The 112806-nt window shown below is 64.0% G+C and carries 113 protein-coding genes and 3 tRNA genes (1 of these 116 cut by a window edge); 53 read left to right on the top strand and 63 right to left on the bottom strand.

Features of this window, described 5'->3' with window-relative positions; genetic code table 11:
• Window positions 1-322: 322 nt before the first annotated feature.
• The 26 genes from secY to MUN73_RS16840 all read right to left on the bottom strand — a co-directional run bounded on the left by secY (window position 323) and on the right by MUN73_RS16840 (window position 16149).
• The gene (secY, locus tag MUN73_RS16965) at window positions 323-1780 is read right to left on the bottom strand and encodes a preprotein translocase subunit SecY (protein WP_250141697.1); all 1458 of its coding nucleotides are present in this window, start codon (window positions 1778-1780) and stop codon (window positions 323-325) included.
• Between the two features lie 3 nt (window positions 1781-1783).
• Window positions 1784-2281, bottom strand: coding sequence for an uL15m family ribosomal protein (locus MUN73_RS16960; RefSeq protein ID WP_250141696.1), 498 nt, complete (start codon window positions 2279-2281; stop codon window positions 1784-1786).
• Between the two features lie 2 nt (window positions 2282-2283).
• On the bottom strand, window positions 2284-2751 hold the full coding sequence (gene rpmD / locus MUN73_RS16955) for a 50S ribosomal protein L30 (protein ID WP_250141695.1): 468 nt from the start codon (window positions 2749-2751) through the stop codon (window positions 2284-2286).
• Window positions 2751-3407, bottom strand: a complete 657-nt coding sequence (locus tag MUN73_RS16950; RefSeq protein WP_250141694.1) for a 30S ribosomal protein S5 — start codon at window positions 3405-3407, stop codon at window positions 2751-2753. Before MUN73_RS16950 ends, rpmD begins: the two co-directional genes overlap by 1 nt.
• Complete coding sequence (locus tag MUN73_RS16945; RefSeq protein WP_250141693.1) at window positions 3404-3952, bottom strand: 50S ribosomal protein L18; 549 nt, start codon at window positions 3950-3952, stop codon at window positions 3404-3406. The genes MUN73_RS16950 and MUN73_RS16945 overlap by 4 nt, the downstream gene beginning before the upstream one ends.
• Window positions 3952-4401 carry a 50S ribosomal protein L19e gene (locus MUN73_RS16940; protein WP_250141692.1) on the bottom strand — a complete coding sequence of 150 codons (450 nt, stop codon included), beginning with the start codon at window positions 4399-4401 and terminating at the stop codon, window positions 3952-3954. Before MUN73_RS16940 ends, MUN73_RS16945 begins: the two co-directional genes overlap by 1 nt.
• Complete coding sequence (locus MUN73_RS16935; RefSeq protein ID WP_250141691.1) at window positions 4394-5125, bottom strand: 50S ribosomal protein L32e; 732 nt, start codon at window positions 5123-5125, stop codon at window positions 4394-4396. Before MUN73_RS16935 ends, MUN73_RS16940 begins: the two co-directional genes overlap by 8 nt.
• A gap of 3 nt (window positions 5126-5128) precedes the next feature.
• Window positions 5129-5662, bottom strand: a complete 534-nt coding sequence (locus MUN73_RS16930) for a 50S ribosomal protein L6 (protein ID WP_250141690.1) — start codon at window positions 5660-5662, stop codon at window positions 5129-5131.
• Window positions 5663-5664: 2 nt separating this feature from the next.
• Entirely contained in the window at window positions 5665-6057 is a 393-nt protein-coding gene (locus MUN73_RS16925) for a 30S ribosomal protein S8 (RefSeq protein ID WP_250141689.1), read from the bottom strand.
• A 1-nt stretch (window position 6058) separates the two neighbouring features.
• On the bottom strand, window positions 6059-6241 hold the full coding sequence (locus MUN73_RS16920) for a 30S ribosomal protein S14 (RefSeq protein ID WP_250141688.1): 183 nt from the start codon (window positions 6239-6241) through the stop codon (window positions 6059-6061).
• A complete protein-coding gene (locus MUN73_RS16915) occupies window positions 6234-6770 on the bottom strand; it encodes a 50S ribosomal protein L5 (RefSeq protein ID WP_250141687.1) in 537 nt (178 codons plus the stop codon). Before MUN73_RS16915 ends, MUN73_RS16920 begins: the two co-directional genes overlap by 8 nt.
• Window positions 6770-7468: a 30S ribosomal protein S4e gene (locus MUN73_RS16910; RefSeq protein ID WP_250141686.1), complete on the bottom strand. Its 699-nt coding sequence runs from the start codon at window positions 7466-7468 to the stop codon at window positions 6770-6772. The genes MUN73_RS16915 and MUN73_RS16910 overlap by 1 nt, the downstream gene beginning before the upstream one ends.
• Window positions 7465-7821 carry a 50S ribosomal protein L24 gene (gene rplX, locus MUN73_RS16905; RefSeq protein ID WP_250141685.1) on the bottom strand — a complete coding sequence of 119 codons (357 nt, stop codon included), beginning with the start codon at window positions 7819-7821 and terminating at the stop codon, window positions 7465-7467. The genes MUN73_RS16910 and rplX overlap by 4 nt, the downstream gene beginning before the upstream one ends.
• 2 nt (window positions 7822-7823) lie before the next feature.
• A complete protein-coding gene (locus MUN73_RS16900; protein WP_004213668.1) occupies window positions 7824-8222 on the bottom strand; it encodes a 50S ribosomal protein L14 in 399 nt (132 codons plus the stop codon).
• Complete coding sequence (locus tag MUN73_RS16895; RefSeq protein WP_250141684.1) at window positions 8222-8659, bottom strand: 30S ribosomal protein S17; 438 nt, start codon at window positions 8657-8659, stop codon at window positions 8222-8224. The genes MUN73_RS16900 and MUN73_RS16895 overlap by 1 nt, the downstream gene beginning before the upstream one ends.
• Complete coding sequence (locus MUN73_RS16890) at window positions 8650-9114, bottom strand: ribonuclease P protein component 1 (protein WP_250141683.1); 465 nt, start codon at window positions 9112-9114, stop codon at window positions 8650-8652. Before MUN73_RS16890 ends, MUN73_RS16895 begins: the two co-directional genes overlap by 10 nt.
• 4 nt (window positions 9115-9118) lie before the next feature.
• A complete protein-coding gene (rpmC, locus tag MUN73_RS16885; protein WP_250141682.1) occupies window positions 9119-9331 on the bottom strand; it encodes a 50S ribosomal protein L29 in 213 nt (70 codons plus the stop codon).
• Window positions 9331-10263 carry a 30S ribosomal protein S3 gene (locus MUN73_RS16880; RefSeq protein ID WP_250141681.1) on the bottom strand — a complete coding sequence of 311 codons (933 nt, stop codon included), beginning with the start codon at window positions 10261-10263 and terminating at the stop codon, window positions 9331-9333. The genes rpmC and MUN73_RS16880 overlap by 1 nt, the downstream gene beginning before the upstream one ends.
• Window positions 10263-10745: a 50S ribosomal protein L22 gene (locus MUN73_RS16875; protein ID WP_250141680.1), complete on the bottom strand. Its 483-nt coding sequence runs from the start codon at window positions 10743-10745 to the stop codon at window positions 10263-10265. The genes MUN73_RS16880 and MUN73_RS16875 overlap by 1 nt, the downstream gene beginning before the upstream one ends.
• Before the next feature lie 7 nt (window positions 10746-10752).
• On the bottom strand, window positions 10753-11175 hold the full coding sequence (locus MUN73_RS16870; RefSeq protein ID WP_250141679.1) for a 30S ribosomal protein S19: 423 nt from the start codon (window positions 11173-11175) through the stop codon (window positions 10753-10755).
• Window positions 11172-11894, bottom strand: a complete 723-nt coding sequence (locus MUN73_RS16865) for a 50S ribosomal protein L2 (RefSeq protein ID WP_250141678.1) — start codon at window positions 11892-11894, stop codon at window positions 11172-11174. The genes MUN73_RS16870 and MUN73_RS16865 overlap by 4 nt, the downstream gene beginning before the upstream one ends.
• Before the next feature lie 2 nt (window positions 11895-11896).
• A complete protein-coding gene (locus MUN73_RS16860) occupies window positions 11897-12151 on the bottom strand; it encodes a 50S ribosomal protein L23 (protein WP_250141677.1) in 255 nt (84 codons plus the stop codon).
• Window positions 12148-12900: a 50S ribosomal protein L4 gene (rpl4p, locus tag MUN73_RS16855; protein WP_250141676.1), complete on the bottom strand. Its 753-nt coding sequence runs from the start codon at window positions 12898-12900 to the stop codon at window positions 12148-12150. The genes MUN73_RS16860 and rpl4p overlap by 4 nt, the downstream gene beginning before the upstream one ends.
• Before the next feature lie 7 nt (window positions 12901-12907).
• Window positions 12908-13930 carry a 50S ribosomal protein L3 gene (locus MUN73_RS16850; RefSeq protein ID WP_250141675.1) on the bottom strand — a complete coding sequence of 341 codons (1023 nt, stop codon included), beginning with the start codon at window positions 13928-13930 and terminating at the stop codon, window positions 12908-12910.
• A gap of 4 nt (window positions 13931-13934) precedes the next feature.
• Entirely contained in the window at window positions 13935-14807 is an 873-nt protein-coding gene (locus MUN73_RS16845) for an RNA methyltransferase (protein ID WP_250141674.1), read from the bottom strand.
• Window positions 14808-15174: 367 nt separating this feature from the next.
• Window positions 15175-16149: a lysyl oxidase family protein gene (locus MUN73_RS16840; RefSeq protein WP_250141673.1), complete on the bottom strand. Its 975-nt coding sequence runs from the start codon at window positions 16147-16149 to the stop codon at window positions 15175-15177.
• A gap of 614 nt (window positions 16150-16763) precedes the next feature.
• Between MUN73_RS16840 and MUN73_RS16835 the strand changes: the two genes are divergently transcribed.
• Window positions 16764-16834: transfer RNA gene (locus MUN73_RS16835), tRNA-Gly, on the top strand.
• 301 nt (window positions 16835-17135) lie between these two features.
• Here MUN73_RS16835 and MUN73_RS16830 read toward each other — a convergent pair.
• Window positions 17136-18512, bottom strand: a complete 1377-nt coding sequence (locus MUN73_RS16830; RefSeq protein WP_250141672.1) for an outer membrane protein assembly factor BamB family protein — start codon at window positions 18510-18512, stop codon at window positions 17136-17138.
• 637 nt (window positions 18513-19149) lie between these two features.
• Here MUN73_RS16830 and MUN73_RS16825 point away from each other — a divergent pair.
• The 6 genes from MUN73_RS16825 to MUN73_RS16800 all read left to right on the top strand — a co-directional run bounded on the left by MUN73_RS16825 (window position 19150) and on the right by MUN73_RS16800 (window position 22490).
• Window positions 19150-19485 (top strand): HalOD1 output domain-containing protein, encoded by a 336-nt coding sequence (locus MUN73_RS16825; RefSeq protein ID WP_250141671.1) that lies wholly within the window; start codon window positions 19150-19152, stop codon window positions 19483-19485.
• A 103-nt stretch (window positions 19486-19588) separates the two neighbouring features.
• Window positions 19589-19900, top strand: coding sequence for an MTH1187 family thiamine-binding protein (locus MUN73_RS16820; RefSeq protein ID WP_250141670.1), 312 nt, complete (start codon window positions 19589-19591; stop codon window positions 19898-19900).
• A gap of 102 nt (window positions 19901-20002) precedes the next feature.
• Window positions 20003-20212 (top strand): heavy-metal-associated domain-containing protein, encoded by a 210-nt coding sequence (locus MUN73_RS16815; RefSeq protein WP_250141669.1) that lies wholly within the window; start codon window positions 20003-20005, stop codon window positions 20210-20212.
• A gap of 132 nt (window positions 20213-20344) precedes the next feature.
• Complete coding sequence (gene mch, locus MUN73_RS16810; protein WP_250141668.1) at window positions 20345-21277, top strand: methenyltetrahydromethanopterin cyclohydrolase; 933 nt, start codon at window positions 20345-20347, stop codon at window positions 21275-21277.
• A 90-nt stretch (window positions 21278-21367) separates the two neighbouring features.
• Window positions 21368-22048 (top strand): HAD family hydrolase, encoded by a 681-nt coding sequence (locus tag MUN73_RS16805; RefSeq protein WP_250141667.1) that lies wholly within the window; start codon window positions 21368-21370, stop codon window positions 22046-22048.
• Between the two features lie 46 nt (window positions 22049-22094).
• Window positions 22095-22490: a hypothetical protein gene (locus MUN73_RS16800; protein ID WP_250141666.1), complete on the top strand. Its 396-nt coding sequence runs from the start codon at window positions 22095-22097 to the stop codon at window positions 22488-22490.
• A gap of 45 nt (window positions 22491-22535) precedes the next feature.
• On the opposite strand, the gene MUN73_RS16795 is transcribed toward MUN73_RS16800, so the two are convergent.
• Entirely contained in the window at window positions 22536-24137 is a 1602-nt protein-coding gene (locus MUN73_RS16795; RefSeq protein WP_250141665.1) for a GTPBP1 family GTP-binding protein, read from the bottom strand.
• Between the two features lie 190 nt (window positions 24138-24327).
• Here MUN73_RS16795 and MUN73_RS16790 point away from each other — a divergent pair, with 190 nt between their 5' ends.
• Window positions 24328-24504, top strand: coding sequence for a hypothetical protein (locus MUN73_RS16790; RefSeq protein ID WP_250141664.1), 177 nt, complete (start codon window positions 24328-24330; stop codon window positions 24502-24504).
• A gap of 38 nt (window positions 24505-24542) precedes the next feature.
• Window positions 24543-24812, top strand: coding sequence for a hypothetical protein (locus tag MUN73_RS16785; protein ID WP_250141663.1), 270 nt, complete (start codon window positions 24543-24545; stop codon window positions 24810-24812).
• Between the two features lie 27 nt (window positions 24813-24839).
• Here MUN73_RS16785 and pyrF read toward each other — a convergent pair whose 3' ends face one another.
• Window positions 24840-25640, bottom strand: a complete 801-nt coding sequence (gene pyrF / locus MUN73_RS16780) for an orotidine-5'-phosphate decarboxylase (protein WP_250141662.1) — start codon at window positions 25638-25640, stop codon at window positions 24840-24842.
• Between the two features lie 182 nt (window positions 25641-25822).
• Here pyrF and MUN73_RS16775 point away from each other — a divergent pair, with 182 nt between their 5' ends.
• Window positions 25823-26101 carry a hypothetical protein gene (locus tag MUN73_RS16775; RefSeq protein ID WP_250141661.1) on the top strand — a complete coding sequence of 93 codons (279 nt, stop codon included), beginning with the start codon at window positions 25823-25825 and terminating at the stop codon, window positions 26099-26101.
• A gap of 119 nt (window positions 26102-26220) precedes the next feature.
• On the opposite strand, the gene MUN73_RS16770 is transcribed toward MUN73_RS16775, so the two are convergent.
• Entirely contained in the window at window positions 26221-26640 is a 420-nt protein-coding gene (locus tag MUN73_RS16770; RefSeq protein ID WP_250141660.1) for a VOC family protein, read from the bottom strand.
• A 97-nt stretch (window positions 26641-26737) separates the two neighbouring features.
• Here MUN73_RS16770 and MUN73_RS16765 point away from each other — a divergent pair, with 97 nt between their 5' ends.
• The 4 genes from MUN73_RS16765 to MUN73_RS16750 all read left to right on the top strand — a co-directional run bounded on the left by MUN73_RS16765 (window position 26738) and on the right by MUN73_RS16750 (window position 29890).
• The gene (locus MUN73_RS16765) at window positions 26738-27106 is read left to right on the top strand and encodes a methylglyoxal synthase (protein ID WP_250141659.1); all 369 of its coding nucleotides are present in this window, start codon (window positions 26738-26740) and stop codon (window positions 27104-27106) included.
• A 180-nt stretch (window positions 27107-27286) separates the two neighbouring features.
• Window positions 27287-27781: a cation:proton antiporter regulatory subunit gene (locus tag MUN73_RS16760; protein ID WP_250141658.1), complete on the top strand. Its 495-nt coding sequence runs from the start codon at window positions 27287-27289 to the stop codon at window positions 27779-27781.
• 34 nt (window positions 27782-27815) lie between these two features.
• Window positions 27816-29147 (top strand): cation:proton antiporter, encoded by a 1332-nt coding sequence (locus MUN73_RS16755; RefSeq protein WP_250141657.1) that lies wholly within the window; start codon window positions 27816-27818, stop codon window positions 29145-29147.
• A 74-nt stretch (window positions 29148-29221) separates the two neighbouring features.
• Entirely contained in the window at window positions 29222-29890 is a 669-nt protein-coding gene (locus MUN73_RS16750) for an HAD family hydrolase (RefSeq protein WP_250141656.1), read from the top strand.
• Window positions 29891-30150: 260 nt separating this feature from the next.
• Here the strand turns inward: MUN73_RS16750 and MUN73_RS16745 are convergent, their stop codons facing one another.
• From MUN73_RS16745 to MUN73_RS16735, 3 genes are all read right to left on the bottom strand, one after another.
• Window positions 30151-30570: a DUF7993 family protein gene (locus MUN73_RS16745; RefSeq protein ID WP_250141655.1), complete on the bottom strand. Its 420-nt coding sequence runs from the start codon at window positions 30568-30570 to the stop codon at window positions 30151-30153.
• A gap of 23 nt (window positions 30571-30593) precedes the next feature.
• The gene (locus MUN73_RS16740) at window positions 30594-31046 is read right to left on the bottom strand and encodes a DUF2240 family protein (protein ID WP_250141654.1); all 453 of its coding nucleotides are present in this window, start codon (window positions 31044-31046) and stop codon (window positions 30594-30596) included.
• Between the two features lie 80 nt (window positions 31047-31126).
• The gene (locus tag MUN73_RS16735) at window positions 31127-31768 is read right to left on the bottom strand and encodes a ribonuclease H family protein (RefSeq protein ID WP_250141653.1); all 642 of its coding nucleotides are present in this window, start codon (window positions 31766-31768) and stop codon (window positions 31127-31129) included.
• A gap of 378 nt (window positions 31769-32146) precedes the next feature.
• Between MUN73_RS16735 and MUN73_RS16730 the strand changes: the two genes are divergently transcribed.
• From MUN73_RS16730 to MUN73_RS16700, 7 genes are all read left to right on the top strand, one after another.
• Window positions 32147-33733 carry an ABC transporter substrate-binding protein gene (locus tag MUN73_RS16730; protein ID WP_250141652.1) on the top strand — a complete coding sequence of 529 codons (1587 nt, stop codon included), beginning with the start codon at window positions 32147-32149 and terminating at the stop codon, window positions 33731-33733.
• A gap of 141 nt (window positions 33734-33874) precedes the next feature.
• The gene (locus MUN73_RS16725) at window positions 33875-34864 is read left to right on the top strand and encodes an ABC transporter permease (RefSeq protein ID WP_250141651.1); all 990 of its coding nucleotides are present in this window, start codon (window positions 33875-33877) and stop codon (window positions 34862-34864) included.
• The gene (locus tag MUN73_RS16720; protein ID WP_250141650.1) at window positions 34861-35862 is read left to right on the top strand and encodes an ABC transporter permease; all 1002 of its coding nucleotides are present in this window, start codon (window positions 34861-34863) and stop codon (window positions 35860-35862) included. Before MUN73_RS16725 ends, MUN73_RS16720 begins: the two co-directional genes overlap by 4 nt.
• Before the next feature lies 1 nt (window position 35863).
• Window positions 35864-37144 carry an ABC transporter ATP-binding protein gene (locus MUN73_RS16715; protein WP_250141649.1) on the top strand — a complete coding sequence of 427 codons (1281 nt, stop codon included), beginning with the start codon at window positions 35864-35866 and terminating at the stop codon, window positions 37142-37144.
• Entirely contained in the window at window positions 37141-38466 is a 1326-nt protein-coding gene (locus tag MUN73_RS16710) for an ABC transporter ATP-binding protein (protein WP_250141648.1), read from the top strand. The genes MUN73_RS16715 and MUN73_RS16710 overlap by 4 nt, the downstream gene beginning before the upstream one ends.
• Before the next feature lie 209 nt (window positions 38467-38675).
• Complete coding sequence (locus tag MUN73_RS16705; protein ID WP_250141647.1) at window positions 38676-39041, top strand: DUF7344 domain-containing protein; 366 nt, start codon at window positions 38676-38678, stop codon at window positions 39039-39041.
• Window positions 39042-39179: 138 nt separating this feature from the next.
• Window positions 39180-40106 (top strand): DMT family transporter, encoded by a 927-nt coding sequence (locus tag MUN73_RS16700; RefSeq protein WP_250141646.1) that lies wholly within the window; start codon window positions 39180-39182, stop codon window positions 40104-40106.
• A gap of 64 nt (window positions 40107-40170) precedes the next feature.
• Here MUN73_RS16700 and MUN73_RS16695 read toward each other — a convergent pair whose 3' ends face one another.
• Both MUN73_RS16695 and MUN73_RS16690 read right to left on the bottom strand, forming a co-directional pair.
• On the bottom strand, window positions 40171-40443 hold the full coding sequence (locus MUN73_RS16695; protein WP_250141645.1) for a DUF8028 family protein: 273 nt from the start codon (window positions 40441-40443) through the stop codon (window positions 40171-40173).
• 392 nt (window positions 40444-40835) lie between these two features.
• A complete protein-coding gene (locus MUN73_RS16690) occupies window positions 40836-43064 on the bottom strand; it encodes a CDC48 family AAA ATPase (protein WP_250141644.1) in 2229 nt (742 codons plus the stop codon).
• Window positions 43065-43265: 201 nt separating this feature from the next.
• Here MUN73_RS16690 and larC point away from each other — a divergent pair, with 201 nt between their 5' ends.
• The 5 genes from larC (at window position 43266) to MUN73_RS16665 (ending at window position 48142) form a co-directional block, all read left to right on the top strand.
• Window positions 43266-44669 carry a nickel pincer cofactor biosynthesis protein LarC gene (gene larC, locus MUN73_RS16685; protein ID WP_250141643.1) on the top strand — a complete coding sequence of 468 codons (1404 nt, stop codon included), beginning with the start codon at window positions 43266-43268 and terminating at the stop codon, window positions 44667-44669.
• 178 nt (window positions 44670-44847) lie between these two features.
• The gene (locus MUN73_RS16680; RefSeq protein ID WP_250141642.1) at window positions 44848-45375 is read left to right on the top strand and encodes a metal-dependent hydrolase; all 528 of its coding nucleotides are present in this window, start codon (window positions 44848-44850) and stop codon (window positions 45373-45375) included.
• Between the two features lie 289 nt (window positions 45376-45664).
• Window positions 45665-45835, top strand: coding sequence for a hypothetical protein (locus tag MUN73_RS16675; RefSeq protein WP_250141641.1), 171 nt, complete (start codon window positions 45665-45667; stop codon window positions 45833-45835).
• Entirely contained in the window at window positions 45828-46859 is a 1032-nt protein-coding gene (locus tag MUN73_RS16670) for a polysaccharide lyase (RefSeq protein WP_250141640.1), read from the top strand. The genes MUN73_RS16675 and MUN73_RS16670 overlap by 8 nt, the downstream gene beginning before the upstream one ends.
• Window positions 46860-47224: 365 nt before the next feature.
• Window positions 47225-48142 (top strand): glycosyltransferase family 2 protein, encoded by a 918-nt coding sequence (locus MUN73_RS16665; RefSeq protein WP_250141639.1) that lies wholly within the window; start codon window positions 47225-47227, stop codon window positions 48140-48142.
• Between the two features lie 29 nt (window positions 48143-48171).
• Here MUN73_RS16665 and MUN73_RS16660 read toward each other — a convergent pair whose 3' ends face one another.
• Window positions 48172-49851, bottom strand: coding sequence for a hypothetical protein (locus MUN73_RS16660; RefSeq protein ID WP_250141638.1), 1680 nt, complete (start codon window positions 49849-49851; stop codon window positions 48172-48174).
• A gap of 327 nt (window positions 49852-50178) precedes the next feature.
• Between MUN73_RS16660 and MUN73_RS22705 the strand changes: the two genes are divergently transcribed.
• Window positions 50179-51801, top strand: coding sequence for a capsular polysaccharide export protein, LipB/KpsS family (locus MUN73_RS22705; RefSeq protein WP_250141637.1), 1623 nt, complete (start codon window positions 50179-50181; stop codon window positions 51799-51801).
• Entirely contained in the window at window positions 51798-52922 is a 1125-nt protein-coding gene (locus MUN73_RS16650) for a glycosyltransferase family 4 protein (protein WP_250141636.1), read from the top strand. The genes MUN73_RS22705 and MUN73_RS16650 overlap by 4 nt, the downstream gene beginning before the upstream one ends.
• 107 nt (window positions 52923-53029) lie before the next feature.
• Here MUN73_RS16650 and MUN73_RS16645 read toward each other — a convergent pair whose 3' ends face one another.
• The 8 genes from MUN73_RS16645 to MUN73_RS16610 form a co-directional block, all read right to left on the bottom strand.
• A complete protein-coding gene (locus tag MUN73_RS16645) occupies window positions 53030-54280 on the bottom strand; it encodes a glycosyltransferase family 4 protein (RefSeq protein ID WP_250141635.1) in 1251 nt (416 codons plus the stop codon).
• Between the two features lie 3 nt (window positions 54281-54283).
• A complete protein-coding gene (locus MUN73_RS16640) occupies window positions 54284-55567 on the bottom strand; it encodes a nucleotide sugar dehydrogenase (protein ID WP_250141634.1) in 1284 nt (427 codons plus the stop codon).
• Window positions 55564-56676, bottom strand: coding sequence for a non-hydrolyzing UDP-N-acetylglucosamine 2-epimerase (gene wecB, locus MUN73_RS16635; protein ID WP_250141633.1), 1113 nt, complete (start codon window positions 56674-56676; stop codon window positions 55564-55566). The genes MUN73_RS16640 and wecB overlap by 4 nt, the downstream gene beginning before the upstream one ends.
• Before the next feature lie 407 nt (window positions 56677-57083).
• Window positions 57084-57749, bottom strand: coding sequence for a ParB N-terminal domain-containing protein (locus tag MUN73_RS16630; RefSeq protein WP_250141632.1), 666 nt, complete (start codon window positions 57747-57749; stop codon window positions 57084-57086).
• A 338-nt stretch (window positions 57750-58087) separates the two neighbouring features.
• Window positions 58088-59872, bottom strand: coding sequence for an ABC transporter ATP-binding protein (locus MUN73_RS16625; protein WP_250141631.1), 1785 nt, complete (start codon window positions 59870-59872; stop codon window positions 58088-58090).
• Window positions 59873-60122: 250 nt separating this feature from the next.
• Window positions 60123-60848: an acylneuraminate cytidylyltransferase family protein gene (locus MUN73_RS16620; protein WP_250141630.1), complete on the bottom strand. Its 726-nt coding sequence runs from the start codon at window positions 60846-60848 to the stop codon at window positions 60123-60125.
• Window positions 60841-61479 (bottom strand): acetyltransferase, encoded by a 639-nt coding sequence (locus tag MUN73_RS16615; RefSeq protein WP_250141629.1) that lies wholly within the window; start codon window positions 61477-61479, stop codon window positions 60841-60843. The genes MUN73_RS16620 and MUN73_RS16615 overlap by 8 nt, the downstream gene beginning before the upstream one ends.
• Before the next feature lie 272 nt (window positions 61480-61751).
• Entirely contained in the window at window positions 61752-62453 is a 702-nt protein-coding gene (locus MUN73_RS16610; protein WP_250141628.1) for a pseudaminic acid biosynthesis-associated methylase, read from the bottom strand.
• Window positions 62454-63518: 1065 nt separating this feature from the next.
• On the opposite strand from MUN73_RS16610, the gene MUN73_RS16605 reads away from it, so the two are divergent.
• Window positions 63519-64562, top strand: coding sequence for an N-acetylneuraminate synthase family protein (locus tag MUN73_RS16605; protein ID WP_250141627.1), 1044 nt, complete (start codon window positions 63519-63521; stop codon window positions 64560-64562).
• Window positions 64563-64617: 55 nt separating this feature from the next.
• Here the strand turns inward: MUN73_RS16605 and MUN73_RS16600 are convergent, their stop codons facing one another.
• From MUN73_RS16600 to MUN73_RS16590, 3 genes are all read right to left on the bottom strand, one after another.
• Window positions 64618-65511, bottom strand: coding sequence for a polysaccharide lyase (locus MUN73_RS16600; protein ID WP_250141626.1), 894 nt, complete (start codon window positions 65509-65511; stop codon window positions 64618-64620).
• 469 nt (window positions 65512-65980) lie between these two features.
• Window positions 65981-66709, bottom strand: coding sequence for a polysaccharide lyase (locus MUN73_RS16595; protein WP_250141625.1), 729 nt, complete (start codon window positions 66707-66709; stop codon window positions 65981-65983).
• Window positions 66710-66843: 134 nt separating this feature from the next.
• The gene (locus MUN73_RS16590) at window positions 66844-67836 is read right to left on the bottom strand and encodes a PseG/SpsG family protein (protein ID WP_250141624.1); all 993 of its coding nucleotides are present in this window, start codon (window positions 67834-67836) and stop codon (window positions 66844-66846) included.
• A gap of 186 nt (window positions 67837-68022) precedes the next feature.
• Between MUN73_RS16590 and MUN73_RS16585 the strand changes: the two genes are divergently transcribed.
• Both MUN73_RS16585 and MUN73_RS16580 read left to right on the top strand, forming a co-directional pair.
• Window positions 68023-69165: a DegT/DnrJ/EryC1/StrS family aminotransferase gene (locus tag MUN73_RS16585; protein WP_250141623.1), complete on the top strand. Its 1143-nt coding sequence runs from the start codon at window positions 68023-68025 to the stop codon at window positions 69163-69165.
• 187 nt (window positions 69166-69352) lie between these two features.
• Window positions 69353-70774 carry an NAD-dependent epimerase/dehydratase family protein gene (locus MUN73_RS16580; RefSeq protein ID WP_250141622.1) on the top strand — a complete coding sequence of 474 codons (1422 nt, stop codon included), beginning with the start codon at window positions 69353-69355 and terminating at the stop codon, window positions 70772-70774.
• Window positions 70775-70838: 64 nt separating this feature from the next.
• Here the strand turns inward: MUN73_RS16580 and MUN73_RS16575 are convergent, their stop codons facing one another.
• Window positions 70839-71492: a pseudaminic acid biosynthesis-associated methylase gene (locus MUN73_RS16575; protein WP_250141621.1), complete on the bottom strand. Its 654-nt coding sequence runs from the start codon at window positions 71490-71492 to the stop codon at window positions 70839-70841.
• 111 nt (window positions 71493-71603) lie between these two features.
• Between MUN73_RS16575 and MUN73_RS16570 the strand changes: the two genes are divergently transcribed.
• From MUN73_RS16570 to MUN73_RS16560, 3 genes are all read left to right on the top strand, one after another.
• On the top strand, window positions 71604-72992 hold the full coding sequence (locus MUN73_RS16570; protein ID WP_250141620.1) for a DUF4910 domain-containing protein: 1389 nt from the start codon (window positions 71604-71606) through the stop codon (window positions 72990-72992).
• A gap of 522 nt (window positions 72993-73514) precedes the next feature.
• Window positions 73515-74531, top strand: coding sequence for a glycosyltransferase family 2 protein (locus MUN73_RS16565; protein ID WP_250141619.1), 1017 nt, complete (start codon window positions 73515-73517; stop codon window positions 74529-74531).
• 52 nt (window positions 74532-74583) lie between these two features.
• A complete protein-coding gene (locus tag MUN73_RS16560) occupies window positions 74584-74862 on the top strand; it encodes a DUF8044 family membrane protein (protein ID WP_250141618.1) in 279 nt (92 codons plus the stop codon).
• 198 nt (window positions 74863-75060) lie between these two features.
• Here the strand turns inward: MUN73_RS16560 and MUN73_RS16555 are convergent, their stop codons facing one another.
• The gene (locus MUN73_RS16555) at window positions 75061-75975 is read right to left on the bottom strand and encodes a DUF7982 domain-containing protein (RefSeq protein WP_465261001.1); all 915 of its coding nucleotides are present in this window, start codon (window positions 75973-75975) and stop codon (window positions 75061-75063) included.
• Window positions 75976-76452: 477 nt separating this feature from the next.
• On the opposite strand from MUN73_RS16555, the gene MUN73_RS16550 reads away from it, so the two are divergent.
• The 4 genes from MUN73_RS16550 (at window position 76453) to MUN73_RS16535 (ending at window position 82737) form a co-directional block, all read left to right on the top strand.
• On the top strand, window positions 76453-77451 hold the full coding sequence (locus MUN73_RS16550) for a DUF1616 domain-containing protein (RefSeq protein WP_321575769.1): 999 nt from the start codon (window positions 76453-76455) through the stop codon (window positions 77449-77451).
• A gap of 862 nt (window positions 77452-78313) precedes the next feature.
• Window positions 78314-79498, top strand: coding sequence for a sugar phosphate nucleotidyltransferase (locus tag MUN73_RS16545; RefSeq protein WP_250141615.1), 1185 nt, complete (start codon window positions 78314-78316; stop codon window positions 79496-79498).
• Entirely contained in the window at window positions 79498-81294 is a 1797-nt protein-coding gene (glmS, locus tag MUN73_RS16540) for a glutamine--fructose-6-phosphate transaminase (isomerizing) (protein WP_250141614.1), read from the top strand. Before MUN73_RS16545 ends, glmS begins: the two co-directional genes overlap by 1 nt.
• 507 nt (window positions 81295-81801) lie before the next feature.
• Window positions 81802-82737, top strand: coding sequence for a hypothetical protein (locus MUN73_RS16535; RefSeq protein WP_250141613.1), 936 nt, complete (start codon window positions 81802-81804; stop codon window positions 82735-82737).
• Between the two features lie 395 nt (window positions 82738-83132).
• Here the strand turns inward: MUN73_RS16535 and MUN73_RS16530 are convergent, their stop codons facing one another.
• A complete protein-coding gene (locus MUN73_RS16530) occupies window positions 83133-83897 on the bottom strand; it encodes a hypothetical protein (protein ID WP_250141612.1) in 765 nt (254 codons plus the stop codon).
• Window positions 83898-84057: 160 nt separating this feature from the next.
• On the opposite strand from MUN73_RS16530, the gene MUN73_RS16525 reads away from it, so the two are divergent.
• The gene (locus tag MUN73_RS16525) at window positions 84058-84822 is read left to right on the top strand and encodes an AAA family ATPase (protein ID WP_250141611.1); all 765 of its coding nucleotides are present in this window, start codon (window positions 84058-84060) and stop codon (window positions 84820-84822) included.
• Between the two features lie 47 nt (window positions 84823-84869).
• Here the strand turns inward: MUN73_RS16525 and MUN73_RS16520 are convergent, their stop codons facing one another.
• The gene (locus tag MUN73_RS16520) at window positions 84870-86027 is read right to left on the bottom strand and encodes a CBS domain-containing protein (protein WP_250141610.1); all 1158 of its coding nucleotides are present in this window, start codon (window positions 86025-86027) and stop codon (window positions 84870-84872) included.
• Window positions 86028-86288: 261 nt separating this feature from the next.
• Here MUN73_RS16520 and MUN73_RS16515 point away from each other — a divergent pair, with 261 nt between their 5' ends.
• The 4 genes from MUN73_RS16515 (at window position 86289) to MUN73_RS16500 (ending at window position 89276) form a co-directional block, all read left to right on the top strand.
• On the top strand, window positions 86289-86600 hold the full coding sequence (locus tag MUN73_RS16515) for a lycopene cyclase domain-containing protein (RefSeq protein WP_250141609.1): 312 nt from the start codon (window positions 86289-86291) through the stop codon (window positions 86598-86600).
• A 108-nt stretch (window positions 86601-86708) separates the two neighbouring features.
• Window positions 86709-87464, top strand: a complete 756-nt coding sequence (locus tag MUN73_RS16510; protein ID WP_250141608.1) for a CAP domain-containing protein — start codon at window positions 86709-86711, stop codon at window positions 87462-87464.
• 99 nt (window positions 87465-87563) lie between these two features.
• Window positions 87564-88376, top strand: coding sequence for a YihY/virulence factor BrkB family protein (locus tag MUN73_RS16505; protein ID WP_250141607.1), 813 nt, complete (start codon window positions 87564-87566; stop codon window positions 88374-88376).
• A 174-nt stretch (window positions 88377-88550) separates the two neighbouring features.
• A complete protein-coding gene (locus MUN73_RS16500; RefSeq protein ID WP_250141606.1) occupies window positions 88551-89276 on the top strand; it encodes a hypothetical protein in 726 nt (241 codons plus the stop codon).
• Window positions 89277-89315: 39 nt separating this feature from the next.
• On the opposite strand, the gene MUN73_RS16495 is transcribed toward MUN73_RS16500, so the two are convergent.
• Window positions 89316-91502 carry an ATP-binding protein gene (locus MUN73_RS16495; protein WP_382181978.1) on the bottom strand — a complete coding sequence of 729 codons (2187 nt, stop codon included), beginning with the start codon at window positions 91500-91502 and terminating at the stop codon, window positions 89316-89318.
• Window positions 91503-91779: 277 nt separating this feature from the next.
• Window positions 91780-91854: transfer RNA gene (locus MUN73_RS16490), tRNA-Val, on the bottom strand.
• A 181-nt stretch (window positions 91855-92035) separates the two neighbouring features.
• Between MUN73_RS16490 and trpD the strand changes: the two genes are divergently transcribed.
• Genes trpD through trpG form a run of 4 tightly spaced genes read left to right on the top strand, consistent with a single transcriptional unit; the run spans window position 92036 to window position 96064 of the window.
• Complete coding sequence (gene trpD, locus MUN73_RS16485; RefSeq protein WP_250141605.1) at window positions 92036-93064, top strand: anthranilate phosphoribosyltransferase; 1029 nt, start codon at window positions 92036-92038, stop codon at window positions 93062-93064.
• Window positions 93061-93720 (top strand): phosphoribosylanthranilate isomerase, encoded by a 660-nt coding sequence (locus MUN73_RS16480; RefSeq protein ID WP_250141604.1) that lies wholly within the window; start codon window positions 93061-93063, stop codon window positions 93718-93720. The genes trpD and MUN73_RS16480 overlap by 4 nt, the downstream gene beginning before the upstream one ends.
• Window positions 93717-95432 (top strand): anthranilate synthase component I, encoded by a 1716-nt coding sequence (trpE, locus tag MUN73_RS16475; protein ID WP_250141603.1) that lies wholly within the window; start codon window positions 93717-93719, stop codon window positions 95430-95432. The genes MUN73_RS16480 and trpE overlap by 4 nt, the downstream gene beginning before the upstream one ends.
• Window positions 95429-96064: an anthranilate synthase component II gene (trpG, locus tag MUN73_RS16470; protein ID WP_250141602.1), complete on the top strand. Its 636-nt coding sequence runs from the start codon at window positions 95429-95431 to the stop codon at window positions 96062-96064. Before trpE ends, trpG begins: the two co-directional genes overlap by 4 nt.
• A gap of 156 nt (window positions 96065-96220) precedes the next feature.
• Here the strand turns inward: trpG and MUN73_RS16465 are convergent, their stop codons facing one another.
• Window positions 96221-96406 carry a DUF8029 family protein gene (locus MUN73_RS16465; RefSeq protein WP_250141601.1) on the bottom strand — a complete coding sequence of 62 codons (186 nt, stop codon included), beginning with the start codon at window positions 96404-96406 and terminating at the stop codon, window positions 96221-96223.
• Window positions 96407-96889: 483 nt separating this feature from the next.
• On the opposite strand from MUN73_RS16465, the gene MUN73_RS16460 reads away from it, so the two are divergent.
• From MUN73_RS16460 to MUN73_RS16450, 3 genes are all read left to right on the top strand, one after another.
• Window positions 96890-100003, top strand: a complete 3114-nt coding sequence (locus MUN73_RS16460; RefSeq protein WP_250141600.1) for an adenosylcobalamin-dependent ribonucleoside-diphosphate reductase — start codon at window positions 96890-96892, stop codon at window positions 100001-100003.
• A gap of 140 nt (window positions 100004-100143) precedes the next feature.
• Window positions 100144-100284, top strand: a complete 141-nt coding sequence (locus tag MUN73_RS16455) for an HVO_2523 family zinc finger protein (RefSeq protein ID WP_250141599.1) — start codon at window positions 100144-100146, stop codon at window positions 100282-100284.
• 83 nt (window positions 100285-100367) lie between these two features.
• Complete coding sequence (locus MUN73_RS16450; protein WP_250141598.1) at window positions 100368-100892, top strand: response regulator; 525 nt, start codon at window positions 100368-100370, stop codon at window positions 100890-100892.
• A 78-nt stretch (window positions 100893-100970) separates the two neighbouring features.
• Here MUN73_RS16450 and MUN73_RS16445 read toward each other — a convergent pair whose 3' ends face one another.
• A complete protein-coding gene (locus MUN73_RS16445; protein WP_250141597.1) occupies window positions 100971-101750 on the bottom strand; it encodes a VTT domain-containing protein in 780 nt (259 codons plus the stop codon).
• Window positions 101751-101845: 95 nt separating this feature from the next.
• Here MUN73_RS16445 and MUN73_RS16440 point away from each other — a divergent pair, with 95 nt between their 5' ends.
• Window positions 101846-102268: a DUF5830 family protein gene (locus MUN73_RS16440; protein WP_250141596.1), complete on the top strand. Its 423-nt coding sequence runs from the start codon at window positions 101846-101848 to the stop codon at window positions 102266-102268.
• 21 nt (window positions 102269-102289) lie between these two features.
• Here the strand turns inward: MUN73_RS16440 and MUN73_RS16435 are convergent, their stop codons facing one another.
• Window positions 102290-103426 carry a DUF7115 domain-containing protein gene (locus tag MUN73_RS16435; RefSeq protein ID WP_250141595.1) on the bottom strand — a complete coding sequence of 379 codons (1137 nt, stop codon included), beginning with the start codon at window positions 103424-103426 and terminating at the stop codon, window positions 102290-102292.
• A gap of 112 nt (window positions 103427-103538) precedes the next feature.
• On the opposite strand from MUN73_RS16435, the gene MUN73_RS16430 reads away from it, so the two are divergent.
• A tRNA-Met gene (locus tag MUN73_RS16430) sits at window positions 103539-103689 on the top strand.
• A gap of 283 nt (window positions 103690-103972) precedes the next feature.
• Here MUN73_RS16430 and MUN73_RS16425 read toward each other — a convergent pair.
• A complete protein-coding gene (locus MUN73_RS16425) occupies window positions 103973-104308 on the bottom strand; it encodes a hypothetical protein (RefSeq protein WP_250141594.1) in 336 nt (111 codons plus the stop codon).
• Window positions 104305-104625, bottom strand: a complete 321-nt coding sequence (locus MUN73_RS16420) for a MarR family transcriptional regulator (protein WP_250141593.1) — start codon at window positions 104623-104625, stop codon at window positions 104305-104307. The genes MUN73_RS16425 and MUN73_RS16420 overlap by 4 nt, the downstream gene beginning before the upstream one ends.
• 496 nt (window positions 104626-105121) lie before the next feature.
• Here MUN73_RS16420 and MUN73_RS16415 point away from each other — a divergent pair, with 496 nt between their 5' ends.
• Window positions 105122-106273, top strand: a complete 1152-nt coding sequence (locus tag MUN73_RS16415; protein WP_250141592.1) for an outer membrane lipoprotein-sorting protein — start codon at window positions 105122-105124, stop codon at window positions 106271-106273.
• A 15-nt stretch (window positions 106274-106288) separates the two neighbouring features.
• Here the strand turns inward: MUN73_RS16415 and MUN73_RS22885 are convergent, their stop codons facing one another.
• The 5 genes from MUN73_RS22885 to MUN73_RS16395 form a co-directional block, all read right to left on the bottom strand.
• Entirely contained in the window at window positions 106289-106396 is a 108-nt protein-coding gene (locus MUN73_RS22885; RefSeq protein ID WP_465261000.1) for a DUF7989 family protein, read from the bottom strand.
• 125 nt (window positions 106397-106521) lie between these two features.
• Entirely contained in the window at window positions 106522-106821 is a 300-nt protein-coding gene (gene ddfA / locus MUN73_RS16410; RefSeq protein WP_250141591.1) for a DdfA family disk-determining factor, read from the bottom strand.
• 107 nt (window positions 106822-106928) lie between these two features.
• Complete coding sequence (locus MUN73_RS16405; RefSeq protein ID WP_250141590.1) at window positions 106929-110066, bottom strand: PAS domain S-box protein; 3138 nt, start codon at window positions 110064-110066, stop codon at window positions 106929-106931.
• 72 nt (window positions 110067-110138) lie between these two features.
• Window positions 110139-111806: a gamma-glutamyltransferase family protein gene (locus MUN73_RS16400; protein ID WP_250141589.1), complete on the bottom strand. Its 1668-nt coding sequence runs from the start codon at window positions 111804-111806 to the stop codon at window positions 110139-110141.
• A gap of 70 nt (window positions 111807-111876) precedes the next feature.
• A protein-coding gene (locus tag MUN73_RS16395) for a DNA-methyltransferase (RefSeq protein ID WP_250141588.1) crosses the window boundary here: on the bottom strand, window positions 111877-112806 show its 3' portion. It continues 129 nt past the right edge of the window; only the last 930 of its 1059 coding nucleotides appear in the window; its start codon lies off the right edge, out of view — the gene reads right to left on this strand; its stop codon occupies window positions 111877-111879.

Here is a 112806-nt window from a genome sequence, read left to right as displayed (position 1 = left end):
GGTGTTGTTACTTACATCCGACTCGGCGATCGGGTAGCTATAGTAGCCACTGAAACGATTTACACACTGATCGCAAAGCTGTCCTGCGATCAGGTGTGCATTGACTTTCAGTGGCTACTATATCATCGCTGGCGACGATTCGGACGGCACTGACCGAACGACGAACGCTCCGTATCAGAAGTCACGCCCGTCACTACGAGGTGCGCGTTCGCGTCCAGCGCCTTTCTCGCAGTGAGCCAGCTGCGGCCTCGATCGGCTGGTCTCTACGCAATGGGCTACCGACGCGATCGGCAACGAATCGACGACAGAAAAGCGGGAGTCGCTACTCCTTGCCGAACATCTGGCGCATCATCGGATGCATCTCCATGAGCTGTTCCTCTGCGATCTCCTCGTACAGCTTGTACGTGATGGAGACGGCGAGGAGCAGCCCGGTCCCGGAGACGGCACCGATCGTGCCGAGCATGTTCGCCCAGACGGCGAGCAGGCCGACGAGCGCGCCGCCGATGACGGTCACCTGCGGGATGTACCGCTCCATGACCTTCTCGATGACGCCGACGTTCTGTCGGAAGCCGGGGATCTGCATCCCGGAGTTCTGGATCTGCTTGGCCGTCGCCTCCGGACCCATGTCCGTGGTTTCGACCCAGAAGATGGCGAAGATCGCGCCGCCGATGACCATGAACGTCATGTCGATGCCGACGCGGATCATGACCTGCCACGCTTCCTGACTGAGTTCTCCGGTAAACCACATCCAGTCGCTCGGCGAGTAGATGGGTGCGAGGTAGTAGAAGAACCCGTCGACAGGTTGGCCCTGGTTGTTGTACGTCCCCAGCCACGCGGGCATGCCCCACTGGCTGTTGATGATCTGGCCCATGAACTGGATGTTGGCCTGGAGCGCCCGGACGAGGATCATCGGCAGGACGCTCGCGTAGATGAGCTTCACGGGGAAGCGTCCGCGAGCACCCTTGACGCGGGCGTGACTGAGCGGGATCTCGACACGGACGGACTCCGCGTAGACGACGATCCCGAAGATCAGCAGCGTCGTCAGTAACGCGATGATGTGGCCGTCCTGGAGCAGGATCGTGTACAGTCCGTCACCGGCCACGATCGATCCGACCTCGACCTGGCCGGTCAGGATCCGGTACCAGTCGTAGAAGAACCCGCCTTCTGCCGGCTGGATCAACCCGGTGACGAGTCGCTGGCTGACGCCGGCGATGATGAACAGGCCGATCCCGCTGCCGACGCCCCACTTGCTGACGACCTCGTCCATGTAGAGGATGAGGATCCCGCCCACGAAGATCTGGGCGAACATCAGGATCTGGACCTGCGTCTGGTCGAAGGTGAACCCGCCGAGGGACAGTGACGTCTGGGCAGGCAGGAAGCCGCCGGCGAACACCATCGGGAGCGCGGTCAGCGCGGTCATGATGATGACGAGCAACTTCTGGAGGCCCTGATAGAGGACCTGATCGCGCGGATCGTCCGTGTCGAGTCCGAGCAGGTTCGCCCCACCCAGCAGCTGCAAGACGATGCTGGCGGTGACGATCGGTCCGATGCCGACCTGCAGTATCGACCCGAACTCGCCGGCGAGAATCGCACGGAATTCGCCGAAGAGGTCAGTCCCCTGGCCGGAGAGCCCGAGCAGGGAGATGTTGGTCAGGAAAAAGTACAACATCAGGATGCCGGCCGTCCACGCCAGCTTTCGCTTGAAGGGGACGTGCCCCTCCGGACGGCGGACTGCGGGCATCCGTGTCAGGACCGGTTCAGCGGCTTCCTTCCATCCCATATGTTAGTCCTCGTCCTGTTCGGGTTCGGCGTCGTCGTCCTCGGCGTCCTCGTCTTCCTGGGCTCGCTCCGAGACGACTGCCTCACCGCCGGCGTCCTCGAGTTTCTCGCGAGCCGCGTCGGAGAACGCATCCGCCGTTACCTCGAGGCTGTTGCGGACCTGACCGGAGCCGAGCACCTTGACGACGTCGGCCTCGTGGCCGTCCTCGACGATGTCGCGAGCGTCGAGGCTGTAGCCGTCGTCGGTCTCCTCGGCGAGGTCGTCGGCGACGTAGAGGATCGCGTCCTCGTCTAGCTTCTGGACGTCGATCTCTTTGACCTCGTCCCGGATGTCGTGTGGTCGCTTGAACCCGTGCTTGCCTTTCGGTTCGTAGTTGTGGAACTCGTGTTTGCTCCGCCCGGCGCGACCGCGGCCACCGCGGTGACCTGCACCACGTCGATTCTTGTGGGAGCCACCGCTGTGCGTGCGCGATCCACGCTGGCGTCGTTTTTTGCTCGTCATGGTTATCGCATCGATTCTAGCAGGTCGTTAATCTGCTCCGTTGTATGTTTTCCGAGTTGGCCGCCCTCGACGGTCGGCTTCTTGATGCCGTCGTGGCCGCCACGCGGCGGGTGGAGACGCAGCGTCGGGGACAGTCCCTCGTCGCGAAGCGTGGTCTCCTCGTCGAGCAGTGCTCCGGCGAGCGCGCCGAAGTCGTCGTACTCGGTGTGTTCGGCGAGCCACTCCTCGTCGACGTCGGACTGGTCGCCCTCGAGGGGTTCGGCGCGCTTTTCGAGCACCGTCTCGAGGACGTCCGCGTCGGGTTCGCCGACGGCGACGTAGTCGTTGACCTTCGCGATCATCCCCTCGTAGGCGTCCGTCTCGGGGACCAGCGCGCAGTGGTTCACGCTGTGGATGTTGAGCATCTCGAGCGTGTCCTGGACGTCCTGCTGGCGGTTCACTTCGCCGCGAACCTGCACGATCGCCTTCATCACTCAGCCACCTCCGGTTCTTCCCGGTTCGGTCGCCGCTGCGGGTGGCGCGACTGCGAGGCGTTCTCGAGCGCGTTGAACGTCGCCTTCGCGAGGTTGACCGTCGTTCGGGTGTTGCCGTGGCTCTTGGTCCAGGCGTTCTCGATGCCCGCGAGTTCGATGACCGCGCGAACGGTGTCGCTCGCGGCCAGTCCCAGCCCTTCGGGGGCGGGGATGAGTTCGACCTCGACGGAGCCGGCTTTGCCCGTCGTGCGTCGGGTCAGCGAGTGGGGCCGATCCGATCGGTCCTCCCACGAGCCCGAGCCGCGCGGGACCTGGATGATGTTCAGTTTCGCGATGCCGATCGCCTTCTGGATGGCGGAGCCGACCTGGTCGTCCCGGCCTTCCGCGTAGCCGACGAAGCCGTCGCGGTTGCCGACGGCGACGACGCAGCGGAACTTCACGCGGCGTCCGGAGTCGGTCATTCGCTGGACCATGTTGATGTCCAGCACTTCGTCGTCCAGTCCGGGGAGGAGCTGATCGACGATCTCGGGTTCCTTCAGCGGGAGTCCCGAGTTGAGAGCGGCCTCCATCGTGTCGATGTCACCCTCCTGGACCTTCCGCCCGAGGCGGGTGACGGGCTCCCATCCGTCGTCGTTGTAGTTGTTTCCACTCATTCGAGAATCGCCTCTCGTACGTCGTCGAAGTGTTCTGGGAGTTCGGTCGCGTCGAACTCACCGCTGTACAGCGGTTCGTCGAGCTGCTCGGCGTACTCGGCGACGTGTTCGCCGCGGGTACGCGACCAGTCCGCGAGTACGCTGTCGTTGTGCGGGATCTCGAGTCCGGCGTCGATCGCCCCTTCCTGGACGGCGAACACCTTGTTGCCGGGCGTCGCCGTGTTGAGGCCGATGTCGAGGACCGCTTCCTCGAGGCCGGCGTCGACGGCTCGTTTGCCGGCCAGCAGGCCGGTCAGGTAGGCCGCCGAGATGTTACTCGTCGGGGCCTCCCAGCCGTACTCTTCGAGATCGCCGGAGTGTGCGCTTGCAAGTGTCTCGTCTCCCTGAGGTCCGGGAGTGATCAGCTGCGCCGTAGTGTGCTTGTTGCTCTTGCGAGCCACGAGGCGTGGTTTGCCCGATTTCAGCAGGCGCAACCTCTGGTGGTAGTCCGTCCGGACCTCACGGCGACGTCGCATCGGAACGTTGTATCGTGGTCCTGTCGCCATTACTGGTCACCGTAGTTGTCGTCGATGTAGTTCAACAGGTATCGGACGCTCCGGAACTCGCCACCGCCGGCCTTCTTGTAGAGCTGGCGGTACTGCGTGGGCGTGATCTCGCCCTTGTCGCGGAGTTCGCGGAGTTTCCGTCGCTGTGCACGAATCTTGTCCTGCCACTCCTCTTTCTCGTTCTGGCGTGCACCCTTCTTGCCGCGGCGCTTGCCCGGCCCCTTCTGGTGGCCGTAGGCGCGTTTCGCGTTGCGCTCGCGGGCACGACCGCGGGAGTTGCCGCCGGCCGCTTCGGCCTGGATGCGGCCCTCGTCGACGAGTTCGCGGATCTCGTCGCGAGTGATCGCCTCGGCGATGTCCGCCTGGGCGTCGGGATCGAGCCAGACCCGATTCTCGCCGACGTCGAGGACGTCGGCCGCCAGTCGTTTCTGTGCGGAGAGATCAGTCATTGGATTCCACCTCGACTTCTTCGTAGGTCGGGTTCAGGACGCGGACGCCCTGGGCCTCGGCCTCCTCTTCGATCCGTTCGCGCTTGCGCGCACCGACGGCGGAGGCGATTCGCACCGCCTCGCGATCGCCGTCGACGCCCTCGAGGTCGTCCGTGTTCTCGACGTAGACCTCCTCGAAGCCGCTGGGGTGTTTCCCCCGGACAGCCTCGGGCGTGCGGTATCCGGCCTGGACCTTCTGGCCCTTGCCCTTGACGCCCTTGCGCTGCTTCGAGAGCTGTCCGCGCGGCCGACGCCAGGATTCCGGCGTCCGCTTTTTCTTGTGGTAGTCCTGTCGATTGAACTGCGGCTTGCTCACGTTGCGACGGCGATCGAGCAGACGCTGTTCGTCCTCGGAGAGGTCGGGCGTCTTCTCGGTCAGGCCGCGCGGCTGCAGTTCGGTCTCGACGTCTTCCTCGGGTTCCTCCTCTTCGGCGGCCTCGTCCTCGATCTCGGCTTCGGTCTCCTCCGAGACCTCGAGGTCGCCCACGTCGGCCTTGATACGGGCCGCGAGTGCGTTGCCGACGCCGTCGGCCTCCGCCAGGTCGTCCTGGTCGGCTTCCTTGACGTCCTCGATGGACTCGAAGCCGGCGTCGCGAAGCGCGTCCGCTTTGCTCGCGCCGACGCCGCTGATGTCTTCGAGTTCCTGCGGTTCGTCTGCAGCCGATTCCTGTTCGTCGTCAGCCATCTATCAGGCACCTCCTTTGGCGGGTTTCTCGGTGATGTAGACCCCGTCCTGGAAGACGCGGGTGTCCTTGCCGCTGACGCGCGTCAGCTGCTCGATGTCCGCCGCCGTCTGTCCGACGTCCTCCTTGTCGGGGCCGGACAGGACGAGTTTCTCGTCGTCGACGGCAACCTCGGTCTCACCGTGGATAGTCGTTCGTCGCGCTGCCTTCTCGCCGAGGAAGTTCTCGATGACGACCTCGTCGCCCTCCGAGCGGACCTGCATCGGGAAGTGAGAGTAGAAGACTTCCATCTTGTACTCCCAGCCCTCGGTCACGCCGTGGAAGGCGTTGGTGATGTGGCTCTCGAACGTGCCGACGGTCGCGTTGGTCTTTGCGTCCTCGGCCTCGCTTTCGATCACCACGGTGTCGTCCTCGAGCTCGACGGTCACGTCGGGGTACCAGAGACGCCGCGACACGGTGCCTTCCGGTCCATCGACGGTCACGTCGAGATGGTCGATCTCGACGGATACGTTTTCGGGGATTTCCAGTTCGACTCGCATGGTTAGTAGACGTATGCGATCACCTGGCCGCCGATCCCCTGCTCACGAGCCTCGTAGTGGCTCATGATGCCGCTGCTCGTCGTCACGACGAGCGCACCGAAGTCTCGAGCGGGGAGATAGCGCTTCTCCCACTTCTCGAAGTCGTCGGCGCCTGCGGCGTAGCGGGGCTTGACGGGGCCACACTCGTTGATCGCTCCTTTCAGTTCGACCTCGAACTGACCGGCTTTACCGTCGTCGACGTACTCGAAGCCGTCGATGTACCCGCGGTCGTAGAAGACCTCGAGTACGCTGCCGATCTCGTTCGAGGCGGGCGTTACCTCGTGGGTCAGATGACCGACGCTCTCCGCGTTGTCGAGTCCGGAGAGCGCGTTGCTGAGTGGATCGTTTCCGGTCATGTTATCGGTACTTCTTGAATCCCATGTCGCGGGCGATCTCGCGGAAGCACTGCCGGCACAGGTTGATGTCGTACTTGCCGACGAGTCCCTGTTTGCGGCCACAGCGCTGGCACTCTTCGATCTGGCCGGTGCGCTTTGCGGCGTGCTCGCCCGTGTGATCGTTTTCAGTTTCGCTTTCACTCATCTGCGGACTCCTCCACGGTGGCGTCGAAAGTCGCCTCGACGAACGCGATCGCGTCCTCGGGCGTCAGGCGGTGACTCGACGGAATCGGTCGGGTGGCCTTGTCGCGCTTGGCCACGCGGTAGCCCGGACGCACCAGGTTGACGGTGACGTCCAGCCCGTAGATCCCGACGTTCGGGTCGTACTCCTGGCTCGGGAACTCGGTGTGCTCCTCGACACCGAAGCTGAAGTTCCCGGTATCGTCGAACTGCGTCGCGGAGAGGTCCGCGAGCGGCAGCGACGTTTCGAGGAAGTCCGTGGCGTCCTCGTCACGAAGGGTGACCTTCGTGCCGATCGGGTCGCCCTGGCGAATGCCGAAATCGGGTTCGGTCTTTTTCGCCTGGGTGCGGACGCTCTGCTGGCCCGTGATCTCCTCGATGATGTCCTCGGCCTTCCCGAGTTCGCGGCCACCGCGACCGACGCCCATGTGGACGACGACCTTCTCGACGCGCGGTTCGCGCATCTCGTGGAAGTCGGTTTCTGCTTCCGACATCAGTCGTCACCCTCCGTGAAGTTCTCGTCGATCACGACGACGTACTCCTCGATGGTCTCGAAGCCGCCATCGTCCGTCGAGACGCCGACGGTGTTCGGACCGCTGCCCGGCGTGACGTCGATCGCGTCGATCTCGCCGATCTTGCCGCCGTGGTTGCCACGGACGGCCGTCACCAGGGCTCCCTCCTCGTAGGGGAAGTGGGCGACGATCGACTTGTCGTCGTTGTCGACGACGATCGAGTCGTTCGGGGAGTACTCGTCGTCGTCGACGATGACGTTCGTCCCGTCGTGCAGTGTCAACTGGGTGTCGCCACCCGGGACCTGCTGTTTGCCCTCGATCTTGCCGAGGCGGCTTCCGGCGGCCTCGGCGTCGATCTCGGTCAGCGCGAGCCGACCGCCCTCGTCGGGGAAGACGCGGTAGTACTCCTCGCGTCCGGGGAACGCGACGATGTCGAACATGCCGATCGGGCGCTGTTCGTCGTTGATCGGGTCCCCGTTGACGAGGATCGCGTCCTCGCTCAGGGCGTATCGTGCTTCCTTCTTCGAGTCGACGTAGCCGAGCACGTCCCGCAGCAGGACGACGAGCGGGACGCCGTCCTCACCGTGCGGGCCGGCACCGGCCTTGACCGTGAAGACGTCGGTCTTTCGCTCGACCGGCCAGGACTTCGGTACTGACAGTCGTTTCTGGTGGTTCGTCATTCGGTATCACCTTCGAGCCGTGCTTCGCGACGCTCGTCCTCGAGGTCGAGGTCCGTGATGCGGACGTTCGAGGGGTCGAGCGGGCGCGGCACTTCTTCGCCGTCGGCCGTCTCGACCGTGACGTCCTCGACGTGGATCGTCCCGTCTTCGAGGATCGCACGAATGACCTCGCCGGTCTCGCCGGCGTGGTCGCCGCGCATGACCTCGACGGTGTCGCCCGCGTTGACGCGGGTGCGTCGGGTGTCGTACTCCTCGCGGAGTTCGTCGGACAGCGTCGCGTGAAGCTGCTTCCCTCGCTCGTGCAGCGGGGCACGCTCCGTCTGGGTTCGCTGTTTGTGTGGTTGCTCGGTCATAGCTATACGATCATCGTCGCGGTGGACGCGATTGCTCCGAAGCGCTCTGCGACTTCGCGGGCGATCGGTCCCTTGATCTCCGTGCCGCGGGGCTCTTCGTTCTCGTCGATGATGACGGCCGCGTTGTCCTCGAACTTCAATCGCGTGCCGTCGGGCCGGCGGATCGATTTCCGCTGGCGTACGATGACGGCCTCGAGGACCTGGCGGCGCATCTCGGGGGTCCCCTTCGTGACCGAGACGGTCACCTTGTCACCGAGTCCCGCCTTCGGCTGGCGGTTCTTGGTGCCGTGGTAGCCCGAGACGCTGATGACCTTCAGTTCGCGCGCACCGGTGTTGTCGGCACACGTGACCAGCGACCCCTTCTTCAGGCCCTGGGTGACGTCGGCTTTCATCGCCTCCATCACTGATCACCCTCGTCTTCGCCCGCGGCGAGGTCCTCGTCCGAGAGCTCCGGCTCAGGCTCGGCCTGGCTCGTGAGTTCGGCGATGTCCTCGGCGGTCGCTTCCTGGGTTACTTCGACGACCACGTGCGATTTGGTCTTCGACAGTGGTCGGGTCTCTGCGATCTTGACCGTGTCACCGACCGAGAGCGGCTCGAGCACGCCCGGTACGTGGGCCGGGATGCGCGAGCGTCGCTTCATGTAGCGGTCGTACTTCGGGACCGCCACGTCGTACTCTCGTTCGACGACTACGGTCTTCTCCATGTCCGTCGAGACGACCTGCCCTTCGAGGATCTGCCCTCGAACGGGAAGCTCGCCGTAGAACGGACACTTCTCGTAGTCGTATTCCTCCGGGTTTTCCGGTTCCGGAGGGGTTTCAACGTCTAATCCTATTGCCATGGTGAATCACCATTCGTTTCCGTGCGTCGGGCGGGTCGTGAGAGCAGTCGCGAGCCATCGACCGTAACGTAGGCCACGTCCTCGCCGGCAGCGTGGGGGCGGTCCCGCGAGGGACCGTCACCACGACAGCTGGCGGCATCGCCGCCAGCTCGGTCCGCCTCGTCCGGGTCTTCGGACGAGGCGGGTTGAGTGTCGGCCAGTTTGGACGCGGTCCCCGACCCCTTCGCGGAGTCGGCGGCGTCATCTGTGATCGCGAACTCGAACGTCGAGCCCGATTTCGGGACCATGACGACCCGAGACTCGCCGTTATCACGAACTTCGATCGACAGGGTGTTCGTCGTCTCGATGACGACACGCCCCGCTATGCCGACCCGCGAGGGATCGTCGCTCTCGACGATCCGCACGGGGAGGCCGTTGAGTTCGTGTCGCGGCAGCGTCTCGGGTGTCAGTGGCATTCGTTTATTCCTCGTCGAAATCGCCTTCCTCGCTCTGGATCGTCTTGATCCGAGCGATCGTGCGACGCAGTTCGCCGATCCGGCCCGGGTTCTCCGGGGCCCCACCGGCCGCGAGGACGGACTTCTGGTTCAGCAGTTCCGTCTCGAGCTCTTCGAGCTCTTCCTCGCGCTCTGCGGCCGTCATGTCGCGGATCTCTTCGACGTGGAGGATCGCCATCAGGCGTCACCTCCCTCGTCGTCGGATTCGTCGCCTTCCATCTCGGCGACGAGTTCCTCGGCTTCCGCTTCGACGTCTTCCTCGAGTTCGTCGAGTTCCTCCTCGACCGGCGACTCGTCGGGAACTTCGACCTCCTCGTCTTCGCCGGCCTCGACTTCTTCCTCGATGACTTCTTCGACGTCGTCCTCGAGTTCGGGTTCGGCCTCGTCGGCCGGTTCCTCGACATCGGCCTCGGCTTCGGCTTCGTCGGCCGCCTCGGGTTCACCCTCGAGCAGTTCCTCGACGCCCTCGGCCTCGTTGGCCTCGACGGCGTCCGGAACGACTTCCTCGGGGTCGAGATCCTCGTGGATCTGGAAGTCGTCGGGCAGTTCGGCTCCCGGCGGGATGATCTTGACGTCGACACCGATCGTGCCGAGCTTCATGACCGCGACGCCCTGACCGTGGTCGACGACCTCTTCGGCGGGTTCGCCGTTGTGCTTGATGTAGCCGCGGTTGAACTTCTCGACGCGCGATCGTGCGCCCGTGACCTTCCCGGAGAGGACGATCTCGGCGCCGAGGGCGCCGGCTTCCATGATCCGATCGATCGTCGTGTGACCGGCCTTCCGGAAGTACCAGCCACGCTCCAGGGCGTTGGCCAGTCGGTCCGCGACGATCCGTGCGTTGAGGTCCGGTTCTTCGACCTCCTGCACGTCGATCTGCGGGTCGTCGAGGTTGAACTTCTCCTCGAGAGCCGTCGTGACCTTCCGGATGTTCTCGCCGCCTTTGCCGATGACCATCCCCGGCTTCTCGGCCTTGAGGACGATCTGGGTTCCCATCGGCGTCTTGGCGACGTCCATGCCACCGTAGCCCGCGCGGCCGAGTTCTTCCGCGAAGAACTCGTCGATCTGGGACCGCTGCAGGCCGTTTTCGATGAACTGGTGTTCGTCAGCCATTAGCTATCACCTTCTTCGTCCTCGGCGTCTTCCTCGCTCACGACGATCTCGACGTCCACTTCCGGCGTGTTCCAGGAACTCGCCCGCCCCATCGCGCGGGGCTTGCGGCCCACGGACTCGCCGACCTTGTGGGCGGCGACGTGGACGATCTCCATCGACGCGCCGTCGAAGCCCTGGTGGTCCGCGTTGGATTCGACGTTCTCGAGGAGGTCGAGGAACGCCTTCGAGACCTTCTCGGGGTAGCGACCGGCGTCCCAGCCCTCGATATCCGATCGGTGGCCGACGCCGCTGTTGTGCGAGCGGAACGGGACCGACTGCACTTCGTCGATCACGTCCTGCAGGTACGCCTGGGCGTCTTCGACGGTTCGGCCCTTGATCTCGCGGGCGACCTCCTTGCTGTGCTTGTGGCTCATGTGACGCTCCCGGAGCATCGCTTTCGCGGTCGCGTCCGGATCCGCGTCGACTGAGTAGTTGATTCCCATACGATGATCACTTCAGTGGGACGAACTTCGAGGATCGAGTCGCGCCGATCCCGGCCTGTCCGTGTTCGACGGACGTGCGGGTCAGCTGGAACTCGCCGAGATAGTGTCCGATCATCTCGGGTTCGATGCGGACGCGCTCGAAGGACTGGCCGTTGTAGACCTCGAAGGTCAGTCCGACGAACTCCGGTAGCACCGGCATGTCGCGCAGGTGGGTCCGGATCGGCGCGTTCGCGGTCTCTTCCTCGTCTTTCCCGCGGGCCTCCTCGAGAAGCTTCTCCTTCTCGACGGAGAGTCCGCGCTGGATACTTCGCCGCTTGCGAGCGGGCAGCAGTTCCGCGACCTCGTCGAGCTCCATGTCCTGCAGCTCCTCGAGCGTGTGGCCACGGTAGGTGAACTCACCTTCGCGGCCGGTTCTGTACTCCTGACTCATTTGTCTCCACCTCGACCGGTACGGCGCGAGGAGATGTCACCCACTTTCCGTCCCGGCGGGGCGTCCCGCGAGATGGACTTGGGCTTGCCGGGGTGCTGTCGGCCGCCGCCACCGAACGGGTGGTCGACGGCGTTCATCGCGACACCGCGGACGCGGGGCCACTTCGTGCCCCGGGCTTTCATCTTGTGGTACTTGTTCCCTGCCTTGACCATCGGCTTCTCCGTGCGACCGCCACCGGCGACGACGCCGATGGTGGCTCGACACTGCGGATCGAGGCGCTTGACCTCGCCGCTGGGCAGCTGGACGACCGCCGCGTTGCGGTCGTGCGTGATCAGGTCCGCGTTGACACCCGAGGAGCGGGCGAACTTGCCGCCGTCGCCCGGGTTCGCCTCGACGTTACAGACCGGCACGCCCTCCGGAATCTCCGCGAGCGGAAGCGTATTGCCGGGCTTGATCTCCGCCGAGACCCCGACCTGGATCTCCTCGCCGACGGCGACGCCTTCGGGCGCGAGGACGAGGCGCTGATCGCCGTCCTCGAACTCGACGGCCGCGACGGGCGCCGATCGGGCCGGGTCGTGTTCGATGTCCACGACCGTCCCGCGGACCACGTCGTCGTCTTCTTCCTTCTTGTGGTCGAGTTTCGCCTTGTAGCGATGCGACGGGGCACGGAACGTCGGCGTCCCGCGTCCGCGCCGTTGTCCGAGAATGCGTCGTCCCATCCTCAGAACACCCCGATTCGCGAGGCGACTTCCTGCGCGTCGTCGTCCTCGGAGAGTTTGACGGTTGCTTTTTTCTTGCCTTTCATCGTCACTTGCGTGTTGACGTTGTCGACCGTGATGTCGAAGCGGTCTTCGACCTCGTCACGGATTTCCGGCTTGGTCGCGTCCGGGTTGACGACGAACTGGAGCTTGTTCTCGAAGTCCATGTCGTTCATCGCCTTCTCCGTGACCAGCGGGTGCTCGATGATCGAACTCATCGGTCCGCCACCTCCTCGAGCGCGCTCTCGGTCCAGACGGTCAGGCGACCGGGCTGTGCGCCCGGCGCCAGATCCTCCGCGTTGACCTCCGCGGCCGTCGCGACGTCCGCGCCGGCGAGGTTCCGGGCCGCACGGGACGGGCCGGTCTCGCTCGAGGTCACGAACAGGATCGACGACGGCTCCTTGTACTTGCGTCCACGGGTCTTCCCGCGACCCGATCGGACGCCCCGACCCTCGTCGGCGCGTTCGATGTCCGCATCGAGGCCGGCGGCCTCGAGGAACTCGACGACGTCCTTCGTCTTCTGGAGGTCCTCGAACTCGTCGGAGACGACGACCGGAATCTCGGCGTCGTCGTCGAACTCGTGGCCGCGCTCGGCGACGAGGTCGGCGTCGGTCGTCGCAGCGATCGCGCTGCGGACGGCCAGTTTCTTCTCTTTCGTGTTGATCGATTCAGACCAGTCCTTCTCGGCTTTCGGCGGGTGGGCCTTGCGCCCCTTGACCGTCTGGGGAACGCGGCGACCGCGTCCGTCCTGTCGCGGGACGTGGGCCATCCCTCGGCCGCTACCGAACGACTCGGCCGGCGTTCGAAGGCCGGCGAACTCGTCGGCGCCGTAGTCCTGTTTCCGGTTTGCCTGGGCGACGCGGACCGCGCGGGCGATCAGGTCCGGGCGGTACTGGGTCTCGAAGACCGCCGGGAGCTCGACCTCCCCCGCGTCCGAGCCGTCCAGGTCTCGTACTGTTGCGTCCATGTGCTATCTACCCCTGATTGGATGCGGTGGAGACGTAGCGCACCTCGGGGTCGAGGCGCGGCTGGTCTCCGGGTCGGATCGCCGGGCGGAAGCGCACGAGACGCTGTTCCGGCCCGGGGAGCGAGCCCTTGATCAACGCGTGCGGGCCGTCGACTTCGCCGTAGTTGACGAAGCCGCCGTCGACCGTCGCGTCGGCCCCGTCGCCGATGTCGACGAGGCGCTTGTTCAGTTCCGTCCGCTGGTGGTAGCCGGTCTGGCCCTGCTGTGGGACCGTCGACCGGACGCGGGACGGATTCCAGGGACCGAGGTTCCCGATGCGGCGGCGCCAGCCCTGCCGGGCGTGTTTGCCCTTGCGTTTCTGGACGCCCCATCGCTTGACGGGACCCTGGGTTCCTTTCCCTTTCGTGACGCCGCTTGCGTCGACGTACTCGCCGGCGCGGAACACGTCGTTCATGACGTGTTCGCCGCCGCCGTCCTCGAGCAGTTCGAGGGCGTAGTCGACGCGCTCCTGGACGGAGCCGCCGCCGACGCGCGTCTCCATCACGTCCGGCTTCTTCTTGGGAACCGAGGGAACGTCCCCGGGAACCGTGTGCGTGATGACGCGCACGTCGTCGACGCGCCCCTCCTCGAGGAGCCCGCGGAGTTCGTCCGCGGCTGCGTCGGTGTCGTAGTCGTCACCGGGGAGATCGAGGACGCGATCGAGTTCGGGAACGAACTCGTCGGTCCAGACCTCGGTGACCGGCTTCTTGCCGTACGGCGTGTCTTCGTACGCTCGCAGCGCGACGGCGCGCATCGGCGGCGTCTCCACGATCGTCACGGGGACGGTCTGTTCCATCCCCTCGGTCGGCGAGTTCGCTTTATCGTCGACCATGACGACGTGGGTCATGCCGGCCTTGTAGCCCGCGAAGCCCTGGAGCGTCGGCTGTCCGTCGTCGTCCGGCCACGAGTTGAAGCGCGGGACCTCGCTGGTCGCACGCTTTCGTGGGCCGAACCCGAGTGAGCCTTTGCGTGGTGTATTTGCTTGTGGCATTCTATCACTCTCTCAGTGAGAGGGGCGCGAGGGTGGCGAACAGTGCTTCTTCCGTTCGCACGACCTCGCTTCCCTGATCCGGAACCGTGTTCAGCCAGAGGTCGAACCCCGGATCGGCTGTGGGTTCGACTCCGTCATCCGCCCCGTCGTCGCGAGACGACGAGTCGATCGCGGATGCCTCGATTCCGAGGATATCCGGCAGCCCTCTCTCGGGCGCGCCGAACGCGACGGTCATCCCGTCCCGTTCGACCCGTCCGGCCAGCGTCGCGAGCCGTCCCACGGTGAGTTCCTCACCGTACCGGGACGACGCGATGCGAACGCCGGCGTCCTCACGGCCGAGAGCTGTCGAAAGGTCCGTCCGCTCGACCGACAGCCCCGGGAGGGGCTCGTCGACGAGTTTCGCCCGGACCGGTCGTCGCGAAGAGATCCTGACGGTCACGCGCTCCCCCTCCTCGACCTCCATTTTCGGAGGCGTGTTGAGGGAGATCGGGTGTTGCAAGCCGCAATTGACCCGGACGCGCCCTTCAGGTCCGACCTCGGTCACGATCCCTTGTCTTGACGACCCCGAACCGTTCGATTCGGAGCCGGTCTGTGACACCGCGCGGAGCGGCGGCAGTACGCCCGCGTACTCCAGTTCGTCCCGCATCCCCCAGACCTCGTTGCGGAGGTACGGGGGCGTTGCGGCGTACCGCAACACTGTGCTTACGAACCCGCCGTCGAACCGCCCGGTTTCGCCCTCCCGATCGGGGAAGACGATCAGGCGATCGGCCCGGTAGATCGTCGCCGCGCGGGCGACGTATCCGAGTTTGCGAGTGGCCTCGCGTTTGTCCTCGGCCTCCCGGGTGAGCGACGACGGCACGAGTACGCTGACGGTCATGCCGTGACGCTTCGGCGCCGCGTCACTAGACTGTAGCGATGTGTTGCCGATAGGGTCGTAAAAGGGTAGCGAATTAGATCGAGTACGTGACCGCCTCTCGCTTCAGAAATCGTGGTAATATGGGACATAGAGAGTCGGTAACGCGAACCGTCGACGTGTCGATCAAGTAGCATTTCGAATTGCTGGACAACGGATCATCGTTCATCCGATCGATCGAACCCGTGTGCAGTCCAGGACGTCGTCAGTCTCGTCCTGATTTGGAAATAAGACGTTCTACGTGGTTCGTGTGGATGCCGTCCTCCGAGACGTGTTCGACACTCGGCTGGTTCCGCTACACCACGCAAGAGCGACAAGGGAAGTGCCGTTTTCAGCAATCGGACGCTCTAACTAAGTGGCTTTCCGGGGCATCGGTCACCGTAACAGAATCCTCGCTGATACGAAGGCCGACCCGAACGGAGTTATCATCGTAGCAATTCTCGTCGATCGTGCCTTCCGCGTTCGTCGTGGCTTGAAGCGTATAATTTCCGTCAGGGAGTGAGTCAATAACGAGATACTGACCGGGGAGAGACGAGTCGTACACGTCAGCCCACCCGGCACTGATCCCTTGATTGTCGCAATCGAACTGGGGACTACTACTGGCGTTTGGGCGGGACGGCATTCGCTGGATATCCATCAAACAAAATGGCTGTTTCTTTCCCACGCCCATCTCGTTGCCCGATTCATCGAACAGAGTATAATTGTTGAACCCATCCAGATGCGCGTGATCGTGAGAGTCAGAGTGGACGAACTGATCAGGGTTGTCCTCAGGATTACCCAATTCGGCGTCTGCGTCCCCCACATTGTACGTGAGTATATCGAATCGAAGTAGTCTATGTTCGCCTGGGGTTACGTACCCGTCTTCGACGTCGGGGCTGGACTCATCAAACACTTCTGTTGAGATGCTAAGATCCCTAACGGCTGGGACGAAGTTGACCCCTGACCCGTTCTCGATTTGATCGTCCGAGACTTCAGGGTCGGTCTCGGAGGCATCAGAGTCGGTCTCGATGGCATCAGGGTCGGTCTCGGTAGCATCAGGGTCGGTCTCGGAGGCACCAGAGTCGGACTCAGTTGGCGTAAGTGGTGGCGTCGTCGAGTTTTCTTCGTTCGCCGAGGTAGCCTCTTCGTCCGCGGTACCTTCGCTTTCGGAGGCCGTGGAGGAGTCCGTGTTACTGTCAGATACGCTCTCTGTGAACGGGACGTCAGCCGTAACGCCCGCCAGCGTGATCATACCTATCCCCACTACTGCGATGAGGAGAAACGCCACCAGCACCGCCGCTCGCGTCCTGCCATCTGTTCTCTTCATACCAGACTGTACCCGGATCTAATCGAGAAGAAATATAGTAAGAATTACACTAACTAGATCGTAGACAGCGTGTACTCGTTCTAAATCGTCGCTAACTGGAAAACGCGTCCTATCGCGTGCGTTTAGCGTCCGCCATATAATGTAGAAATTGTGATTGTTTCTGGAAGGTGTCTCACTCGAGTCGAAGCCGCTACCAGTAGCTCAACCCCCGAGAAACCGTAGGCTGTCTCGCCCGAGCACACTTGGTTAGACGTGTGTTCGATCGAAATCTCTGATACGTCTAAAACCGGGGAAAGGCACCGAGAAGACGATCGCAGGGATTGTCTAGCCGTTTTGTATCAGATATATTAGGAGTGGGCCGGGTGCGATCGATCTGTCCTAGCGTCAAACTGGCCACACTCGTCTCCCAGGTGGAACGAACGAGGAGCGATCGACTCGAAAGATCGGGACCCGATCGGCGTTATGATCACATTTCGAACGATCCTGGTGCCCAGAAACGCAGGATACGAAAGCATCGTCTGAATCGATCGTGTGGTACGCCCTGCACCCCCACGCCCGATACGATTCGCAACCCTTATACATCCATCCCAGTGTAGGTGTAAGTGCGAAGCAGGGCGCTGGTAGTGTAGTGGTATCACGTGACCTTGCCATGGTCACAACCTGGGTTCAAATCCCAGCCAGCGCATTTTCACTGAACTACAACGACGAGCGAAGCGAGCCGTCTGTTCAGTGAAAATCGTTCTCGGATTCGAATCAGACCAGTTGCGCGCAGCGTAGCGAGCACGTCTGGACGTGGTTCAAATCCCAGCCAGCGCATTTCTACGGCGAACGACTCCACGAGCACTGCGTAGCAGTGTGAATATCCGTGAGCCGTGAAGACGCCCTGAATTCGAACTAGCCGAGTCCCTGTCCGAGAAGCGAACCCGTGAGCGACCGAAATCCCGGCCAGCGCACTGTTACATCGAACGACACCGACGATCGGAGCGCTACTCCTCGCCGGGATCGGTCAGTCGGCGAGCGAGCAGATAGCGAGCGCCGCCGATCGCGGAAAGCGTCCCGACGATCCCGAATCCGGGCACGTCGTCGATGTCGGCAGCCGCCTCGTCGTCACGATCGGCGGCAGTCACCTCACCAGAGTCGGTCACGTCGTCGCCACCGTCTTCGGACGCGTCGTCATCGGATTCCGCCCCCTCGTCGCCGTTCGCGTTGGACGCATCATCGGTGTCGGGACGCTCCACGCCGTCGTGGTATCGCAACCTGCCCAGCCGAGCGATCGAATCCTCGCTCGTCCCCCGGACACCGGCGTCGATCGCCTGCAGGGCTCCCGCTCCGGTGAACAGCACGCCGTCGACGACTGTCGCCGTGGTCGCGGTGCCCCGTATGTCCGTCCGCCACGCTTCGTCGCCCGTCTCCGTATCCACTGCGTGGACGGTGTTCCCGGCGGGGACGAAAGCGGTCCCGTCGGCCACCGTCGGGAGCGTGACTCGGCCGCCGGCGTCAAAGCGCCACCCGTCGCTCCCGGTTGCCGCGTCTATCGCGTGGACGGCGTTGCCGGCGGCGACGAAGACGGTCCCATCGGCGACCGTCGGCGAACCGGCGCGATCGGCGGTGTCGAATCGCCACTCCGGATCACCAGTCATCGCATCGACTGCGTGGACGGCGGCGCCGGAGGCAACGAAGACGGTTCCCCGGGCCACCGTCGGGAAGCCGACCTCGTGGCCCAGTTCGACGTGCCACGTTTCCTCACCCGTGATCGCGTCCACGGCGTAGAGGGTGCTATCCCCGCTTCCCACGAATACCGTGTCGTGTGCCACCACCGGTGCGGTCGCACCACCGTCCGTGTCGAAGCGCCACGTCTCGGTTCCGGTTTCCGCATCTACCGCGTACAGGGTCCCATCCCTGGATCCCGCGAAGACGGTCCCGTCGACCACGGTCGGGATGAACATCAGCTGGTGGGGACCGAAGCGCCACGTCTCCTCGCCGGTCCTGGCATCCAGTGCGTACAGGTATCCACTGGTCCCTCCGGCGTAGAGGGTGCCGTTCGCCACGACCGACACCCACACCCTGTCGGCCGCATCCACGTCGGTGCGCCACCGTTCCTCACCCGTCTCGGCATCCACCGCGTGGACGGTTCCGGTCGGGGTCCCGGCGAAAACGAATCCGTTCGCCAGCGTCGCACTCGCCACGTCACCGTCGGTATCGAAGTGCCAGCGTTCGTCGCCCCCGGCGGACTCCTGTGCCGCGACGGACGGGAGCATCCCCCCTGCGCCCGACGCGACGCCCATCCCTGCGATGCCGTACAAGACGCGCCGTCGAGAAGCGGACTGGCCGTCCGTCCGATCGTCGCTCGGTCTGTCACCCATATCACTGACGTAACCAATCAGGTGCTGTATACGTTATGGCAGTCGCAAGTCTGGGAGCCACTGAACGTCAGTGCACACTCGATCGCAGGACGGGAGCGCGATTCGGGGCGACCGAGAATCGCGGACAGTGCGATCGATGTGTAAACCGTTTCAGTGGCTACGGACAGTGACCGGACGGACGAGCGCGGCTTCGGCTCGATTCCGGTCGAGTTCGAGCACCGCGTTGCCGTGGCCGCGTCGATCCGAACACGGGCCAGTTGCCGCAGTAAGGCCTCATTGGGTCGACCAGTGTCGATCGACCGTGAGTCGACCGATCGGTGGCCCGTGTCGTGTCGATCGGCGTCGTTCACGGGGACAACGTGTGCTTACGACACCGGAGGGCTGATACGTACTGCTGTGCGTTAGTCCCGATGCAACCGCAGGACGATCGCGGTTGCGCCGGTAACTCGGTACCGCAGACGGTATGACCCGTCGGCGACCAGGAGACCGCGCAGTGACGAACGGGTCGAGACTGTTTGTGCGTTCGAACGATTCGGAGAGCCATTCACTCACGTTCGTTTAGTTATTTCCCCCTGCGATCGACTTTTATACTCCGAGAGACTACGATGCAATCGACGATTGAACCGCATTTCCTCCTATGCAAACAGAACTGACAGACGACGACACGGGCGACTACCAGTACGACCAGACTAACGACCGCTACGTCTTCCACCACGACAGTGAGGGCACTGCGACGATCACCGCGACGATCGTCCACGCGCTCGCGTCGATCGCGGAGACCGACGTCTCCCAGGGTGAGTTCTCGCTCTACGACAGCGTCGATCCGGACGCCCTGGACCGGATCTTCAGCAAGAAAGCCGACGGCACCGAGCGCTCCGGCGGTCACGTCGCGTTCACGGCCCTCGAACACGAGGTGTTCGTCTACGCGAACGGCGACGTCATCATCTATCCGCCGTCCGGGTCGCGGCGCTAACGGCCCATCTAGTTCTGTTTTCGCGCGTCGATCGACGAATAGCGACGGGAGCGAAGCGCCGGCAAGGGGCGGATTTAGGGCCACGGAGCCCTCACGTACCCCTATGACCGTCGTTGCACTGCTGAGCGTCGCACCGGTGATCGAGGACAGTATGGCTAGCGAGGTCGCGAAAGCCGTGGCGGCACTCGAGGAGTACGACGTCGAGTACGAGACGAATCCGATGGGAACCGTGATCGAGGCCGACAGCACGGACGAACTGTTCGCGGCCGCACAGGCCGCACACGACGCCGTCGACGGCGATCGGGTGAGCACCGTGCTCAAGGTCGACGACAAGCGATCTCGCGAGACGTCCGCCCAGGCGAAGGTCGACGCGGTCGCCGATGAACTCGGTCGCCAGCCGACCAGCAGCGAGTGACGTCCAGGGCGATCAGCGGTTGGACGACGCCGCTAGTTCCGCCCGACGGGGGCGTTTTCCGAGAACGGAACGCTCAACCCGGACCAGTGAGTAGCGTCCCCCATGGAGCAGACCACGCTCGACGTTACCGGCATGGCCTGTGACGGCTGCGAACAGAACGTCACCGACGCGCTCGAAGCGCTCGAGGGGATCTCGTCGGTCACGGCGAACCACGAAGCCGACCAGGTGCGCGTCGAACACGACGAGACTGCCGTCGACGAGGAGACGATCGCCACGACGATCGAGGACGCGGGGTACGAGGTCTCCGCGTAGCGATCGACGGCCGGCATTGGACGACGAACCGGGACGTCGTCGGCGTCGGGGCCGTTCGGCCGCCCGGTCGAGCGGTCGTCGAACCACGACGAACTGACAAACTGTTTTAGGACGGCCGCTGAAGGCTGGGACATGGAGAGTCTCAACCGGATGGCGATCGAGTTGGTCGACGAGGCCCTCGAGTACGCCGAGGAGTTGAACGTCGGGGGGTACGATCTCGAGAACGAGGCGACGGTGCTCGACTTCGGGGTCGAGTTCGACGGCGGCGTCGAGGCGGGGCTCCTGCTGACCGAGATCCAGACGGCCGGGATGGCGACGCCGAGCCACGACCTCGGCGAGATCGACGGGACCCCGATCCCGTTCGTCGAACTGACGACCGACCAGCCGGCGCTATCGCTGTTGTGCTCTCAGAAGGCCGGCTGGGAGATGGTGACGGAGGATTTCGAGGGGCTGGGGAGCGGTCCGGCCCGCGCGCTGGTCGCCGAGGAGGAGGAGTTCCGGCGGGTAGGCTATACGGACGCGTTCGACCTCACCGCACTCGCCGTCGAAACGGACGAGTTACCCCCCGAATCCGCCGCCGAACAGGTCGCCGACCTCGCCGAGGTCGAGCCCAGTAGCGTCTTCTTGCTGGCCTACCGGAGCGCGAGCCTCGTCGGGTCGATCACGAACGCCGCGCGGGCGGCCGAACTCGCCACCTTCCGGCTCTCGGAACTGGGCTACGACCCGCTCGATATCGTCTCCGCGACGGGGCGCGCGCCGGTGGCACCGGTCGCGGAAGACGAGCAGACGGCGATCGCCCGGACGAACGACGCGATCGCCTACGGCGGGCGGGCCCACCTGACGGTTCGCGAGGATGCGGACGTCTTTGACGACGTCCCGTCGACGGTCGCCGACGACCACGGCCGTCCGTTCGGCGAGATCTTCGACGATCTCGACTGGGAGTTCGGCGAGGTCCCCGCGGACCTGTTCGCGCCCGGGATGGTGACGATCGACGTCCTCGGCGGCCCGACGTACGTCCACGGCGAGACCGACGAGGAATTGCTGGCCGACTCGTTCGAACTGTAACGGCGCGTCTCGCGCGGGCCCCGGATCGTCGAGCGTCCTCCTCGTCTTCGCACATCGGGATTTTTGTCGCTTCTACACGAGGGTTCGACCGTGAACGGGGACGTCGACGCGATCTGCTTCGATCTCGACGAGACGCTCTGTACCTACAGCCAGCCGGGTGCGGACGTTCTCGATCGGGCGTTCGATCGCGCCGGCGTCGCCCGGCTGTGGGTACTCGAGGACTACCACGACCTGTACGGCGACTACCTCGCGGAGAGCACGGACGTCGAGGACCTCCGCCGACGGTGTTTCGCGGACCTCGCCGTCGAGGCCGGCCACGACCGCGAGACTGGCCGGGCCGTCGCCGACGAGTTCGCCGCCGTCCGCGATCAGGACGCCGTCGACCTCCTCCCCGGTGCGCGCGAGGCCGTCGAAGCCCTGTCCGATCGGTACCGACTGGGGCTCGTCACCAACGGCGCACCCGGGATGCAACGGACCAAACTCGAGGCGATCGGCCTCGCGGACGCGTTCGAAACGGCCGTCTACGCCGGGTACGACACGCCGCCGAAGCCGGCCCCCGAGCCGTTCTCGGCCGCGCTGGACGCGCTCGGTTCGACGCCGGACCGGGCCGTCCACGTCGGGAACTCCCTGTCGTCGGACGTTGCGGGTGCGCGGGCCGCCGGGCTCCGATCGGTGTGGGTTCCCCACGAAGGCCGGATTCCCGAGACGCCCGATCCGACGCCGGACCACACGTTCGAGACGGTCGCCGCCCTCGCGACGCCGCCGTGGTGAGTGCCGATCGGCCGACTTTTGGCCGCCCGTTGCGAGGTGCGAGTCGATGACCGACCGCGCGATCAACTTCCAGGCGATCGTCGAGGGCGTCCGATCGGCCGCCGACGGGGCCGCGACCGTGACCGTCGATGACGACGGCCCGATCGACGTCTGCAGGCGACTGTTCGAAGGATTGGAGGAACGAACCGAACCGACCTCGTGCGAGTTTTACATGAGTCCGAACGTCCGCCGGGAACTGGAACGCCGACTGCTCGGCGACGGGGTCACCGTCGAGTCCCCACCGTTCCTCGATCGCCAGATCCGGACGGACGTCTCGATGCCGGACGATACGGTGCTGTTCATGCATCCCGACGCCGTCACGCTCGGCGGGACTGTCACCGGAACGCATCCCGTCGGGATCGGGACGCTCTCGATGCCGGACGACGATCGGCCGCAAATCTGAACGCGAACCGGGAGAACGGTGGCCCGTCCCGTCGGGCCGGGCGGATCAGTCGACGGGAGAGACGTCGGTGACGGTTCCGACGCCTTTGCTGCGGCCCTCGCGGAAGACGAACTTCTGGCCCTCCTCGACGAGATACGGGCGGAACTTGAACCGGACGGTCGCGTTCCCCGTATCGCCCGGCAGCAGGCGTCCGCCCTCGGGGTAGAACGCCGCCGCCTCGCCGATCGTCTCGAGGTGGACGACGGGTTCGTAGCCGTCGCCGATCCGGGTGGGGTGGTTCAGGACCATGACCTCGGCCTCGAACTCCCGGACCGGGTCGGGATCGGCGTCGGCCGGGAGGAGAACCATGCCGCGCTCGATCGTGCTCTCTTTGATACCCTTGAGGGCGATGCCGACGATCCGTCCCGCCTGGGCCCTGTCGACCTGGTGGTAGTGCATCTCGATCGATCGGACCTCGACGTCCTGGAAGCGCCCGTCCGGCATCGGGCCGATGAGGAGTTCGTCGCCGGCCTCGACCTCGCCCGACATGACCGTCCCCGAGGCGACCGCGCCGACGCCGGTCACGGAGTAGCTCCGGTCGACGTACATCCGGAAGTCGCCCGTGTCCTGTGAGGTTTTGGGAAGCCGATCGAACAGTTCGTCCAGGGTATCGAGGCCGTCCATCGTGATTGCGCTGGTCGCGACGATCGGGACGACCCGTTCGTTGATTTCCTCGACGGCGGCGTCGACGCCGTGACGGGCGACCCGCAGCGGCGACTTGTCGACCTCACGGAGGAGGCGCTCGACCTCGCGCTCGACCTCCTCGACGCGGTCGTCGCTCACGGCGTCCGTCTTCGTGATCGCGACGATCGTCGGCAGATCGGTCGCCAGCAGGACGCCGAGGTGCTCCCGCGTCGTGCGCGTGGGACCGTCGTCGGCGGCGACGACCAGCAGGCCGTAGTCGAGTTTCTGCCCGACGAGGCCACGGATCGTCGTCCGGAGCCACGGCTCGTGCCCGACGGTGTCGACGAACGAGACGAGTCGATCGGCCTCCTCGACCACCTCGGCCCGATCGGCCTTGCGGTTCGGGTTCCGCACGCGAACGGGGCCGTCGTCGTCGAAGCCGTAGACGGCGTAGGAGAGGTCGGCCGAGAGGCCGCGCTCGACCTCGTGGGGCTGGACGTCGAGGAACGCGCGGGTCGCGCCGTCGCCGTCGTCCGCCTTCCCGGTGACGAGCGAGCCCACGAGGGTGCTCTTCCCGTGGTCGACGTGGCCGGCCGTCCCGACGACGACGTGTTCGTCGTCGGTCTCGAGGACGGCCCCGTCGTGTATCGTCGCGACGCCGACCAGTCCGTCCTTGACTCCCCACGTCTGTACGTCCTCGATGTGCGCGTCGGCCTCCTCCGCGAGCAAGGAGAGCACGTCCATCGACTCGGAGAAGTCGTCGGGATCGATACCGGCGAGTCCGCCGTCGTCCGTCACCCCGACGACGTACGTCGCCTCGCCGTCCCCGGACAGGAGCCGGTGTCGGAGCTGGGCAGCCAGACTCTCCCGTCGTCCACCCTCGAGGTGGACGTCCCGTAGCAGGCGTTCCTTGAACTCGACGTTGCCACCGTCCTGTTCGCCACGGTCCAGGGCTCGCTCGAGGAGAGCCCGGTCACGGCTCATATCGCCCGGTAGCGGCTCACATGGCAAAAGCCTTCCCGTCCGTTGTCAACGAATGACACAGTAGTGGTCGGAAGCGGGACTTCGAACCCGCCACGTAATCGGCCGTTGCCGACTACGATCGCGGTCACCCCCGAGCCGAGAGTGGCGTGCCGGGCCCGCTTTCAAGCCCCTCGAGACCGTAGCCGGTGGCATGAGTATCAGCGGGCTCTGCCAGATCTGCGAATCCCGCCCCGCCGAACACCGGTGTGCCAACTGTGGGAACCTCGTCTGCGAGGTCCACTTCGAGACCGAGATGGGGCTGTGTGCCGACTGCGCCACACAGGCCCGGCCCGACCAGGACGACGACGTTGACGTCCACCGGTTCTGAACCGGAATGACGCGCGAACCACCGCGAGGGCGTCGCCCGTGACGTCGATCCGTGACCTGCTCGGCGAGTCGCTGGCCGTCGGCGAGACGTTCTGTCTCGTCGTCGAGAAGCGGGACGGCCGTCTCGTCGCCACGCATCCCCACGACGCCAGTCCGCTGGATATCGCCGTGGTCGAGGGGCTGGACCGCCTCGACGAGCATCCGCCGGCGGATCCGACCGAGGTCGAGATTCTCGGCCGGATCGTCGACGATCGGATCGCGGGACGGGTCGTCGGGATCGGCTGTTCGCCTCCCGAAAACGAGCGGTGAGGGCCGTCGCGGTCGTGCTGGCGCCAGTTACTCGCGGTACTGGTTCAGCCGCCGTTTCAGCCGTTTCGCGGCCTGCCCGCTGGCCGCGGCGAACCCCTCACCCTCGTCCTCCCCGGCGAAGATGATCCCCCGCGAGGAGTTGACGAGGCCGACGCCGTCCGCCAGGCCGTACTCGATCGCGGCCTCGGCGTCGCCGCCCTGGGCCCCGACGCCGGGGACGAGGAAGGGGAGGTCGGGAACCTGTTCGCGGATCTCCTCGAGTTCGTCGGGGGTCGTCGCGCCGACGACGAGGCCCACGTTGTCGTTCTCGTTCCACAGGTCCGCGAGCGCCGCCACCCGCTCGTAGACGGCCTCGCCGCTCGCGAGTTCGAGGTCCTGCAGGTCCTCGCCGCCGGGATTGGAGGTACGACAGAGGATAAAGACGCCGGCCTCCTCGTTCGCCAGGAACGGCTGGAGCGAGTCCCGACCCATGTAGGGGTTGACCGTGATCGCGTCGACCGTCTCGAGGATCTTCGCGTACTGACGGGTCGTGTTCCCGATGTCGGCCCGCTTTGCGTCCAGGAGGACCGGGACGCCCTTCCCGTGGGCGTACGCGATCGTCTCCTCCAGAGCGGCCCAGCCGTCGGGATCCTCGTAGAAGGCCGCGTTGGGTTTGAAGACGGCGGCGTGCTCGTGGGTTGCGTCGATGATCCGGCGATTGAACGCCCACCGCGGGAGGTCGTGCTCCAGGAGGTGGTCCGGAATGCGCGACGGATCGGGATCGAGTCCGACGCTCACGACGCTGTCGACCGTGCGAATCCGATCGTGCAGGCGATCGAAGAAGTTCATGACCCCGAGTGGCGGGCCGACGGTCGAAAAGGTTGCTATCCGCGCTCCCCCGGATCGAGTACTGCCCGCCGGCGGCCGGTCCGATCGTCACTTCGCCCGACCGGTTCCCGGGTGTGAATCACAGTCTCCCTCCAAATTCTTTAGACGGTACCTACTTCGTGCTTATCGACGACGCTCACGGTATGCAACTCGACCAGCGGTTGTCGTCGTTTCCCCGACTCGATCGGCTCCGGGACTGCGTTCGATCGACGCTCGCTCCGGGATCCGACGGGGCCACGAGTACGACTGACACGGGCACACGGGGGACCGGATCGGAGCCCGCGGACTCGACCGCCCGCTCCGCCGGCAACCTCTTTCATTGCCCGACCTGTGCCGTCGTCTACATCGCCTCCGAGAAGCACGTCTGTTCGAACTGCGAGGGCGAGGTCGAGCAGGTCCGCTCGACGCTCGCGTGCCGGTAATCGACCCCTGCATACGCTCTGTTGTACCATCGACCCCGCATACGCTCTGTTGTGCCGAGTTACCGGTGCAACCGCAGGCCGGTCGTGGATGCACCGGCACTGACGTACACCAGTCCGTCTCAAACGGCCAGTACCTCGACGAGATTCCCCTCGGGATCGCGAAGGAACAGGATCGAGGTCCCCGTCGCGGTGGTTCGTGGCTCGCCGATCGTCGGGACATCGTCGGGAAGGTCGGCGTAGAACGCGTCGAGATCGTCCACCTCGAACGCGACGTGTGCCGCGCCCGGCTGGTTGAGTCCGGCGGCCGGTGAGCCGCGTGCTTCCGGCTCGTACTCGACGAGTTCCAGTCGGATCTCGTCGGCCTCGAGATGGACGAAGTCGGCGCTTGCCCCTTCGACTCCGACGGCGTCGGCGAACGCCTCACCGTCGACGCCGAACCGATCGCTGACGTCGAGTCCGAGGACCTCGCGGTAGAACGCGACCGATTCCGCCAGGTCGCTCACGGTGATGCCGACGTGGTGTGCACTGCAGTCTGTCACGGACGCACTCGCATCGGGAGACGGGAAAAGCGTTCGACTGCGGCAGATCGTGTTGATCGGGGCCGACTGTTTTCTCCCCGGCCGAGAATGCACTGGTATGACGCGCGTCGCGCTCATCGCCCACGACGAGAAGAAAGCGGACCTGATCGAGTTCGCGCAGAACCACGAACCGCAGTTGCGGGAGTACGACCTGCTCGCGACCGGGACGACCGGCCAGCGCCTGATAGACGAGACGGGCCTCGAAATCGAACGCAAGGAGTCGGGGCCGCTCGGCGGGGACCTCCAGATCGGGGCCGAGGTGGCGGCCGACCTGCTCGACGGGATCGTCTTCCTGCGCGATCCGCTTCGGGCCCAGCCGCACGAACCGGACATCTCGGCACTGTTGCGGATCTGTGACGTCCACGACACCGCGCTGGCGACGAACCTCGCGTCCGCGGAGTTCCTGATCGAGGGGCTGGCCGAGTAGTCGTCGATCGGGACGGTCTACTGTACCGAGTTACCGGCGCGACCGCGAGCCGCCCTGCGGTCGAACCGGCAACGACGTACAGCAGTCCGCAGGACCGTTCCACCGCTGGCGGCCATCTGACGTGTCGGGACACGCACCAGTGTCACGCCCTTTATTATCGCACAGTCCGCTCTTTCGTGTATGACCATCTACGAGAGCGACCTCCCCGGCGTCGGGAAGAAATTCGAGGTCGAACTCGACGACGGCAGGCGACTCGTCATCGTGACCCACAATACGGGCAAGCGGGAGGTCTACATGAAGGCGAACGCGGACGCCGACGGCGAGAAACTGTTCGAGGCGTCCGATCGGCTCGCCCGCAAGATCGGCACGATTCTCGAGGGGGCATACTTCCAGCCGGTCCAGACCGAGGAGGTCGAGACCCTGCTGGCCGAGGACACGTTCATCGAGTGGTACAGCGTGACCGAGGACGCGGAGATCGCCGGCCAGAGCATCGCCGACGCGCGGATTCGCGAACGGACCGGCGTCTCGATCGTCGCGATCCAGCGCGACGACGAACTGGTCTCGGCGCCGCCGCCGGAGACGGTCCTCGAGGTCGGCGACACCGTCGTCGTGATCGGCGATCGGGACGACTGCGCCCAGTTCGAGACGCTGCTCGGCGAGGACGTTGAAGAGTGATCGGGACGACCGTGCCTGCCGGAGGTGAACGCTAGTGGCTACTGAAACGGCGCTCGTCGACGTCGGGATCCTCTTTACTGCGGTCGCAGTCGCCGGTCTCCTCGCGAGTCGGGTCGACCAGTCGGTGATCCCGTTTTACATCGTCGTCGGAATCCTGCTGGGATCGAACGTGCTCGGCGAACTCCCCGCACTCGCCGGCAGCGAGGTCGGGATCGGCGGGGTCGCCGTCACCGTTCCCGAGGCGACGATCGGCGGAGTCGACCTCCTGGCGGCGATCGGCGGACTCGCGCTGGGCGAGACCGACTTCGTCGTCGTCGGGGCCGAGATCGGGATCGTCCTCCTGCTGTTCTTCCTCGGTCTCGAGTTCAATCTTGAACGGCTTCTCGAGAGCAGGGACCGGATCGGAAAGGCCGGCACCGTCGATCTCGCGTTCAACTTCGGGATCGGACTGGTCATCGGCTATCTCCTCTTCGGCGGGCTGCTCGCGGCCTTCCTGACGGCCGGCGTCGTCTACATCTCCTCGAGCGCGATCATCACCAAGTCGCTGATCGACCTCGGCTGGATCGCCAACGCCGAGTCCGAGCCGATGCTCGGCACGCTCGTCTACGAGGACCTGTTCATCGCGGTCTACCTGGCGATCGCGTCCGTGCTGGTCCTCGGCGGGGGCGACGCGGGGGAGGCCGCGGGCCAGATCGCGATCGCGATCGGGTTCATCCTCGCGTTGCTCGCGCTCGTCGCCTTCGGAACCGGCTTCTTCCAGCGCGTTCTCGAGGCCGACTCCAACGAGTTCGTCGTCGTCCGAGCGCTCGGCGTGACGGTGCTCGTCGCCGGCATCGCGCTCGCACTCGGTGTCAGCGAGGCCGTCGCCGCGTTCTTCGTCGGCATGGCTTTCTCGTCGACGGATCACGTCCACGACCTCGAACGGTTGCTCGAGCCGCTCCGGGACGCCTTCGCGGCGATATTCTTCTTCTGGATCGGACTCGTCACCGACCCGGGGCTGTTCACGCTCTCGATTCTCGGGATGATCGTCGCCGCGGTGGTCCTCACGACGCCGACGAAACTCGTCAGCGGGTTCCTGGGCGGCAAGATCTACGACCTCGACGATCGACGATCGGTCCGGGTCGGCCTCGGGATGACCACCCGGGGAGAGTTCTCCCTGATCATCGCGAGCCTCGCGCTTTCGGGTGCCGGGAGCGGGATCCCGGTCGAGACGGCGGAGACGATCTACGCGTTCACCGTCGGCTACGTCCTCGTGATGAGCGTCCTCGGCACGTCGCTCATGCAGTACTCCGATCGGCTCGAGCCCGTCGCCGTGTCGTGGCTCGAGCGCAGGCGCGTCGGCTCCGTCCGGCCAGCCGAGGAGTGACCTGGGTTCGGACGGAACCGGGCGACCGGGACCGAAGGGATACCTTCAAACGCGTCGAGACCCCTCTCACGTCTATGCCACGGGCGGTCGTCTTCGACCTCGACTACACTCTCGCCGTTCCACGCCGCGATCGGGCCACGATCCTCTCGGAGGCGACCGAGGCCGCCGACGCGCCCGACCTCACCCGGGACGACTACCTCGCGGCCCACCGCCGGAACCTGACCCGGGAGACCAGAGCGCCCATTTTCCAGGACTTGCTCGCCGATCGGGACAGCGACGCCGATCCGGAGGACCTCGCACGCGAGTACCGCGAGACGATCGCGGCGGCCCTCGAGTCCCTTCCCGGCGTCGAGGGGATGCTCGATCGGCTCCGCGAGACGTATCGGGTCGGCCTCCTGACCAACGGCCCGGTCCTCGCCCAGCGGGACAAACTCGAGACGCTGGGCTGGGAGGACGCCTTCGACGCCGCGCTCGTCACCGGCGAACTCGAGGCCGGCAAACCGGATCCCCGCGCGTTCGGGGCGATCGCGGCGGAACTCGAGGTCGATCCCGCGGACGCGGTCTACGTCGGCGACGAGATCGAGGCGGACGTCTACGGGGCGACCAACGCCGACATGGCGGCCATCCAGGTGCTCCGTCCCGACGGCCCCGCCCCCGACCCGCGGGCGATCGCACACGTCGAGCAAGCCGACGTCGCGACGGCCGTGCCGCGAATTCTCGAGTCGCTGGACGACGGGGAGTAACGGGACCGCGGGACCGGTACACTCGTGACCACCTCCCACGAAACGCATATGAGCCTCCCCGGTCTTCGATCAGGTGATGACAGAGAATCACTACAATTGTAGTGAATGTGGAGCCGAACTACACTACCGAACGACGAAACACAACGGGTGCCCGAACTGCGCGTTCATGCCGCTTCACAGCGCCGACTGACCGCACCGGCCGCTCGATTCTCGCGTCTTTTCTCCCGGTTCTCCAGCGACACCGATGACCGCCGACCGTGCTACGTCCCATCGGCGAGCGATCGCGTCACCGCCCGGACGACGTCGCTCGCTCGTTTGACCGCCGCGCCGCTCTCGACGAACACCAGCGTCTTCGGCGGGTCGGTCGCCTTCGGCCTGACGCGCAGGTCGGCCGTCTCGGCGGCCTCGACCGCCACGTCCTGTCCCGCCTCGAATTCCAGGTGGGCGCGGTCGTCGTGGACGAACGCACGCGCGAGACGCTCCTCGGTCTCGGCTCCCGGTTCGTCCGCGGCCGTCCGCATAACGACGTCGTACGCCCGCGCCCCGTCGGCCGTCGGTTCGACGTCCCGATCGGCGTTCGTGACCGCGATCCGATCGAGGACGCCGTCGTCGCGCCCGTCGAGTTCCGATGCGAGGAGTTCCGCGATCCGCCGGCCGTCGGTAATCCGTTCCTCGACCATGGCGATCGATGGTGCGGGAGCGGTTAACCGTCTTCGGTCAGCGCCGACCGGGCGACCGGGGCGAGATCATCCACGTCGACGCCCTCCCGACGTGCGTAGACGACGGCGGCGGCCTCGATCGTCACCCCGAGTTCGCCCTGGAGCGCGTTGATCGCGCCGACCGCCTCCTGTTTCTCGAGTCCCTCGGCGACGAGCGCGTCGAGGACCCGTTCGAAGGCCGATCGTTCCTGCAGGAGGTCCTCGTCGGGGACGAACTCGTCCGGGACCGTCACGTCCGTCGGATCGAACGCGAGTTCGAGTTCGTCGCCGTCGGGTTCGAGCAGCGACTCCCGGGTCGCGATGTCGATCAGGCGCTGGGCCTGGTCGGGCGAGAACCAGTCTCGATCGAGCGAGAGCGCGACGACGAACTCGTTCTCCCGGAGGCGCCGGACGCCGTTCTGGACGAACGGCGCGGCGACGGCGACGCGAAGACTCATCGGGGACGACTCTCTTGAGCGACGAAATAACGATAGCGGTTCCGGTCGAGCGCGACCGACCGGCGGTGACGAGCGTGGGGCTAGTCGGACGCCCGGCCGCCGCCCCCGTTCCGATCGGCGCGCGATGGCGGCGGGAACTCCGTCGCGCCGGTCGACTCCGGCGGTTCCGGGAGGACACAGCGATCGGGTTCGCGGTTGACGTGCTCGTACTGGGTCGGCGCGTTCGCCAGGGGGTGTGCGGGATTCTGGTCGCTGGCGATCCGGGCAGCACGGACCTCCTCGAAGGTACTGAGTCGTGCCTGGATGCCTCGCCAGTGGTTCCGGGTCGCGGCGGGGACCGAGACCCGCTGTGGCGGGGACCGATCGGGGTGGCTCGCCGCGAGGACGACGTTGTTGACGTTGCTGGCCAGCGCGTCGTGGTCGACGAGAACGCCGATACTCGCCTCTCGCGGCGCGCGGGCGGCGAGGACGTCGAGTCCCAGGTGAAGTGCCCGGTACTCGGCGACGTTGTTGTCCGGCGGCGTGTCCGTGGTCGCGACGCGTGCAACGCGGGTTCCGTCGCGCGTTTCGATGACGGCGCCCAGCCCACCGCCCGCGTCCCGGAACGACCCGTCGGTAGCGACGTAGAAGTCACGGTGATGGGTGCGAGGGGGATGGGCGATGTGCGGCGTGGGCGACTCGTCGAACAGGTCCCGCAGGGCGGGCCGGCCGTGAGCGGCCATGGTCCAATTACGTCGTGAAGATGATTTAAACCTTCGGCAGAATTACGCGGGTGAGAATCGATACGTCCGGATACCGGGCCGTGTAGCGGATTTAGCGGTCGATTTCGTCGTGTCATCCAGCGACCATCCCGGGTGTGCGCTTCGCGTGAACGCACGCAGAAAACGGGTGGGGCGGCGGATCGACGACGGGAGCGCCCCGTGGAGACCCGCGACCCCGGATTCGACGGGGGCCCATCCCCGATCGATCCGACCGACGATCGTCCCGTTCAGAAAGTGGTGATTCGTGCACGAAAACGTGAACTTGACTCCACACTCGGTAACGGATCGGGCGACGCTACATCAGTATATATAAGTTACCTGCCTACTATTCGATGGGGTATGCAGGGTGCTGACAAACCCACTCTCGACCGCCGAACCGTACTCAAGCTCTCCGGCGCCGCCGGGGTAACCAGCCTTGGAGCGATCGCAGGCTGTCTCGACGATCCGACGAGCGACGAGGACGGCGAGACCGACGAGATCGTGATCACGCAGGGACAGTTCATCGAGACGCCCGACCCCAACGACCACATTACGGGGCCGTACTTCAACATCTTCGACCAGATCTACGAACCGCTGTTCAACGTCACGCCCGACCTCGATATCGAGTCCCGCGTCGTAACCGACTGGGAGCCCACCGGCGACGGATCGACGGAACTGACGATCCGGGACGACGTCCAGTTTCACAACGGCGAGGACCTCGTCGCAAGCGACGTCGCGTTCACGTTCCAGCGGATGATCGACGACGAGGTCGGCCCGATCAGCGACCAGGCGGCCGGCCTTGGTGCGATCGAGGGCGCCGAAGCGATCGACGAAACGACCGTCCGCGTCGACTACGGCGATGCGGCCCCGTCGCTGGCCGAGTACCAGTTCGGGAACTACGGTCGCGTCGTCAAGGAGGACTGGGTCGGCGAGCAAGAGACCCAGGAGGGAGCGATCATCGGCGACTCCGCCGACGCGTTCAACGGCACCGGGCCGTACCAGGTCGTGGAGTACGAACCGGGCGTCGAAATCGTCCTCGAACCGTTCGACGACTACTGGGGCGACGAAGCGACGTTCAATACCGTCACGTTCAACGAGGACACCGAGTCGAGCGGCCGCGTCAGTGCGCTCCAGGCCGGGGAGACCGATCTCGTGGACAACGTGCTCCCCGACGACGTCTCGACGGTCGACGAGGCCGACGGGATCGAAATCCGGAACGAGACCAGCCTCCGGAGCATCTTCCTGGTCATGAAGAACGGGGTCGAACCGTTCGACAGCCAGGAGTTCCGCCAGGCGATGAACTACGCGGTCGACAACCAGGGGATCATCGAGTCCATCCTCGGCGGGTTCGGGGAACCGATGACCCAGATGCACTCGGAAGGAATCTTCGGCTACAATCCGGACCTCGACCCCTACGAGCAGGACCTCGACGAGGCGGAATCGCTGGTCGAGGAGAGCGGCTACGCCGGGGCGGAGATCACGCTTCACGCCCCCGAGGGCCGGTACCTGAACGACGCGTCGGTCGCCCAGACGGCGGCCGACCACATCGACCAGCTCGAGAACGTCGATTGTGAGGTCAACCTCCGTCCGTTCCCGGAGATTTCGGACGGTGCCAGCCAGCCGTACGACGACGACGGGATCCCGTTCTTCCTCATCGGCTGGGGCGTCATCACGGGCGACGCCGACTACGCGATCGACCCCTGGATCAATCCGGATCACCCGCTCGAGACGTTCCGCGACGAGGACGCCTTCGCGACGCTCGAGGAGAGCAAAGCGGAATCCGACTCCGACGCGCGCGAGGAGTTGCTCCAGGAACTCAACGCGGACCTGCGCGACAAGGCCCCGTTCGTGTTCCTCCACTCGCAGGACAGCATTTACGGTGTCAACCAGGACCTCGACTGGGAGCCGCGTCGCGACGAGACGATCTACCTCTGGGACATGGAGTAATCGGCTCACGCACCGCCTCGAAGCCTCGAAGTGTGATCATCGCGCGGGCGATCCGAACGAATTCGCGGTCGATCGATTCCCGATGGTCACACCGAACGAAACCGTATTGGGCTCGAAGAAACAGCGTCAAGCTAGAATGCAATGCCTCTGGGTAAATTCCTGATCAAACGTCTGTTGCAGGGGATCTTCGTTATCTGGGGGGTCGTTACCCTGACGTTCGTGTTCCGGGCGATCTCGCCCGGCGATCCGGTCAACATGATCGTCGACCAGCGCGCCTCACAGGCACAACGCGAACAGGTCCGGGAGAATCTCGGCCTCAACGAACCCTACTACGTGCAGTACTACGAGTACCTCCAGCGGATGGTGACCGGTGACCTCGGCTTCTCCTACCGGGAGGGCCGGGACGTCTTGCCGATCGTCCTCGAACGGGTTCCGGCGACGATCGAACTGGCGATCGCGGCGACGATCGTCGCGCTCGTAATCGCGATCCCGCTCGGTGTCATCAGCGCGACCCGGCGGAACGAACCCGCCGACTACGGGGCGACGCTCTTCTCGCTGGTCGGCATCAGTACGCCGAACTTCTGGCTGGGAATCATGCTGATCCTGGTGCTCGCAGTCGAGGTCGGCATCTTCCCGACGGGTCGGCGTCCGGTCGCGCTCCACGACGCCCTGTGGCTGTTCCTGACGACGTTCTACGTCGGTGATCTGCTCACCTGGGTCAAACACATCATCCTCCCGGCGATCGCACTGGGGACGTACTTTACGGCCCTGATCACGCGCCTGACCCGGAGCGGAATGCTCGACGAACTCGGGAAACCGTACGTCACGGCGACCGAGGCGAAGGGACTTCCGGGCGTGCTGATCCGGTACAAACACGTCCTCCGGAACACGATGATTCCGATCATCACTGTTCTCGGCCTGCAGCTAGGTACCCTGATCGGCGGCGCGGTGATTACCGAAACCGTGTTCTCCTGGCCGGGACTCGGCCTGAAACTCATCACGTCGATCCGTCAACTCGACTGGCCGCTGCTGCAGGGCATCATCATCTTTATCGGCATCTCGTTCGTCGTCATCAACATCGTCGTCGACGGCCTCTACGCGTATCTCAACCCCCGGGTGATCGAAGAATGATCTCCGATCGAGTCAAGTCTAATCTCCGACATGAATTCAGGCAGAGCCTGCTGGCGAAACTGGGGCTCGGTATTCTCGTCGTCATCTTCATCATGGCGCTTTTCGCCCCGGTGCTCGCGACGCACAACCCGAACACGACCGGCTACTTCGACGACAACGGCAACTCGTACCCACCGATGGGACTGACGTCCGAGGCCCACACGTGGGAAGACGGCGAGCGAATCTCCTACACCACACAGCCGAGCAGCGACCACTACCTCGGGACGAACAACATCGGACAGGACGTCTACTCGCGGCTCCTCTTCGGCGCCCGGACGTCCCTGCTGGTCGGCATCCTCGGAACCAGTCTCGCCGTCATCATGGGCGTTCCGTTCGGACTGATCGCGGGCTACTACGGCGGTCGGGTCGACGACGCGATGATGCGCGTCGCCGACGTCATGCTGGCGTTCCCGTCGCTCGTGCTCGCAATCGCGCTGGTCGGCGTCTTCGGCTCCGCGACGATCCCGATCCCCGACCCGATCGTGCGGGCCGGGCTGGCCGAGGGGATGCCCAGGAGCGCGACCCTTCCCGGAACGGTGACGATCGTCGTCGCGCTCGTCACCTGGGTCTGGTTCGCCCGGGTCGCCAGGGGCGAAGCGATGAGCATACGGAACGAGGAGTACGTGAAAGCCGCACGGAGCATGGGCGCGAGCAACCGAACGATCCTGCTCAGGCACGTCCTCCCCAACAGCCTCACGCCGGTGATCGTGCTCGCGACGATTCAGGTCGCGGCGCTCATCCTCCTCGAGAGTTCGCTCTCGTTCCTCGGGTTCTCCGGAACGACCCTCTCGTGGGGGTACGAGATCCAGCAGGGGCAGGACTATCTGGGATCGTCCTGGTGGATCTCGACGATTCCGGGGATCGGCATCGTACTGGCGGTGATCAGTATCAACCTCCTCGGTGACTGGCTCCGGGACTCCCTGGACCCGAACATCGAGGGCGAAGGCGGAGGTGCCTGACATGACAGAGGACATCCTACGCGTCGACGGACTCTCGACTCGCTTTTTCACCGAACAGGGGCAGGTAAACGCCGTCGACGATCTGGACCTCCGGATCGAGCGAGGGGAGGTCTTCGGCATCGTCGGCGAAAGCGGGAGCGGCAAGAGCGTAACTGCGCGCTCGATAATCGACCTGATCGACTCGCCAGGCCGGATCACGGACGGCGAGATCCGGTTCAACGACCCCGAGCTGGCCGACAGGGTCCGCGGGGACCACCCCGAGGCGGTCGACGGCGACTTCGTCGATCTTCAGGCGATCCCCGAACGGATCCGCCGCTCGCTCCGGGGCACGTCGTTCAGCATGATCTTCCAGGACCCGGAGAGCAGTTTCAATCCGAGCATCACGGTGGGCGAACAGCTCGCCGAAGCCGTCGAAGTCCAGCGCCGAGCCAGCGCGAACCCGCGATCGACGCGCGCGCGAACGCAGTCCGAGGAGTACTCGCTCGGGAACTTCCTGCTCTCGACGCTCCTCCCGTCGCAGCGATACGTCTCGGAAGAGAGCCGCGAACGGGCGATCGAACTCCTCGAACTGGTCGGCATCCCGGACCCGGTCGAGCGCGCCGACGAATATCCTCACGAGTACTCCGGGGGGATGCTCCAGCGGGCGATGATCGCCCAGGCGCTCGCGGGCGAACCCGACGTGTTGATCGCCGACGAGCCGACGACAGCACTCGACGTGACCATCCAGGCACAGGTGCTCGACCTGCTCGACGAACTCCAGGAGGAAACCGGGATGACGATCCTGTTGATCACGCACAACCTCGGCGTCATCGCGCGGATGTGCGACCGCGTCGGCGTGATGTACGCCGGTGAAATCGTCGAACGGGGGACCCTGTCGGACGTCTTCGACGACCAGATTCATCCCTACACCGAGGGACTGCTCGGATCGATCCCGGACCTCGAGGACACCGGCAGTCGACTCGACCCCATCCCGGGGAACGTTCCGAGTCTGCTCGATCACGAGATGGGGGATCGGTGTCACTTCGCCGATCGCTGCCCGAAGGCGATGGACGAGTGTCTCGAACACCCGCCGGAGTACCCCGCCGATGGGAGCGCTCACCATCGTGCTCGCTGCGTGCTCGCCGAGATGGAGTACGACGAAGCGAAGGCGGTACCCGAGGGCTATTTCGACGAGACCGATCGCCCCGCCGGAGACAAACACGTCGGGGCCGAAGAGACCGACGACGACATCGACGAACGGGCCGCACAACACGCCGAAACGACTGGAGGTGAGCACCAATGAGTACCGACGAGCCGCTCGTTCGCGTCGACGACCTCGAGAAGTACTTCTGGGAAAACGATTCGATTCTCGATCGACTGCTCGGCGACGAGCCAGTACCGGTCCGCGCCGTCGACGGGGTGAGCCTCGAGGTCTACCCCGGGGAGACGCTCGGACTCGTCGGCGAATCCGGCTGTGGCAAGTCGACGGCCGGCGAAACGCTGCTTCGATTGCAGGAGTCGACGGGCGGACGCGTCGAGTTCGACGGCGAACCCGTCTCCGAGTTGCGCGGGAGCGACCTCGAGGAGTTCCGCCGGGACGCCCAGATCGTCTTTCAGGATCCGTTCTCGAGTCTCGATCCCCGGATGACGATCGAGCAGATCGTCAGGCAGCCCCTCGACATTCACGACGTCGGTACGGTAGAGGAGCGTCGCGAGCGCGTCCGGGAGTTGTTAGAGCGCGTCGGCCTCTCGACGGACCAGCTCGATCGCTACCCACACGAGTTCTCCGGCGGCCAGCGCCAGCGGATCGGGATCGCCCGGGCGCTGGCGCTCGATCCCGAGTTCGTCGTGCTCGACGAGCCGACGTCCGCGCTCGACGTCTCGGTCCAGGCACAGGTGCTCAACCTCCTCGACGACCTGCAAGACGAGTTCGGACTCACCTACCTGCTGATCAGCCACGACCTCTCGGTGATCCGCCACGTCTGCGATCGCGTCGCCGTGATGTACCTCGGCGAAATCGTCGAGATCGGACCCGTCGAGGAAATTTTCGAGGATCCGTCCCACCCATATACGCGGGCACTGCTCGAGAGCGTGCCGCGAGCCGCGACCGGCGAACGCGACCGGGAGCGCGAGACACTCACCGGGGACGTGCCGTCGCCGCGGAATCCGCCGAGCGGCTGTCGGTTCCGGACGCGGTGTCCGATGGTGATTCCGCCGGCCGACCTCGACATCGACCAGGATCTGTATCGCGATCTGATGACGCTCCGCCAGCGCGTCGAGGACCGAGACATCTCCCTCGAGACGGTCGGGGAGGACGACCAGTTCGAGTTCGACGAGAGCGAGGGCGTGGCCGATGCCGACGTCTCCGACTTCGTCGCGGCGCTGCAAGCGCGACTGCTCGATCGGGACCTGCCGGCACCGCACGACGAAATCGTCGCGGACGCACTGGCGGCGCTCGCGGGCGGGAACTGGGACGACGCCGAGCGGCGCCTGCGGGCGGAGTACGAGAGCATCTGCGAACGCGAGTCCCCCGACCTCGGAAACGGGGCCCACCCGGTCGCGTGCCACCTCTACGACGGGTCGATCGAGGGCCACGACGGGGCCGACGATTATAGTAGCCACTGAAACGAGTTACACACTGATCGCAAAGCCGTCCTGCGATCAGGTGTGCATTGACTTTCAGTGGCTACTATAGCACTAGCGGAGTACCGCTCCCCCTCGACGATCGGAACCGACGCGGCTGTCGGGCCTCACCGGGTCGAAACCGGAATTTTCGACGGGAGTCCAATCTCTTTAGGCAACGGGTGTATTAGCGATGGGTTCGTGGAAGCTGTATGAGCCAGACAAAGGCCTCGCGAATGGAGGCCGCGTGTTCCCTACTCGCCGAGTCCGAGCGCCGATATCTCCTGTATCAGCTGGCCGAAACCGAGCGGGCGAACCTCGACGCACTCATGGACCAGATCGCCGCCTGGAAACTGGACATCCCGTCCTCGCAGGTCGACGAGGACCTCAGACAGCGGATCTACGTCTCGATGGTCCACAACCACCTGCCGCGGCTCGCGGACTACGACATCATCGACTACGACCTGCGAAGCGGTGACATCGTCCTCGCGGAGGGGTTCGAGGACATCAGGCCCCTGCTCGATCAGTTCCGGCAGACGGAAGACGAGGTCGAGATTCGTCAGTTACCGCCACTCTAACCGGACCCCGGCTCGATCGCCGAGATCGAACACTGGGTCGGCTCGATCGGCGGAACCGAACCGACGGATCGACTCGATCGGGGACCGCGACGGATTTCGAATCGAAATACATAGGACGGCTCACTGACGACCATCGGTGTGACTCGGTATCGCAATTTCGGACTCTTCCTGGCGCTCGCTGCAGTCTGGGGGACGGCGTTCGTCGCGATCAGCGCCGGCCTGGAGTACTTCCCGCCGGTGCTGTTCGCGGCACTGCGCTACGACGTCGCGGGCGTGCTCATGCTCGGCTACGCGGCGTACGCCGTCGAGGACTGGCGTCCGCACGGCACCGCCGAGTGGGCCGTCGTCGGCGTCGGTGCCGTGCTGTTGATCGCGGCCTATCACGCCTTCCTGTTCGTCGGACAGCAACACACGACCGCGGCCGCCGCGGCGATCCTCGTGAGCCTCTCGCCGGTGCTGACGACGGGCTTCGCGCGGGTGCTGGTTCCGAGCGACGCGCTCTCGGTCGTCGGAGTCGTCGGGGTCGTCCTCGGGCTGGCCGGCGTCGCGGTCATCGCCCAGCCGGATCCGTCGAACCTCCTGGCGACGGACGTCGTGGCGAAGCTCCTGGTCTTCTGTGCTGCGGGTTCGTTCGCGCTCGGGAGCGTCCTCACCCGGCGGATCGACGCCACGCTCCCGATCGAGACGATGGAGGCGTGGTCCATGCTCGGCGGTGCCGCGGTGATGCACGTCGTCAGTCTCGGCCTCGGCGAACCGATCGAGCCGGGGACGTGGATGCAGCCGGTCGCGATCGGTGCGCTCGGCTACCTCGCACTCGTGGCGAGTGCGATCGGTTTCCTGCTGTACTTCGACTTGCTCGATCGGCTCGGTGCCGTCGAGATCAACATGGTGTCGTACGTCGCACCGGTTTTCGCGGCGATCGCCGGCTGGCTCTTTCTCGGAGAGGTCGTCGACGCGACGACCCTCGCCGGCTTCGGCCTCATCGCGATCGGCTTCGTCCTCGTGAAACGCCAGGCGCTCCGCGACGAGGTCGGGCACGTCCGGCGTCAGCACTCGGGCGAGTGAGCGCAGTCCGGCCGAAGTGAGCCCCACAGCGACCCGTGTCCACCCCCAGTGGCAGCGAGCGATACTAGCGTCGGTGTGCGTGGCCGACGTAGAGCGCGACGAGGTTCACGGCGAGCAAGCCGAGAAACACCATGGTCTCTCGCGAGGTCGACAGCCCGGTCGCGAGAAGCGGTACGTAGAGGAACGGCATGACGATCGCCGCCCAGAACCCTGTCTTGCGGATCGGCGTCGCCATCGACGGGACGATTCGCTCCAGCGCGCCCGTCTCGCCGGTATCGTCTGTCGATTCGTCTGACCCGGCCGAACGCTGGTCGTGAGCAGTGGGGGAGTTCGTCATGGAACGACTGGTCCGGGAACGAGTTCCGTCCGCGGCCACATATATCGGCGCGACCGTTTCAGATGTTTGGTACCAGTTCACAAAGATAAGGGGTGAACTGAATCGACCGTTGCTCGACGCGGGAGCGAATCGACGCGATCGGCCCGTGACCGGGTCAGTGGCCCACGATTCCCGCACAATCCGATCGCTTCGCCGGACAATCGCCGGTTACCGGCGGGTACGGATCTCCTTCGATCGTCGCCGTAGCGTCGCGGCCATACCGACGGAGGTACACGGACGGTGACGGGTCGAACGGCGACGAGAACGGTCTCATACGCGTATCGATCGGTCTTGCAAGCGATCGTCGACGTCGCGGTCCGGACGAAAAGAGCGCCACCACCCGAAGTGGCTCCCTACTGGAAGCCGATCCGACTGCCGCGACGACCCGTCGGATCCGGGCCGCTCGTCCCGCCCTGGAACTCCTCTTCGATCCGCTCGTAGTAGTCGAGGATGTCGTCGGTGATCGTCGGCCGGACGTTCTCCATGGCCTTGCGGAAGTGGCGCATCTCGACGACGTCGGCGTCGTGGTCCTCGCGCAGGGCCTCGATGGCGGCCTCGCGGGCGATCGACTCGAGGTCGCTACCGACGTAGCCGTCGGTGATCTCGGCGATCTCGGTCAGGTTGACGTCGGCCGCCAGCGGCGTCTCCTGGGTGTGGATGTCGAGGATGCGTTCCCGACCGTCCATGTCCGGTTCGCCGATCATGACGAGCCGATCGAACCGACCCGACCGCAGGAGTGCGGGATCGATCATGTCCGGGCGGTTCGTCGCGCCGATGACCATCACGTTCTCCATCTCCTCGAGGCCGTCGAGTTCCGTCAGCAGCTGGTTGACGACCCGCTCGGAGACGTTCGACCCGGTGTCACCGCCGCGGCCGGGTGCGAGCGCGTCGAGTTCGTCGAAGAAGATCACCGTCGGGGAGACCTGCCGGGCCTTGCGGAAAGTCTGACGGATCGCTTTCTCCGACTCGCCGACCCACTTCGAGAGCAGTTGCGGGCCGCGGACCGAGATGAAGTTGGCGTTGGTCTCGTTGGCGACCGCCTTGGCCATCAGGGTCTTCCCGGTCCCCGGCGGCCCGTAGAGCAGGACGCCCGCCGGCGGATCGATCCCGAGCCGATCGAACCGCTCGGGATTGTTCAGCGGCCACTCGACCGACTCCTTGACCTTGTCCTTGGCCGTGTGGAGGCCGCCGACGTCGTCCCAGGAGATCTTGGGCAACTCGACGAGGACCTCCCGCATCGCGGAGGGTTCGACCTCGTTCAGCGCACCGCGGAAGTCCTCCCGCTTGACGATCATCCGATCGATCAGGCTCGGCGGGATGTCCTCCTCGTCTAAGTCGATCTCCGGCAGGTAGCGCCGGAGGGCCTTCATCGCCGCCTCCTTGGTCAGGCTCTCGATGTCGGCCCCGACGAAGCCGTGGGTCTCGTCGGCGAGGTGGCCGAGGTCGACGTCGTCCGAGAGGGGCATGCCGCGGGTGTGGATCTGGAGGATCTCCTCGCGGCCGACCTCGTCCGGGACGCCGATCTCGATCTCGCGATCGAACCGGCCCGGGCGACGCAGTGCGGGGTCGACGCTGTCGACGCGGTTCGTCGCCGCGATGACGATCACCTGGCCGCGGGCCTCGAGGCCGTCCATCATGGTGAGCAACTGGGCGACGACGCGGCGCTCGACCTCGCCGGTGACGTCCTCCCGTTTCGGTGCGATCGAGTCGAGTTCGTCGATGAAGATGATCGACGGCGACTCCTCGCTCGCGTCCTCGAAGATCTCCCTGAGCTGCTGTTCGGACTCGCCGTAGTACTTCGAGATGATCTCCGGGCCCGCGATGGAGAAGAAACTCGCGGAGGTCTCGTTGGCGACCGCTTTCGCGAGCAGGGTCTTCCCGGTCCCCGGCGGGCCGTGGAGCAGGACGCCCTGTGGCGGCTCGATCCCCAGTTTCTTGAAGATCTGCGGGTGCTTCATCGGGAGTTCGACCATCTCCCGGACCCGCTGGATCTCGCCCTGGAGGCCGCCGATGTCCTCGTAGGTGATCCCGCCCCCGGTCTTCTCGAAGCCGGAGATCGGTTCCTCCCGGAGTTCGACGTCTGTATCCTCGGTGATGAGGACGACGCCCTCCGGTTCCGTCTCGACGGCGATCAGCGGGATGGCCTGGCCCGGCGATCGCATGAACGGATGGTTCGTCGAGGACATGACCGGGACGATGTCGCGCCCGACGACCGGCCGTTTGAGGATCTGCCGTTTGACCATGCCGGCGGCGTCGGAGCCGAACTGGACCGACGCCTCCTCCGGCGGTGCGAGGGTCAGCTTGTTGGCTTTCGTCGCCTCCGCTTTGCGGATCGTCACCCGCTCACCGATGCCGACGTCGGCGTTCTGACGGGTGAATCCGTCAATTCGAACGGTGTCGGTGTTCCAGTCTTGCCGATCCGCACGCCACACCTTGGCGGCGGTGGTGTCTGCACCTTCGATCTCGATGATGTCGCCCGGACTCAGCTTCAGATGCAACAGCGTGTCCGGGTCGAGTCGGGCGATACCACGACCCGAGTCGTTCGGGTATGCCTTCGCTACCTCCAGTTGGACTTCGTTCATGATTCGGGATGGACGGCGATGTCAATGACTCCGATTCGGTGGCGGATAGGTTTTTTGCTACCACAGGATATTCCTGTGTTACTTGCTACCACGTCAAAGTCCGGGAGGAGGATACATAGATGTACCGGCCTCGGTTGGTTTTGATGATTCTCCGGGTCTCGAGGGGATGGGTTTTTCAGTTCACCCGTCCGCCTGCTATTTATGAGAACGATCGCGTTCGACGGACGAATGGGGGCGAGCGGCGACATGATCCTCGCGGCGCTGGTGGACGCCGGCGCGGACCCGGACGTGCTGGACCCCGTGACCGACGCGCTCGACCTCGAGTACCGGACCAGCGAGACGGAAAAGAGCGGGATCGCCGCGACCGGGGTCGACGTCGTCCTGACGGACGTCGAGCGATCGGCCGACCACGATCACGACGGTGACGGCCCCGATCACGATCACCAGCACGATGATCACGGCCACGCGCACGATCATCACCACCACGACCACGATCGCGCGCACGATCACGGACATTCGCACGCGGAACACGATCACGCGGAACACGATCACGCGGACGACCACGATCACGCCGAAGGCCACGACGAGGCTCACGTCCACGCCGAGGGCCACGGCCCGCACCGGAGCTATCTCGAGGTCTGCGAGATCGTCGAGGACATGGGGCTCCCCACGGCGGTGGAACGGGACGCGCTCGCGATCTTCGAACTGCTCGGCGAGGCCGAAGCGGGCGTCCACGGCGAGTCCCTCGAGGACATCCACTTCCACGAGGTCGGCGCTGACGACGCGATCGCCGACGTCGTCGGGACCGCCCTGCTGATCGACGATCTCGACCCCGATCGGATCGTCACGACCCCGATCGCGGCCGGCCGTGGGACGGTCTCGATGAGTCACGGCGAGTACCCCGTCCCGTCGCCCGCGGTGGTCGAGATCGCGACTCGATCGGACTGGTCGCTCCGCGGCGGCCCCGTCGACGCGGAGTTGCTCACGCCGACGGGGGCCGCGATTCTCGGTCACTACGCCGACGCGGTCGAGTCGTTGCCCGCGATCGACCTCGAGGCGTCGGGCTACGGCGCGGGCGGCTACGATCTCGACCCGCACCCGAACGTGCTGCGGGTGCTGGTAGGCGATGGCAGCAGTGAACTCGTCAAAGACGACATCGCCGTGCTCGAAACCAACCTCGACGACACGACGCCAGAGGTGCTCGGCGGCCTGCAGGAGACGCTTTCGGACGTCGGTGCGCGGGACGTCTCGATCGTCCCGGCGACGATGAAGAAGTCGCGGCCCGGTCATCTGGTGAAGGTTATCTGTAAACCCGAAGATCGGGAGCGGGTGGCCCGGCGGCTGGCCGAGGAGACAGGGACGCTGGGGGTGCGGGACGCCGGTGCGACACATCGGTGGATTGCCGAGCGGGAGTTCGAGACGGCCGATATCGAGGTTGAGGGTGACCGGTACGAGGTGACGGTGAAGGTTGCGACCGATGCGGACGGCGACGTGTACGACGTGAGCGCGGAGTACGACGATGCGGCGGCGGTCGCCCGGGATGCGAACGCACCCGTCCGAACCGTTCTACGGCGGGCGGAAGCGTCCCTGCAGAGCCGGGAGTGACTGCGGCACGAGAATTACAGCCGTCGAAGGGTCGCAGGATATCACGTCCGGAACGTGGCCTCGGCGGTTCGTCTTCGAGACGGGCCGATCGACGTGCGCGTCAGGACGACGTGAAACGGTCGCGGTTCGGCAGGTGAAAGCGGTAGTATAATTCGACGCATAACGTAGACGGCCGACGATGCTCCCGCCAGGACACGTCGCCGTCGGATACCTTGCTTATTCGGCCCTTCGACGAGCGATACACGGCGACGTTCCTCCCGCATCGGCGATACCGTGGCTCCTCCTCGGAACGCAACTCCCGGACCTGATCGACAAACCGCTTGCGTGGTGGTTCGGCGTCCTCCCGGCCGGCCGATCGCTCGCACACTCGCTCCTGTTCGCCGTTCCACTCCTCCTGCTCGCGAGGCGCTGGTTTCGACGAAGCGACAGACCAGGTGCTGGGGAAGGACTCGCCGTCGGCTACCTCTCGCATCTCCTCGTAGACGCAGCGCCCCTCCTCTGGAGTCGGCCGGAGTTGGCGTCGTTTCTCGTCTGGCCGGTCCTGCCGGCCCAGGTGCGACCGCGACCGGCGATCTGGCCGCCGCAGGTTCTTTTCAGCCCGACGGAACTCGCGTTCGGACTGGTTATCGCACTGGTATGGATCGCCGACGGGACGCCCGGACTCGAGTATGCGCGGTGGATGCGCGGTCGGTTGATCGACCGATAGGGACATCGTCCGCGCGCTCGAGCAGTAGACGGCCCAGGGTAGCCGGGTCGCTCGGCCCTGGCGTTCACCGCACTCGATCGGTCATGATGGAAATCGTGAGAATTAGATGACCGCGCAGGACGGCGAACGATGAGAGGTCCTCTCGACAAACGTGATTTTTATGTATCTAAACTATTAGCGGACCAGTGTATTATATATTGAAATATATATCTTTATCACTCTAATATCGCCGCGTATAATACACAATCAACGGAAGATTTATCCAGATAAGGTCGGATTAGGATCGTGCATGGTGCTGAATGACGGAACGGCAGATGACGGTCAACCGGTCGGTCCCGAGACGCGTGGCGATCCGGCGTCAGCGGTCGTCGAGACCAGCAGTCCCGACCAGCGCGGCGGACGGGACGACGGAGCGCAGAGCCACGTCAGCACCACCTCGCGAGACTTCTACTATGACTGATAACCACAACTACAATAGGCCCGAAGAGGGCAGCCAGGACTGGCATATCCCGCTGAACGAGAACTTCGATCAGATCGACACCGACGTCGAAATTCGCGACGAGGAATCGAACATCGAGAACTACGAACCGAAGGCTGGAGCGAAATTCCTCGCCCTCGATACCGGCGTTCGGTATATCGGTGATGGATCGTCCTGGAACGAACTCGGAGTCTCGGACCCGGTTGCTGACCGGTTAGAGCGAATCGAATCGCGGCTCGACGATCTCGAATCGGGGACATCGGACGAGGCTACCGGGAGCGAAGAGACGGACGTCAATCCGAAAACGCGGATTCCCTTCGACAGTCAGTCGTCGCTCGACGAGTTCTCCAACTCGTACTCGATGGGGAACGTGTCGATCGTCTCGAACCCGGCGTACGAGAACAGCGCCTGCGAGATTCGAATCCAAGAAGGTGGACACGAAGGCGCGAGTATGCACTATCTCTTCGACGACCAGTGGGGGTACGAGCCGGAGGAGCTACACGCCCGGTACTGGCTGCGGTTCAGCGACAACTGGAACTCGAACTGGAACGGCAAACTCCCCGGTTTCGGGGCGACAGACGGTGAAACCGTCGCACGGGCCAGTGGACGACCGAACGGCTACGACGGATGGTCGGCGCGCGGGAGTTTCTACTCGACGTCCGGGACCTCCGATCCGGTCGATATCGGCTATTACGTCTATCATCCGGAACAGAGCAGCCAGTACGGCGATCACGTGACGGCCGGCGCGAACCTCGAGCGCGGAACCTGGTACCAGATTGATCAGCGCGTCGAACTGAATACGCCGGGTGAGAACGACGGCGTCCTCCAGCTCTGGATCGACGAGGAACTGTACATCGACGAGAATAGCTTCCGCTTCCGCGACACGTCGGATCTGAAGATCGAATCCTACTGGGGTCACGTCTACCACGGCGGCAGCGAACCCTCGCCGAACGACATGGCCGTCTACTGGGACGAGCTCTCCCTGGACGAAGCGAAGTTGCTCTAGCGGTTCGGGAACGGGGTGGCCGCCCCTCCCGAATTGGACGACACGTCGGTCGAACCGGCTAACTACGTCCCGGGCCATCTCTCGGACGCCCCTCGATCACGCCAATCCACGGTAGCCCGCGCCGTCCACCAACGTTTCGAAATCGCCGAAGCAAACCGGTGTTTTTTGGAGACGGTACGTTCGCGACCGGCGATAATACTGCAGATTCGTATGGAGCCATTTTATGCGCCGAGGTCGTATCTCGCCCCGATGCGTTACGATCGAGGACGCAGCACCCGCAGAACCGTCGTCGCCGTCGAACGACGTTCCCAGTCGTCTCGACTAAGCCAATCGGACTCGACTCCCTCGTATCGATGTACGTTCTAGTGACCCCCGCACGAAACGAAGCGGATAATCTCCCGGCAGTCGTCGAACGCGTCAGAGCACAGGAACAACGGCCGGCGTGCTGGCTCATCGTCGACGACGGAAGTACCGATCGGACGCCGGAACTGCTCGAGACGTACACCGAGGAGGTGCCGTGGATTTCGGCCGTGCGACTCGACCGTGACGCGTCGGAGTACGACTCCCACTATGGACCTGCCAAGGTTATTTCGACAGGGCTCGAAATTATAGCGCGCGACCACGAAGCGGAGTGGGCACAGTGTGACTACGTCGGCGTTCTCGACTGCGACATCCTCGTCCGTGACGATTACTTTTCGTCACTGCAGACCGAACTGCGATCGGCGGAGCGACGTGGCATCGTCAGCGGCTTACTGCACGAACGCGACCGGAGAGACGACGCCGAGGGGAACCCGTGGGGCGGTGCGATGCTGTTCGACCGGCAGTGTCTCGCGGACATCGGCGGCTATCCGGTCGTTCCGTCACACGACGCGGTGTTCCGGGTCAAAGTCGAAAAACGGGGCTGGAAGACCTACAAAACGCCCGAGACGTGCGGCCTACAGCTCCGCTCTCCCCACAGTGCCCGAGGACTCTGGAACGGATACAAACGCGAGGGGGAATCGCTGTATTTCCTGAACTATCATCCGATCAACGCCTTGCTGGCGGGCGTCTACCACGCGCTCCGATCACCCTACTACCAGGGAGTTGCGTACCTGTACGGGTATACGTCGTCGTACGCACGGGGTAGAGAACAAATTTCGGATCCCGAAGTCGAAGAACACTACCGCGAGGAACGATTCGACGACCTCAAGCGCCGTATCGCCACCAGGGGTCGAACCGCGACGAGAGCTGTGACGACCCGAGTTCGACACCTGCTCGGACTGAACGGCGTTCCGTCGCAGTAACGCTGATTTACCGCGCGGTAACGACGCGTTCAGACGGAGGAATTGCTGTAGACGGTAACGCCGCCGTTCGAGTACGTTTTGCTGTACTCGTTCTCGACGGCCGAGAGCTCAGACCAGTCGACGCGCATATCGCCGTGCCCGCCGGTCCGGATGACGTCGGCGCCCTCTCGGAGTGAGACCCGATCGTAATTACCGTCGGCTACGTTGCCCTCGAGAACGTCATCCGTGATGCTCTCGTACTCGACGCGGTCGCGATCGGGAGCGAAGTAGATCTGTTCCTGGGCGTAAAAGTGGTCCGTGTGCGTCACGCCGGTCGCGTATTCGGCGGTGAACTTTTCAGCCTCGATTTCCTCCTCGACGAGGTAATCACGAGCGGCGTAACTCGCGTCCGGGACGGCGACGGCGACGCCGACCTGGGAGAGGATCAAAACGACGACGACGACGATGGCCGGGACGCTGCCGGTAACGCGACCGTCCGTATAACTGATCAGCGCAGCGAAGATACACAGCACCGCGAATATTTCGTACAGGAACATACTCCGGGAGATCGTAATCGCGTCGGGGGCGAGTACCGAGAGGACGACGAACAGCCCCGTCGACGCCGTTGCGGACAGCAGAGTGGAAAGCAGTACGCTCGAGCGCCACTGGCGAATTCCGACGAGATACAGCCAGGAAACCGAACTCATGAGAATGAGCGTTATCGTGTTGCCCCTAAACAGTAGCAACTGCCACGGGCGAGACAGGGTGTTCGTCGCTGTCGTCACGGACGTCGGGTCGTCCGCTGGACCGGACATCGCAACGAGCGCCAGCAATCGGTAGACGACGTTCGAAAGAAAACTCGTGTAGAACACCCACAGCACGGCAGTCGACAGGCTGACAATCCCGATCATCAGGACGACGGGATTGTCCTGCAGGGTGGTGAGGCGGACGGAGTTCGCGTAAACGGTGTCGGTTGCCAGGAGGAAGAAGCCGAGCAGGACGACGAAGAAGATGAGGAGGACCAGCGGCGGAAGCTTGTGGGTGACCAGCAGCGAGAGCACTGCGAGGAGCGTTAACAGGGTGAATTTGCCGTTTCGATACTGGAGGAAGCGAACGAGACAACACATGAAAAACAGCAACTGGACTGCGGCCAGTGTTTGCGCGATCGGCCAGAATGCGAACATGAGGGCCTGCGCAACGACCGACGCGATCAGGGCCGAGAGGAGAACGAATTTCGTGCTGTCGAATCTGATCCGGAGAAACTGATACGCGAGGATCGGATACCCGATGCTGATCACGAGCGGGAAGACGGAAAACGAGTAACGCACGCCCAGGTCGGTGATGGCGTTTACCACGACGACGAACCCGATGTAACCGGATGCAACGTCGTAGAACGGGATCTGTACGGAAGAGAGATCGCCGGTCGACGCGGCTATCGCGGCGCTATCCGCGTACGTGTTCGGATCGACCCCGATGAAGTACTCGGGGAAGACGAAGATCATCGTCGTATATACTGTCGAGTTGAGCGAGAGTACCGCGACGAGCGGCGCCGACAGTCCGTCGACGGTATCGGCGGTAGTCACGAAGAGGAGAAAGAGCAGGCTACAAATAGCTAACGTGGCAGGTAAGTACGGAAACACGGACCCGGCGGTCCACGAGAGGGCGATACCGCCGGCCCAGAGTAACAGCGTGGCGCTGAGCAACGCCTTCAGCGATGCGGTGTCGTTCATGCGTCGAAGTGATCCGAAAACCGCTCCCGACGTTCGAAGTCGGTCGTATCCACAGGTGCGGGGATAATAAATGATTGTTGCCCGAGGCGTGATGGTCTCGAACGATGACTGTTATCGCGTAACTCGGTTTTCCTCGGACTGTTTTGCGACTCGGCTCGAATTCGATTCCGACAGCCCTCCATCGAAACGAACGTTCCACGTATTCAGATTATGAATCGGAACAGTAACTTTCATCCACAACACCGTTATTTGGGCACTTCTCGTGTAGGAACACTCGTCTTCATCATGGCTACGTTGCAGGATATTCAGCGAGAAGCCTTCCGGGTCGTGTCTCGTCTCGGATACGGCCGGGCAGCGCTCGATAGCTACCACGGATTGGTCGGCGCACCGCACCTCGAGCACCTGGAGGGCGTCGACGACGAGAGCCGATCGTACGAACTGGCCCCCGGGGACGTACGCGGTGACGCGGTGTTCCCGATTGTCCCGGGGAACGTCGGCATCGTCTATCGCGCCTGTATTCTCGCTCACGCCTTCGAGACGAGAGGGTACGAGCCCTTGATGATCCGGTGTGATGGATCGCTCGATATCTGCCCGCACAAATCGGTCGAGCGCAACGACTGCTATATGTCCGACCTGTGCCAGGTGAACAGCGAGACGACGGTCGACGCGTTCGGACTCCGGTCGACATCGGTCGGGGAGTTCCTTCCGGAGGGGTACGAACCGCCGTCGGTCCCGCCCGATCCTTCTCACTCGTTCGAGTACAGGGGCGTTCCGGTGTCGGATTTTGCGAGAGCGTCTACGCGAAAGTACTTCAGAAAGCACACGCTGGAACTCGGAGACCCGGAGGAACGGAGCGTGTACGAACGGTTCCTCCGTTCCGCGTTTACGCTCGTCGACGCGTACGAACGAGTGTACGATCGCTACGACGTCGCCGCGACCGTGGCGAACGAAGTGGTGTACGTGCCCGGCGGGGTCGCACTGTCCGTCGCGGACGCCCACGACGTCCCGGCGTACAGTATCGACGCGGGGTTCCGGGAAGAGACGCTAATGTTCGGACAGTCCGACAACCGAAATCCTCAGCCACAGTTTTCGGACGAAGCGGCCGTTCGCGCGTTTCTCTCCCGACCGCTGACTGACCGACAGCGCCGTCACATCGAGGATCTGATGGGAACCCGAGAAGACGGTGGCGAGACGATCCATCAGTACTCCTCGCGGGAAAAGCGGTCGATCGATCGGCGGGAGGAACCCACGGTCGGCGTCTTTACGAACCTCATCTGGGACGCGTCGCTCGAGATCGACGACGAGGATTTCCCTTTCGTCGAGGTGTTCGACTGGATCGACACGACGATCGATCATCTCTCAGGACGGGACGATGTTTCACTGGTCGTCAAGACGCATCCGGCCGAATCGGTTCGCGGGACGAACGAGCGTGTGGCCGACCGGATCGAGGAGCGGTTCGCACCGCTCGCCTCGAACGTCCGCCTGCTGCCACCCGAGACCGACGTCAATACCTACGAGTTGATTGACGACCTGAACGTGGGAGTAGTGTACAACTCGACCGTCGGACTGGAGATGGCGTACCACGGCATTCCGGTCGTCGTCGGCGGCGACACGCATTATCGCGAACTCGGATTCACTTACGATCCGGAAACGAAAGCCGACTACCTCGCGCTCCTCGAGGAATTCGAGACGCTGTCGATGGACGAGGAGATGCGGGAGCGTGCCAGGCGATACGCGTACTGGGTTTTCGTCCACCAGAACGTCGACTTCCCGTATATATCGGTGAACGATACGTTCGTCGATTTCGAGTATCGACCGGTGAACCACGACGAACTCACGCCGGGGAACGAAGTGTTCGACTGGATCGTCGATCGGATGCTCGAGAACGAACCGATCGTCAGGTGTCCCGATCGAGCACCGTATAGCGACGATCGGCCGGAGGTCACGTGACGTCCGAAACCGCCGAGGCGTCGGCCGCACGGACAACGACGGTGACGTCGGAGACTGGGGAGGAGATGCAGGTACTGCACCTCCCGTACTTCGACACCAACCCGTATCAGGCGAACCTCGCGGCGGCGCTCGAGCGAAACGGTGTCTCCGTGACGTTAACGACGGGATATCCGGCGGAGGCGGTCCGAACGCTCTTCTCCGAGGGGGTGCCGGACGTGCTTCACCTGCACTGGATCTCGCCGTATCTCGTTGGCGACAGCCGCGTCACGAGCGTCCTCAAGGCGGCGGTCTTCTGTACGGGCCTCCTCGTCGCGCGGCTGCTCGGCGTTCGAATCGTCTGGACGGCACACAACCTCGTCGAACACGAACGACGGTATCCGTCGTTCGAGCGGTTCTGTAAGGGACTCCTCGTCGAGCACCTGTTCGATCGGGTGTTCGTCCACTGGCAGGAGGCCCGCTCCGAACTTCGCGAGGAGTTCGGGCTGGCGGAAGACGGAGAGCCGTTCGTCACCGTCACGCACGGCCACTATATCCACAACTACGAAAACGAGGTCGACGAGGAGACGGCCCGATCTCGGTTCGGAATCCCACCGGACGCGTTCGTCTTGCTGTTTTTCGGCGGGATCCGATCGTACAAGGGAGTTCCCGAATTGATCGACGCGTTCGAAGCGCTCGACCGCGATGACGTTCATCTCCTGATCGCGGGGAACACGTTCGAGACCGACCTCCACGAACAGATCGAAGACATGGCGAGCGCGAATCCGCGCATCCACTGCACGCTCGAGTTCGTTCCGGACGAGAACGTCCAGTGGTACATGAACGCCGCGGACGCCGTCGTCTTCCCGTTCGAGGACATCTTCACGTCCGGGAGCGTGATACTGGCGATGTCGTTCGGGAAGGCCGTCGTTGCTCCTCGCTCGGAATATCTTGACGAGTCCGTCGGGAACCACGGGGGAATCCTGTACGACGGCGACGATCCGGACGGGCTGGACGCCGCGCTCAAGGAAATCGTCGACAGGGAGGTCGATTCGATGGGACGACGTAACTACGAGTTGGTCTCCCGTCACGAGTGGGAGACGGTTGCAGCCGAAACTGTGGCGGCGTACCGGGAGGTGCTGTAACCGTTCCGGTTGACGCTCGAGACCGCCCTCGCGGTAGTGGTTCCGAACGACGCGCCGACCGGAACAGCGGTCGATGCGAGGCGGAGACCGATGGCGTCCCGCGGATTTCAGGATCGGTGCTCGAATGGCCGTTTCGGTCTGTCACCCGCCGATGGAGCCGTCCCGCACGCTGTCGCGAAGACGTCGCTCAGTCGACGCGTAATTGCCCCCCGATCGTACCGACGGACGACGTGTTCGCGTCCGCGTTCACCCATCGCTTCCCGTTCGCCGTCGTCCGAGAGCAGCCGATCGATCTCCGTTGCGATCGCTGCAGGGTCGTTGTCGACGACGACCCCGCCGCCCGACCGATCGAGCAGCGACTCGATCTCCCCGGTTCCAGTCGCGATCACGGGAAGTGCACACGCCATGTACTCGTAGGCTTTCGTCGGCACGGCGTACTCGAGCGCGTCGGTCGATTTCAGCGGTGCGACGCCGATCATCGCGTCGTCGAGGAGTTTGGGGATCCGATCCCGAGGGAGGAGCCCGGTGAATTCGACGCGGTCCTCGAGGTCCTTCCGCTCGACAAGTTCCTCGAGGGCGGCTCTGCGGTCACCGTCGCCGACGATCTTCAGGACGGCGTCCGTGGACTCGAGTTGCGTCATCGCACGAACGCACGACTCGAGATCCTGGGCGTAGCCGACGTTGCCGGTGTAGACGATCGCGGGCCCGTCCGGCGTCTCGCTCGGGGTGAATCGGCTCGTATTCACGCCATTTGGAATGTGGTGGACGCGTTCGGGATCGATGCCGTACAGCGCGGTCAGTCGGGACTCGAGCACCGACGTCGTAACCGTGATCTGGTCGACCGACTGGAGGAAGAGCCGTTCGTACCGTCTGCTGAGCCGCTCGAACACCCCGTTCTCCCGGATGAAGTCGAGACTCACTGCGGCGTCGATCCACAGATCGCGGACGTCGGCGACGACCGGCGGTCGACTCGCCAGTGCGAACGGGAGCCCGGCGATGCCGGTGAACACTGGCGGCGACGACGTGACGATCACGTCGAACTTCCGACGTGCAAACAGCAGCCAGACCATCGCGTGAACCGCGAAAAAGAGGTAGTATGCGAGACGGGAGAGGAACCCGGGATCCTCCGTTTCCGGCTGCCACGTCCAGAGGCGACGGACTGTTATGCCGTCGACCGACTGCGTCTCCGTCCGGGTCCACGATCGATCGAACTGGCCGAACGGGAACGACGCGGGAGGACAGAGCACGGTGACGTCCCACCCAGTTTCGACGAGTTGTTTCCCGTTGTCGTGGATTCTCGACGCGTTCCCGAGCTTGTCCGGCGGAAAGTTCTGGGTGACGATGACGACGCGTGGCATAGGTTAGAGTCGAACGACGGTCAACGCGGACTCCCGGTAGGCATCTTCGTCGACGATCGCCTTCGTGTCGACGACGACCGAACCGCGCATTCGTGATGCCAGGGTCTCGGGATCGATCGCGGCGTACTCGTCGTGGTCGCACGTAATCACGACGGCGTCGGCTCCGTCGATCGCCGTTTCGAGATCCTCGAGATCCCGCGTCTGGTCCGTCACGTGGGGGTCGTTGAGCGATATTCGCGGCGGTTCCGCGGGCCCGTCCGAGTCTTCGTCAGTGAGTTCGATTGCCCTGAGTTGCGCTGCCACCTGTAGTCCGGGACTCATTCGCGTGTCACCGACGTTGCCCTTGTAGGCGATTCCGAGGATGGCGATCTTTCGTCCGGCGAGCGACTCGAAGTGGTCGTCGACGAGGTTGACGACGTACGCGGGCATTTCGTCGTTGATCTGCCTGGCGCGTGCGACGAGGTCAAGTTCGTCGGACTCCTGACCGAGGAACCAGGGATCGATCGGCAAGCAGTGTCCGCCGACGCCCGGACCCGGCTGGTGAAGGTCGACGCGCGGATGCGAGTTCGCCAGTTCGATCGCCGCTCGCGAATCGATCCGATAGTCCCGTGCGAGCTTTGCGACCTCGTTCGCGAGCGCGATGTTCGTATCCCGGTAGGTGTTCTGGAGCAGTTTGACGAACTCCGCAGTCGTCGCGTTCGCCGCCGTTCTGATCTCGCCCTCGAGGAACGTTTCGTACAATCGCACCGCGGCTTCGGTCGAGACGCCGTTGACGCCGCCGATTACCCGGTCATTTTGCTTGAGTTCAGTGATCATGTCGCCGGTGAGTACCGTCTCCGGACAGTGGACCAGCGCGACGTCTTTCCCCGCTTCGAATCCGGACTCTTCGAGGATCGGCTGTACCGTTCCGACGGTCGTCCCCGGGGGAACGGTCGACTCGAGAATCACCGTGTCGCCGGTGCGGAGATGAGGAGTAGTCGCCGACGCTGCTGCTTCAACGTACGAGAGATCCGCACGCTGACTCTCGGTATCGAACGGAGTCGGAACGCAAATCAGGTGGTACTTCGAAGGGACGATCTCGCTCTCGATCCGGAGTTTGCCCGACTCGAGCGCCTGCGTGACGAACGCTCTGAGCCCCGGCTCTTCGATGTGAACGTCCCCCTGATTGAGTCGACTGACGAGTTCTTCGCTGACGTCGTACCCGACGACCTCGTATCCGTAGTTCGCGAACATCGCTGCCGTCGGGAGGCCGATGTACCCCAACCCGTGGACGCAGATCGTACTCATTTCGGCGACACCTCCCGTCGTTCGGCCCCGGTTATGGTGTCCAGTATCTGTGTCGCTGCCGTCCCGTTTCCGAACGGGTTGGTCCACTCCCCGTCACGGTCGATCATCTCGTCGGCCCCCTCGACGATAGCCGCTGGATCGGTTCCGACGAGTCGGTTCGCGCCGACGTCGATCGTCTCCGGTCGTTCCGTACTCTCACGAAGCGTCACACTGGGAACGCCGAGGATACATGCTTCTTCCTGGACGCCGCCGGAATCGGTCAGAACGAGGCTGGCCGCATCCTCCAGAGATAGAAAGTCGAGGTAGTTCTGCGGTTCGACGATCCGTATTCCGTCGGGAACGTCGAGGTCGAACGCCTCCAGGGATTTTGCTGCGCGAGGATGAATAGGGTAGACGACCTCTCGTTCGAGGTGAGAGGCGACTCGACCGACCCCGGTGAGAAGGTCGCCGAACCGCTGCTCGTCGTCGATCGTTTCGGCGCGGTGAGCAGTGAGGAGACAGTATCGTCCCGGTACGAGATCGTACTCGGCGAGCACGGCACTCCGTTGCGCTGCGAGCGTCCGGTTCTGCTCGACGGCATCGACGATCGTATTCCCGGTTACGTAGATCCGCTCGTCCGGTATTCGTTCGCTTCGCAGTCTCGCTCGTGACTGCTCGGTCGGAGCGAACAGATAGTCCGAGGCGTGGTCCGTCAGTACGCGATTCGTCTCCTCGGGCATCGTTCGATCGTCGCTTCGCAACCCCGCCTCGACGTGGCCGAGATCGATATCGAGTTTACTCGCTGCGATGGCGCCGGCCAGGACGGAGTTCGTATCTCCCTGTACGAGCAGCGTGTCCGGCCGTTCACGACGCAAAATCTCTTCGATCCGGATGATCATCTCACCCGTCTGTCGACCGTGCGTGCTCGAACCGACCTCGAGATGATGTGTGGGCTCGGGCAGTGCAAGTTGATCGAAAAAGACGAGGTCGAGCGATTCGTCGTAGTGTTGTCCGGTGTGGATTATCGAACGCGTGAGCGATCGGTCCTCGCATTCCCTGATCACCGGAGCGAGTTTGATGATCTCGGGACGCGTTCCGAGGACGAACGTAATGTCGGGTCCCTCAGTCATCGATGGTCCCCCTATAGCCGAGTGGATAGCTAGTGGCCGCTGTCACGATCACCGGTATTGTCAGCCCAGCTACGGGAGACTCTATGCAAGTCTCATGACCACTGAACACGGTGATATTTCGACAGTCCAGACTAGCATAAACCCTGCTATAGATCCATTGAACTGTGCGATTTTACCGAACGACGGTGTGAACGAATGAGACGGAGAACGTGATATTTACAAGTAAAACATGTCGTCAGATCGTATCGGCCGAAGACCCTCACCGGGACGAATCACTGGGAAATGTTACGATCCGATCGTTTGAACGGGTGCGGGTTCGAGGAAATCGACTCTCTTCCGATCGTCGATCCGGTCCGTTCGTGCGTCCCACTTCCCATCTTACTGTACTATTTCCGGTCCAGAAACGGTTAGCGGTCTTGTTGAGGTGCGTCGAGCGTTGCGGCGACATCTCTCATATCAGGATGTTGAACGTGTTGGCGCGCCTCCGGGGAGAGTTCCGTGACCGAGTCGGCGTTCCGGATCTCTTCGCGGTACCCCTGCCAGTGACTGTGGCGAACCAGCGGGCGGGCGGGGATCGACTCGAGCCCCTGAATTTTCGCGATAGACAGTCTGTGTTTCCCATCCACGAAAATCAACTCTCCGTTTCGTCCGATGTTGACCGTGATGTCGTCAAGGAACGGGTCCAGCGGATCATCGCGTGCAACTGCGACGTCGAGGTCCGTCTCTATTCGTTCGTTCGCAGGGATGATCCCCTTTCGTCGAATCGCCTCGTACAATTGATCCATCCGTTCACAGCGGGCGAACACCGCTTCGGGGGTCGTGGCGCCACGCCACCACTGGTTTCCGTAGGCGCACTCCCGTATATACGGTATCTCTTCCCACTCGACTCCGTCGACGAATCGCATCTGGAAACACTGATGAATAGTCAGTTCGTCGAATTGTTCGGCACGCAAGTCCCAGTTACCGGACTTGACCTTCGCGGTTCCAGTCCAGCGGTATTCCGCTGATAGAGCGGGCATTCGCAGTTCGATGTCGTCCGGCGAGACCCAGATGGTCTTCAGCGGATCTGCCACTGCCTGGTATCGGCCGAAAGCTTTCGTCTTCCAGAGTTTGTATCGAACGTATTTCCAGTCGGAGAGACACCGCCTAGACAATCGAATCAACTGTTGGGTAGCAAGTCTGTGTCCGTGGCGAACACAGGCATCGAGTGCCCGATGCAGACCCTCCGACCGGGCGATTTCTACCAATCGACGGAGTTTCAGAATGTTATTTACCATACGTATTCAGCAGCAGTGGCCGACGGATACTCGCAAGAGCGCTGACGGAGTCAGTACCGATTTCGTCGGACACGGCGAACTGGTGTACGGCACATCTCTCCGATTCGTGATAAGCGACCGCTGGCACCCTCGCGTTATTGCACCGAGTACAGTTCGTGGTACTTTCCATCGTTGGATATTAACTCTTCGTGAGTTCCTTGTTCGGTGATCCGCCCTTCTTCCAGCGTGTAAATGCGATCCGCATTCACTACCGTCGAGAGGCGGTGTGCGATAGCGAGTACGACGTAGTCCCGATCCAGCGATTCCATCGCTTGCTGGACGTCCTGCTCGATGTTCGTATCGAGGTCGCTCGTCGCCTCGTCGAGGACGAGTATATCGGCGTCTCTCAGCAGTGCCCGCGCGAGTGAAACGCGCTGTCGCTGTCCGCCGGACAGTCGAACCCCATCGTCACCGAGTTTCGTCTCGAGACCGTTCGGGAGTTCGTCGAGGAACTGATCGACTTGCGCGATCTTGCACGCCCGTCGGATCTCAGTGTCGGTCGCGTCGCGCTTTCCGATGGTGACGTTTCGTCGGAGCGTTTCGTTGAAGATGAACGGATCCTGTCTGACGACTGCGAGTTGCTTGCGCCACTGGCGGAGTTCGAACCGATCGATCGGCGTCCCGTTCGCCAGGATCCGTCCCTCGTCGATCTCGTATAGCCTGGCCAGCAGTTTGACGATCGTCGACTTGCCGGCACCCGACTGACCGACGAACGCGACGAATTCGCTTCGTTCGGCAGTGAACGATACGTCCTTGAGGACCCGTTCGCCACCGTCGTAGGAGAACGATACGTCGTCGAACGTCACCGTCTCGACGTCCGACGGAGGCTTTTCACCACCGGTGTCCGTTTCCGTGTTCCGATTTAACTCCGCGGTGAACTCCTGGGTGCGAACGAGATGCGGGAGGAGCCCCTCGATGCTGTACAGTTTGTTGTTGAGTATGCTCACTTTCGGGGCGAGCTGGAACATCGCGAAGAGGAAGACACCGACGACGGCGAGCGATAGGTTCGCGAAGCGCAGCGCGAGGTAGATCAGTACGAACACCATGACCGCTGCCGAGAGGTTGTAGAAGTTCTCGATCGCGGCTTCGTTTCGTCCCAGCTTGATATTCGCGTCGGTGAACTTCTCGATCGCATTCGAGAAGTTCTCGTAGACCTCGTCGCTCATCGTGTACAGTTTGACGTCCCTGATCCCCTGCGTCCCTGCCTGGACGGCTTCCTGGATGTTTTCGTTTGCCGTCGCAACCCGATCGCCGACGACGTAGCCAGGTTCCAGCACGCGTCGAATGAAGACCGTCAATCCGCCGAGGATCACGACGGTGAAGACCGTCAGCCCGGGTGCCAGAACGAACGCGATCGTGAGGTACATCAGCGAGAGCAGGAGGTTCTGGAAGATCTCGACGAAGTACTTGATGACGCGCCCGGCGTACTCCGCCTGCGTCACGATCGCGTTGAGAATGTCGTCGGACCCTTCGTTGTCGAAGTAGCCGACCCGCGCGTCCAGCGCGTTTTCGAACGCGTCCGTCTGGAGTTCCCGAACGTAGAGCGTCTGGAGGACGACGCGTAACCACGAGACAATAAAGGACGACGTGTATCGGACAGTCATCACGAGCGCGACCCCGAGAACGACGAACTCGAGCGTGAACGGAATGCCCAGCGTCTCGTAGATCACCACGAACGCCTGAACGAAGCTATCGTCCGTATTAGCGGCAGCGTCGGGGGACTGTGCGAGCCTGATAATCGGAACGAGAAAGCTCAATCCGATCCCCTCGAGCAAGGCGGCAAAACAACTGAACACGATAATAAACGCCGTCAAAACCGGCTTGAACGCAGCGACACGTAGCAATGCACGCGCCTTTTCGCGCCAATTCCGTTCCGTCATCTGTCCCACGTATACCGGTCGATCACTTCAAACGTAAACACCATCACGACACACATTGGACAGTTACCCTCCGGACAGTCGACGCAACGGGTGAACAGCGGCGTTGAAAATCACACACTACGGCGACCCCACACGATCGGGTCGCTCCCGCATCACGAACGACGGGAAACCCGATGACGCTCCGTGCGCGTCCGAGGAAAGCTACGTACCCAGACCGGAGCGATGATCACAGGCCGTTCGAACTGTTCGCTCACTCTTCGTTGGGGTCATCGTGGGTGGCGTACAGCGTTCGAGCGAGTTCCAGGTCCGCCGGAGAGTCGACGTCGATCGATCGGGAGATGGGCATCTCGTACCCGACCGTCCGATCCGTATAGAACCCGTCGAACGCTCGAAACGCGGGCACGTCTGCGACGAACACGGCCCCGTTCGGGTGCAAGAGACGGGACAGATCCTGGCTTCGCGGGACGTCGTCGTCGGTCCAGAGTGCGTCTTCCTCGAAGTACGGTCGAAGGGTCCCCGTCTCGTCCATGGTTACCGCCCACTGTGGCGGGGCCCGATATTCGGACACGCTGATCCCGGCGGTCGCGTCGGTCGATCGCCACCGATCGATCGTTTCGTCTATATCCGAGGCCCGCCGCAAGGGCGTCGTCGGCTGTATCATCGCGACGGCGTCGAATTCGTCTCCGCGATCGGCGTGCCACTCCAGCGCGTGGTCGAGGACGGCGGCGCTCGTGGCGCCGTCGGTAGCGAGCCGCTCCGGACGGGGAAACGGCACCCGTCCGCCGTGTTTGCGGGCCGCTGCGGCAATTTCTTCGTCGTCCGTCGAGACGACGACTTCCTCGAGCAACGCTGCTTCGGTCGCCTGTTCGACCGCGTGTCCAACGAGCGGGATGCCCCCGATCTCGCGGACGTTCTTTCGCGGCACCCGTTTCGAACCGCCGCGCGCGGGGATCACCCCGAGAACGCCCTCACCCATCGGTTTCACCACCGATCGGTTCCGCCGGGACGCCGACGACCGTCTCGTCGGCCGGGACGTCTTCGGTGACGACGGCTCCCGCCCCCACGACCGCGTCCTCGCCGATCGTGACGTGATCCAGGACGGTCGCCCCGGCCCCGATATAAGCCCCTTTCTCGACGCGAACCGCGCCCGCAAGCGTCGCGTTCGGCGTTACCGTCGCTCCGGCCTCGAGGTGAACGTCGTGTGAGACGTTGACCGCGCTGTCGATCAACGCGCCGTCTTCGATACGCGCGTCGGGACCGACGTACGATCGGGCGTTGATCGTGATTCCCTTGCCCAGTTGTGCTGTGGATGCGACCGTGATGTCCGTATCGATGGCCGAGAACGGATCGAACCCACGCTCCCGTAGCTGTGAGAGGAGGTCGAGTCGCACTCGAGGATTACCTCCGAGCGCTACGTGACCTCGAGTACGCTCCGGATCGAGTCGCTCCAGCGCGTTCGTTCCACCGATGATTTCGCTTCCGTGAAAGTGATTTCCGTGGCGATCGGCGTCGTCGTCGACCAACACAACCTCCTCTTCGTTCCCGGATCGGTCGAGAATGTCGAGAACGACACGGGCTTGCTCGCCCGCACAGTAAATGACTTTCATCCCTGAACTGGGAGCGATTTCACTGACATCGTATGTGACTTTGTTCATTGTTTCAACTAGAGTTCACCCACTACTCACACCTGCTGAACCCGTGAGCACGTCGGAGCCGTCGAACGAGTGGGAACGCATTTCACGGTCTTGGAGACGCATAGCACGGCGCATAACGGAGTGTTACGGCCCAGTAACCGTCGGCGTATGAACTGCCGGAGACGAACTATTCATTCCTCTCCGAACGTTCGAACCATGGCGATTCCGTGATTGCTCTCCTCGGATCATCCGGATTTCTCGAGAAGAAACATCCGATCGACGTTGTCCGTTTCTACATACGAAAGGAACGACGACTCGATCAGTTCCAGATCGTTATTTTCGAGATATCGATCACAAAAATCGGTCTTCCAGTACAGTTGGTCGTCGTGATCGCTCTCGATAGCGACGTACTCGTCCGCGTGAAACTCCTGTCCAAACACGTATCGTTTCGAACAGCGGGTAATCTCTGCCTGAACGGTATCGATCAACTCGGGTGGTATCGTAACGAGACAGCCGTTTGTAAAAACGAGATCGAACGTCTCGTCTTTGAAGGGAAGCCGGCTCGCGTCGCCAACGACGGCGGGAATCGACGGCGCGTACTCCCGCGACTTCTCGATGGCGAGCGATTGAATGTCGAGCCCGTACAGGTTCTCGAATCCGAGGTTCCGAAGGCACCGGAGCTGAACCCCGACGTTTGACCCGACTTCCAGTATCTTGTTGTCACGGTCGACGTCGTCGAGGATCTCCTCGTACAGTTCCGTTTGAGTGACACCGTACTGTTCTTCGCGCAATTCTTCGAGACCGTCGACGGTGTGTGGATTTCGATCCGTGTACTTTAGCCCCGCTTCGCCGGCCCACTTTCGGGAATTTTCGCTTGTCATATCAGAGGCTATCGTATAGAAGGTCGTTCGAATTCGGTCCGAGCGACGTACCAGCAACACATACATAAAACCTTCACTCGCAAAGACCATCGATCTCGGCGTTCCATCCCCGGCAGGACTGCAACGACGAGCTGAGAGATAGGGTCGACAGAGAATCGATACGGTCAATGGCTGATCGCTCTTGCCGAGACGCCGTGCCAGTTACCGGAAGGGCGGTCGCGATCGCCGGCGTCTGCCGGAACAGACGTCCGATGTCCGGGTAGAACCGCTCTCGCGACGCGCCGACACTGGCACATACGCCTCGACCGTATCCACCGGTATACGAGAAATAATGGTATTATCGAACTCGGTTTCGTACTGCTGCTCGGTATACGAGGGGTGTCATAGTCAAACAGGTTGAAGATCTACAGATCGTATCGAGGGACCGCTCGAGCGATACCGTGGGGATATTCCGGACTCCCCTCCACTGCGAACCGGACGAGTTGATCGGGCGATGTCGGCGACTGCCGTTCGAAGAGTTTCTGGGCGGCGAAGCCCGGTACGACTGCGGAAACTACTGTCTCGTCGATAGCCGTCACGACCGGATCCGAGTGATCACCGCTCCCGGCTACACGGGCGGGTACATCACCCTCGGCGGGGAGTCAGCCGTCGTCGCGACGACGTTCGTCGATGCGATGACGGCCGCTCCCCACGAACCGTCTCGATCGACGACGGTGCCGTTCGGCACATTTACGAGCACGAACTGCTCATTACGCTCCCACTGTCAGGGATTTTCGACGACGTCCGACGGCTACCACCGGCCAGCTACCTCGAAATTAGAGATGGGGAAATCGACGGGTTGGAGGAATATCTGGGACCCGATCGATCGCGGCCGAACAGTTTCGGTGACGCGACCGAGACCGCCGCGGAGTCGCTCGCGGATCGGAACGTCGCAGTCATGTATTCAGGTGGAGTCGATAGCACGGCCCTGTACTGTGCCCTGGCGTCGACACTCTCACCCGAGTCCGTCGACTCGCCTGTGACGTCGTCCACCGTCGGCCCCGTTTTGCCTACTGGAACGCTTTCGTCTCGCAGAATACCGGTCGTCGCTGGGGACAAACTCTTTCCTGTGGTTCGTGGGAGCAGCAAGGTATGATGAACGCCGAATTTTCGGTCGGCAGTGACGAGCCGACGTACGTCATCGCAGAAGCGGGTTCGAACCACAACGGCGATCTCGAAACGGCGATGGAACTGGTTGACGCAGCGGCGGACGCCGGTGCCGACGCGGTCAAGTTTCAGACGTTTCGTGCCGAGTCGATGTACGTCGAGAACAGCGGAACTGTCGAGACACCCAAGGGGGAACGAGCGCTGTACGACATCGTCGCGGACGCGGAGATGCCGTACGAATGGATTCCGGAACTCCACGACCGATGTCGGGATCGGAACGTCGATTTTCTGTCGTCACCGTTCGACGAACGATCGGTCGACGAACTCGAACCGTACGTTCCGGCGTACAAAGTCGCGTCGTCGGTCCTGAGCCACCACCCGTTTCTCGAGACGCTGGCGGAACGTGACAAACCGATCGTCGCCTCGACCGGGGCGCACGACCTCGCGGACGTCCGCGAGGCGGTCGAGACGATGGAACGGAGCGGCGTGTCCGACCTGGTCCTCCTGCACTGCGTGTCCTCGTATCCGACACCGCTCGAATCGGCCAACGTTCGTGCCGTCCGGCGCCTCGCCGAGGAGTTCGACGTCCCGGTCGGGCTCTCCGACCACACGCTCGATCCGACGACAGCACCGACGGCGGCAGTCGCACTCGGTGCGGACGTCGTCGAAAAGCACTTCACGCTCGATAGCTCCCAGGAGGGTCTGGACCACTCGTACGCGCTCGAACCGGACGAGCTGACCGCGATGATCGACGCGATCCAGGATACGGAGACGGCGCTCGGAACCGGGGTGGTGACCGTCCAGTCGGTCGAAGAGGACTGGTACGAGTCCGCGCGTCGAACGATCCACGCGGCCCGCGACATCTCCGAAGGATCGTGGATTACGTCCGAGGATATCTCGATTCTCCGATCGGGCCACCGTGAGCGGGGCCTCGAACCGAAACATGTCGACGACGTCGTAGGATCTGTCGCGTGTACCGATATCGAGAAGGATCAGGGAATATCGCTCGACGACTTCCGAGAATCGTAAGGCGACCGATTGATCGCGGTGTTCGTTTCCTCGTTTGTCAGGGAGGGCCGGAAGATTACTGCCGAGAGCGAGCGTCCAGGTGAGAGGGCTGATCACCGACGAGGTGCAGATCATCAATATATAGTGACATATCTTGCGGCGCTGGTTCGCTGCCGCCATGGTAGAAGTGACCCCACCACTCTTCAATCCTGAGGTCGTCGGTGTCTCGCCAGTTCCACTCTTCACTTTCGTAGGCAACCTCCCGATCGATCCACCCCCGAAGAATACCGTCGTGCTCGCCCGGCGTATTCAACTGAAGGTACTGATCGATGCGGTACCACTGTCCCCGTTCCAGTGCCGTATCCCAGTAGGCGTGGGTGCCGGTCGAACCGTTCATATCCGCGTGATAGATGTAGTTCCCGATCGGAACGTTCCCGTCGCTGTCAGGGATATAAAAGGAGCCGCGCGCAGACCAGCCGTTCGTCCCGTTCGACCGTCGACCAGCCGATCCCGCGTTGTCGTACGTGCCCGCGAACCCGGGAAGCTTCCCGTTGAACGACGGCTGGAACGACTCGTCGAAGTAGAGCCAGTACGTCGCGTGCATCGATTTGGGTTCGAAGTCGTGCTCGTCCCGGAACAAGTAGTGGAGACTCCCGGCGCCGTGATCCCCTTCCGAAAAGGACACCTCGCACGAGTCCGATTCCCCTTCGTAGCCGGGCGCCGGAACGATCGAAAGGCTGTCGGCCTCGTATATCTCGGTGAATGCATCGAACGCACCGGAGTCATCGAACGGAACGTGTGTCCGGATGTGACCGTCTTCGTCTTCGTCGTCGGCTGGTTCCTCGTCTTCGTCGTCGGCTGGTTCCTCGTCTTCGTCGACGTCGCCGTTCCCGTCTCCTGTTGGTGATGACTCTCCAACCTTTTCGAGACAACCAGCGACCGACAATCCAGCGACACTGGTCGTGGCCATCCATCGAATGTACGCACGCCGATGCATCTATCACGGTTCTTCGTCCCTGAGCGGCATAAACGCCTTCCATAACTATGAGGGGAAATATCCAGGTATGCTCGAGAGGAGACAGTGTAGTGTCCGTTCCTGACCAGCATCGCCTCGTGGATCGGCGCGACGAGCCTCGAGGTGTCGATGTCGAGTACCATCCGAGAGCGCGAGACAATCGGTGTCGAACGTTCCGGAAAACCCATTCGAAATCTGCCCCACGAGCGTGATCTCCAGACTATCGACGTGACGAGTCCGAATCACGTTTCGTGATCGAGACGGTCGGTGTTTACTTCACTGCGTTTCCGGGCGACGAAATGCGGGTGACGAGAGAAGTACCGTGACGACGTTACACCCTCCCGGAGAGGTTTCTCGTCACGGCGCCGACGTCGGCCGGTGCGAGGCCACCGCGGATCCGCAGCCACGACCTCTGCGCTGCGGCTTATTTTTCCGGCAATTCCTCGTCCTGAAGATACACGTTATCGATGTAGAGAGACATGTCCTGCGGTGCCGGTTCGCTGCCGCCGTGGTAGAAGTGCGCCCACCACTCTTCGATTTTCAGGTCCGCCGTATCCCGCCATCGCCAGTCCTCGCTCGTGTGGACGTGCTCTTTGTCGACCCAGCCCCGGAGGATTCCGTCGTGCTCACCGGGCGTATTCAGCTCGATGTACTGGTCGATCACGTACCAGTTCCCGGGTTCGAGGGCGGTGTCCCACACCGCGTGCGTCCCGAACGCGTCCATGTCGGCGTGATAAACGTAGTTCCCGATCGGAACGTTCCCGTTTTCGTCCGGCGGATAGAAGCTCCCGCGCGCGGACCAGCCGTTCGTCCCGTTCGACCGTCGTCCGGCCGACCCCGCGTTCCCGTAGGTCCCCGCGAATCCGGGGAGTTTCCCGTTGTACGACGGCTGGAACGACTCGTCGAGGTAGAGCCAGTACGTCGCGTACATCGACTCGGGTTCGACCCCCTGCTCCGCCGGGAACGAGTACCGGAGGCTTCCGGCGTCGTGGCCACCCCCCGGGAAGTGTACTTTACACGCCGTCCCGTTCTGCCTGGAACCGGGGGCCGTGACGATCTCGAGCGCCTCGTCCTGCCCCCGCGTCGTGAACGCGTCGAGGGAGTCGGCGTCGTCGAACGTAATGTAGGTCATGGTCTCGCTGCTGTCGGTCACGACCTGGCGATTATCAATCTTCCGTTGCCCAACACCGTGTAAATATAGGTGAACGTAGCGCAAAATGGATAGTCCGGACTTCCCACTGCTCGCCTGCCCCGGCAGGACGACCCTGGGGAGAGGGCGTCGGATCGTCACTCGAGCGACTCCACGCCATCGGCGACGGCACTGGTACCGTCGACGCCGATGATCTGACGTCCCCTGTCGAAGAACGATCGACGGAGCGTGCGGTCCTGAACCAACGTCGCTACGGCAGACGCGAGTTCGGTCCCGCTGGCGTCCTCGTCGAGTACGAGTGCTGCGTTTCGATCGCGCAGCGCGCGCACTTTCGGCCGTTGGTCCGGTGCCTGCGGGAATCCGACGAACGGCGTCTTCAGCGCGAGGAGTTCGTACGTGGTCAGGCCGAGTGCGGTCACCGCGAGATCGGCACGGAACATTCGTTCCGCGAGATCCGACGGGTTTTCAACCACGTCGAACGATGCGTCCGTTTCTGCCACAGCCTCGTCGATGGCCGCCCGGTTTTGAAAGCCTGGGCCGACGATTACGTCGACGCTGAGCTCGGTCCCGTCGAAGGCTCGAACGGCCGAGGGTGTCGTTCCCGCGACGTCGCTTCCGCCCATCGTGATCAGCGCTTGCCGGGGCGGCGCACGCCAGGTCGGCTCTCGCCGGGCGTACCTTCGAAGTTCGGGGCTCAACATAAAGTACTCGCCGCCGACGCACCAGTCCGGCTCCGACCCCTCCCAGGCGTAGTCGGTTTCGCTCGCGTAGATGTGGCCGTTCACGACGAGGTCACACCGAACCGTCCCGCCGGTGTCGTCGAGGACGAGCGCGAGCGGGAACTCGCGGGAAAGCGTTCGCTGGTCGGGAAGCGGGACCCGTCCCTGATCCACCGTCAGCGCATCGATGCCGCGGTCGCGTGCCGTCTCGACGACTGCGGCGGCAGTGTCGGCCGGGAGCGAGGCGATCTCGATGCCGTCAGGACAGACGCGTCTCACGTGTTCGGGCGTTCGCGTCAGGTAGGTCGCCTCGTGCCCGCGATCGACGAGTTCTCGAGCGAGCGTTCGCGTCCTGACGAGATGACCGAATCCGCGTGTCGGTCCCCCGTCGGCACGGATCCCGATGTGCATTCGCCGGAACTGCAACGGTGGCACTGAAATAAGTTTCACACTGCACGAGGCGGAACGGCGTCGGGAGCCGGGATTTCGGCCCGGTAATTGCATTTTGAACGCCTCGAACCGTGGAAAATTATAAACGAATGAGCGGCGGGAGGAGGGGTATGTTCGTACGGCCGAGCGCGAGCGGGGGCGAACCCGATGAGTGACGATCGAATCCCGTTGTTCGAAATCGCGTGGGACGAGACGGACGTCGAGTACGCGACCGATTCGATCACCCGCGGCAGCCACTGGGCGAAAGGACCGTACGTCTCGCTGTTCGAGGAAAAACTCGTCGACTATACTGGGGCGGCGCACGCGGTAGTCGTCAATTCGGGGACGACGGCGCTCGTCGCGGCCCTCCGTGCGCACGGGATCGGTCCGGGTGACGAGGTGATCGTCCCCGGGTTCACGTTCGTCGCGACCGCGAACGCGGTCGACCTCGTCGGCGCGACGGCGGCGTTCGCGGATATCGAGCGCGACACGTACGGACTGGATCCCGCCTCGGTTCGGGAGGCGATCACCGATCGAACCGCGGCCATCGTCCCGGTCCATCCCTACGGAAGCGCGTGTCGGATCGACGAACTCGTCGCGATCGGCGACGAGTTCGACGTGGCGGTGATCGAGGACGCGGCGGAAGCCCTCGGGGCCGACCTGGACGGGCGGGCCGTCGGAACCTTCGGCGACTCGACGGCGCTCAGTTTCTGCCAGAACAAGGTCGTCGCGACCGGCGAGGGCGGCGCCGTGCTCACCAACGACGAGACGCTCGCGGAAAACGTCCGGCAGTACCGTTCGCACGGCCGTCTCTCCGGAGACTACTTCGAATCGGCGGACAGCGGGACCTACGGGGCTGTCGGGACCAACTACCGGATGCCGGACGTCGTGGCGGCGATCGGATGTGCCCAGATCGAGAAGGTCGAGGAGTTGATCGACGGCCGGCGGCGCGCGGCGAGACGGATGACGGACGCGTTCGAGTCTCTCTCCCGGGTGACCCCGCACCGGGGGACGGATCGGGGGCGGCACGTCTACCAGTTGTACACGGTCACGCTCGGAGACGACGTGGATCGATCGACCGTCGTCACTGCTCTCGACGAGCGCGATATCTCGTCCAAGATCTACTGGGACCCGCCGGTACACCTGCTCGACCACTATCGAGACGGCGACGGGACCGATCGAGGTCAGTTACCCGTTACCGAGGACGTGGCCTCGCGGGTTCTCTCGTTGCCGATTCATCCGAACCTTTCGGTCGATGAAACGGAGAGAATCGTAGCGGGCGTCCGGGAGGCCGTCGACAGTCAACCCTGAACTGAATCGACGGCTACGGAACGAGGCGACCGGTTCGAATCTCCACCGAGTTTTACCGCTACGGCTCGATCGCGCCCCGTTCTGTACCCTCCAAATAACGATTTCCGCTTCAGGCGGTAGATGGCCCAGCGACGCACGCCCAGGCGCGTTGCGTTACGAGAGACATTATGACAGAGCGAGAGACATTATGACAGTCGAAAATACAGACGAAATCATCGTCTCGGCAGCGACCGCGTTGACCGAAACGATGCAGACGATCGACAAGAGCGGGGCGGGACTCGTCGCCGTCGTCGACGACGACGGGCGGTTCCGGGGAATCGCCACTGACGGCGACATTCGGCGCGGTATCCTCGACGGAATCGACATCGACGCACCGGTCCGCGAAGTAATCAACGAGGATCCGCTCGTGCTCAGGACGAGCGACGGAGCGGAAGCGCTCTCCGATCAACTCTCCGCAGAAGACGTTCAGCGGCGAACGTCCGTTCACGAGGTGTTGATGATTCCGGTACTCGACGAGAACGATCGGATCGTCGAACTGGAGTACGTGAACAGGGAGGGACGCGTACTCACCAACCGAACTGCGGCAGACCCCACCAGAAACGTCCAGACCGTTCTGGTGATCGGTGGCGCAGGCTACATCGGATCCGTGCTCTCCCGCCGGTTACTCGAGGCGGGCTACGAAGTACGCGTCCTCGACTCGTTGCTCTACGGACGACACGGAATCGAAGCCCTCCTCGACCACGATCGGTTCACGCTCATCGAAGGTGACATGCGGACGATCGACACGGTCGTCGAGGGGATTCGCGGTGCCGATGCCGTCGTCCACCTGGGTGCACTGGTCGGCGACCCCGCATCGAGCATCGATTCGCAGAAGACGCTCGAGATGAACTATCACGCCGTCACGCTGGCGGCGAGTATCTGCAAGTACCACCAGGTGAATCGGTTCATCTTCGCGTCGACCTGCAGCGTCTACGGGCGGGACGAGAACGACGACCTGCTGACGGAAGCGTCCGCGCTGAATCCCGTCTCGCTGTACGCGAAGACGAAGATCGAGTCCGAACAGGCCCTACTCGAGATGGCGGATGCGAACTTCTCGCCGACGATACTCAGGATGGCGACGATCTACGGCCTGTCACCGCGAATGCGGTTCGACCTCGTCGTCAACATTCTCACGGCGAAAGCCCACGAAACGGGCGACGTTCCCGTCTTCGGGGGCAACCAGTTCCGCCCCAACGTCCACGTCGCCGACGCCGCAGGAGCGTTCATCGACTGTCTCGAGGCGCCGATCAACGATGTCTCGAGCGAGGTGTTCAATGTCGGTTCGACCGAACAAAACTACCGTATCGCCGAGGTCGGTGAGATGATCGCCGAGTGTTTTCCCGAGGCGTCGATCGAGTGGCATCCGGAAAACGAAGACGAACGGAGCTATCGCGTCGACTTCTCGAAGATCGAATCGACCCTCGACTACGACGTCGAGCGAACGATTCCGGACGGCTGTCGGGAGATCAAGGAAGCGCTCGAGGAAAGCCGGTTCTCCGATTACACCGATCCCAGGTACAGTAACTACAAGACGCTGGAATCGGATCGGCATCCGTTTCCGTCGACGTGACCGTGACGGGGAACGCCTGTCAGCGAGCGCCGAACCAGAACGGTGCGCGTGGGCCACTACGGGGTTACGTGGCGTCCCGTTTCCGAAGGAGAAACGCCCCGTCGAGGTCGTCGTTCTCGCGATATTCGATGACCTCCGCGTCGACCAGTTCGAGGTCGTGGTTCTCGAGATATCGCTCGCAGAAGTCGGTCTTCCACAGCAGGTCGTCCTCACCGCGCCACTCGATCTCGGTGTACTCGTCGGCGTGGAACTCGAGTCCCCAGATCCACTCGTTCGAACAGCGAACGATCTCGGCCATGACACGATCGATTTTCGCTGGCGGGACAGTAATCAGCGTCTCGTTCGTGAACACGAGGTCGAACTGGCCATCACGAAACGGGAGCGCCGTTGCGGTCGCCTCGATCGGAGACAGCGCCGGTCGATCACGTTGCGCGCGCTCGAGCGCCCACCGGTGGAAGTCCACGCCGAAGAGATCCTCGAAGCCGAGCCTCGAGAGGATCTCTAGCTGGATGCCCGTCGCACAGCCGACTTCGAGGACGTCGCTTTCCCGATCGATATCCGCCACGAAGCGGCGCATGACTTCGGACTGGGTCTCTCCCGGCCCCCACTGCTCGGTCCGGAGGTCGTCGAACCCGTCGACGGTCGTCGGGTGGCGCTCCCAGTACCGTCGACCGAACTCGCCGTTCCAGTACCGGTACTGTTTCGATCGATTAGTCATGCCACACTCCGACGACACCGAACACGCACATAACGTGCTAGGTCGGGGCCAGAAATATCCCGAACCGCGTGACAAACGCTCGGACCGCGATCCGCCCGACGAGACCGATCTATGACCGGACACAGCACCGACCGAGAGCAACGCCGGATAACCGACGAAGAAGCGTTCCTCGAGGAGCGCTTCGACGAACTGTTCCCTATCTGTCGGAGCATCACCGGGCCGGGACTTCGCGAGAGTCTCGATCGGCTCTCTGAGTGGATCCCGCTCGAGATCGAAGGCGTCTCGTCCGGAACGGAGGTCTTCGACTGGACGGTTCCACAGGAGTGGCGCATCGACGAGGCGAAACTCGTCGGCCCCGACGGGGAGGTGTACGCGGACTTCGACGAGACGAATCTCGCCGTGCTCAACTACTCGAAACCGATCGATCGGCGACTCTCCCTCGACGAACTTCGGCCGCACCTGTACTCGCTGCCGGACCTCCCGGAGGCGACGCCGTACGTGACGAGCTACTACGAACGGAACTGGGGCTTCTGTCTGCCTCACGAAACAGTGGAATCGCTACCCGAGGGCGAGTATCACGCCTACGTCGACAGCGAATTCGTCGACGGCGAACTGAACTACGGACACGCGGTCCTCCCCGGCGAGAGTGATCAGGAAGTGTTGCTCAGCTCGTACCTCTGCCATCCCTCGCTGGCCAACAACGAACTGAGCGGGCCGCTCGTCATGGCACTCCTGTACGATCGGCTCGCCGCGTGGGACGAGCGGCGGTTCAGCTACCGGTTCGTCCTCTGCCCGGAAACGATCGGGAGCATCAGTTACCTCTCGCGGTACGGCGATCATCTCACCGACGCACTCCGCGGCGGACTGGTACTGACCTGTCTAGGCGGGCCGGAGCCGAGACTTCGCTACAAGAAGAGTCGGCGAGAAACCGCCCTGCTCGATTCGACTGTCGAACATCTCGACGAATACGGGGACGCGTCGTTCGAGATACACCCCTTCGATCCGTCGTCGGGATCCGACGAGCGCCAGTACTGTTCGCCCGGATTCGACCTCCCGGTCGGACAGATGGCGCGAACGGTCTATCGCGAGTACGAGGGCTACCACAACTCGCTCGATACGAAAGCGTTCATGGGTATCGATCCGCTCGTCGAGAGCGCGGACCGGATCGAGCGCGTCCTCCGAACGTTCGAAGTCGCCGGCTATTACGAAAATCAGTATCCGTACGGGGAACCGATGCTCGGCAAGCGCGACCTCTATCCCGACGTCAGTAGTTACGGCGAGTGGGCCGACTCCACGTCGGAGTTCGTCGGCCAGGAACTGTCGATACTGAACTACAGCGACGGGACGCACTCGATGCTCGAAATCGCCGAACGGAACGATCGTTCCGTTCGAGAACTGGTGCCTGTAATCGAGTTACTCCGCAAAAAAGGCGTTCTCGAACGCCTGCCCGAGACGGAACCTCCGTCGACGGCCGAATACGGATCACCGACCGACGAGTAACGACGAGACCAGCGTCCGAAAGGCGACGACGCCGATCGGTAGTCGCGTTTCTCGCTCAGCCGATCGACGCGCGAATTAATCAGGAAGATTGTAGCCGCCGGGCGTGGGTACCGCCACTATCGCCGCCGAGAGCGAGGGTCACTCTTGTCGAGGCGTCAGAAACGACGACGCGCTGACCCTCTGAAAGCGGGGCCGCTCTCTCAGCCACAGCGACTGCGGAACCGCGGCCGCGAGAGAAAATTCGTTTGGCCCCGAAGCGGTCCCTCCCGACACCAGTTGTCGACGTTGGAGGCGCGGGAGTCACGCTCGGTTCGCGAGACCAAGACACAGTTACCGCCGCCGTACGGGGCGCCAGTCGACGGCTATCTCACCTATCGAAATCAGAGATATCGTAATTGTAATCCGTGTCGTGTAACGATAGCGGTCGTTTTTATGCGGGGTCGTGAATCGGCCTAAAAGGATGGGGAGCGGCACTGGAATCGCTTGCTATCGGATCACCGTGACACGCTCTCGAACCGAACGATGAGTGACGACGTACCGATACCCGGACCCGTTCCGGACGTAGCTGGCGGATCATTCAGTCTCGACGACCTGGCAGCGTTCGCTCCGAATTCGAGCGGCGACGAGAGGATTCTCGTCGGCATTCCCGCGTACAACGAGGAGACCACCATCGGAAGCGTAACGCTCGCAGCACGTCGGTACGCCGATGACGTGGTCGTCGCCGACGATGGTAGCACGGACCGCACCGCTGAGATCGCGCGAGCCGCGGGAGCGCTGGTGTTACGTCACCCGAAAAACAGGGGGAAAGGACGGGCGGTCAGAACCTTGCTCCGCTACGCGAAGTCGACGGCCTGTGACGTATTCGTCCTCCTCGACGGCGACGGCCAGCACTCGCCTGCGACCATTCCGGACCTGGTCGAGCCGATCCTCTCCGACGACGCCGATCTGGTGATCGGAAGCCGATACGCGGACCGCGGGACCGGGAAGCAGACCCCACGCTACCGTCGCGCCGGACAACGTACGTTAGATCTCTTGACGTCTCTCTCACTGGGGACCGACCTGACGGATACCCAGAGCGGTTTTCGCGCGCTGTCGACTGAGTCCATCGACGAACTGCAACTGGAATCCGACGGCTACAGGGTCGAAAGCGAAATGATCAACGTGGCGTCTCGACGAGGACTCAGGATAGCGGAAATACCAGTATTCGCCCGATACAGCGGTGAAAACGATCACTCGCTGGACCCGGTTCGTCACGGAATCTCCGTGGTGACCTACCTCCTCGAGATTCTCCGGAACGATCGGCCGGTGCTGTTCTACGGATTCCCCGCGATGTTGCTCGCCGGGTTCGCCCTCCTGTACAGGGTTCTCTGCGGCGGAACGGACGCGACGTCAGACGAAACGGGTAGAAACGCTTCCCTGCGGTGGCGGAACCGCGGCGCCAGCCTCCAGCGCCACCTGCAACGGGGCAGATCGATTTCGGCCGTCGGAAGCGGGCGCCGATCTACCCGTCACTCGAATCGTCGGGAACGACATGAGTAAGCGTTCTACCGGGTCAAAGATTTACGTCGGTACACCGCGTGACAACGTCTCGATGGCAACCCGACTTCGGATGTGGTTCGCGTGGGGGGTCCTCGCGTGGCTAGTAGCGACGGTGCTCGTGCTCTCGATCTTGGGATCGTTTTCCTACGGCCTGTTTTTCACGTTCGCTCTGATAGGACTCCTCGTCGTTACGGAACTAACGGCACCGCTCAGTGTGACACCGCGATGGCGAACGCACATCCGCTGGCTCATCGTGCTCGGGTTCGTCGGATTCGTGGTCGTTATCAGCCGCCGCGTGTACGAGATCTTGCCCCCAGAACTCCTGCCGTGAGCCCGCAGTTCGGCTCTGGAGCAGGAAATCGAATCGTATCCGGTTCGTCGTTTTTGCGCGAGACGAGACACCGTCAGCCGTCACTCCGTGTACTAGTGGGCAAACCCGACAAATTCCGTCTCGAAACGCGACTGGGGGATCTCTACCTGTCGTTCTTGTAGCCTCGACGGATCGATACGGATGCCGGCAACGTAACGATCAGTCATCCGTGCGACCGCTAGATTCACCGTCAGGATTCCAGCGGTAGCTACCTAGCCATTTCGTTTCGTCCTCCCTCGTGATCCCGTCGAAGATCACCGGACGGTCGAGTCCGGTGGCGAGTCCAACCCCGAAAAAGGAAACGACGGGGTGATCGAAGCGACTGACGTCGCCGAAGACGCTGTCGGAGATTCTGATCGTCGCACGGCCCTCCGTCGGGCTGACGTCCGGTTCGACGGCACCGGCGAGCTCGAGTCCGTTGACGAGACCGTCCGCAAGCTGGACGGCGATCGGCTGCGCGGCGGTCGAGAGATCGGGCCTGAGCATCCGTTCGAACTCCCGGAAAAGGCCGTCACCCGTTGGTTCTAAGATCACGCCTTGCAGGCCCGTCTCGACGTCGGGTGACCCGATCGATCCCGTGGGAGCGACGGCGAGTGACTCGATTGAATCTGTGCGAAGGTCATAGTCGGCCTGTTGGGGAACGAAGAGACGAGCGGCGTTCGGTTCGTCCGCCGGAACGTAAATTCGGTCGGCACTCAGTTCCAGTTCGTCGACGAAGGTCTGTTCGTTCGCCGCAGCAGCGCCATAGATCCGGTCGCTGACGGGGGCGTCGACGAACCGGCCGGTCGTGAAAGCGTACACGAGCAGACCACCGAACAGCCCGGTTGCTGAGAGTGCGAACAGTACCTCACGAGCATCGGGGAACACGATCCCGCCCGCTGCGGCGATAATCCCGAGAGCACCCAGTCCGAGTGCCGCGAGACGAGACGAACGGGGACGGTTGCTACGAAAGCGCGCTTCTCGCTTCTCACCGAATGCGGATCGTTCTTCGCTCCTTTGTCGTTCGTCGGGGTGCTGAGCAGCCACGTCGGCATCGGTGTTGACTGCGTCGCTTTCTACGCTGTTTCCAGTCATTCGTTCGAACCCCCGGAACTTGCCGTCAGTTCGGCTATCGTGACGACGGCGTTCGAATCAGAATCGGGCGGACGTATTCTAGGGAGACGTCGTCGGCCGAAATTCTCCGGGAGGGGAGGTTCCTGTGACTGGCCCATATGTCTCTGCCCCTACATCGATGATACGTTTGAAACCAGTGGTCGCAAGAGATCATTACCACCCATTCATAATGGCGACATCCCATCGATAATACGGTGTTGTATCCGGTCGCTGTCGGTGTGTCATCGAATCGTGACTGTGATCTCGAAGCGCCAGTACCGACGCGGAACTCTCATCGTACGCCGCCGTGCTCGCTCTTTCAGCCCGCGAGACTGTATCGTGTACCAACCATCCAGCTTTTACTATCGGCAATGGTACGGAATTGCGATGCCCGGCGACCGTTCGCGCAGGTTGGACCGTCCGCAGTCGATCGACTCGTTTCCAGCAGATCTGGGCGCGGTGATCGGAGCGACGGTACTGGTCAACGTCGCCATCTTCGCTCCCGGTCTCCGGGAGACGTTCCTTCGGGTTCCGCTCGGACTCGGGTTTCTCCTCTTCGTTCCCGGATACGTCATCCTCGCCGCGCTGTTTCCCCGGCGCGGCGAGTCACCTCGACGCGACGCGCTCGAACGGGGGTCCGGCGATTCCGCGTTCTGGGCAGTTCCCTGGCGATCGAGAATCGACGGAGTCGAACGAGGGGTACTCTCGTTCGGCCTCAGTATCGCGATCGTTCCGGTAATCTCGATCACGTTGAACCTGACCCGGTGGGGAGTTCGGCTGATCCCGATCACGGTCGCTCTCAGCGCCGTGACGCTGCTTTTCGTCGCCGTCGCCGCGATTCGTCGGATGAGCGTTCCCGAAGATGAACGGTTTCGCGTTCCGTTTCGCGAGTGGGTTGCGATCGGGCGTTCCGAATCACTCGAACCCGACACACGGGCTGACGCTGCGCTGAACGTGGTTCTCGCGCTGTCCCTGCTCGTCACGATGGCGAGCGTCGGCTACGCAATAACCGTCCCTCCAGCGGGAGAGGAGTTCTCCGCAATCTACCTCCTGACGGAGGACGGCGACGAACTGATCGCCGACGAGTATCCGACCGAGTTCGAACGGAACGAGAGTCGGGAAATCGTTCTTGGAATCGACAATCACGAGGAACGAACGGTAAACTACACCGTCATCCTCGCAGAACAGACTGTGGCGGTTGACGACGGTGATACGTCGGTCACTGAGCAACGAGAACTCGACCGATTCGAGACACAGGTCATCCACGGCGAGACGTGGCTACACGAGCACGAACTCGAACCGACGATGACGGGTGACGACGTTCGGATCGTCTGGTTGCTGTATCTCGACGACGTTCCGGACGACCCGTCAACGGAAAACGCAGACTATTACGTCCACCTCTGGATCGAGATCAACGACAGTGAAACCGACAACTCGACGCTCGCTCTCACCGAATGACCGGTCTGACATCGGACAGGAACTAGATTCGATCCGGCGCGGACGGAGCGATAGAACGTGAGCGTATCGAGACTGTCTCGCCGAACGTTTCGACGGTACGACGTGTGCCGGTCTCCCCTCTCGACAGGAAGCGTGGCAGAGAGGGAGTACTAGAGCCGAGGAAGGTATCGAGAGCCGAGGAAGGTATCGAGAGCCGAGGAAGGTATCGAACTCGTTTTCGATTCGATCGGCCGCTTGGCGGCGTGACGACACTTCGAGTCGACGGCGCTCGGTATCTTCGCCTTGACGGCGATAGGAATAGAGGATTGAACTGGAGTAATCTGACACGTCTCTTGACCGCAGTAGCAGTAATCCGCTCCGATAGACGCGATTGCCGAGCCCAGAACTGGCGGCGAAATCGAGTCGATATTGGGCGGTTGCAAGTCGCCTGGCAGTGCCGAAAACGTCTGTTTTCACCTCGTTCGTTACCGGAAACCGTACTGTTCTCGACGGTTGAAACAGTCAACTGAACGAACGCACACATTCGGTAATCATGATGCGCTATCGAGATGATGTTCGAAGGTCATTCAGCAATTGCTACCCGAACACGCCCGGACAGAATTTCGAGAGCATCGGACTCGCTCTGGAGCGATGGGCACTGTAAATCAAGGAATATCGGGCTAAAACAGCGGTTTTTAGCGGCCCGGATTCGAACCCGGACTCGAAAATCCGCGGGCGGCCGCTACCGTACGTAATCTGTTGCCGTTCAAGACACTATTTCCACGACCGCAGTGATGACAACTAACATGTTCGTTTTTTATTTGTCATTGAATGTGTGATACTGTCGGTGACTCAAAAGGGTACCTCTCCGATGAGAATATCTATGTCCGACTACCCCGCTATCGTCCTAGCCGCTGGAGAGGGAACGCGTCTCCGTCCACTCACCCGGAATCGCCCAAAGCCGATGCTACCCGTAGCGACGAAACCGATCCTTGAGCACGTTTTCGACCAACTCCTCGACGCCGGCATCACAGAATTCGTCGTGGTAGTCGGGTACCGGCACGAGCGTATTCAGTCATACTTCGGCCCCAGGTATCGAAATGCGCCGATCACGTACGTCACACAGGAGAAACAACTCGGAACTGGCCACGCGCTGCTCGCAGCGGAATCCGTCGTCGAAGGGACCGCTCTCGTTATCAACGGCGACCAGGTCGTCGATAGTCGAATTATTCGAGACGTGCTGACGACGCACGAGTCCGGCGCCGCCGCGACGATCGCGCTCTTGCAACGATCGAACGTGGACGAATACGGCGGCGTCCGTATCGAAGACGGGCAGGTAACGCGTATCGTAGAAAACCCTCGTGACGACGAGATCTATCACCTCAACGCTGGCGTATACGCTTTCGAGGAATTAGCCTTCGATGCTGTCCGAGACGCTGAGCCGCGAGCGGGCGAACACCTCCTCGTGGACGGATTGTCGGAACTCGTCGACGCGGGACACGACGTGAACGGTGCCGTCTCCGAGGGGATCTGGGTCGACGCGACGTACCCCTGGGATCTACTGGACATCTCGTTCGAGTTGTTCGACACCGGAGTCGTCGAGGGAGATCGACCGACGGACGGTCTCGACGCAGCGACCGTTCACGGGTCCGCGGTCGTCCGCGAGCCAGTCGTCGTCAGTCGGGATTGTACGATCGAACCGGGTGCTGTTGTCGGCCCGTACGTCTGTCTCGATGAGAACGTGACCGTTGGGTCGAACGCCGTCGTCAAACGAAGTGTGATCGACGCGGACTCCCGCATCAAGGACAACGCGACGGTGATCGAGTGTGTCACTGGTACCGGCGTCACAATCGGAGCAGGGTCGACGATTCCCGGTGGCCCCGGCGACGTTCACGTCAAGGACCGCGTCTTCGAAAACGAGAAACTCGGTGCCTTGCTGGCGGATCGCGTCCGGGACGGCGGTGGTGTCACGTACGTTCCCGGCGCAATCGTCGGTGCTGGCTCGGAGTTACAGGCGGGGACGACAGTTCGTGGGACCCTCGCAGCGAAGACGGAGGTGCGTTCCTGATGTGTGGTATCATCGGATATACGGGAACGCGAGCGAATCAAGACGTCGTCGACGTATTGCTGAACGGGCTGTCGGGCCTCGAGTACCGAGGATACGATTCGACCGGGGTTGCGGTTGCAAACTCGTCGATATCGGTGTACAAGCGGGAGGGAGAACTATCCGCACTCGAAGAGACGCTTTCGGATGAGACCCTCGATGGGTTCGCCGGCATCGGCCACACTCGATGGAGCACACACGGCCAACCATCGGATACGAACGCCCATCCGCACACGGACTGTAGTGGCCGTATCGCCGTCGTCCACAACGGAATTATCGAGAACTATCAGGAACTCCGCGAGGCGCTCGGGGCCAACGGCCACCGGTTCGACAGCGAGACCGACACTGAAGTCATTCCCCACCTCATCGAGACGGCACTCGAGCAGGGTGACGACTTCGAGACGGCGTTTCGTCGGGCTGTCGATCGGCTGGACGGGAGTTACGCCGTGGCAGCGATCGGTGCCGAGCGTGAGACAGTGTACGCGACCCGCAACCGGTCTCCATTGGTTCTCGGAATCGGAGACGATGGGAATTACCTGGCAAGCGATGTTCCGGCGTTTCTCGAGTACACGGATAGAGTCGTGTATCTGGAGGACGGTCAGGTCGCTGTGATGGAACAATCGGACATCGAGATAATCAACGAGAACGGGGTTCCCGTCAACATGCCCGTCGAAACGATTTCGTGGGATCCGGAGGACGCCGGGAAAAGCGGCTACGATCATTACATGCTTAAAGAGATTTACGAACAACCGCACGCCATCCGCGAGTGTCTCCGAGGGCGCCCCCAGACGATAGACGAGTCCATAACGATCGACGAACTAGAAGACCTGCCACGACCGGAGCGAATCCACTTCGTGGCCTGCGGGACGTCGTATCACGCATCGATGTATGCGTCGCGCCTATTTCGCGAACGTGGCATCCCTGCAACGGCGTTTTTCGCGAGCGAATACGACGTCGACGCCATTCCAGTCGACGAGGAGACACTAGTCGTCGGCGTTACTCAGAGCGGCGAAACGGCCGATACTCTGGCGGCGCTTCGGGATGCAAAAAAGGTCGGTGCGGGGACGCTGGCGGTGACAAACGTGGTGGGGAGTTCCGCCGCCCGCGAAACCGATCGCGTCATGTACATCCGCGCCGGCCCGGAGATCGGCGTTGCAGCGACGAAGACGTTCGCCTCGCAGCAGGCGGCACTGGCGATGCTATCGAGCGCAATCACGGGATCATGCTCACGCGAGTTCGTCGATGCCCTGCGAGCACTATCGGACCAGATGCAATCCATCCTAGACGACTCGTCCGCGAAGGAAATCGCCGAGGAGTACGTCGATTCGGACGCGTACTTCTTCATCGGTCGCGGCTACAACGCCCCGGTGGCGCTAGAGGGAGCGTTGAAAATGAAAGAAATATCGTACAAACACGCCGAAGGGTTTCCGGCCGGCGAACTGAAACACGGACCCTTGGCGCTCGTGACGGAGCGAACGCCAGTGTTCCCTCTTCTCACCAGCGATGCGAACTACGAGAAGATGATCGGGAACATCAAAGAGGTCGAATCCCGCGGAGCGCCGGTAATCGCAGTCACCGACGCGGAGGAGCGGGTCGAACCTCTCGCTGATCACGTGTTGCGAATCCCGAAGACTGATCGGCGGCTAACGCCGATCCTGATGAACGTACAGTTGCAGCTGGTCTCCTACTGGGTCGCGAACCGACTGGACCGATCGATCGACAAACCCCGGAATCTCGCAAAGAGCGTCACGGTGGAGTGATCGCTTCGACGAATTTAGTCGTAGCCGGTTCGGTCGCAGATTGAGTCGTCCAGATCGGTATCCGAGTACCGGACCTCATCGTCGCCTCTCGCCGTTCACCGAATACCACGGCGGTCAGTCCTCACTTGTACGATTCTCCATGTAGCGATCTGAACGTAGCTCCGTCTTCGTCGAACGGCCCTGTTACGGAAGATTCATTTTCTCATGCGATCGGGGCTCAGCACTTGCTTCTCGACGCGCCAGTAGGAACGAACGGATCGATTGAAATTCAGTTGCCCATAAAAAGTCAGTCTATGTGTATACCATCGACTATGATCAGACAGGAACACGTGAATATATCTCTCTCGAGACATGGTATCCGAACGCGACCGTTCGACGACCCGGCACGACGCGATCGATAGAACTCAGAACACGTTCACGGGAGAACCGAACGGCGACAACGCAACGCGGAATCAACCGGAACCTCCATCAAGCCTTGAGCGACGATCGGTCCTCAGATTGCTTGGGATGAGCGCGATCCCGATCGTTGCAGGAACCGCCTCGGCGTCGGAGACGAACGACGGATACGGGGTGGGAGGATACGGAACGACTGCGTACGGTGGAACGCAGGACGGAACCGACGGGACCGGCAACGAGGAACCGACAGAAGATGCGCCGCTAGAAAATACGATCCTTTTCGACGGTGTCGGCACCACCGGTGAGAGCCTGTACGAGTTCACCGTTACCGGTGATGTAGAACAATCGACCTACGGCGGCGCGTCCGTCAGTGACGCGGATACGATCGACGGTGGCCGCGTTACCGGGACCGTCACCGGATGGCGCGACGCGTACCGCTTTAGCGGCGACCTCGAAGAACTCACCGTCGACGGGCAGGCGCGCGTTTCCGTCAACGGTGAACGGGTGGATCCGGCCGAATACGGCAGCGAGCAATCGCATGTGGTGACGATCGTCGGTAACGGCACGCACTCGGAATACGACCTCGCCACGGACGGTTCGATCGAGGTGCTCGAAGGCGACGACGCGACGGTCGTCTCCGGGGGGCGCGCCAAAGGGACGATCGAACGCGACGTTCACCGGTACCAGTTGTCAGGTAAACTCGTCGAATTCACGTTCCGCGAGGGCGGCACGCACGTCTACCTCGACGACCAGCGGATCGACCCCGAAGACTACACCGGTGAGGTGACGCTTCCACACGCGATCGTGTTCGACGGAACCGACGCATCGAGCCAGAGCAGGTATTCGTTTACGATCGACGGCGACGTGAGCAAGTCGGAGTACCGGGACGCTTCGATCGACAGGGCGGACACGATCGACGACTCCACCGTCGAAGGCTTCGTCGACGCAGGTGCGGTAGACGCATACTGGTTCGACGGAACGATCGCCGATTTCAAATTGTCCGGTACCGCCGAGGTAGACGTCGAGTACGACGTGCGTCCCCGATAGCAACCGGATTCGGTAGCTACGGACGTCGACAGGCATCGTCTCGTTCGACTCGCGTCAAGGCTCCACCGAGTGCCCTCGTGGTGACCTCCTCCGAGCGCTCCGCCCATCGTCAGCTCGTCGGGAACGATGTTCGTCGATCTCCCGGTCGTCTCAAACTCCTCGTACGATCGGTTCAGCCCTCCTCGCCACTGTCGGCGATAGAGTTCGAAATCGACTCGTGCTCGTGGTGATGCTCGTCGCATCGATGATCGTGAGGCACTCCTAAAGCAGAGAACGTTTCCGCCGTACGGGTTCCGGTCGTGTCTGACCGACCGATATTCGACGACTCGTTTTTGCCGTCATTGGTCGTCGGAGATAGTGCCACGGCGTTCGCTCGAACCAATTCCGGCAACCCGTCACTCGATCGCGTCGTCCGACTCGTCCTGCTCCTCGCCCTCGCCGCGGTGTTCGGCCAGCGCCTCCTGGATCGTCAACTCCCCAGCGGCGACCCGCCGCGCGAGCAGTTCGTCGATCGCCCGGTTCGTCTCGCTCTGCTCGCGCGATCGGTCCCTGATAACCTGGAGTTCCCCCTCGGTGGGGTCGATCGATCGGACGTCGACGACCTCGCCCTCGAGTCGCGCGATGTTGACCGCCGCGAGGACGTCGCCTATCCCGCGCGAACCGGTGCCGAGATAGGGCGTGGTTCCGGTTTCGTCCACGAGTTCGACCCGGACGTCCTCGAGGTCGTTGACCAGCCGCGCCCCCTCGAGGCGGGAGCCGTCGCCGACCCGGACGATCGGGGAGGGTGCGTCGCTCGCCTCCCGCTGGATGACATCGACGGCGTCCGACAGCGGGACCTGGAAGGCGGCGACGACCATCTCGCCCGCTAGCACGGCGATGCCGGGTTTTCGACCGGGATCGACGCCGATGATCGTCCGGCCGCCGTCGCCACGCACCGCGGCCAGGGCCTGGTCGACCGCCCGCCGGGGCGCGTCCGGATCGGCGACGATCGTCGTCACGTCCGCGAAGTCGTCGGCGTGGGCCGCGCCCGTTACGACCACCGCGGTCTCGTCCGGCAATCCTTCACCGGGTTCGACGGTCGTGAACGCGGTTCCCCGGTCGCGAAGTTCGTTGACGACCCCGTGGTACACTTCGAAGTCGTCCGTAGCGACGACGATCACGCTCGTCCTTCGGGACCGGGCCGAATAAACGTACGCGACCCGCCGCGGACCGCCCACCGCGGTGATCGACTCGAGGGGCGTTCCGTTCGCCGGCGGGCCGATCGGACCGCTCGCGATCCGCTTCCGGGGCCTTTTTGCACGCCAGACGCCAACTCGAACCGTGACCGACGAGGCGATCCCGACCGGCTGTGGCCCGGTCGACGAGTTGCTTGGCGGGGGGTTCGAACGCGGGACCGTCACGCAGTTGTACGGTCCGCCAGCGGCGGGGAAGACGAACATCGCGCTCTCGGCCGCCGTCGAGGCCGCCGCCGACGGCGGCACCGCCGTCTTCATCGACACCGAGGGGGTCTCGGTCGATCGGTTCGAGCAGTTGCTCTCGGGCCGCGTCGGGGACGACGCGCCGGCCGACGGGATCGGCGGGATCGACGCGGCCGGGGACGAAGACGCCGACGAGGACGTCGAGGCGGTCGCCTCTCGCATCGTCATCGAGGAGGCGCTCGACTTCGAGGAACAGGCCGAGGCCGTCCGGGACGCCGAGGAGTTCGCCGATCGCGCCGATCTGATCGTCCTCGACAGCGCGACCGGCTTCTACCGCCTCGAACGCACCGGCGAGGGCGACGACGGCGAGGCGCTCCGTCGGGTCGCGCGGCAGGTGACGCACCTCCTCTCGCTCGCGCGCAAACACGACCTCGCCGTCGTGGTGACGAACCAGGTGTTTTCGGATCCCGACGCCGATCGGACCCGCCCGCTCGGCGGGAACACGCTCGAACACTGGACCGGAGCCGTGGTCCGCGTCGAGCGATTCCGCGGCGGGAATCGTCGCGCGACCCTCGAGAAGCACCGATCGAAGGCGGCCGGCGAGTCGGTACAGTTCCGGATCACCGAGTCCGGGATCGAGGGAAGCGAGGACGGCGCGCGTCTGTAGTCGAACGCCGATCGAAAATCCGCTCTCCGTCCGTCGGACGGGCGCGACTACAGTTCGTTGAGTTTCCGCAGGAGTTGGCCGCGGTACTCCTCGTCGCTGGTGACGCCTTTCACTTCGAGGACGTTCCGCTCGAGTTTGTCGAGCGCCACCCGGAACGAGTTCTCCGCGCCGTAGCCTTCGCCGGTGCCGGCGACCTGGCCCTTGTTGGTCCGCAGGCGAATCTGGCAGTAGATCAGCGGCGTGCCGCGGAGTTTCTCCTGGTGTTCCTTGAACCGGACGTGCGCGTGCATGACCTGCATGTCCTGGTACTTGTCGGCGACGTCCTGGATGCTCTCGACGATCGACTCGCGGGAGATCGTATCGAGCAGCGAGATGTTCGTGATCTGGACGTCCATGTGGTCCTCCTCGGTGTAGGTCAGGGCTCGCAGGACGTCCGTCTTGGTGAGGACGCCGATGACGATCCGATCGTCGTCCTGTGGGGTGACCATCAGTCCCGCGTAATCCTGTTCGAGCATCGTCTCGACGGCCGCCTTCACGCTGGTGTCGAGCGTGGTCGTCTCGACGGGGCTGTTCATGATGTCGTAGACGGGGACGTCGAGCAGTCGCTGGGAGTCGCCGACGCGATCGCCGGTCGTCGTCGAGTGGTTCTCGCGGATGACGAAGTCGGCGATGTCGTGGGTCGTCACGACGCCGGTGAGGTAGCCGTTCTCGTTCAACACCGGGAGCCGGGAGATGCCGTGTTCCCGGAGGTGGTTGATCGCCTTTCCGACCCCGTCGTCCTCCTGGAGGGTCACCGGATCGTCGGTGTAGATGTCCTCGACGTCGAGCGTGTCCAGGTTGTCGAGCACCGCCTTGAGGATCGCGTCGTCGGTGATGACGCCCCAGAGGTCGCCGTGTTCGAACACCGGCGCGACCTTCGCGTTGGACTCGATCAGGACCCGCGCCGTCTCCCTGACGTCCTCCTGTCGATCGACCTTGGGGGCCGGCGAGTTCCGACTGGGTTTGATCAACGCCGCTACCTTGGCGTCGTCCTCGACGTGGGACTGGAGGACCTCTCGCTCGCTGATGACGCCCTCGTACTCCCCATCGTCCGTGACGATGATTCCTTTGGGGTTGCCGTTCTCGAAGGTCGAACGGACCTTCCCCATGCGCGTTCCGACGTCGACTTCGATGTAATCCTGGGTGGCGATATCAGCGATATTCATCCTTCTGTCGGGTGTTTGCCCGCGGAGGTATTTAACCTTGGCAAGCATGGGCCGCCGACGCATGCTCACCTGACGGCCGCCTACGAATGCCCACCTGAACCCACTGTGCGCCGGAGACGGTCCCGCGAGTCCCCTCCGGCGAACGCCGCCCGTCGACGGAAACTGCGACCGTGGACCCACGACGGTCGAACTCGGCGCGCCACCCGTGGAATCGATCGCGACCGACGGAGCGCTTTTGCATCGTGTCATCGTACCGGACGTATGGCACCGGACATCAGCGTGCTCGGCCGGTACACGTACCTCGCTACCGAACTGTTCTGGGGCGCCGTCGCCGCCCTCCTGCTGTGGCGCGCCGACGCCCTCCGGAAGGCGGCCGTCACGATCGCCGCCCTGTACCCGATCGCCTACGTCTGGGACCGGTACACGCTCGCAGTCGGCGTGTTCGATATCAAGCTTCGGACCGGGATCGACGTCGCCGGCATTCCGCTGGAGGAGCACCTCTTCATGGCCGTCGTCCCCGGACTCGTCATCGGCATCCACGAGACGATCTTCGGGTCGGATCCGGCAACATAACGAGCGATTGAACGATCACAGGGATGCGTCATTTCAGCGCCGACGGATGTGTCAGCGGCTGCGAGCCAACACGGCACCCTTATTCGATCCCGCCGAAACGATAGCACGATGGCTGGCCGTCACACCGCTCCGTCCGACGGCGACGATCGCGACGACCGCGCCCTCCTGGGATCGGTGGTCCGGTTTCTCGTCGCCGTCCTGCTCCTGTGTGCGATCGTCCTCGGATCGTTCCTGATCGCTCCCCAGTTCGTCGACGACGTCGAGATCGGTGACGTCGAGATCGACTCCCGATCGAACCCCAGTTCGGAGCCCCCGCCGGCCGGCGAGCGCAACCCCGACGTCACGGATCCCGCCGATCCCGGCGTCTCGACGTACGATACCGACGTCGAAACCGTCTCCTCCGATACCGTCGAGGACTTCGTCCACGCCGAAGTGAACGATCGACGCGCCGAACACGGCCTCGACCCCCTCGAGTGGGACGGCACCGTCGCCTCCGTCTCGCGCGCCCACAGCGGGGACATGGCCGATCGAGAGTACTTCTCGCACACGAACCCGGACGGGGAGGGCCCCTACGATCGGTTCACCGCCGTCGACGACTACTGCCAGGGCTACGGCGAGAACATCGCCCTGACGTGGCTCGATCGGCCCGTCGAACGACCCGGCGACGAAGACGACGTCACGGAGTACGAGACCGCCGAAGCCGTCGCGACCGGACTGGTCGACCAGTGGATGAACTCCACGGACCACCGGGCGGCGATCCTCGAAGAACACGACTCGTACGGCTGGGATCGAGCCGGCGTCGGGGTCTACGTCGCGGACGACGGGGCCGTCTACGCGAGCCAGAACTTCTGTCACGAGTGGTAGCCCCGCCCGACGACCGTCACCGCGATGCCCGTGGCGTCGCAACTCCCACGCAGTGCGACGATGTTTCAGGTTCTTGGCGGTGGAGACCGTAGCGCTCCTATGGAGGTTCCGGAGACGCTCACCGCGATCTACAGGACGGCGAGCGATCGCGACATTACGTTCCTGGCGGCCGGGTTCGCCTACTACGCGTTCGTCTCGTTGATCCCGATGGTGCTTCTCGCGCTCGTCGTCGGCTCTCTGCTCGGCGGCGAAGCGACCGCCGAACGACTCGTCGTGGTCGCCGGCGACTTCCTCCCCCCGGCCGGGCAGGAACTCGTCACCGACGCGCTCACGACGGAATCCGGGCGTACCGAGGCGACCGTCGTCGCACTGCTCGTCTCCTCGTGGGGTGCGCTGAAGGTCTTTCGCGGACTCAGCCTCGCGTTCGACAAGGTCTACGACGAAGTCGCCGAGGATTCGCTGGTCGACGAGATCCGCGACGGACTTGCGGTCATCGTCGCGGGTGCCGGCGCGCTCGTGCTGATGGTCGTCCTCGGCACGATCATCGGCTTCGCCGCCGATACGATCCCCTTCGCGGGTGCGCTGAGCTGGCTCACGCTGCTCGTCGGCCTCGTGCTCGTCTTCCTGCCGATCTACTACGTGCTCCCGCCGATCCCGGTCGCAGTGAGCGAGATCCTCCCCGGTGCGTTCTTCGCCGCCGTCGGCTGGACGATCCTCCAGGCCGGGTTCCAGCTCTACGCGGCCAACGCGGGCCAGTACGCGGCCTACGGGGCCGTCGGCGTCGTCCTCCTCTTCGTCACCTGGCTCTACTTCGCCGGCATCCTCATCCTCCTCGGCGCGGTCATCAACGTCGTCCTCTCGCGACCCGCCCTCGCCGAAGAACGGACCGCGGACTCCGTCGCCGGCGACTGATCGCCACGTCGCAGGGGTCGCCTCCCGACCCCGGTCCGCCGCCGATCGCCGGGTCCCGCGACCGACGTTCGATCGGACCGTGCCCACACGATCGGGCGGGGATGGGTCACGTTCGGTAATTGAACAGACTCCGCAGGGGAAACGTTATGATCACGCGGTCGACACACCACGACAATGAGTGACGGACGATCATCCGCGGCCGAGTCCGGACGCGAGTCGGAGTCGTCGGCCGACGAGGGGGACAGTTCCGAACCGGGCGGGGGACCGCAGCGTGTGGTCTCCGAGAAGAGCGTCGACGACATCCTCGACTCCCTGAACGAGACCGACGCGACGAACCCGACGGACGCCACCGAGAGCGACGATGCGGCCACCAGGACGCGACTGGAGGGCGACTACGTCGAGTCCACGCCGGACGAGTCGTCGGTCGAGGACGCTACCGAAGCCCGGGACGATGCGGCAGCGGTCGATGAGGACGTCGACGACACGATCGAGACGGACGACTCGAGTGACGGTCCGACTGACGAATCCGACGATTCGATCGACGACCCCGACGAGCCGGCCGCAGACGCCGCCGAGGACCCGCTCGCGGACCTCGCCGATCGAGTCGAGCGCGGGACCGTCACCGGTGCGGACGTCCGCGCCGCGGAGGCGGGCGAGGGTCGCGAGTCGACGCCGGCGATCGACGACGTGGAACTCACGATGGACGACCTAGCGGAGACGGGGACCTCGACCGGCTCCGGCGGTGGGGCCGACGACCTCGGGGACGACGCCGGCCCGCTCGCGGGGTCGATCGATCCCGACGGCGACTCGGACGACTCCGAAGCAAAGGACGACGACCCGTCCGGCGAGGACGAGTCGACCGGGTTCCTGGGCCGACTCCTCGGACTCTTCTCGCGGTAGGTCGCCGAATCCGGGCGGTTCGACCGGTCGCGATCGCGATTACTGTCGACGTTCACCGACGGGAGAGTCGCGAATGTCGGTCTCGTCGCCGCGCTCGCCCCGTCGCTCCCTCGTCGACTCCGGTTCGACTGCGGGCACCGTGAACGAGAAGGTCGCCCCTTCGCCGGGGTCCGATTCGACCCAGATCTCCCCGCCGTGGCGTTCGACGATCCGTTCACAGAGTGCGAGACCGATGCCAGTGCCGGCGTGGGTCTCGCGGCTGTGGAGTCGCTGGAACACCTCGAAGATGCGCTCCTGGTCGGCCGGGTCGATGCCGATCCCATCGTCGGCGACGGAGACGGTCCACTGCGTTCCGTTTCGTTCGGCGCCGACGTGTATTCGTGGCGACTCCGGCCCGCTGTACTCGATCGCGTTGGACAGGAGGTTCTGGAGCACCTGCTGTAGCTGCCCCGCATCGCCCACGACCCGCGGGAGCGACTCGGCCGTGATCTCGGCGTCAGTCCGATCGATTGTTACCTGGAGGTTCTCGCGGACGTTTTCGAGGACGGCGTCCATGTCGACGGGCTCGAACGCGTCGCCCCGCGTCTCGACGCGCGAGTACTGGAGCAACCCCTCGATCATATCGCGCATTCGATCGGCGCCGTCGACGGCGTACTCGAGGAACTCCGTGCCCTCGTCGTCGAGTTCGTCACCGTACCGGCGCTCGATCAGTTGCAGGTACGTCGACACCATTCGAAGCGGCTCCTGCAGGTCGTGCGAGGCCGCGTAGGCGAACTGCTCCAGGCGCTCGTTGGACACCTCGAGGTCGGCGATCAGTTCCTCGAGTTCCGTCCGGTACTGCTGGCGCTCGATCGCCTCGGCGAGGACGTTGGCGACGCTCTGGACGAACGTGACGTCCTCGTCGGTGAACGATCGGCTATCGGTGTCGTGAACCCCCAGGATCCCCCACGGCTCGTCGAACGGGCCGATGACGGTACTGATACCGCTACGGACGTCGTGATTCGTCAGCAGTTCGGGGCCGCCGAACCGCGTCTCGGTCTCGAGGTCCTCGACCACGATCGGGTGGTCGTTCGCCAGGGTGTAGGCGGCCTGGGAGTCGGCTTCGTCGGCGGACACCGTCTCCGTTCCGACGAGGCCGTCCTGCCACCCGACGCCCTGGCGAAGCAGGAGGGCATCGCCGCGCTCGTCGAGGTCGAGCACTTTGCAGTAGTCGGTGTCGAGAACGGCCGCCACCTGTCGCGTCGCTTCGCGCATGAGTTCGTCGATGTCGTCGGTCTCGAGGGCGAACTGCCCGAGGTCGGCCACGACCTGTTGTTGGCGGGCCCGGTGTTCGAGCACTCGTTCGCGCTCCTTGCGGTCGGAGATGTCGCGGCCGACGCCCGCCAGCACCCGATCGCCGTCGGGCGTCTCGAGCGTCGACGCGGCGAACTCGTAGGGAATGCGATCGCCCTCCTTCGTGAGCAGGGACGCCTCGACCTGGATACTCCCGGTTTCGAACCCGTCCGCGATCGCGTTCGCGATCAGGTCCCGATCGTCCTCTGCGACGAATTCCACCGCGTTCATCGTCGCCACGTCCGCGTTCGAGTAGCCGGTGACCTCGCAGAGACTCCGGTTCCACCGCTCGAGGGAGCCGTCCGCTTCGAGCACGTAAAAGACGTCGTGGATGGCGTCCAGCACGTGATCGGTGTACTGGCGGTAGCGATCGAGGCGTTCGTTCGACTCCCCGAGCATGGTGTTGGCCTCCTCGAGTCGCTGGATCGTCTCTTCGAGTTCCGTCTGGGTTCGTTCGAGCTGCCGGTTTCGGCGCTCGAGTTCCCGCGTTCGGGTTTTGGCCCGGGCGTCGTAGACGCCCACGGCGAAGCCCGCGGCGGTGCTGAGCGCCGTCAGGATCGGCGGTGCCGTCCCCGGGTTTGACACGCTGCCGTCCGGTTGCAGGTGATAGAGGAGGAGGATCCCGGCCATCGTGCCGAACCCGGCGAGACACCAGCGAACGACGTCCGGATAAAATTCGCCGTCGATATCGGACCGCGATACCCAGTAGCTGCCGTAGACGAGCACGAACCCGGGGCCGGCAATCAGGAGCGTGACGATGAGTACGTTCCCGACCGGGACGCCCCGATCGAACTGGACGAGCGCTCGAGCGGCGGCTACCACGACGTACAGCCAACCGAGCGCTTCGATTCCCCGTCTCGCACCGTTCGCGGACAGGTGGCGGTTCTCGCGCACTATACACTCGTATGGCGAGTCGAACTAATGGGAGTTACGTTGCATCTACTGGATCGCGCCCGCGGCGGCTGGACGATCGATCGCGTCCGGCGACCGTCGGCCCCCGGCGATCGGTACGAGACGCGAAGCGATCGTGTTACGGAGCCGATCGCTGGGTTGGGGCAGATTTGAACTACGCCCGAGAACCAGCTCGCGTCGCTCGCAGAACCTCGGTCTAGTTCAAATCTCCCGAACGTAACGAATTTGTGCCTCACGGAATTGTTCGGCGCAAAATTAGTGGGTTGGGGCAGATTTGAACTGCCGGCCTCCTCCATGTCAAGGAGGTGTCATAACCAGACTAGACCACCAACCCGCCTGGTTTCGCTTCCGTGGCGTCCGTCGCCACCTTGTCTGCACTCGTTCGTTGCCCGCCACCGTAATTGAAGGTTTCGAATCGATCGCCGTACGCGAGTCCACCCCACAACCCTCCGACAGCCTTAATAGGATGTACTGATTTGGACATTGTAAGACAACTACGTACATTGGTGTTCACTATGCAGGAGTACGTCAAACGGGTGACCGACGGCGAGGATCTCTCACAGGCAGACGCTCGCGCGGCCTCGACGGCCGTCTTCGAAGACGCGACTGAGGCACAGATCGGCGCGCTGCTGGCAGGACTGCGTGCGAAAGGCGAAACCGAGGCCGAGATCGCCGGCTTCGCGGAGGGGATGCGCGCGGCCGCCCGGACGATCGATCCCGACCGGACGCCGCTGGTCGACACCTGCGGCACGGGCGGCGACGACTACGACACGATCAACGTCTCGACGACGAGCGCGATGGTGGCCGCCGGCGCGGGGGTGCCGGTCGCCAAGCACGGCAACTACTCGGTCTCGTCGTCGTCGGGGAGTTCCGACGTGCTCGAGGAACTCGGCGTCACGCTGGACGTCGAGCCGTCGGCCGTCGAGGCCTCGATCGAGGAGCGGGGGATCGGCTACATGCACGCGCCCGCGTTCCACCCCGCGATGAAGGCCGTCATCGGCCCCCGTCGCGAACTCGAGATGCGGACGATCTTCAATGTGCTCGGCCCCCTGACGAATCCCGCGGGGGCGAACGCACAGGTCATCGGGGTCTACGATCCCGACCTGGCCCCCGTCCTCGCGAACGCGCTCGCGCGAATGGACGTCGATCGCGCGCTGGTCGTCCACGGCGCGGGAACCGACGAGATCGCGATCCACGGCGAGACGGCCGTCGCGGAGGTCGACGGCGAGGACGTCGAGGAGTACACTCTCGAACCGGCGGATCTCGGACTCGCCGAACACGACATCGCGGACATCGCGGGGGGAACGCCGGCGGAGAACGCGGCCGACCTCCGCGGGATCGTCGAGGGGGACGTGGCCGGCGCGAAACGCGACGTCATCCTCGCGAACGCCGGCGCAGCGGTCTACGTCGCGGGCGAGGCCGACTCCCTCCAGGCCGGCGCCGACGCCGCACGGGCGGCGATCGACTCTGGCGACGCGGCGCGGACGCTCGAAAAACTCCGGACGGGACAGGAGCCAACCGTGGCGGACGTGGACGGCCGATGACGCGCGTGAAGATCTGTGGCCTGACCACCGACGACGACCTCGAGACGGCGATCGACGCCGGCGCCGACGCCGTCGGGATCATCTGTGACGTGCCCGTCGACACGCCGCGGGAGGTCTCGCGGGAGCGGGCCGCGGCCCTCGCGGCGGCCGTCCCGCCGTTCGTCACGAGCGTGCTGGTGACGATGCCGGAGACGCCCGGGGAGGCGATCGACCTCGTCGAGGCGGTCGCTCCCGACGCGATCCAGATCCACGGCGGGCTGTCAGTCGAGGAACTCGCCACGGTCCGTGCGGCCGTCGACGCGGAGATCCTGGTGGCGATCGACGCCGACGAGGCCGAGACCGCCGCGCGGTACGACGACGTCGTCGACGCCCTCCTGGTCGATTCGACGAGCGACGACGGTGGCGGCGGAACCGGCGACACGCACGACTGGGAGCGGACCCGGGCCGTCGCGACCGATCTCGACGTGCCGCTGATCCTCGCCGGGGGCCTCACCCCCGACAACGTCGCGGCGGCCGTCCGGACCGTCGATCCATTCGCCGTCGACGTCGCGAGCGGCGTCGAGGCCGAGGGAGGCGTCAAGGACGACGACGCCGTGCGATCGTTCGTCGACCGGGCGACGACCGCCACCCGATCGGTACACACCTCCTCACCATGACCGACTCCGACACCCCCACGCTGGACGTCGATCGAGACGAATTCATCGACCACGCGGGCGGACGCGAGGAGCGCCCGGCGGTCGTCCGCGCCGTCGCGACGTTCGATCTCGATACGTCACCCCTGGCGGCGTACGCCGCGCTCACCGGCCGATCGAACGGGAGCGACCGCGACCGATCGTCGTACGCGTTCCTGCTCGAGAGCGCCGAAAAGACGGCCTCGAGCGACCCGGACGGCGCGTTCCGGCCGAGTTCCGCCGAGGCCGAGCGCCACGCCCGGTTCTCCTACGTCGGCTACGATCCCGAGGCCGTGGTGACGGTCGGCCCCGAGGGAACGACCGTCGAGGCCCTCTCCGCGGACGCCCCGACCGACCTGATCGACCCCGACGTCGAGGGCGATACGATCGACGCGCTCCGGGGTGCGCTCCCCGACGTCCGACTCGCGAACCTGCCGGAACACGATCGCCAGCACCTCGAGGGCGGTCTCGTCGGCTTCATCGCCTACGACGCCGTCTACGACCTCTGGCTCGAGGAGGTGGGTCTCGAGCGGCCCGAATCGCGGTTCCCGGACGCCCAGTTCGTCCTGAACACGAAGACCCTCGCGTTCGACGAACTCGAGGGAACGGTCTCGCTCGTCTTCACGCCGGTACTGGAGGCCGACGACGACCCGAACGCGGTCTACGACGAGCTCCGATCGGAGGCCGCCGCGGTCGCGGACACCCTCCGTGAGGCCGAGCCCCCGGAGACGGGCGGGTTCGTCCGTGACTCGGAAGTCGCCGGGCCGAAAGCCGAGTACGAGGAGAGCGTCCGGCGGGCGAAAGAGCACGTCCTCGACGGCGACATCTACCAGGGCGTCGTCTCGCGGACGCGGGAACTGTACGGCGAGATCGATCCGATCGGCTTCTACGAGGCCATGCGCGACGTGAACCCGTCGCCGTACATGTACCTGCTCGAGCACGACGACCGCACCGTCGTCGGCGCGAGCCCCGAGACGCTGGTCTCTGTGCGCGGGCGCGAGGTCATGGCGAACCCGATCGCCGGCACCTGTGATCGGGGAGCGAGTCCCGTCGAGGATCGCCGACTCGCGGGCGAGATGCTGGCCGACGAGAAGGAACGCGCCGAGCACACGATGCTCGTCGATCTCGCACGAAACGATGTGCGCCGCGTCGCCGAACCGGGATCCGTCCGGGTCGACGAGTTCATGAACGTCCTCAAGTACAGCCACGTCCAGCACATCGAGTCGACCGTGACGGGTGACCTGGCGGCCGACGCGGACGCGTTCGACGCGACCCGCGCCTCGTTCCCCGCCGGAACCCTCTCGGGCGCGCCGAAGATCCGGGCCATGGAGATCATCGACGATCTGGAAGCCAACCCCCGCGGACTCTACGGCGGCGGCGTCGGCTACTACTCCTGGACCGGCGACGCCGACTTCGCGATCGTGATCCGGACGGCTACGGTGGAAGCAGGCGCGGCGCCACGCGCCGCAGGCGAGCGGGAGGGAGAGCCGCGACCCGAGACCGATCGGATCACGGTCCAGGCTGGCGCAGGACTCGTCGCGGACAGCGACCCCGAAGCCGAGTACGAGGAGACCGAGAAGAAGATGGGCGGCGTGCTCGCGGCGATCGAGGCGATCGAACGCGACGGGGCCGAGACGGGTACCGCGAGGGACACCCCGGTTGAGGACCTCGAGACGACCCCGGAGGTGGGCCGATGAGCGCGACGGGCGAGGAGCCAGCCGTCGATTCGACCGCGGAGTCGGACCCGCTCACCGTGCTGTTCGTCGACAACTACGACTCGTTCACCTACAACCTCGTTGAGTACGTCAGCCAGCAGGACGGCACCGAAACCGAGGTCCTGAAGAACACGGCGTCGCTCGACGACGTCCGGGCAGTCGATCCCGACGCGATCGTCATCAGCCCCGGACCCGGCCACCCGAAGAACGACCGCGACGTGGGAGTCTCGATGGACGTCCTCCGCGAGGTCAGTCCCGAGGTGCCGACGCTCGGGGTCTGTCTCGGCCTCGAGGCCGCCGTCTACGAGTACGGCGGCTCGATCGGCAGGGCACCGGACCCGATCCACGGCAAGGCCTCGGCGGTCGACCACGACGGGAAGGGTGCCTTCGACGGCCTCGAGCAGGGCTTTCGCGCGGGACGGTATCACTCGCTGGTCGCGACCGACGTGCCGGACTGTTTCGAGGTGACGGCGACGGCCGACCACGGGACCGAGACGCTCGTCATGGGCGTCCACCACCGCGAGTACCCGATCGAGTGCGTGCAGTTTCACCCCGAGAGCGTGCTCACGGCCGTCGGACACGACGTGATCGAGAACTTCCTCGCGTCGATCTGATCGAACGGCACTATGGACTGTCCTCTCGCGACGTGAACCGAACACGACCGCGCGTCGTCAGGAGAAGCGATACGCGAATCCGACGGGGAGACGGTCCAGAACCGTCTCGTAGTCGGCACGGATCCACGTTGACGCGATGCGATCCGTATCGGACGATCAGACGCCGGGGAGCAGTTCGAGCGTCCCGGTTGCCCAGAGCGCCGCGAGGACGATCGCGGCGACGATGCCGACGCGGATGGCCAGTTTGATCGCGATTCGGATCGCGACGATGGCGACGGCGATGGCAGCGAGCACTGCCAGCGCGAGGAGGATCGCCGAGCCCGATGTCAGTGGTTCGATCATACACCCATCCCCGCACTGAAAGGACGTAATCTTTCTGGATACTGTGACACACTGTCGACGACGAGTGTGTCGATCGCTGACCCGTCGGGTCGAGTCGTCCGGCGACGGCGTGACGAGCGGATGGCGCCGACGAGATCACCGGAGGTACCGGCGTGAAAGAGAAAACCACGCGAGGGAACGGCGAATACGTTCGATCGGGGCCACTTTCACGCCGCTCTGAAAATCGTTAAGACCGTCGGCCACGTAGTGTCTCACAGCACAGGAGACGCCCGTTTCGCCGGTCGTGCTCCGCATCGAACACGACAGAAAACAGAAACATCTATACAACCAGAATTGGACTATTACAAGCAAAGTAGGATGGGATCACACATTTTAAGGTGGATGCATGAATACCAGACCTTCGTCACGAATGATGCAAGACAGGACCCGGCCCCACGCCAGAATCGGTATGCGGCAGCGGGGTAGCGACGAGGTGACCCGCGCATGAGCGAGTCGGAACTCTCCGCGGAAGAACTCACCCTTCCCATCAAGCGCACCGACGGCGACACGCTCGAGGAACGGCTGACGGACAACGCCTATCACAACATCCTCCCGGCGCGCTACCTGCGCAAGGACGCGGACGGCGACCTCGTCGAGGAACAGGAGGATCTCTTCGACCGGGTCAGCAAGAACATCGCGCTCGCGGAGGCCGTCTTCGAGGCCGAACGGCGAGACGTCGAGATCACGGTCACGCCGGACCAGCTCAAGCCCGACCACCCGCGGCGTGACGAACTCGCCGAGGAGGTGTTCGGTGCTGGAACCGCTGCAGGGGACACTGCCGAGACGGCGCTGTCTATCTACAACGTCAACAAGTTCGCCTACGACACCGTCGTCCCCGAACTCCCCGACGACATCCGCGACCACGTCGAGGACGTCGCCGACGAGTTCCAGGGGATGATGGAGAACCTCGACTTCATGCCGAACTCGCCGACCCTGATGAACGCCGGCGACGAGCTCCAGCAGCTCTCGGCGTGTTTCGTCGACTCCCCCGAGGACGACATCGACGACATCCACCAGACCGCCAAGGAAGCCGCGCAGGTCTTCCAGAGCGGTGGCGGCATGGGTTATGCCTTCTGGCGGCTCCGTCCCTACGGCGACGCCGTCGGCTCGACCGGCGGCATCGCGTCCGGGCCGATCACGTTCATGCGCACGTACGACCAGATGTGCGAGACGATCGCCCAGGGCGGCGCTCGACGGGGCGCACAGATGGGTGTCATGCGCGTCTCCCACCCGGACGTCATCCAGTTCATCCACGCCAAGAACAAGGACGTCTCGCTGGCCGAAACGCTGCGCCTGAACGACCCCGACGACTTCACGCACAACTCCTTCCAGGAAGCCCTGGAGGAGGCTCGCGAACTCATCGACGACGAGGGCCGGGTCCCCGAGCATCTCCGGAACGCCGTCGAAGGGCACCTCTCGAATTTCAACATCTCCGTCGGGATCACGGACGACTTCATGGAGGCCCTGCAGAACGGCGAGGAGTTCACGTTCACCAACCCCCGGACGGGCGAGCCACACATCGCCACCGAGGAGACCAGGGAGCTCTACGAGATGTTCGGCCTCGCCGAGCACGTCGAGGTCGGCGAGGAACTGTCGATCCCGGCCGAAGAGCTCTGGGACGACATCGTCGAGGGCGCCCACGAGAACGGCGAACCCGGCGTCATCTACCTCGAGCGCGTCAACAAGCAACACTCCTTCGACGTCGAGAAACACCCCGACCACCGCATCCTCGCGACGAACCCCTGTGGCGAACAGCCGCTCGAGGAGTACGAGGCCTGTAACCTCGGCCACATCAACCTCTCGACGCTCGCGGACCTCGAGGCGCCCGACTGGCGCGTCTGGTACGACGAGCACGGCGACGAGTACGACTCGCTCGCCGAGGCCGTCGACGCCTTCCTCGCGGACGCCGTCGACTTCGAGGAGTTCGATCGCCGCATCGAGATGGGAACGCGGTTCCTCGAGAACGTCGTCACGATGAGCGACTTCCCGGTCGAGAAGATCGAACAGAAGGTCCGGGAGATGCGCAAGATCGGACTGGGAATCATGGGACTGGCCCAGCTGTACATCCAGCTCGGCATGGAGTACGGCAGCGAGGCCTCCAACGAGGTCGCGCGCCAGCTGATGACCCACATCAATCACGAGTCGAAGTGGACCTCCCACGAACTCGCCACGGAGCGCGGAAGCTTCGACGAGTGGGACAAGTCCAAGTACGCGAACCCGACCGAGTACTGCGAGTGGTTCGAGCACCAGACCGGCCTCGACGCCGACGACTGGGAGGACGGGTTCCCGATCCGGAACCACAACACGACGACTATCGCCCCGACCGGCACGACCTCGATGGTCGGCAACACCACGGGCGGCTGCGAACCGATCTACAACGTCGCCTACTACAAGAACGTCTCCGACGACGTCCAGGGCGACGAGATGCTCGTCGAGTTCGACGACTACTTCCTCCGGGTGCTGGAGGACAACGACATCGACGTCGAAGCGGTGAAAGAGGAGGCTCAAGAGCAGATGGCGACGAACCAGTTCAACGGCGTCGAGGGGCTCTCGACGGTGCCGGACGCCATCGGCGAACTGTTCGTCACGACCGGCGACCTCTCGGCGAAAGAGCACGCCGGCGTGCAGGTCGCCTGTCAGGAGGGCGTCGACTCCGCGATTTCGAAGACCGTCAACGCGCCGAACGACTCGACGGTCGAGGACGCCAAGGACGTCTTCGAGTACATCTACGAGCACGGCGGCAAGGGGGTTACGTATTACCGCGATGGCACCCGCAGCAAGCAGGTGCTGACGACGCGTGCGAAAAACACCGACTTCGCCGACGAGACCGAGGCCGCCGAGGCGCTGGTCGAACAGATCGACGAGATCTTCGGCGGCCTCGAGGCGTTCCTCGAGAGCGAGGAGGTTCAGGACGTCCTCGAGGAGGAACTCGACTCGCTGGTCGGCGACGCCGACGGCGAAGAACCGGTCCACGTCGACTTCACCGAGAAACGCGAGCGGCCAGACGCGCTCCAGGGCGTTAGCCAGCGGATCGACACCGGCTACGGGAAGGTCTACGTGACGATCAACGAGGATCCCGAGACGGGCCAGCCGTTCGAGCTGTTCGCGAATATCGGCCACTCGGGAGGCTTCACGAACTCCTTCACCGAGGCGCTGGCGAAGGTCATCTCGACCTCGCTGCGCTCGGGCGTCGACCCCGAGGAGATCGTCGACGAACTCTGTGGCACCCGCTCGCCGAAGGTCGCCTGGGACAAGGGCGAACAGATCCAGTCGATCCCGGACGCGATCGGGACCGCGATGCGCCGCTATCTCGAGGACGAGATCGACAAGCCGTATCCGACCCAGCAGACCTTGGAAGAGTCGGCTGACCCCGAGGCAGTCGACCCCGACGGGCCCAAGACCGACGGCGGGGCGGCGGCCGCGAGCGAATCGGACGACGCCACGCAGGACCTCATCGACGCCGGCGAATCGCCGGAGTGTCCCGACTGTGGCTCGCTGTCGCTGTACTACTCCGAAGGCTGCAAGACCTGCGAGTCCTGTGGCTGGAGCGAGTGCTGAGGCCCGGTTAGACCGTTCCTGACGGGCCCCACGGCGGTCCGGTTTCGATGTGACGCCGGGACGGAACTGCGATCGAGCCGAATCGATTTTCGACGCCCCTTTCCGAGTCCTTACTACCCCGACGCGAGTAGCTAGCCGCGATGACCGACGACGAGGAAGCCGAGAAGGGTGGACGACCCTGCCCCCGGTGTGACCAGCCCCTGTTCAGGCGCCACTGCAAGTACGTCTGTCCACAACACGGGGTCGTCTACGACTGCTCGGACCCGTTCTGGCAGTCCTGACGTCGACGATCGGACGACTCAGTGCGTGAGTTCGGCGGAACTGATACAAGACGACGGTCTGTCGTCACGGACGAACCACCTCCATGGCTACACAACCGACGATCCTCGTCGTCGATGACGAGCAGGAACTCGCGGACCTCTACGCGATGTGGGTCGACGAAGAGTACGACGTCCTGACCGCCTACGACGGCCGATCGGCGCTGGAACAGATGCACGGGAACGTCGACGTCGTCCTGCTCGATCGCCACCTTCCCGACACCACCGGGGACGACGTGCTCGACGAAATCCGACGGCAGGGATACGACTGCTGGGTGATCATGGTCACCGCCGTCGATCCCGGACTCGACATCGTCGAACTCGACATCGACGACTACGTCACCAAACCGGTGACGCGAGTGCAACTGACCCGAATCATCGAGAACCTCCGCGTGCAATCGCGGTACTCCGACGACGGCCGCCGCGAACTCGAGGCGCTCTCGAACAAGATGGAGACGCTCGAAGACGAACACTCGGTCGACGACCTCGAGGGCACCGAGGCCTACCAGCGACTCGAGTCGGACCTGAAAGCCATGGGCGATTCGCTCGTCGAAGACATCGGCGGTCGGTGACCGTTCATACGGACTCCCGTACGTCGTGGCCGGCGCAACCGCGACCCGTCCGCGGTTGCACCGGTACAGCAATCCGTATCAGCCGTCCGCCCCGTGCCCCGACTCCGTCGATCCCCGCCGGGTTCGGGCCACGCGATAGACCGGTCCCGTGAGCAAGACGCCTGCCGCGATGGCACAACCGACCGTGAGACGGATCCCGACGTCACCGAGCCCGGCGGTCGTCACCGTCGCGGCCGACGCGCCGACGACGACCGCGGCGACCGTCCACGGGAGTTCGCCGATCGCAGTCCCGACCACCAGGTGACGGAGTCGAACGTCGCTGACCGCCGCCGTCGCCGTCGCCACGTCCGACGGGATCGGGGCCAGCCGTGACGCGACGACGCCGCGAAGGGGCCCGGCAACGCCGTAGTACCGATCGATCGCGGTGCCAGTCCGGTCGAAAACCCGCCCAGCCACCCCGCCGAAAGCCACTGTCGGGGTTGCCGGTCCGGACTCGGCCGTGGGCTCGACCCTGCCGTCGGTGCCAGCGTCCTGGCGGGCAGCCGCCCCGGTTCCGGTGAGCCGACGAACGGCGACGAAGACGGGAATCACGGTGGTGACGACGCCGAGCAGGGCGATCGGGACGCCGAGACCCACGCCGTAGCCGTAGCCGACGACGACCGCGAGCGGCGTCGTCGGCCAGGCGAACAGCGGGCGCACGAGATAGAGCCCCGCGACGACGACCGCGAACTGGTAGGGGTCCGACGCGAGGCCCGTGACGGTCTCGATCGTCCGCGACGGCGAGACCAGCATCCCCACGGCGACCAGGCCGCTGACGAGAAGGAGTCCAGCGATCGCCCGACCGGTCGCCGACGACATCGATCGCAGTTTCGTCTCGAGTACCGAAGCCTTTGTGCCTCGTCTCGGGGTGCGCGACGCAACGTTTATTCGATCGGCGAAAACAGGAGACAACGATGGCCGACGACCCCGAGGACGCCGACGACGTCGATCCAGGGACCGGTGGAACCGCCGCCGACGACGTGACCGACGATCGGGTCGCACTCGGCCTCGCACTGCTCGAACGGCTGGAACACGAGTCGCTCCCGCTTCCCGCGGTCGTCGATCGCATCGAGACGGTGACGACCGATCCGACGGTAACCCGGACCATCCTCGATCGCGCCGAGTTGCAGGGCATCATCGATCGGGAGGACGGCATCGTCCGCCCGAAGAGCCGCCAGTACGTCCGCTTCGAGCAGGACGTGATCACCAAAGAGGGGGACTTCTCCTGCAAGCGCTGTGGCTCGGGGCTGTCGACGGGCTACTTCATCGACCTCGAGGCCGGCGAACTCGGCCCCTTCGGCTCCTCGTGCATTCGAAAGGTGACCGGTCGCGAGTAGCTCCCCCGGCGACGATCGCACCTACCGCCCCTGGCGCAGTTCCGCGATCAACTGTTCGATCGTCTGTTGCTGTTTCTCGATGCGATCGCTCTGGCGTTCGACGGCCGCCTCGAGGTCCTCGAGGCGGTCGAGCAGTTCGGGGTCGGGACCGCTTGCGGGCTCGGACGTCGGCTCCGTCGCGACGTCCGACGAACTCCCGGCCGCCGCCAGCAGGTCGTCCGTATCGATTCCCGTCGACTCGCGACTCTCCGCCGGGGTGTCCTGCCGGGGCGATCGATCAGCCGCCCCGTCCGGTCGATCGCGATCCCGGCTGGCGTCGACGGCGTCCGGCACCGCGCTGTCGCTCGCGAGCGGGTCGGTCGACTGGGACCGAGATTCCGCCCGGTTGGCCCCGGTCGTGACCGTCTGCTCGCCGTCGTCAGCGTGGTCGTCCGGCTCCGGCGGGTCCGCGTCGAGCGGATCGACGCCGTCACCGAAGTCGACGGTCCCGGTGGACCGCTCGGCCGCCGGCTCGTCGTCCTCGCCCACGACCTCGTTGAGTTCCGCCAGCGACTCGACGTCGTGGTACTCGAACAGGGCGCGCTGGAGCCGTTCCCGAAGGTCGTTGGCGTCCTCGTTCGGGGCCTTGATCCGCTGGGGGCGGCCGTCGACGGTGAGGACGATCTGCGTGGCGACGCTCCCGTCCTCGAATTCGAGGTTCGTCACGTCGTCGTAGTGGTACTCCTCGTAGTCATCGTCCCAGACGGCTTCCCCGATGTGCTTGACGAGTCGATCGCTGGTGACGATCAGCGTGAGTTCGCTGAATCGGTAGGTCTTGGCGACCGTCTCGCCGGCGTCCGTGATGCCGTTGCCGTTCAACACGCCCGCGAGGACGGGGTGGAGCACGGCGTCGGTCTTGCTCGCCGGAACCGAGAAGTCCGTGGTCCCCTCGAGGGCGTACTCGAGGGTGAACTTGGTCTTGCGCCGCCCCTCCGAGAGGGTGAGGCGATCGGCGTCGTGGGGGAATTTGTCGACCGATTCGTCGCTCAGGAGCCCATCGGCGCGATAGATGATGGTGTTCGTGGGGGTGATGAAGAGTTCGTCTTCCCCGCCGAGAGAAACTCGCGCCGAAATCTCCTCGCCATCGAGAGTAGACTGGACGATGCCGGGAACGCTCATGCCCCGCAGTTCGTATGGCCCTGCCATAAATCCGTGGGTAGCTGTGACTCCACTTCCCACGACGGTCTCGAATGAGAAGCTTAAAGAATAGCACCGCACTACGGGAGAACGAGCCCGGGTGGCTTAGCTGGACATAGCGCCGCACTCATAGGGTTCAGAGATTCGGTGCGGTACGCCTTGGAAGCCTCCGTGTCCCGTAGAGGACTGCCGAGCCTCGGACCTGGGACATGCGGAGATCGAGGGTTCGGAGCCCTCCCCGGGCATTTTCAACGACGCCACGAGTCAAGGACGAGTGGCAATACCGAAAATGGCCGGGGAGGCGGAGAACCCGGTGGTCTTGCGCGAACGTCGTGAGCGCAAGGCAGGAAAGACGAACGGAGTGAGTCTTTCCGTGGTTCGGAGCCCTCCCCGGGCATGCTTCTCACAGGCATCACGATTCGAAGACGAGTGATAACAGTAGTTGGTAGCGCGATTTCCTTATTCAGTCTGTCCTCTGAATAGAGATCGGGGGTTCGTAAGGGCGCTGAGCCATGGGAAACGGCGCTCTTAGCGAACACCGAGATATCCAGCAGCTTCGGTAGCGATTGTCTCTGTTGTCGCCTCGACAAGGTGTCCCTCTTCGCGTTCCATGTCGACATGCCGAATCGTGACGACTGTCCACGGATTTACGTAGCTCTCCCTCGGTAAACCGCCCGAAATGAAGTCCTCGTCGGTGAGCGGGATAGCAACCGCCCGTCGCGTCGTCGTAGCCGCCGCGTAGAGCGCTTCCTCGTCGTGGAACGGGTGTGTGCGATCACTCAGGCAAACGTATGGCCGGTAGTCGTGGTCCGCGAGAAGATCGGGGCCTTTTACGACCGCGCCGCGCTCGTAGACGTCCGTCATTCCTCGTCGCCGTAGTAGTCGTCCGTCGTCGAAGCGGAACTGGCGTTCGTCTGTGCAGCGTAGGAGGCGAGACGGTCGTCCTCGGCGATGGCCCAGTATCGGCCGCGGTGGCGAACGAGGCCACGATCCTCAAGGCGGGAGAGTGCAGCGCCGACGCTCCCGCGCTTGATGCCGGTCGCTTCGTGGAGTTCCGTCTGCGTGAACGCCTGATCGCTGTGGGCCGCGAGGAATCGCAGTAGTCGATACGGGTGCGTCCCTTCCTGGATATCGAGTGCGTCCACGGGTTCTTCGTCGAATCGGTCGATGCTGATTGGCATATGTAATAGAACGCAATATAGCGCAATAAGTCTGTTGGGGCGAGAAATCCTTTTGCATCGACGAACAGCAGGCATGGTTAGTCGCTCAACCAGTTACCGGTCCAACGGCCGAACGTTTCAGGAAACACTCTGAATAAAGAATTCATATTACCGGCTACTGATAACGCTGAGAAGCATGCTCGGTTCGCTCCGAACCCGGTGGTCTTCACCGAGCGAAGCGAGGTGAAGTCAGGAAAGACGAACGCTGTGAGTCGTTCCGCGGTTCGGAGCCCTTCCGGCACTTTTCGAAGACGCCCCGAGTCGAAGAGGGGTTGCCACGCCGAAACCGATCGGGGGCGGAGAACCTGGTCGGTCTCGCGCGAGCGCCAGCGAGCGTGCGGCAAGAGAGATCCTGGATCCGATCGCTCGGTTTGCTGGACAGGGCGCGCTCGTCCAGGACCTGCCTGTAGTCGGACGGATCGAAACAGTTAGAAGACTAACTCGAAAAGCGATCGCTATGGAAACGCGTGGGGTCCGGGTAGCCGCAGTCGTCGTCACGGCGCTGGCGCTCGTGCTGGCGGGCTGTACGATGCCCGTCGGGGACGATCGCGAGCCGGACGGGACCGAACTGATCGAGTCGGCGATCGACGAACGAGCGACCGTCGACGGCCTGCAGGGGGTGCGGACCACGACGGTGAACGCGAGCAACGGGACCGTCTCGACGACCGTCCGGGTCTGGGAGCGGCCTCCCATGGAGCACCGGAGCGAGGTCCTGGAGGCGTCGGGGCCGGAAGCGCCGGGCGATCTGATCGTCAGTAACGGGTCCGAAACCTGGACCTACGACGCCGAGGACGACACGGCGATGCGGTACGAGGGGCCGGTCGAGGGGCCCGAATCGGGGGCGACCGACGCGGACGAACTACTCGAGGGTTACGACGTCGCGTACCAGGGCACCGAAACGATCGGCCAGTGGGAGACCCACGTCGTCGAGTTGAACGCGACGGACGAGCGGCCGATCGAACGCTCGATCGGCCTGCAGGTGGGCGACACCGAGTACGTACTCCCGCTTTCCTACGGCGAGAACGCGACGGGCGAGCGGACGATCACGCGGGAGCGGTGGTGGATCGATCGGGAGACGTCCTTCCCGGTCAAACAGCGGATCGAACTCGACGGACCCGGCAGCGAACCGACGACGATCACGGTCGAGTACGACGAACTGAAACTGGACGCGGATCCCGCGGACGATCGGTTCGCCTTCGAACCGCCGGCCAACGCGACGGTGGCGGAGCCGGCGAACCTGACGACGGTCGAATCCCCGGCCGACGCGGCGGCGTCGGCGTCGGTGTCCGTCCCGGACCCGCGGGTACCGGCGGAGTACGAACGACGCGACGTCACCGTCGAGGACGACGGCTCGGCCGTGGCACTGTTCTACGAGCACGAGGACGATCCGCAGAAGACGATCTACGTCGAGACGGCGACCGAAGAACTAGACGTGCTCGAGTACGGGGAGGTCGTCGCGGAGGCCGTCGGCCCGATCGATGCGACCCACATCGAGTTCCCGACGATGTCGACGCTCGTCTGGACGTGTGGCGGTCAGTACTACGACGTCAGTGCACCGCTCGGCGTCGACGCGTTGCTCGCGATCGCTACTTCGATCGACTGTCGGTGAGTCGGCCCCGGACGGTCACTCGGGGTGGGATTCGTCGCCCCGGTGCCACACGTTGGTAACGGAGTCCCCGCTCGGCGGCGTGTGGCTGACGTCTTTCATCGTCTGCGTGCGTTGATCTGCCATGGTTGACAATCGTACACGAGCTTCCTATAAATCGATTGTGGGTGGTGGATAATTACAATATAATGTGTTTATACACCACCCAGTAACCGCACCGAACAGCGAGAAATGAATACGAAAAACGCGTCTTACGCGTCGGCGACTCTGATTTCGCCGTTAGAATCGACAGTGACCAGACAATCGTTGTATTCGAAGGTTACGGACCCCCCCGATCGCAACCCGTCCGCCCGCGGCTCGAAGAGTCGTTCGAGAGCGTCAGCGTTGATCGCGTAGTGAAGCGGGTCGAGTTCGGTAACGTCGACGTTACAGAACGTCGCGACGGCATCCGCGACGGCGACACTGAGTGGTTCGTCGTCGAGTCGATCGTACTGGACGGCATACTGTTCCTCGGTCGATATCGACGGCGATCGTGAAGTCATTTCGGTCATTGGATAGGTACCCCCATACGCTGGAAGACAATCGAACTGTTTGGGACTCGGTGCAAAGAGATTGATCGTTAACTGTGTAAGCCGAGTTTCGAGCGGGGGTTAAGTCTTTAACCCTCTGGAACACCGCTCGTGCTATCGAACAGCGCCGCGAGGAGTTTTTCCTCGACGGTCCGGACGTGTTTGTGAAACGCCGGCGGCGAAATGTCGAGCGACTCGGCGATCTCCTCGCCGGTCGTCTCGCGGGGCCACTCGAAGAACCCGCCGTGGTAGGCGGTCTGGACGACTTCACGCTGGCGATCGGTAAGCGTCTCGAGCAGGGCGTTGCGACTCCGAGCGTCGAGCGTCGTCTCTTCGACCGTCGGCTGTTCGCGACGGGCGACCATCGATACCGGGAGCCCGTGGCGTTCGACGTCCGACAGCACCTCGCGGATCTCGATCGCGTCCGGCACGTCGACGATCGCGCGAGCCGTCGTCCCGTCGGTCGTGAACGACCGCAACGTGGCACCGTGAGCGTCGACGATCGACCCGAGGAACGACTCGGCGAACTGGAGTTGCACCAGCGTCTGGTCCGCCGTCTCCGCGATGATCGCTACGCGGTCGATGCCGTCGACGTCCGCTACCGCGTCGTCGAGGTCGGCGGCGTCGATCGACCGGTCGGCGGCGACGAACACGATCGTCGACCCGTCCGCTCGTGACGTCGCCCCCTCGAAGGTCAGGCGCGTGTCGAGTCGGGCCGCGAGCCGACACAGGATCGACTCCTCCTCGAGTTCCAGTTCGATCTCCGTCCGCTCGTCGTCCAGCAACGCGTTCTTGCGCTTGACCGCGTCGATCGCGTACGCGATGGTTTCACCGAGTTCCGAAAGCGTCGACCGGAACGTTTCGTCGAAGACGTCCCGGTCCTCGCCGTATATCGTGAGTACGCCGTAGAGGAAGTCGTCGTAGACGAGCGGGACGGCGTACACCGACTGGAAGTTCCGTGAGAGGGCGTCGGCACGCCAGGCACCGTCCCGGACCGCGTCGGCGACGTTTTCGACGTAGGTCGGCGTCCGGGTCCGTGCGGTCCGACCGGCGGGTTCGGCGGCCGAGTCGTCGACGGTCGTCACCGTAACCGAGTCGAGATAGCCCCGATCGAGTCCCGCGACGGACCGCGAACGGATCCGGTTCCCGCTCGGGTCGGGTTCGCCGATCCAGGCCATCGAACAGGAGTCGAGGTCGGCCAGCCTGTCGCAGATCCCCGCCTCGATCTCGCTCCGGGAGTCGGCCATCAGGAGGAGCTGTTCGATGTCCTGGCGGACCTGGTTGGCGTGGTTCAGTCGCTCGAGGTGGATGTTCTGCTGTTTGAGTTCGCGCTCGTGGTCGTGGAGTCGACTGGTCCGGCCGATCCGGTCGAGTGCGGCCTCGGCCGTCGTCGCGAACAGGTCCGCGAGTTCGACGGTCTCCTCGTCGTACGCGTTCGAATCGGGCGAGAGTGCCACGAGCACGCCGTGTTCGCCCAGCGGGACGTAGAGCGCGCTCCGGACGGTCGCCGCGTCGAACCACCGGTCGGTGCCGTCGACGTCGTCGACGACGCGCGGGTGTCCCTCGACGAACGTCTGCCACGCCAGTCCCTCGTCGGGCCCGAGACGGCGCGGCGACCCGATCGTCGTCTCGAACGCGGACGAGTACGCCGCCGGAACGAGTTCGTTGTGCTGCTCGTCGAACCGGTAGACGACGCTGTCGATGTCGAGGACCTCGGTCGCGACGTCGACGATGTACTCGCACGCGGCCTGTTTGGATTCGACCGTGAGCAGGTGACTCGTCGCCTCGTGGAGGGCGTTCAGCGTCTCCTGGTACTGGACCCGCTCGGTGACGTCGACCGCGACGCCGATGACCCGATCGACCGTCCCGTCCGTGGTGATCGGCCGGTACCAGCTTTCGAAGACGCGATCGCGGACCCGTCGCTGGCAGTGGACCGACTCGCCCTCGAGGGCGCGTCTCGCGTCCTCCCGGATGTCGGGATAGTCCTCGAACACCTCGAAGATCGTGTCGCCGACCACCTCGGACGGTTCGATGCCGACGTTATCGAGGCCCCGCCCCTCCGAGAGCGTGAACGTGCCGTCCTCGTCGAGGACGTAGAGAATGATCGGGGCGTTCTCGACGAGGGTCTGGAGCCGTTCGGTCCGCTCCGAGAGTTCACGCTCGCGTTCGACCCGGTCCGTGATGTCGCGGAAGTAGACCGAGATGCCCGATCGGGAGGGGTAGATCCGCGCCTCGACCCACATGTCGTAGGGGTCGTAGTACCGTTCGAGCGTGCGGGGCTCCTGTTCGGTCATCGCCTCGAGCGACTGCTCCTCGAACGCCGTCCCTCGCATGCCGGGAAACACGTCGAGGAACTCCCGGCCGACCAGTTCCTCGGGCTCGAACTCGATCAGTTCCCCCGCTCGATCGTTGACGTAGGTAAAGCGGAACTCGGTGTCGAGCGCGAAGAACGCGTCCGTCACCCGCTCGAACGACTCGCCGAGTTCCTGTTGAACCCGGTGGAACTGCGTCACGTCTCGTATCGAGGCGATTACGCCACCGACGACCGGGTCGTCGAGCCGGTTCGTCAGCACGGCCTCGTAGACGCCCCAGGTGTCGTCGTCGTCCCGGTACCGGTACTCGACGGTTCGCGACGCGCCGAGGTCGTCCGCACAGACCGCCTCGAACGCCTGGACGACGTCGACCCTGTCGTCGGGATGGACGGCGTCGATCACGTGGTCCCCGAGCAGGTCGGTCGGTTCGGCGCCGACGACCCGCTCTACGGACGGGCTGACGTACGTCACCCGCCCCGACGCCGAGAGAACGGCGAGCAGGTCCGACGATCGTTCGATGAGCGCGCGAAACCACTCCTCGCGACGCTCGACGGCCGCCCGTGTCGAGTGAAACTCGATCGTCTGCCGGAGTCGGTTTGCGAGCAGCGACGGGTCCTCGAGCGTCGGCGTCGCGACGACGTCGGTGGCGTCGTCGAAGGGATCGTCGTCGCGGTCGGCGTCGGGATCGACGACGAAGAGCACCGGTTTCGATTCCACGGCCGGGAGGACGGCCCGGTCGTCCGTGAGGACGCAATCCGCCGCGGCGAGGTCGGCGTCGTCGACGTCCGCGATGGGACCGCTGATCGTGATCTCGTCGTCCTCGAACGCCGCCGAGACCCGCCGGGCCCAGTCCCCCGAACCGACGACGAGGACGCACACCGGGATCGGCTCCGGACTCGCCAGACCGCTGTTCATATCCTCGCTGAGAGGGGTGCACGTAAAAACCTCGCGTCGATTTTCAGCTTTTCTGATCGGTCGTCGAGCCGATCAGTAGCCGATCGGGGTGCCGTCTTTCCGGGGTTCGGTCGCACCGGTGAGCGTCTCGCCCCGCCGGCGGACCAGCTGGGCGCCGCCGAACATGACCGGCGGGAGGACGGAGACGTCGTGGCCCTTGCGGGCCAGTTTCGCCGCGTTCGGGAGCCGTTCCTCGACGCCGAGCGTCCCGTCCTCGCGGTACCGCCAGCGAGGCGCGTCGAGCGCCGCCTGCGGATCCATCCCGTAATCGACGATGTTCGAAAGCACCTGGACGTGGCCCTGCGGTTGCATGTACCCGCCCATGACGCCGAAGGCCATCCAGTCGTCCGCGTCCAGTTTCGCGATCGCGGGCACCAGCGTGTGGAACGGTCGTTTCCCCGGTTCGAGGCTGTTCGGGTGGGACAGGTCGAGCGAGAACGAGGCCCCGCGGTTCTGGAGCGCGATCCCCGTCTCGCCGGCGACGAGTCCGCTCCCGAAGCCGGCGAAGCGGGAGTTGATGTAGGAGACGAGGTTCCCTTCCTCGTCGCCGACGGTGAGCAAGACGGTGTCCGTGTCCTCCGCGTGCGCGTTCGGCACGCCGACCGCGGGATCCTGGATCGGCGTCTCGCCGATCGCCTGCGCCCGTTCTCGCGCGTACGATTCGTCGGCGAGCGGCGGAACGTCCTCGTAGGTGGGATCCGTGACGTAGTGGTGGCCGTCGACAAACGCGAGTTTCGTCGCCTCCGCGAAGGCGTGGACCCGCTCGGGCGAGTCGTAGTCGTGATCGCCCGCACCGATCGCCTCGGCGATGTTCAGCGCCTCGAGCGCGATCAGCCCCTGGTTGTTCGGCGGCAGTTCGTACACCTCGGCCCCGTTGTAGGTGGTGCTGACGGGGTCGACAAACTCGGGTTCGAAGGACTCGAGGTCGTCGTGGTCCATGAACCCGCCCGCGGACTGGATCTCCTCGACGATCGCGTCGGCGATCGGACCCTCGTAGAACGCGTCCGCGCCCTCCTCGGCGATTTGTTGCAGGGACTCGCCCAGCCGAGGGAGGGTCACCGTCTGGCCCGGGTCGGGGCTCTCGCCGTCGAAAAGGTACGCCTCGCGGGCGTGTTCGTCCCGGAAGAGATTCTCGGCCCCCTGCCAGTAGTGCGCGATCACCGGCGAGACGGGATACCCCTCGGTCGCGTACTCGATCGCGGGCTGGAGCACCTCGCCGAGCGTCTTCCGACCGAGTTCACGGATCGTCGCCTCCCAGCCGCGGGCAGTCCCGGGAACCGTCACCGCGTGGGGGCCCAGAAACGGCATCTCGAGGTCGTCGCCGCTCGCGTCGCCGTCGACGGCGTACCCCCGAGACGCCGGATAGTATCGATCGAGTGTGTCCGCATCCGCCGCGTCGAGCGCGCTCCGTACGTTCTCGATCGTCGCCTCGGCCGGCGCGGCCCCACACGATCGCATCGCCCCCACCTCGCCGTCGGCGGTCCGGTAGAGCGCGAAGACGTCCCCGCCCAGACCGGTCGAGGTCGGTTCGACGACGTTGAGCGCCGCCGCCGTCGCCACCGCGGCGTCGAACGCGTTTCCACCCTCCCGGAGGATCGACACGCCCGCCTCCGCGGCGAGTGGCTGGCTCGTCGCGACCATCCCGCGGTTCGCGTAGACGGTCGATCGGCGCGAGTCGAAGCGATCGAGATCGACGTTCATGCACACGATCCTGTGAGGCGTGGCTCATAATCCTGTGGGTCCCGGCCGGCCCTCCGTCGACCGACGAGGCTCACTCGATCGACAGCGGTTCGTGTTCGGCCCAGTACCCCTCCTCGAACGGGACGACCGACGACACCTCGCGGAAGCGAATCCCCCGCTCCATCTTCGTGACGACGTCGGTGTCGTAGTGGTCGGCCTCGTAGGAGAGGTCCTTGCCGTCCGCGCGGCGATCGGCGACGAACTCGCGGTGGCGATCGAGTCGCGCCCGGCCGATCGATCGCGAGAGGTCCGGAACCGACGCGACCCGGTCGTCGAACACCTCGCGGAACGCCGGTTCGAGTTCGTAGCCGATCGAGTGTCGCCCGGCACACATCGCGGCCAGCGACGTCGTCCCGGTCCCCCAGAACGGGTCCAGAACGGTGTCGCCGTAGGCCGAGTACATACAGCACAGGCGGTAGGGTATCTCGAGCGGGTAGGCCGCCGATCGGTCGCGGAGGTCGTCGTCGACGGCGTCACCCGAGAGGTCCTGTAGTTCGCCGCGAACATCGGTCCAGACGTCCGAGAACCAGCGGTTGCGCTCCTCCCAGAAGAAGGCCGCCTCGTACCGGCGATCGGCCCGCGGTTCGAACTCGCGGCTGTCGACGCCGTTCCGGAAGACGAGCACGTACTCGTGTTCCAGCGTGACGTAGGCGTTGGGCGGGAGCGTCCCGCTTCCCATGAACTTCGCGGCGCTGTTTGCCGGCTTGCGCCAGAGGACGTCCGGCAGGGGGTCGAACCCTCGCGACTCGAAGGCCTCGAGGATCCGGGCGTGGTTCGGATACACCCGGAAACTGCCGTCGACGGACCGGGTCGCGTCTCCGACGTTGATACAGGCGATTCCGCCGTCGACGAGCACCCGCTCGAGTTCGTCCCAGACTCGATCGAGCTGGGCGTGCATCGCCGCGAACGCCGCTCGACCGTCGCCGGCCGCGAGCGCGTCGCCGACGGCCGGATCGAGGTC

Source organism: Halosolutus amylolyticus (assembly GCF_023566055.1).
Lineage (GTDB): Archaea > Halobacteriota > Halobacteria > Halobacteriales > Natrialbaceae > Halosolutus > Halosolutus amylolyticus.
The sequence above is the reverse complement of the archived record's forward strand: the minus strand, read 5'-3'. Positions and strand labels throughout refer to the sequence as shown.

Coding starts and splice junctions, on each gene's coding strand:
- MUN73_RS16640 (WP_250141634.1), bottom strand. CDS start 55,567: ATGAGTACGATCTGCGTCCACGGGTTGGGGTACATCGGCCTCCCGACG.
- glmS (WP_250141614.1), top strand. CDS start 79,498: ATGTGTGGTATCATCGGATATACGGGAACGCGAGCGAATCAAGACGTC.
- MUN73_RS16560 (WP_250141618.1), top strand. CDS start 74,584: ATGGCAACCCGACTTCGGATGTGGTTCGCGTGGGGGGTCCTCGCGTGG.
- MUN73_RS16460 (WP_250141600.1), top strand. CDS start 96,890: ATGAGCGAGTCGGAACTCTCCGCGGAAGAACTCACCCTTCCCATCAAG.
- MUN73_RS16800 (WP_250141666.1), top strand. CDS start 22,095: ATGACCGACCGCGCGATCAACTTCCAGGCGATCGTCGAGGGCGTCCGA.
- mch (WP_250141668.1), top strand. CDS start 20,345: ATGGAGAGTCTCAACCGGATGGCGATCGAGTTGGTCGACGAGGCCCTC.
- MUN73_RS16420 (WP_250141593.1), bottom strand. CDS start 104,625: ATGCCAATCAGCATCGACCGATTCGACGAAGAACCCGTGGACGCACTC.
- MUN73_RS16775 (WP_250141661.1), top strand. CDS start 25,823: ATGCAACTCGACCAGCGGTTGTCGTCGTTTCCCCGACTCGATCGGCTC.
- larC (WP_250141643.1), top strand. CDS start 43,266: ATGAGAACGATCGCGTTCGACGGACGAATGGGGGCGAGCGGCGACATG.
- MUN73_RS16765 (WP_250141659.1), top strand. CDS start 26,738: ATGACGCGCGTCGCGCTCATCGCCCACGACGAGAAGAAAGCGGACCTG.
- MUN73_RS16565 (WP_250141619.1), top strand. CDS start 73,515: ATGAGTGACGACGTACCGATACCCGGACCCGTTCCGGACGTAGCTGGC.
- rpl4p (WP_250141676.1), bottom strand. CDS start 12,900: ATGGACGCAACAGTACGAGACCTGGACGGCTCGGACGCGGGGGAGGTC.
- MUN73_RS16625 (WP_250141631.1), bottom strand. CDS start 59,872: ATGACGGAACGGAATTGGCGCGAAAAGGCGCGTGCATTGCTACGTGTC.
- pyrF (WP_250141662.1), bottom strand. CDS start 25,640: ATGAACTTCTTCGATCGCCTGCACGATCGGATTCGCACGGTCGACAGC.
- secY (WP_250141697.1), bottom strand. CDS start 1,780: ATGGGATGGAAGGAAGCCGCTGAACCGGTCCTGACACGGATGCCCGCA.
- MUN73_RS16890 (WP_250141683.1), bottom strand. CDS start 9,114: ATGCCACTGACACCCGAGACGCTGCCGCGACACGAACTCAACGGCCTC.
- MUN73_RS16795 (WP_250141665.1), bottom strand. CDS start 24,137: ATGAGCCGTGACCGGGCTCTCCTCGAGCGAGCCCTGGACCGTGGCGAA.
- MUN73_RS16760 (WP_250141658.1), top strand. CDS start 27,287: ATGACCATCTACGAGAGCGACCTCCCCGGCGTCGGGAAGAAATTCGAG.
- MUN73_RS16670 (WP_250141640.1), top strand. CDS start 45,828: ATGACTGATAACCACAACTACAATAGGCCCGAAGAGGGCAGCCAGGAC.
- MUN73_RS16750 (WP_250141656.1), top strand. CDS start 29,222: ATGCCACGGGCGGTCGTCTTCGACCTCGACTACACTCTCGCCGTTCCA.
- MUN73_RS16825 (WP_250141671.1), top strand. CDS start 19,150: ATGCAAACAGAACTGACAGACGACGACACGGGCGACTACCAGTACGAC.
- MUN73_RS16510 (WP_250141608.1), top strand. CDS start 86,709: ATGGCTGGCCGTCACACCGCTCCGTCCGACGGCGACGATCGCGACGAC.
- MUN73_RS16575 (WP_250141621.1), bottom strand. CDS start 71,492: ATGACTAATCGATCGAAACAGTACCGGTACTGGAACGGCGAGTTCGGT.
- ddfA (WP_250141591.1), bottom strand. CDS start 106,821: ATGACCGAAATGACTTCACGATCGCCGTCGATATCGACCGAGGAACAG.
- MUN73_RS16580 (WP_250141622.1), top strand. CDS start 69,353: ATGACAGTCGAAAATACAGACGAAATCATCGTCTCGGCAGCGACCGCG.
- MUN73_RS16930 (WP_250141690.1), bottom strand. CDS start 5,662: ATGCGAGTCGAACTGGAAATCCCCGAAAACGTATCCGTCGAGATCGAC.
- MUN73_RS16620 (WP_250141630.1), bottom strand. CDS start 60,848: ATGGGTGAGGGCGTTCTCGGGGTGATCCCCGCGCGCGGCGGTTCGAAA.
- MUN73_RS16405 (WP_250141590.1), bottom strand. CDS start 110,066: ATGAACAGCGGTCTGGCGAGTCCGGAGCCGATCCCGGTGTGCGTCCTC.
- MUN73_RS16860 (WP_250141677.1), bottom strand. CDS start 12,151: ATGAGTTCGATCATCGAGCACCCGCTGGTCACGGAGAAGGCGATGAAC.
- MUN73_RS16710 (WP_250141648.1), top strand. CDS start 37,141: ATGAGTACCGACGAGCCGCTCGTTCGCGTCGACGACCTCGAGAAGTAC.
- MUN73_RS16690 (WP_250141644.1), bottom strand. CDS start 43,064: ATGAACGAAGTCCAACTGGAGGTAGCGAAGGCATACCCGAACGACTCG.
- MUN73_RS16870 (WP_250141679.1), bottom strand. CDS start 11,175: ATGAGTCAGGAGTACAGAACCGGCCGCGAAGGTGAGTTCACCTACCGT.
- MUN73_RS16500 (WP_250141606.1), top strand. CDS start 88,551: ATGAGTGACGGACGATCATCCGCGGCCGAGTCCGGACGCGAGTCGGAG.
- MUN73_RS16615 (WP_250141629.1), bottom strand. CDS start 61,479: ATGAAAGTCATTTACTGTGCGGGCGAGCAAGCCCGTGTCGTTCTCGAC.
- MUN73_RS16705 (WP_250141647.1), top strand. CDS start 38,676: ATGAGCCAGACAAAGGCCTCGCGAATGGAGGCCGCGTGTTCCCTACTC.
- MUN73_RS16815 (WP_250141669.1), top strand. CDS start 20,003: ATGGAGCAGACCACGCTCGACGTTACCGGCATGGCCTGTGACGGCTGC.
- MUN73_RS16585 (WP_250141623.1), top strand. CDS start 68,023: ATGAGTGACGATCGAATCCCGTTGTTCGAAATCGCGTGGGACGAGACG.
- MUN73_RS16555 (WP_465261001.1), bottom strand. CDS start 75,975: ATGACTGGAAACAGCGTAGAAAGCGACGCAGTCAACACCGATGCCGAC.
- MUN73_RS16505 (WP_250141607.1), top strand. CDS start 87,564: ATGGAGGTTCCGGAGACGCTCACCGCGATCTACAGGACGGCGAGCGAT.
- MUN73_RS16610 (WP_250141628.1), bottom strand. CDS start 62,453: ATGTATGTGTTGCTGGTACGTCGCTCGGACCGAATTCGAACGACCTTC.
- MUN73_RS16950 (WP_250141694.1), bottom strand. CDS start 3,407: ATGAGTGGAAACAACTACAACGACGACGGATGGGAGCCCGTCACCCGC.
- MUN73_RS16445 (WP_250141597.1), bottom strand. CDS start 101,750: ATGTCGTCGGCGACCGGTCGGGCGATCGCTGGACTCCTTCTCGTCAGC.
- MUN73_RS16570 (WP_250141620.1), top strand. CDS start 71,604: ATGACCGGACACAGCACCGACCGAGAGCAACGCCGGATAACCGACGAA.
- MUN73_RS16455 (WP_250141599.1), top strand. CDS start 100,144: ATGACCGACGACGAGGAAGCCGAGAAGGGTGGACGACCCTGCCCCCGG.
- MUN73_RS16545 (WP_250141615.1), top strand. CDS start 78,314: ATGTCCGACTACCCCGCTATCGTCCTAGCCGCTGGAGAGGGAACGCGT.
- MUN73_RS16740 (WP_250141654.1), bottom strand. CDS start 31,046: ATGAGTCTTCGCGTCGCCGTCGCCGCGCCGTTCGTCCAGAACGGCGTC.
- MUN73_RS16480 (WP_250141604.1), top strand. CDS start 93,061: ATGACGCGCGTGAAGATCTGTGGCCTGACCACCGACGACGACCTCGAG.
- MUN73_RS16920 (WP_250141688.1), bottom strand. CDS start 6,241: ATGAGTGAAAGCGAAACTGAAAACGATCACACGGGCGAGCACGCCGCA.
- MUN73_RS16660 (WP_250141638.1), bottom strand. CDS start 49,851: ATGAACGACACCGCATCGCTGAAGGCGTTGCTCAGCGCCACGCTGTTA.
- MUN73_RS16875 (WP_250141680.1), bottom strand. CDS start 10,745: ATGGGAATCAACTACTCAGTCGACGCGGATCCGGACGCGACCGCGAAA.
- MUN73_RS16845 (WP_250141674.1), bottom strand. CDS start 14,807: ATGACCGTCAGCGTACTCGTGCCGTCGTCGCTCACCCGGGAGGCCGAG.
- MUN73_RS16535 (WP_250141613.1), top strand. CDS start 81,802: ATGAGCGCGATCCCGATCGTTGCAGGAACCGCCTCGGCGTCGGAGACG.
- MUN73_RS16900 (WP_004213668.1), bottom strand. CDS start 8,222: ATGGAGGCGATGAAAGCCGACGTCACCCAGGGCCTGAAGAAGGGGTCG.
- MUN73_RS16865 (WP_250141678.1), bottom strand. CDS start 11,894: ATGGGACGACGCATTCTCGGACAACGGCGCGGACGCGGGACGCCGACG.
- MUN73_RS22885 (WP_465261000.1), bottom strand. CDS start 106,396: ATGGCAGATCAACGCACGCAGACGATGAAAGACGTCAGCCACACGCCG.
- MUN73_RS16590 (WP_250141624.1), bottom strand. CDS start 67,836: ATGCACATCGGGATCCGTGCCGACGGGGGACCGACACGCGGATTCGGT.
- MUN73_RS16450 (WP_250141598.1), top strand. CDS start 100,368: ATGGCTACACAACCGACGATCCTCGTCGTCGATGACGAGCAGGAACTC.
- MUN73_RS16830 (WP_250141672.1), bottom strand. CDS start 18,512: ATGGGTGACAGACCGAGCGACGATCGGACGGACGGCCAGTCCGCTTCT.
- MUN73_RS16850 (WP_250141675.1), bottom strand. CDS start 13,930: ATGCCACAAGCAAATACACCACGCAAAGGCTCACTCGGGTTCGGCCCA.
- MUN73_RS16790 (WP_250141664.1), top strand. CDS start 24,328: ATGAGTATCAGCGGGCTCTGCCAGATCTGCGAATCCCGCCCCGCCGAA.
- MUN73_RS16520 (WP_250141610.1), bottom strand. CDS start 86,027: ATGAATATCGCTGATATCGCCACCCAGGATTACATCGAAGTCGACGTC.
- MUN73_RS16730 (WP_250141652.1), top strand. CDS start 32,147: ATGCAGGGTGCTGACAAACCCACTCTCGACCGCCGAACCGTACTCAAG.
- MUN73_RS16720 (WP_250141650.1), top strand. CDS start 34,861: ATGATCTCCGATCGAGTCAAGTCTAATCTCCGACATGAATTCAGGCAG.
- MUN73_RS16745 (WP_250141655.1), bottom strand. CDS start 30,570: ATGGTCGAGGAACGGATTACCGACGGCCGGCGGATCGCGGAACTCCTC.
- MUN73_RS16435 (WP_250141595.1), bottom strand. CDS start 103,426: ATGAGCGTTCCCGGCATCGTCCAGTCTACTCTCGATGGCGAGGAGATT.
- MUN73_RS16725 (WP_250141651.1), top strand. CDS start 33,875: ATGCCTCTGGGTAAATTCCTGATCAAACGTCTGTTGCAGGGGATCTTC.
- MUN73_RS16715 (WP_250141649.1), top strand. CDS start 35,864: ATGACAGAGGACATCCTACGCGTCGACGGACTCTCGACTCGCTTTTTC.
- MUN73_RS16605 (WP_250141627.1), top strand. CDS start 63,519: ATGATGAACGCCGAATTTTCGGTCGGCAGTGACGAGCCGACGTACGTC.
- MUN73_RS16915 (WP_250141687.1), bottom strand. CDS start 6,770: ATGTCGGAAGCAGAAACCGACTTCCACGAGATGCGCGAACCGCGCGTC.
- MUN73_RS16935 (WP_250141691.1), bottom strand. CDS start 5,125: ATGGCTGACGACGAACAGGAATCGGCTGCAGACGAACCGCAGGAACTC.
- trpE (WP_250141603.1), top strand. CDS start 93,717: ATGACCGACTCCGACACCCCCACGCTGGACGTCGATCGAGACGAATTC.
- MUN73_RS16645 (WP_250141635.1), bottom strand. CDS start 54,280: ATGCCACGCGTCGTCATCGTCACCCAGAACTTTCCGCCGGACAAGCTC.
- MUN73_RS16675 (WP_250141641.1), top strand. CDS start 45,665: ATGGTGCTGAATGACGGAACGGCAGATGACGGTCAACCGGTCGGTCCC.
- trpG (WP_250141602.1), top strand. CDS start 95,429: ATGAGCGCGACGGGCGAGGAGCCAGCCGTCGATTCGACCGCGGAGTCG.
- MUN73_RS16440 (WP_250141596.1), top strand. CDS start 101,846: ATGGCCGACGACCCCGAGGACGCCGACGACGTCGATCCAGGGACCGGT.
- MUN73_RS16465 (WP_250141601.1), bottom strand. CDS start 96,406: ATGATCGAACCACTGACATCGGGCTCGGCGATCCTCCTCGCGCTGGCA.
- trpD (WP_250141605.1), top strand. CDS start 92,036: ATGCAGGAGTACGTCAAACGGGTGACCGACGGCGAGGATCTCTCACAG.
- MUN73_RS16960 (WP_250141696.1), bottom strand. CDS start 2,281: ATGACGAGCAAAAAACGACGCCAGCGTGGATCGCGCACGCACAGCGGT.
- MUN73_RS16695 (WP_250141645.1), bottom strand. CDS start 40,443: ATGACGAACTCCCCCACTGCTCACGACCAGCGTTCGGCCGGGTCAGAC.
- MUN73_RS16940 (WP_250141692.1), bottom strand. CDS start 4,401: ATGACTGATCTCTCCGCACAGAAACGACTGGCGGCCGACGTCCTCGAC.
- MUN73_RS16945 (WP_250141693.1), bottom strand. CDS start 3,952: ATGGCGACAGGACCACGATACAACGTTCCGATGCGACGTCGCCGTGAG.
- MUN73_RS16515 (WP_250141609.1), top strand. CDS start 86,289: ATGGCACCGGACATCAGCGTGCTCGGCCGGTACACGTACCTCGCTACC.
- rpmC (WP_250141682.1), bottom strand. CDS start 9,331: ATGGCGATCCTCCACGTCGAAGAGATCCGCGACATGACGGCCGCAGAG.
- MUN73_RS16925 (WP_250141689.1), bottom strand. CDS start 6,057: ATGACCGGAAACGATCCACTCAGCAACGCGCTCTCCGGACTCGACAAC.
- MUN73_RS16680 (WP_250141642.1), top strand. CDS start 44,848: ATGCTCCCGCCAGGACACGTCGCCGTCGGATACCTTGCTTATTCGGCC.
- MUN73_RS16820 (WP_250141670.1), top strand. CDS start 19,589: ATGACCGTCGTTGCACTGCTGAGCGTCGCACCGGTGATCGAGGACAGT.
- rplX (WP_250141685.1), bottom strand. CDS start 7,821: ATGACCGAGCAACCACACAAACAGCGAACCCAGACGGAGCGTGCCCCG.
- MUN73_RS16895 (WP_250141684.1), bottom strand. CDS start 8,659: ATGGCAATAGGATTAGACGTTGAAACCCCTCCGGAACCGGAAAACCCG.
- MUN73_RS16840 (WP_250141673.1), bottom strand. CDS start 16,149: ATGAAGAGAACAGATGGCAGGACGCGAGCGGCGGTGCTGGTGGCGTTT.
- MUN73_RS16910 (WP_250141686.1), bottom strand. CDS start 7,468: ATGACGAACCACCAGAAACGACTGTCAGTACCGAAGTCCTGGCCGGTC.
- rpmD (WP_250141695.1), bottom strand. CDS start 2,751: ATGAAGGCGATCGTGCAGGTTCGCGGCGAAGTGAACCGCCAGCAGGAC.
- MUN73_RS16600 (WP_250141626.1), bottom strand. CDS start 65,511: ATGGCCACGACCAGTGTCGCTGGATTGTCGGTCGCTGGTTGTCTCGAA.
- MUN73_RS16400 (WP_250141589.1), bottom strand. CDS start 111,806: ATGAACGTCGATCTCGATCGCTTCGACTCGCGCCGATCGACCGTCTAC.
- MUN73_RS16425 (WP_250141594.1), bottom strand. CDS start 104,308: ATGACGGACGTCTACGAGCGCGGCGCGGTCGTAAAAGGCCCCGATCTT.
- MUN73_RS16880 (WP_250141681.1), bottom strand. CDS start 10,263: ATGGCTGACGAACACCAGTTCATCGAAAACGGCCTGCAGCGGTCCCAG.
- MUN73_RS16415 (WP_250141592.1), top strand. CDS start 105,122: ATGGAAACGCGTGGGGTCCGGGTAGCCGCAGTCGTCGTCACGGCGCTG.
- wecB (WP_250141633.1), bottom strand. CDS start 56,676: ATGACTGAGGGACCCGACATTACGTTCGTCCTCGGAACGCGTCCCGAG.
- MUN73_RS16735 (WP_250141653.1), bottom strand. CDS start 31,768: ATGGCCGCTCACGGCCGGCCCGCCCTGCGGGACCTGTTCGACGAGTCG.